General features: G+C 42.4%; 99 protein-coding genes and 1 pseudogene (2 of these 100 only partly in view). 60 read left to right on the forward strand and 40 right to left on the reverse strand.

Features of this window, described 5'->3' with window-relative positions; genetic code table 11:
* From BLS28_RS07555 to BLS28_RS07580, 6 genes are all read left to right on the forward strand, one after another.
* On the forward strand, positions 1–81 hold the end of the coding sequence (locus BLS28_RS07555; RefSeq protein WP_091164119.1) for a bile acid:sodium symporter family protein. The gene continues 1,041 nt to the left of window position 1, outside the view; 81 of the gene's 1,122 nt are visible here — the last part of the coding sequence; its start codon lies off the left edge, out of view; its stop codon occupies positions 79–81.
* Positions 82–247: 166 nt separating this feature from the next.
* On the forward strand, positions 248–1,084 hold the full coding sequence (locus BLS28_RS07560) for a fumarylacetoacetate hydrolase family protein (protein WP_091164121.1): 837 nt from the start codon (positions 248–250) through the stop codon (positions 1,082–1,084).
* 43 nt (positions 1,085–1,127) lie between these two features.
* Positions 1,128–2,843: an IlvD/Edd family dehydratase gene (locus tag BLS28_RS07565; protein WP_091164123.1), complete on the forward strand. Its 1,716-nt coding sequence runs from the start codon at positions 1,128–1,130 to the stop codon at positions 2,841–2,843.
* Between the two features lie 15 nt (positions 2,844–2,858).
* Positions 2,859–4,175 (forward strand): gluconate:H+ symporter, encoded by a 1,317-nt coding sequence (locus BLS28_RS07570; RefSeq protein WP_091164125.1) that lies wholly within the window; start codon positions 2,859–2,861, stop codon positions 4,173–4,175.
* Positions 4,176–4,364: 189 nt separating this feature from the next.
* Complete coding sequence (locus tag BLS28_RS07575; RefSeq protein ID WP_091164127.1) at positions 4,365–7,523, forward strand: SusC/RagA family TonB-linked outer membrane protein; 3,159 nt, start codon at positions 4,365–4,367, stop codon at positions 7,521–7,523.
* Between the two features lie 12 nt (positions 7,524–7,535).
* Complete coding sequence (locus BLS28_RS07580; protein ID WP_091164129.1) at positions 7,536–9,047, forward strand: SusD/RagB family nutrient-binding outer membrane lipoprotein; 1,512 nt, start codon at positions 7,536–7,538, stop codon at positions 9,045–9,047.
* A 344-nt stretch (positions 9,048–9,391) separates the two neighbouring features.
* On the opposite strand, the gene BLS28_RS07585 is transcribed toward BLS28_RS07580, so the two are convergent.
* Complete coding sequence (locus BLS28_RS07585) at positions 9,392–10,249, reverse strand: Crp/Fnr family transcriptional regulator (protein WP_256337370.1); 858 nt, start codon at positions 10,247–10,249, stop codon at positions 9,392–9,394.
* A gap of 40 nt (positions 10,250–10,289) precedes the next feature.
* Here BLS28_RS07585 and BLS28_RS07590 point away from each other — a divergent pair, with 40 nt between their 5' ends.
* Together BLS28_RS07590 and BLS28_RS07595 are read left to right on the forward strand one after the other, a co-directional pair.
* A complete protein-coding gene (locus BLS28_RS07590) occupies positions 10,290–10,715 on the forward strand; it encodes a DUF983 domain-containing protein (RefSeq protein ID WP_091164131.1) in 426 nt (141 codons plus the stop codon).
* Positions 10,715–12,406 carry a SulP family inorganic anion transporter gene (locus tag BLS28_RS07595; protein ID WP_256337371.1) on the forward strand — a complete coding sequence of 564 codons (1,692 nt, stop codon included), beginning with the start codon at positions 10,715–10,717 and terminating at the stop codon, positions 12,404–12,406. The genes BLS28_RS07590 and BLS28_RS07595 overlap by 1 nt, the downstream gene beginning before the upstream one ends.
* 30 nt (positions 12,407–12,436) lie before the next feature.
* Here the strand turns inward: BLS28_RS07595 and BLS28_RS07600 are convergent, their stop codons facing one another.
* The 7 genes from BLS28_RS07600 to BLS28_RS07625 all read right to left on the reverse strand — a co-directional run bounded on the left by BLS28_RS07600 (position 12,437) and on the right by BLS28_RS07625 (position 16,211).
* Positions 12,437–12,673 carry a hypothetical protein gene (locus BLS28_RS07600; RefSeq protein ID WP_091164133.1) on the reverse strand — a complete coding sequence of 79 codons (237 nt, stop codon included), beginning with the start codon at positions 12,671–12,673 and terminating at the stop codon, positions 12,437–12,439.
* Positions 12,674–12,766: 93 nt separating this feature from the next.
* Positions 12,767–12,943, reverse strand: a complete 177-nt coding sequence (locus tag BLS28_RS07605; protein ID WP_091164135.1) for a BF3379 family histone-like protein — start codon at positions 12,941–12,943, stop codon at positions 12,767–12,769.
* 141 nt (positions 12,944–13,084) lie between these two features.
* Positions 13,085–13,465 carry a glycine cleavage system protein GcvH gene (gene gcvH / locus BLS28_RS07610; protein WP_091164137.1) on the reverse strand — a complete coding sequence of 127 codons (381 nt, stop codon included), beginning with the start codon at positions 13,463–13,465 and terminating at the stop codon, positions 13,085–13,087.
* Between the two features lie 98 nt (positions 13,466–13,563).
* A complete protein-coding gene (locus tag BLS28_RS07615) occupies positions 13,564–14,157 on the reverse strand; it encodes a class I SAM-dependent methyltransferase (RefSeq protein WP_091164138.1) in 594 nt (197 codons plus the stop codon).
* A 45-nt stretch (positions 14,158–14,202) separates the two neighbouring features.
* Positions 14,203–14,724 (reverse strand): class I SAM-dependent methyltransferase, encoded by a 522-nt coding sequence (locus tag BLS28_RS07620; protein WP_176844399.1) that lies wholly within the window; start codon positions 14,722–14,724, stop codon positions 14,203–14,205.
* 67 nt (positions 14,725–14,791) lie between these two features.
* Entirely contained in the window at positions 14,792–15,172 is a 381-nt protein-coding gene (locus BLS28_RS30495) for a hypothetical protein (protein WP_129570022.1), read from the reverse strand.
* A gap of 16 nt (positions 15,173–15,188) precedes the next feature.
* Positions 15,189–16,211, reverse strand: a complete 1,023-nt coding sequence (locus BLS28_RS07625) for an LLM class flavin-dependent oxidoreductase (RefSeq protein WP_091164142.1) — start codon at positions 16,209–16,211, stop codon at positions 15,189–15,191.
* Between the two features lie 139 nt (positions 16,212–16,350).
* Between BLS28_RS07625 and BLS28_RS07630 the strand changes: the two genes are divergently transcribed.
* The 4 genes from BLS28_RS07630 to BLS28_RS07645 all read left to right on the forward strand — a co-directional run bounded on the left by BLS28_RS07630 (position 16,351) and on the right by BLS28_RS07645 (position 20,942).
* Complete coding sequence (locus BLS28_RS07630; protein ID WP_091164144.1) at positions 16,351–17,187, forward strand: helix-turn-helix domain-containing protein; 837 nt, start codon at positions 16,351–16,353, stop codon at positions 17,185–17,187.
* A 73-nt stretch (positions 17,188–17,260) separates the two neighbouring features.
* Positions 17,261–17,803 (forward strand): YbhB/YbcL family Raf kinase inhibitor-like protein, encoded by a 543-nt coding sequence (locus tag BLS28_RS07635; RefSeq protein ID WP_091164145.1) that lies wholly within the window; start codon positions 17,261–17,263, stop codon positions 17,801–17,803.
* Between the two features lie 18 nt (positions 17,804–17,821).
* A complete protein-coding gene (locus BLS28_RS07640; RefSeq protein ID WP_091164147.1) occupies positions 17,822–18,745 on the forward strand; it encodes a ketopantoate reductase family protein in 924 nt (307 codons plus the stop codon).
* A 550-nt stretch (positions 18,746–19,295) separates the two neighbouring features.
* Positions 19,296–20,942, forward strand: a complete 1,647-nt coding sequence (locus BLS28_RS07645) for a hypothetical protein (protein WP_143020712.1) — start codon at positions 19,296–19,298, stop codon at positions 20,940–20,942.
* 279 nt (positions 20,943–21,221) lie between these two features.
* Here BLS28_RS07645 and BLS28_RS07650 read toward each other — a convergent pair whose 3' ends face one another.
* Genes BLS28_RS07650 through BLS28_RS07660 form a run of 3 tightly spaced genes read right to left on the reverse strand, consistent with a single transcriptional unit; the run spans position 21,222 to position 24,296 of the window.
* Positions 21,222–21,899 carry an ABC transporter ATP-binding protein gene (locus BLS28_RS07650; protein WP_091164152.1) on the reverse strand — a complete coding sequence of 226 codons (678 nt, stop codon included), beginning with the start codon at positions 21,897–21,899 and terminating at the stop codon, positions 21,222–21,224.
* A gap of 1 nt (position 21,900) precedes the next feature.
* Positions 21,901–23,160 carry an ABC transporter permease gene (locus BLS28_RS07655; protein WP_091164154.1) on the reverse strand — a complete coding sequence of 420 codons (1,260 nt, stop codon included), beginning with the start codon at positions 23,158–23,160 and terminating at the stop codon, positions 21,901–21,903.
* On the reverse strand, positions 23,157–24,296 hold the full coding sequence (locus BLS28_RS07660) for an efflux RND transporter periplasmic adaptor subunit (protein WP_091164158.1): 1,140 nt from the start codon (positions 24,294–24,296) through the stop codon (positions 23,157–23,159). The genes BLS28_RS07655 and BLS28_RS07660 overlap by 4 nt, the downstream gene beginning before the upstream one ends.
* A 224-nt stretch (positions 24,297–24,520) precedes the next feature.
* Here BLS28_RS07660 and BLS28_RS07665 point away from each other — a divergent pair, with 224 nt between their 5' ends.
* From BLS28_RS07665 to BLS28_RS07680, 4 genes are all read left to right on the forward strand, one after another.
* A complete protein-coding gene (locus BLS28_RS07665; protein WP_091164161.1) occupies positions 24,521–25,933 on the forward strand; it encodes a L,D-transpeptidase scaffold domain-containing protein in 1,413 nt (470 codons plus the stop codon).
* Between the two features lie 147 nt (positions 25,934–26,080).
* Positions 26,081–27,379, forward strand: a complete 1,299-nt coding sequence (locus BLS28_RS07670; RefSeq protein WP_091164163.1) for an NRAMP family divalent metal transporter — start codon at positions 26,081–26,083, stop codon at positions 27,377–27,379.
* 59 nt (positions 27,380–27,438) lie between these two features.
* On the forward strand, positions 27,439–28,491 hold the full coding sequence (locus BLS28_RS07675) for a response regulator (RefSeq protein WP_091164165.1): 1,053 nt from the start codon (positions 27,439–27,441) through the stop codon (positions 28,489–28,491).
* A 575-nt stretch (positions 28,492–29,066) separates the two neighbouring features.
* On the forward strand, positions 29,067–29,579 hold the full coding sequence (locus BLS28_RS07680) for a flavodoxin domain-containing protein (protein WP_091164168.1): 513 nt from the start codon (positions 29,067–29,069) through the stop codon (positions 29,577–29,579).
* Between the two features lie 110 nt (positions 29,580–29,689).
* Here the strand turns inward: BLS28_RS07680 and BLS28_RS07685 are convergent, their stop codons facing one another.
* A complete protein-coding gene (locus BLS28_RS07685; protein WP_208102480.1) occupies positions 29,690–30,703 on the reverse strand; it encodes a zinc-dependent alcohol dehydrogenase family protein in 1,014 nt (337 codons plus the stop codon).
* 458 nt (positions 30,704–31,161) lie between these two features.
* Between BLS28_RS07685 and BLS28_RS07690 the strand changes: the two genes are divergently transcribed.
* Positions 31,162–31,443: a hypothetical protein gene (locus tag BLS28_RS07690; RefSeq protein WP_091164169.1), complete on the forward strand. Its 282-nt coding sequence runs from the start codon at positions 31,162–31,164 to the stop codon at positions 31,441–31,443.
* 112 nt (positions 31,444–31,555) lie between these two features.
* Here the strand turns inward: BLS28_RS07690 and BLS28_RS07695 are convergent, their stop codons facing one another.
* The 6 genes from BLS28_RS07695 to BLS28_RS07720 all read right to left on the reverse strand — a co-directional run bounded on the left by BLS28_RS07695 (position 31,556) and on the right by BLS28_RS07720 (position 38,160).
* Positions 31,556–32,314 (reverse strand): SDR family oxidoreductase, encoded by a 759-nt coding sequence (locus tag BLS28_RS07695; protein ID WP_091164171.1) that lies wholly within the window; start codon positions 32,312–32,314, stop codon positions 31,556–31,558.
* A gap of 172 nt (positions 32,315–32,486) precedes the next feature.
* Positions 32,487–33,482, reverse strand: a complete 996-nt coding sequence (locus BLS28_RS07700) for an MlaD family protein (RefSeq protein ID WP_091164172.1) — start codon at positions 33,480–33,482, stop codon at positions 32,487–32,489.
* A gap of 3 nt (positions 33,483–33,485) precedes the next feature.
* Positions 33,486–34,235 carry an ABC transporter ATP-binding protein gene (locus tag BLS28_RS07705; RefSeq protein ID WP_091164175.1) on the reverse strand — a complete coding sequence of 250 codons (750 nt, stop codon included), beginning with the start codon at positions 34,233–34,235 and terminating at the stop codon, positions 33,486–33,488.
* A gap of 3 nt (positions 34,236–34,238) precedes the next feature.
* Complete coding sequence (locus BLS28_RS07710; protein WP_091164177.1) at positions 34,239–35,009, reverse strand: MlaE family ABC transporter permease; 771 nt, start codon at positions 35,007–35,009, stop codon at positions 34,239–34,241.
* A gap of 244 nt (positions 35,010–35,253) precedes the next feature.
* Entirely contained in the window at positions 35,254–37,659 is a 2,406-nt protein-coding gene (gene ppsA / locus BLS28_RS07715; RefSeq protein ID WP_091164179.1) for a phosphoenolpyruvate synthase, read from the reverse strand.
* Between the two features lie 69 nt (positions 37,660–37,728).
* Complete coding sequence (locus BLS28_RS07720; protein WP_091164181.1) at positions 37,729–38,160, reverse strand: Hsp20/alpha crystallin family protein; 432 nt, start codon at positions 38,158–38,160, stop codon at positions 37,729–37,731.
* 143 nt (positions 38,161–38,303) lie between these two features.
* Here BLS28_RS07720 and BLS28_RS07725 point away from each other — a divergent pair, with 143 nt between their 5' ends.
* Together BLS28_RS07725 and BLS28_RS07730 are read left to right on the forward strand one after the other, a co-directional pair.
* The gene (locus BLS28_RS07725) at positions 38,304–39,743 is read left to right on the forward strand and encodes an MBL fold metallo-hydrolase RNA specificity domain-containing protein (protein WP_218134377.1); all 1,440 of its coding nucleotides are present in this window, start codon (positions 38,304–38,306) and stop codon (positions 39,741–39,743) included.
* 216 nt (positions 39,744–39,959) lie between these two features.
* Positions 39,960–40,193, forward strand: coding sequence for a hypothetical protein (locus tag BLS28_RS07730; RefSeq protein ID WP_091164184.1), 234 nt, complete (start codon positions 39,960–39,962; stop codon positions 40,191–40,193).
* A gap of 86 nt (positions 40,194–40,279) precedes the next feature.
* Here the strand turns inward: BLS28_RS07730 and ftsH are convergent, their stop codons facing one another.
* Positions 40,280–42,223 (reverse strand): ATP-dependent zinc metalloprotease FtsH, encoded by a 1,944-nt coding sequence (gene ftsH, locus BLS28_RS07735; RefSeq protein ID WP_218134378.1) that lies wholly within the window; start codon positions 42,221–42,223, stop codon positions 40,280–40,282.
* A gap of 685 nt (positions 42,224–42,908) precedes the next feature.
* Between ftsH and BLS28_RS07740 the strand changes: the two genes are divergently transcribed.
* The 5 genes from BLS28_RS07740 to BLS28_RS07760 all read left to right on the forward strand — a co-directional run bounded on the left by BLS28_RS07740 (position 42,909) and on the right by BLS28_RS07760 (position 47,642).
* Entirely contained in the window at positions 42,909–43,577 is a 669-nt protein-coding gene (locus BLS28_RS07740) for a BON domain-containing protein (protein ID WP_091164186.1), read from the forward strand.
* Positions 43,578–43,597: 20 nt separating this feature from the next.
* Positions 43,598–44,107 carry a nicotinate-nucleotide adenylyltransferase gene (locus BLS28_RS07745; RefSeq protein ID WP_091164189.1) on the forward strand — a complete coding sequence of 170 codons (510 nt, stop codon included), beginning with the start codon at positions 43,598–43,600 and terminating at the stop codon, positions 44,105–44,107.
* Between the two features lie 87 nt (positions 44,108–44,194).
* A complete protein-coding gene (locus BLS28_RS07750) occupies positions 44,195–45,031 on the forward strand; it encodes a universal stress protein (protein WP_091164192.1) in 837 nt (278 codons plus the stop codon).
* 766 nt (positions 45,032–45,797) lie between these two features.
* Positions 45,798–46,169: a response regulator gene (locus tag BLS28_RS07755; protein WP_091164195.1), complete on the forward strand. Its 372-nt coding sequence runs from the start codon at positions 45,798–45,800 to the stop codon at positions 46,167–46,169.
* A 105-nt stretch (positions 46,170–46,274) separates the two neighbouring features.
* Positions 46,275–47,642, forward strand: coding sequence for a sensor histidine kinase (locus BLS28_RS07760; protein ID WP_091164199.1), 1,368 nt, complete (start codon positions 46,275–46,277; stop codon positions 47,640–47,642).
* A gap of 192 nt (positions 47,643–47,834) precedes the next feature.
* Here the strand turns inward: BLS28_RS07760 and BLS28_RS07765 are convergent, their stop codons facing one another.
* From BLS28_RS07765 to BLS28_RS07780, 4 genes are all read right to left on the reverse strand, one after another.
* Positions 47,835–48,671 carry a phytoene/squalene synthase family protein gene (locus tag BLS28_RS07765; RefSeq protein ID WP_091164202.1) on the reverse strand — a complete coding sequence of 279 codons (837 nt, stop codon included), beginning with the start codon at positions 48,669–48,671 and terminating at the stop codon, positions 47,835–47,837.
* Positions 48,672–48,846: 175 nt separating this feature from the next.
* Positions 48,847–49,740, reverse strand: coding sequence for a MerR family transcriptional regulator (locus BLS28_RS07770; RefSeq protein ID WP_091164204.1), 894 nt, complete (start codon positions 49,738–49,740; stop codon positions 48,847–48,849).
* A gap of 320 nt (positions 49,741–50,060) precedes the next feature.
* Positions 50,061–52,577, reverse strand: a complete 2,517-nt coding sequence (locus BLS28_RS07775) for a cation-translocating P-type ATPase (protein ID WP_091164206.1) — start codon at positions 52,575–52,577, stop codon at positions 50,061–50,063.
* 34 nt (positions 52,578–52,611) lie between these two features.
* Positions 52,612–53,469 (reverse strand): universal stress protein, encoded by an 858-nt coding sequence (locus BLS28_RS07780; RefSeq protein ID WP_091164208.1) that lies wholly within the window; start codon positions 53,467–53,469, stop codon positions 52,612–52,614.
* 126 nt (positions 53,470–53,595) lie between these two features.
* Here BLS28_RS07780 and BLS28_RS07785 point away from each other — a divergent pair, with 126 nt between their 5' ends.
* The 3 genes from BLS28_RS07785 to BLS28_RS07795 are packed head-to-tail and all read left to right on the forward strand — an operon-like array spanning position 53,596 to position 55,771.
* Entirely contained in the window at positions 53,596–54,081 is a 486-nt protein-coding gene (locus BLS28_RS07785) for a DUF2231 domain-containing protein (RefSeq protein ID WP_091164210.1), read from the forward strand.
* Between the two features lie 8 nt (positions 54,082–54,089).
* Positions 54,090–54,689 carry a CDP-alcohol phosphatidyltransferase family protein gene (locus BLS28_RS07790; RefSeq protein ID WP_091164212.1) on the forward strand — a complete coding sequence of 200 codons (600 nt, stop codon included), beginning with the start codon at positions 54,090–54,092 and terminating at the stop codon, positions 54,687–54,689.
* An 11-nt stretch (positions 54,690–54,700) separates the two neighbouring features.
* Complete coding sequence (locus BLS28_RS07795) at positions 54,701–55,771, forward strand: AI-2E family transporter (RefSeq protein WP_091164965.1); 1,071 nt, start codon at positions 54,701–54,703, stop codon at positions 55,769–55,771.
* Here BLS28_RS07795 and BLS28_RS07800 read toward each other — a convergent pair.
* From BLS28_RS07800 to BLS28_RS07810, 3 genes are read right to left on the reverse strand one after another with little or no spacing between them, the layout of a single operon-like run.
* Positions 55,768–58,452, reverse strand: a complete 2,685-nt coding sequence (locus BLS28_RS07800) for a cation-translocating P-type ATPase (protein WP_256337372.1) — start codon at positions 58,450–58,452, stop codon at positions 55,768–55,770. The genes BLS28_RS07795 and BLS28_RS07800 overlap by 4 nt on opposite strands.
* Positions 58,453–58,508: 56 nt before the next feature.
* Complete coding sequence (locus BLS28_RS07805; RefSeq protein WP_091164216.1) at positions 58,509–59,351, reverse strand: universal stress protein; 843 nt, start codon at positions 59,349–59,351, stop codon at positions 58,509–58,511.
* A gap of 60 nt (positions 59,352–59,411) precedes the next feature.
* On the reverse strand, positions 59,412–60,449 hold the full coding sequence (locus tag BLS28_RS07810) for a zinc-dependent alcohol dehydrogenase family protein (RefSeq protein WP_091164219.1): 1,038 nt from the start codon (positions 60,447–60,449) through the stop codon (positions 59,412–59,414).
* Positions 60,450–61,357: 908 nt separating this feature from the next.
* On the opposite strand from BLS28_RS07810, the gene BLS28_RS07815 reads away from it, so the two are divergent.
* The 6 genes from BLS28_RS07815 to BLS28_RS07840 are packed head-to-tail and all read left to right on the forward strand — an operon-like array spanning position 61,358 to position 65,333.
* Entirely contained in the window at positions 61,358–61,783 is a 426-nt protein-coding gene (locus BLS28_RS07815) for a QcrA and Rieske domain-containing protein (protein WP_091164221.1), read from the forward strand.
* Between the two features lie 12 nt (positions 61,784–61,795).
* The gene (locus tag BLS28_RS07820) at positions 61,796–62,224 is read left to right on the forward strand and encodes a thioredoxin family protein (RefSeq protein WP_091164223.1); all 429 of its coding nucleotides are present in this window, start codon (positions 61,796–61,798) and stop codon (positions 62,222–62,224) included.
* Positions 62,221–63,168 carry an FAD:protein FMN transferase gene (locus BLS28_RS07825; RefSeq protein ID WP_243770778.1) on the forward strand — a complete coding sequence of 316 codons (948 nt, stop codon included), beginning with the start codon at positions 62,221–62,223 and terminating at the stop codon, positions 63,166–63,168. Before BLS28_RS07820 ends, BLS28_RS07825 begins: the two co-directional genes overlap by 4 nt.
* A 3-nt stretch (positions 63,169–63,171) precedes the next feature.
* Positions 63,172–63,399 carry a DUF4266 domain-containing protein gene (locus tag BLS28_RS07830; RefSeq protein ID WP_090526062.1) on the forward strand — a complete coding sequence of 76 codons (228 nt, stop codon included), beginning with the start codon at positions 63,172–63,174 and terminating at the stop codon, positions 63,397–63,399.
* A 14-nt stretch (positions 63,400–63,413) separates the two neighbouring features.
* On the forward strand, positions 63,414–64,637 hold the full coding sequence (locus tag BLS28_RS07835) for a DUF3570 domain-containing protein (RefSeq protein WP_091164228.1): 1,224 nt from the start codon (positions 63,414–63,416) through the stop codon (positions 64,635–64,637).
* A 6-nt stretch (positions 64,638–64,643) separates the two neighbouring features.
* The gene (locus tag BLS28_RS07840; RefSeq protein ID WP_091164231.1) at positions 64,644–65,333 is read left to right on the forward strand and encodes a VIT1/CCC1 transporter family protein; all 690 of its coding nucleotides are present in this window, start codon (positions 64,644–64,646) and stop codon (positions 65,331–65,333) included.
* A gap of 3 nt (positions 65,334–65,336) precedes the next feature.
* Here BLS28_RS07840 and BLS28_RS07845 read toward each other — a convergent pair whose 3' ends face one another.
* Complete coding sequence (locus tag BLS28_RS07845; protein ID WP_091164233.1) at positions 65,337–65,999, reverse strand: cytochrome b/b6 domain-containing protein; 663 nt, start codon at positions 65,997–65,999, stop codon at positions 65,337–65,339.
* Between the two features lie 141 nt (positions 66,000–66,140).
* Between BLS28_RS07845 and BLS28_RS07850 the strand changes: the two genes are divergently transcribed.
* The 4 genes from BLS28_RS07850 (at position 66,141) to mgtA (ending at position 71,607) form a co-directional block, all read left to right on the forward strand.
* Positions 66,141–66,815 (forward strand): response regulator transcription factor, encoded by a 675-nt coding sequence (locus BLS28_RS07850; RefSeq protein WP_091164237.1) that lies wholly within the window; start codon positions 66,141–66,143, stop codon positions 66,813–66,815.
* Positions 66,815–68,065, forward strand: coding sequence for a sensor histidine kinase (locus BLS28_RS07855; RefSeq protein ID WP_129570051.1), 1,251 nt, complete (start codon positions 66,815–66,817; stop codon positions 68,063–68,065). Before BLS28_RS07850 ends, BLS28_RS07855 begins: the two co-directional genes overlap by 1 nt.
* Before the next feature lie 116 nt (positions 68,066–68,181).
* Entirely contained in the window at positions 68,182–68,940 is a 759-nt protein-coding gene (locus tag BLS28_RS07860; RefSeq protein ID WP_091164241.1) for a hypothetical protein, read from the forward strand.
* Between the two features lie 129 nt (positions 68,941–69,069).
* Entirely contained in the window at positions 69,070–71,607 is a 2,538-nt protein-coding gene (gene mgtA / locus BLS28_RS07865) for a magnesium-translocating P-type ATPase (RefSeq protein ID WP_091164243.1), read from the forward strand.
* 97 nt (positions 71,608–71,704) lie between these two features.
* On the opposite strand, the gene BLS28_RS07870 is transcribed toward mgtA, so the two are convergent.
* The gene (locus tag BLS28_RS07870; RefSeq protein WP_176844400.1) at positions 71,705–72,574 is read right to left on the reverse strand and encodes a universal stress protein; all 870 of its coding nucleotides are present in this window, start codon (positions 72,572–72,574) and stop codon (positions 71,705–71,707) included.
* A gap of 147 nt (positions 72,575–72,721) precedes the next feature.
* Here BLS28_RS07870 and BLS28_RS07875 point away from each other — a divergent pair, with 147 nt between their 5' ends.
* From BLS28_RS07875 to BLS28_RS07900, 5 genes are all read left to right on the forward strand, one after another.
* The gene (locus tag BLS28_RS07875) at positions 72,722–73,540 is read left to right on the forward strand and encodes a universal stress protein (RefSeq protein WP_091164247.1); all 819 of its coding nucleotides are present in this window, start codon (positions 72,722–72,724) and stop codon (positions 73,538–73,540) included.
* 108 nt (positions 73,541–73,648) lie between these two features.
* Complete coding sequence (locus BLS28_RS07880) at positions 73,649–75,013, forward strand: L,D-transpeptidase scaffold domain-containing protein (protein ID WP_091164249.1); 1,365 nt, start codon at positions 73,649–73,651, stop codon at positions 75,011–75,013.
* Positions 75,014–75,041: 28 nt separating this feature from the next.
* Entirely contained in the window at positions 75,042–75,920 is an 879-nt protein-coding gene (locus BLS28_RS07885) for a universal stress protein (protein ID WP_091164251.1), read from the forward strand.
* A 444-nt stretch (positions 75,921–76,364) separates the two neighbouring features.
* A complete protein-coding gene (locus tag BLS28_RS07895; protein WP_243771464.1) occupies positions 76,365–77,009 on the forward strand; it encodes an LOG family protein in 645 nt (214 codons plus the stop codon).
* A gap of 28 nt (positions 77,010–77,037) precedes the next feature.
* Positions 77,038–78,225, forward strand: a complete 1,188-nt coding sequence (locus BLS28_RS07900; protein ID WP_091164258.1) for a PAS domain-containing sensor histidine kinase — start codon at positions 77,038–77,040, stop codon at positions 78,223–78,225.
* A gap of 90 nt (positions 78,226–78,315) precedes the next feature.
* On the opposite strand, the gene BLS28_RS07905 is transcribed toward BLS28_RS07900, so the two are convergent.
* Positions 78,316–79,176 (reverse strand): universal stress protein, encoded by an 861-nt coding sequence (locus tag BLS28_RS07905; RefSeq protein ID WP_091164263.1) that lies wholly within the window; start codon positions 79,174–79,176, stop codon positions 78,316–78,318.
* A 223-nt stretch (positions 79,177–79,399) separates the two neighbouring features.
* Between BLS28_RS07905 and BLS28_RS07910 the strand changes: the two genes are divergently transcribed.
* The 4 genes from BLS28_RS07910 to BLS28_RS07925 all read left to right on the forward strand — a co-directional run bounded on the left by BLS28_RS07910 (position 79,400) and on the right by BLS28_RS07925 (position 84,184).
* Complete coding sequence (locus BLS28_RS07910; protein WP_091164265.1) at positions 79,400–79,831, forward strand: Hsp20/alpha crystallin family protein; 432 nt, start codon at positions 79,400–79,402, stop codon at positions 79,829–79,831.
* A gap of 78 nt (positions 79,832–79,909) precedes the next feature.
* Positions 79,910–80,494, forward strand: coding sequence for an HdeD family acid-resistance protein (locus tag BLS28_RS07915; RefSeq protein WP_143020713.1), 585 nt, complete (start codon positions 79,910–79,912; stop codon positions 80,492–80,494).
* 94 nt (positions 80,495–80,588) lie between these two features.
* The gene (locus BLS28_RS07920) at positions 80,589–81,776 is read left to right on the forward strand and encodes an acetate/propionate family kinase (RefSeq protein WP_091164270.1); all 1,188 of its coding nucleotides are present in this window, start codon (positions 80,589–80,591) and stop codon (positions 81,774–81,776) included.
* A gap of 20 nt (positions 81,777–81,796) precedes the next feature.
* Positions 81,797–84,184: a phosphoketolase family protein gene (locus BLS28_RS07925; RefSeq protein ID WP_256337373.1), complete on the forward strand. Its 2,388-nt coding sequence runs from the start codon at positions 81,797–81,799 to the stop codon at positions 84,182–84,184.
* Between the two features lie 307 nt (positions 84,185–84,491).
* Here the strand turns inward: BLS28_RS07925 and BLS28_RS07930 are convergent, their stop codons facing one another.
* From BLS28_RS07930 to BLS28_RS07940, 3 genes are all read right to left on the reverse strand, one after another.
* Positions 84,492–84,983, reverse strand: a complete 492-nt coding sequence (locus BLS28_RS07930; RefSeq protein ID WP_143020714.1) for a hypothetical protein — start codon at positions 84,981–84,983, stop codon at positions 84,492–84,494.
* Between the two features lie 56 nt (positions 84,984–85,039).
* A complete protein-coding gene (locus tag BLS28_RS07935; protein ID WP_091164276.1) occupies positions 85,040–85,708 on the reverse strand; it encodes a BON domain-containing protein in 669 nt (222 codons plus the stop codon).
* Between the two features lie 480 nt (positions 85,709–86,188).
* Positions 86,189–87,721, reverse strand: a complete 1,533-nt coding sequence (locus BLS28_RS07940; protein WP_091164278.1) for a sensor histidine kinase — start codon at positions 87,719–87,721, stop codon at positions 86,189–86,191.
* A 344-nt stretch (positions 87,722–88,065) separates the two neighbouring features.
* Here BLS28_RS07940 and BLS28_RS07945 point away from each other — a divergent pair, with 344 nt between their 5' ends.
* Positions 88,066–88,512, forward strand: coding sequence for a pyridoxamine 5'-phosphate oxidase family protein (locus BLS28_RS07945; protein WP_091164280.1), 447 nt, complete (start codon positions 88,066–88,068; stop codon positions 88,510–88,512).
* 108 nt (positions 88,513–88,620) lie between these two features.
* On the opposite strand, the gene BLS28_RS07950 is transcribed toward BLS28_RS07945, so the two are convergent.
* The gene (locus BLS28_RS07950) at positions 88,621–89,631 is read right to left on the reverse strand and encodes a metal-dependent hydrolase (protein ID WP_091164283.1); all 1,011 of its coding nucleotides are present in this window, start codon (positions 89,629–89,631) and stop codon (positions 88,621–88,623) included.
* Between the two features lie 279 nt (positions 89,632–89,910).
* Positions 89,911–90,765, reverse strand: a complete 855-nt coding sequence (locus tag BLS28_RS07955; protein ID WP_091164286.1) for a universal stress protein — start codon at positions 90,763–90,765, stop codon at positions 89,911–89,913.
* Positions 90,766–91,240: 475 nt separating this feature from the next.
* Between BLS28_RS07955 and BLS28_RS07965 the strand changes: the two genes are divergently transcribed.
* The 8 genes from BLS28_RS07965 to BLS28_RS08000 all read left to right on the forward strand — a co-directional run bounded on the left by BLS28_RS07965 (position 91,241) and on the right by BLS28_RS08000 (position 98,236).
* A complete protein-coding gene (locus BLS28_RS07965; RefSeq protein ID WP_176844401.1) occupies positions 91,241–92,344 on the forward strand; it encodes a S1C family serine protease in 1,104 nt (367 codons plus the stop codon).
* 232 nt (positions 92,345–92,576) lie between these two features.
* The gene (locus BLS28_RS07970) at positions 92,577–92,996 is read left to right on the forward strand and encodes a helix-turn-helix domain-containing protein (RefSeq protein ID WP_091164351.1); all 420 of its coding nucleotides are present in this window, start codon (positions 92,577–92,579) and stop codon (positions 92,994–92,996) included.
* A 234-nt stretch (positions 92,997–93,230) separates the two neighbouring features.
* The gene (locus tag BLS28_RS07975) at positions 93,231–93,911 is read left to right on the forward strand and encodes a BON domain-containing protein (protein WP_091164354.1); all 681 of its coding nucleotides are present in this window, start codon (positions 93,231–93,233) and stop codon (positions 93,909–93,911) included.
* A 253-nt stretch (positions 93,912–94,164) separates the two neighbouring features.
* Positions 94,165–94,512, forward strand: coding sequence for a DUF3943 domain-containing protein (locus tag BLS28_RS07980; RefSeq protein ID WP_176844402.1), 348 nt, complete (start codon positions 94,165–94,167; stop codon positions 94,510–94,512).
* A gap of 120 nt (positions 94,513–94,632) precedes the next feature.
* Positions 94,633–94,998 (forward strand): hypothetical protein, encoded by a 366-nt coding sequence (locus BLS28_RS07985; protein ID WP_176844403.1) that lies wholly within the window; start codon positions 94,633–94,635, stop codon positions 94,996–94,998.
* Positions 94,999–95,102: 104 nt separating this feature from the next.
* Positions 95,103–95,939, forward strand: a complete 837-nt coding sequence (locus BLS28_RS07990) for a universal stress protein (RefSeq protein ID WP_091164364.1) — start codon at positions 95,103–95,105, stop codon at positions 95,937–95,939.
* 34 nt (positions 95,940–95,973) lie between these two features.
* Complete coding sequence (locus BLS28_RS07995; protein ID WP_091164367.1) at positions 95,974–96,822, forward strand: universal stress protein; 849 nt, start codon at positions 95,974–95,976, stop codon at positions 96,820–96,822.
* 367 nt (positions 96,823–97,189) lie between these two features.
* Positions 97,190–98,236 carry a response regulator gene (locus BLS28_RS08000; RefSeq protein WP_091164371.1) on the forward strand — a complete coding sequence of 349 codons (1,047 nt, stop codon included), beginning with the start codon at positions 97,190–97,192 and terminating at the stop codon, positions 98,234–98,236.
* Positions 98,237–98,547: 311 nt separating this feature from the next.
* Here the strand turns inward: BLS28_RS08000 and BLS28_RS08005 are convergent, their stop codons facing one another.
* From BLS28_RS08005 to BLS28_RS08025, 5 genes and pseudogenes are all read right to left on the reverse strand, one after another.
* Complete coding sequence (locus BLS28_RS08005) at positions 98,548–98,931, reverse strand: hypothetical protein (protein WP_091164374.1); 384 nt, start codon at positions 98,929–98,931, stop codon at positions 98,548–98,550.
* A 34-nt stretch (positions 98,932–98,965) separates the two neighbouring features.
* Positions 98,966–100,099 (reverse strand): efflux RND transporter periplasmic adaptor subunit, encoded by a 1,134-nt coding sequence (locus tag BLS28_RS08010; protein WP_091164971.1) that lies wholly within the window; start codon positions 100,097–100,099, stop codon positions 98,966–98,968.
* A 10-nt stretch (positions 100,100–100,109) separates the two neighbouring features.
* A complete protein-coding gene (locus BLS28_RS08015) occupies positions 100,110–104,462 on the reverse strand; it encodes a CusA/CzcA family heavy metal efflux RND transporter (protein ID WP_091164376.1) in 4,353 nt (1,450 codons plus the stop codon).
* A gap of 93 nt (positions 104,463–104,555) precedes the next feature.
* On the reverse strand, positions 104,556–104,939 hold the full coding sequence (locus tag BLS28_RS08020) for a hypothetical protein (protein ID WP_091164379.1): 384 nt from the start codon (positions 104,937–104,939) through the stop codon (positions 104,556–104,558).
* A 344-nt stretch (positions 104,940–105,283) separates the two neighbouring features.
* Positions 105,284–105,668 (reverse strand): annotated as a pseudogene (locus BLS28_RS08025) (DUF302 domain-containing protein).
* Positions 105,669–106,252: 584 nt separating this feature from the next.
* Here BLS28_RS08025 and glgP point away from each other — a divergent pair.
* On the forward strand, positions 106,253–107,917 hold the full coding sequence (gene glgP / locus BLS28_RS08030) for an alpha-glucan family phosphorylase (RefSeq protein WP_091164382.1): 1,665 nt from the start codon (positions 106,253–106,255) through the stop codon (positions 107,915–107,917).
* Positions 107,918–108,141: 224 nt separating this feature from the next.
* On the opposite strand, the gene BLS28_RS08035 is transcribed toward glgP, so the two are convergent.
* Positions 108,142–108,501, reverse strand: a complete 360-nt coding sequence (locus BLS28_RS08035; protein ID WP_091164385.1) for a DUF1304 domain-containing protein — start codon at positions 108,499–108,501, stop codon at positions 108,142–108,144.
* Between the two features lie 353 nt (positions 108,502–108,854).
* On the opposite strand from BLS28_RS08035, the gene BLS28_RS08040 reads away from it, so the two are divergent.
* The 4 genes from BLS28_RS08040 to BLS28_RS08055 form a co-directional block, all read left to right on the forward strand.
* A complete protein-coding gene (locus tag BLS28_RS08040; protein ID WP_091164387.1) occupies positions 108,855–109,433 on the forward strand; it encodes an RNA polymerase sigma factor in 579 nt (192 codons plus the stop codon).
* 177 nt (positions 109,434–109,610) lie between these two features.
* Positions 109,611–110,777, forward strand: a complete 1,167-nt coding sequence (locus BLS28_RS08045; protein ID WP_091164390.1) for a FecR family protein — start codon at positions 109,611–109,613, stop codon at positions 110,775–110,777.
* Between the two features lie 222 nt (positions 110,778–110,999).
* Entirely contained in the window at positions 111,000–114,431 is a 3,432-nt protein-coding gene (locus BLS28_RS08050) for a SusC/RagA family TonB-linked outer membrane protein (protein WP_091164394.1), read from the forward strand.
* Between the two features lie 9 nt (positions 114,432–114,440).
* On the forward strand, positions 114,441–115,343 hold the 5' portion of the coding sequence (locus BLS28_RS08055; protein ID WP_091164398.1) for a RagB/SusD family nutrient uptake outer membrane protein. 591 nt of this gene lie beyond the right edge of the window; 903 of the gene's 1,494 nt are visible here — the first part of the coding sequence; it begins with the start codon at positions 114,441–114,443; its stop codon lies off the right edge, out of view.

Below are 115,343 nucleotides of genomic sequence, written 5' to 3' on the forward strand. Positions count from 1 at the left end.
TCTTTGCTGGCGTCTTACTGGCATAAAAGAAAGCCCGGTCCCGCACATAAGGCTACTTCGCAAAATCCTGCTGAAGCCTGAGGTGGAGGGGGCGTTAAGTTTTTTGTGCAAAAATCAACGCTGTGTTTTTTTGGAAGCTTAAGCGATTTGCTTTAGCATTCTTTGTACATAACCAAGTAACCGATTTGTTACATTTTTTTGATAACGAAATAACTGCCGCATAAACGCCGGGCAGCAATAAATAGCTATGCATATATTTAAAACCAACGATAAAGTTATTGTAAAATACGCCGGCCTGTTATACAATTCGCCGGATTGGAACTGGGACAGTTTTATAAACCGTGAAACGCTGCACAGCGAAGTTTTAAAAGATCTCCAAAACATTTCAGCCAACCCGTTGCTGGCCCATAATCTGGAACAACTATGTACTCCCATTGCCGGTCAGGAGATCTGGGCGTCGGGTGTCACTTATCTGCGCAGCATGGATGCCCGGATGGAAGAATCTAAAGATGCCGGTGGAGGTGATTTCTATGCAAGGGTTTACAGCGCCGAACGCCCGGAAATCTTTTTTAAATCGTCGGCGTCCCGTGCGGTTGGCCCAGGGGGGAGCGTTCGTATCCGGAAAGATTCGAAATGGAACGTTCCTGAGCCCGAGTTGGTGTTGTTTATTTGCAGCGCGGGTACTATTGAGGGCTATCTGATAGGTAATGATATGTCATCAAGAGATATCGAAGGAGAAAATCCCTTATATCTTCCTCAGGCTAAATCGTATGACGGCGCAGCGGCGATTGGCCCGTGTCTTTACGTGCCAGGCACATCTATTTCGCCGGATACCGAAATTCAAATCGAAATAAGTAGGGGTGACGACCAGGTGTTTACTGACGCTATATTGATCAGCAGAATGAAGCGTACACACCAGGAACTTGCCAATTACCTTTTTATGGAGATGTCATTCCCTGCGGGTGCATACCTCATGACCGGTACCGGTATAGTACCGTCAGATTCTTTCACACTTAACTATGGCGACGTAATAGCTATCACAATAAGTAACATAGGTACGCTTACAAACCAGGTTGGCAAGTAATTGTACCAAGGCAACAATAAATTAAAATATAAAAGAACATAAAATGTCACAGTTCAGAAGTGCTGATTGGTTTGGAAAAACAGGTAAAATGGGGTTTTTATACAGGAGCTGGATGAAAAACCAGGGTATGCCAACCGACCTTTTCGACGGCCGACCTGTTATTGGTATCTGCAATACATGGTCGGAGCTAACTCCTTGCAATGCACATTTGCGAGACCTGGCCGAAGCGGTTAAACGCGGGGTGTATGAAGCCGGCGGTTTCCCTGTGGAATTTCCTATCATGAGTTTGGGCGAAACTTTGCTTAAACCTACAGCTATGCTTTTCCGCAACCTGGCCAGTATGGATGCCGAAGAATCAATACGCGGCAACCCGATAGACGGAGTGGTGCTGTTGACAGGCTGCGACAAAACTACACCATCTACCATGATGGGAGCGGCCAGCGTAGGTCTGCCTACTATCGTAGTTCCGGGCGGACCGATGTTGAACGGTAAATATCGTGGCACTGATATTGGGTCGGGCACAGCAGTATGGAAGCTGACTGATGACCTCAAAACCGGTAAAATAACCAATGACGAATACCTTGCTGCCGAAAGCTGCATGTCGAGAAGTGCAGGCCATTGTATGACAATGGGTACCGCCTCAACAATGGCTTGTATGGTCGAGTCGCTGGGCATGTGCCTTTCACAGGCCGCGGCCACCCCGGCGGTTGATTCAAGGAAAAAAGTGCTGGCGCAGTTATCAGGCAGGCGTATTGTTGAAATGGTAAAAGAAGGTTTGACGATATCCAAAATACTTACCCGTGCCGCTTTCGAAAACGCTATTAAAGTAAATGCGGCAATAGGCGGCTCTACCAATTTCATTATCCATCTTACTGCAATTGCCGGACGTATTGGCGTAGACTTATGCCTCGACGATTTTGACAGGCTGGGCAGCAGAATACCTTTGTTACTCAACCTCATGCCTTCCGGAAAATACCTGATGGAAGATTTCTACTATGCAGGCGGGTTACCGGTGATCTTGAAAGAACTGAGCAATGAGCTGGATATGGGTGCAATAACCGTAACGGGTAAATCGCACGCGGAAAACATCAAAGGCGAGGGTATCTGCTATAATAATGAGGTTATTGCAGCATATAATACCCCAATTATCCCTGAGGCCGGTATAGCCGTTTTAAAAGGGAACCTCGCCGTAAATGGTGCTGTCATCAAGCCTTCGGCAGCAACGCCAGCACTGATGCAGCATACTGGTCGGGCAGTGGTTTTCGAAACTATTGAAGACTATCACGCAAGGGTTGACGACCCGCAACTTGATATTGACGAAACCTGTGTGATGGTGCTTAAAAATGTCGGGCCGGTAGGTTATCCCGGCATGCCCGAGGTTGGCAATATGGTGCTGCCAAAAAAACTGCTGGATAAAGGTATTACAGATATGGTAAGGATCTCTGACGGAAGGATGAGCGGCACCGCATACGGCACAGTTGTACTTCATGTTTCACCGGAGTCTGCCATCGGCGGCAACCTGGCACTTGTTGAAAACGGGGACCTGATATGCCTTGACGTACCGGCCAAAAAAATAGAGCTGCTTGTAGATGAAGTTGAACTGCAAAGACGGCGATTGTTATGGCAAAAACCTGCTTATCATACCGATAGGGGGTACGTGTCTATGTACCAGCGCCATGTGCAGCAAGCGGATAAAGGAGCCGATCTGGATTTCCTGGTTGGAAATTCAGGATCTGTTGTAACCCGTGATTCGCATTAAAAAAAGCTGATTGGAATGACAATACTTGTACTGGTCCTTTGCATTTTACTGCTTGTAGCGCTGATAACATGGGCAAAGGTGAATGCCTTTCTTGCCTTTATTATTGTAGCACTGTTGGCGGGATGCTTTTTCGGCATGCCATTTACAGCGGTTATCGTATCCATAAATAAAGGACTGGGCGATACCTTAGGTTCGGTAGCGATCATTATTGTATTAGGTGCTATGCTGGGTAAATTGGTTGCCGAAAGCGGTGCCGCACAGCGGATAGCCCATTTCATGCATGATTTGTTTGGTGCCAGATATGTAAGCTATGCTATGGCCCTTACAGGCTTTATTGTGGGCATCCCTTTGTATTATAATGTCGGGTTTATACTCTTGGTGCCTATCATTTTTTCGGTTGCTTCCAGTTATCGTTTGCCGCTGTTGTATGTAGGTATGCCTATGCTCACGGCGTTATCAGTAATGCACGGCTTTTTACCACCGCATCCTTCGCCAATGACACTCATTAGCGTTTTTCGTGCCGATGTTGTAAAAACATTTGGCTATGGGCTGATCATTGCTATTCCTGCGATAATAATTGCGGGACCGATGTTCTCGGCTACCCTCAAAAAGATAGGACCTAATGGCTTGCAATTTACCCATAGTTCGGCCGCCTTGCCTGTTCATGAACTACCGGGTATTGTTAACAGCATACTGTCATCTCTTTTACCTGTAGTATTGATTTGCCGGGCCCATTTGCTGCCTGTGCTTTTTAGGGATAATCCTTTGATAAAGAGTTTATCTGAATGGCTCGCCGAACCAATTATTGCGATGCTGGTCACCGTAACTGTAAGTACGTATACGCTTGGTTTGCGTAGAGGCAGGTCATTAGCAAAAATAATGGATAGTTATATGGGTGCAGTAAAAGATATAGCCATGGTATTACTCATTATTGGCAGTGCGGGTGCACTGAAGCAGGTCTTTACAGATAGCCACTTAAGTAATACCCTTGCCGGTATGCTGGTCAGCAGCACCATGCATCCCTTGTTGTTGGCGTGGCTGGCAACGGCTTGTTTACGAATTTGCCTCGGCTCGGCCACTGTGGCTGGTGTAACTGCCGCAGGCGTGTTGTTCCCTATAGCTCATCATGCGGGCGTAAATACCAATTTATTGGTGCTGGCTATTGGAGCGGGTAGCCTGTTTGGATCGCATGTAAACGATACCGCTTTTTGGCTATGTAAAGAATATTTCGGGTTATCAGTAAAAGAAACGCTCCGCTCATGGACGGTAATGGAAAGCCTGGTAGCGGTAATAGGGCTTGCCGGCGTCTTGTCGTTAGACTGTTTACTATAAATAGATTATACCAGTACATGTACTATAAACCAATTTTAAACCAAAACCCCGCATAACATGAAGAAAAAATGATACTAAAATGAAAAGCGGCTTTTAAAGTACCGCCCGGAGAAGCACGCTCTTTCGCAATTACCAATTTTGAGAAAGAAGTTAAAGTAAGATTTGCCAATTTGAATTAACCCTAAAATTATGGAAAAAGAAATCAAAGTATCAGGAATGATGCTGTCCATTGCAATAAGTGTTCTTTTTACACTTATGATTGCAGGAAATGTGCAGGCGGAAAGCGCCGTCGCAGCCCGAACCAGCCCCGAAGTGGGGGTACAAATAGTTACCGGTAAAGTGACCGACGAAAAAGGCGGCCCGCTTATCGGCGTTAGCGTAAGCGAAAAAGGAACAAAAAACGGCGTTTTGACCGACGCAAACGGAAATTACAAACTCCAGGTATCTGCCGATAACGCGGTATTGTTATTCAGCTACGTAGGCTACAATCCAAAAAACGAGCCCCTCAACGGGCGCACTACGCTGAACGTTACGCTTGAACCAAAATCAACTGCTATCAGCGAGATTGTAGTAACAGCGCTAGGTATAAAGCGCGAGTCTAAAAAATTGGGATATGCGGCAGAAAACGTACGCGTTGGCGAAATAACAACTAACCGTTCAACAAACTTTGTTAACTCCCTTGAGGGAAAAGTTGCCGGTTTAGACATATCTCCACCGGCAAGCGGTCCCGGCGGCAGCACCAAGATCAGGCTGCGGGGGCAATCCGCGTTTCAGGGTGATAATGCGCCGCTGATCGTATTAAACGGCCTTCCGTTGTCGCAAAGCCCCTCAAGCACCAACGGTTACACCCAATCGGTGGATTTGGGCGATAATATGCAGCAGATAAACCCGGATGATATTGAGTCGATGACTGTATTAAAAGGAGCTACAGCCGCGGCGCTTTACGGATCAAGGGCAAGTAACGGCGCGTTGATCATCACTACCAAAAGCGGTAATAAAAATGGTGGGATCGGTATTGAGTTTACCTCCAATTTTACCCAAAACAAGGCACTGGATTTTACCGATTTTCAGTATGAGTACGGACAGGGCGAAAACAATGTACGCCCTAAAACACAGGGCCAGGCCCAAAGTTCCGGTGCGTGGAGTTTCGGTGAAAAATTTGATAATGCACCTACCTACCAGTTTGATGGAGTACAACGCCCTTATGCACCAGAAAGAAATCGTATAAGCAAATTTTTCAGACTTGCCAACGCATGGACCAATACTATCGCGTTTTCGGGCGGTAACGATAAAGGGAGCTTCAGGTTTTCTTATTCAAATCAGGACGCACAAGGCATAATACCGAATAATGATTATCACAAAAAGATATTCAATCTTGGGTTAAACTACAATTTTACCCCCAAGTTGTCTGCCCAAATTTATGTGAATTACGACCACGAGAATAATAATAACCCTCCGGTAATTGGTATTCAGGGCTCATCGGTTACTAATTACATGTACCGTTATAGTAACTCGGTTAGTTTGGATGTATTAAAAGCCGCCGCCATTGATGCCAACGGCAACGAAACGCCTACATCTCGTTTCACCACGCTTACCAATCCGTATTGGATTATGCAAAAGCAATTTACAAAGCAAACTAAAGATCATCTTTTAGGTACTGCGACCCTGCGATACCAATTTTTTGACTGGCTTTATTTGCAGGGCCGTGTAAATATGGAATATAGTCCATCTTACTACGAACAAAATTCGCCAACAGGTACTTTAGCAAACGCGGCTGCACCCGTTGGCCTTTATAATGGTAGTTATAACTCAAATGATAATACCTACCGTGCGCTTAACGCCGACTTCTTATTAGGCGGTGGCCATAAATGGGGCCCTTTTTCTTTTGATGCCACGGTAGGAGGAAATACATTCCCATCCTCATCACAAGGATATACTGTTACCGCTACAAATTTCTACGTCAGGGATTTTTATACCCTTGGCAACGGCGTAACCAATACCTCGGCCTTTGCGGTTTCCAAATCAACAGTAAACTCGCTTTATGGCACCGCGGAGTTTGGCTATAAATCCTATTTGTTTTTAAATGTAACCGGCCGTAACGACTGGTTCTCGGTGCTAAGCCCCGAACATAACCATTATTTTTATCCATCAGTAAGCGGCAGTTTTGTTTTTTCGGAGTTTTTAAAGAACCCGCCCTCATGGCTAACTTTCGGAAAAATCAGGGCGACCTACGCTAACGTGGGCAGTGCCAACGGTATCAACCCTTACAGCAATTCACTTACCTTTACGCTTTCACAAAATGCGTTCAACGGTGTCCCGCTTGGGAGTATCAGCAATGTTACTACGCCAAACCAGGCAATTAAGCCATACAGCGTAAAAGAAAAAGAAATTGGGCTTGAGCTGCGTATGTTCAGCAGTCGTGTAAACCTGGATATTGCCGCATACGATAAGCATACCACTAACCAAATCTTAAGCGTTGCCATCTCCAACGCGTCGGGCTATACTGGCACCATTGTAAACCTTGGCGAGCTGCAAAACCGTGGTATGGAGTTTTTGCTGGAGTTAGTGCCCGTCAGAAAACCAAACTTTAGCTGGCGTTCGGCATTTAATACGGCCATAAATACCTCTAAAGTTTTGGCGCTGGCAAATGGTCAAAAACAACTGACATTAGGCGCGGGCGAATTTTTCGGCTCTATTGTTGACCAGGTTGGTCTTCCGTTAAACCAGATCCAGGGTTCAACCTATCGCAGAGATTCTAATGGCAAGATCATCGTATCAGGCGGTAAACCAGTGGCAAGTACATCTCCTGCACTTTTTGGCAGCGCATTGCCTAAAGCTACAGGTGGTTGGGTAAATACATTTACTTACAAAAGGTTTACCCTGATTGCGCATATCGATTATAAAAAAGGTGGTAAAATATTGTCAAGTTCTAACCTGAATTTCCTGAGAGAAGGTTTGTCAAAAGAGTCGCTGGTAGGTAGGGAAGGAGGCGTAAAGTTTGACGCGGTGAATGCTGATGGTACACCTAACACAACAGCAGTAAATGCCGAGGACTTTTATGCCAACTATCGCTCGCAGGGTATCCTGGACCCTTTTGTTTATAAATCAGACTTTATCAAGTTGAGAAACCTTTCAGTTAGCTATGATTTTTCGAAAATGATGAAAACCAAATTTATTAAAGGGCTTGTGCTTTCAGCGGTATGCCACAACGTGCTTATCATTAAAAAATACACACCTAATATCGATCCGGAGGCTATCTCATCAAGCGGTGATATTTTAACCGGTTATGAGCAAAGTTCGCTGCCTACAACGCGGACTTATGGTTTTAACCTAAACGTCAAATTTTAAAAGAGTACGATCATGAAAAAATATATAAAGATCATATTGTCGGCCGCCTGCCTGTTTGCTGCAACAGGTTGCGATAAAGGATTTAGAGAGTTAAATGTCAATCCAAATAACACTACCAGTCTCGACCCGGTGTTTTTGTTTTCCAACGCCGAAGTTTTAACATATGCAGCATTAATGGAAACTGAACCAACGGTTGTTCAGCAGTTTATTGATCCTTTTGGTGGGGTTACCTCAGCGTTTAACTTCAACGTATTAAATCAAACCTATACAGTGATGCGGTGGAATAACGCTTATCCAAACACCATAAAATTGCTTGAGCACATTTTGCCGGATTTAAAAGGCAACGCTTCCCGGTCTAACTTGTACAACGAAACCAGGATATGGCGGGCTTATAATTACATGATGCTGGTTGACACTTACGGCGATGTGCCATATAGCCAGGCCGGCCAGGCTTACCTCAATTCTGCTTTTTTGCCTAAATACGATAAACAACAGGATATTTATGCCGACTTGGTAAACGAACTGACAGCAGCCACCGCGGCGTTAGACCCTGCGAAGGATCTTGTTAAGGGAGATGTGTTTTTTGGCGGAGATATTCCTCAATGGAAGCGGCTTGGCTATTCATTGTTGCTTCGGATAGGGATGCGCTATTCTAAGTTAGACCCGGGCAAGGCAAAAACTATTGTTCAGGCAGCTGTGACCGGAGGGGTAATGCAATCTAACGCCGATAACTGTTACCTGAAATATAACAATACGTACCCCAACCTGGTTACCCAGCAAATTCAACAGCTAACCAATACTTATTATTTGGCCGAGCCTTTTATAACGCAATTAAAATCCACGGGTGATCCAAGGCTGAAGTACATCTCGGCTATGTACGCCGACCCCGGAAAAGCATTGTCCCTCGCACCTGATACTGCATCAGCCAACCAGTTTGGTTTGCCGATAGGCTATGATAGCGGTACATTGCCAACAGCACCGGGCTTTCGCGGCGTGAGCGGATCCGGGTTTAAATATTCGCAGGTTAATTACAGCGTATTTGGTAAAATAACCGCGCCGCAATTCTTTGTAACATATGCTCAAACGCAGCTGTTACTGGCTGAGGCTGCTTTCAGGGGATATATAGCAGGAACCGCAAGCACCTATTATAATAACGGTGTAAAGGCGGCCATGGATCAATTTACCAGCTACGACGCTACTGCTGTAATCAGCAGCGATGCACAAAACGCCTATTTAAATAACCCGGCAATTGCATATTCTGATGCCAATGCCCTGAAACTGATCAATACACAATACTGGATAACTTCGTTTGGAAACGGCGCGGAAACATGGGCTAATTTCAGGAGGAGTGGGTACCCTGTGTTAGCGCCAAATACCTATCCCGGCAGGCAAATCAAAGGCAACTTTGTACGCAGGTACACCTACCCGCAAACAGAAGCTGCCATTAATGCTGATAACTACAGGGCGGCGGTGGCCAGCATGGGTGCGGATGACCTGGATACCCCTGTGTTTTGGGATAAATAAATTATCCCTGATTAATTACACTTCACTACCCCGGTGGCATTTGGCGCCGGGGTATCATTAAGGGGGCTACAAAAACTTGTGGGTTGCTGAAGTAACTGTTTACTTACGAGTGTTCAACTTTTAAAAGTGTGAACAGTTGATATTTTTTCAAAATAAATCACCATTGATAATCAATGATTTAAGATTTAATTAAAATCTAACAAATCGCAATCTGAACAGATTGTTATTGATAGTCAATTAGTTGTGAAATTGCATTTTAATTGATTGAACACCCGTTTTTTAAAAATTGAACACTGACAAAATATTGTCATTAATTCCCCGCTGATGCAATTGCGCCTGCGTAACTACGGGTTCCCAAATCCGTAGTTCGATTTTTTAACTAAGCGTTTAATGTCTTTGATCCATATCTTCCGGCCGTCGGTTTCCAGTACGCCTTCCTCTTTAAATTCTTTTAACAAGCGGATCACATTTTCCTGCGCGATCCCTGCCATGCCGGCCAGGTCCATTCTTGAGATATTGAGAATAACATCTTTTTCACCTGAACCGTCCCCTTTAAACTTTTCTCTCAAAATGATCAGCGAAATAGCGAGGCGTTCAGATGCTGTTCTCTGAGAGATCACGGAAATACTATTGGCCAATACACTAAATTCATGGCTCAATGATTTTAATAAGCGCCGCATGAAAAGCGGCGATCTGTCCAGAATGGTTAAAAAGTCCTCTTTAGGGATAAAACTGATCAGGCAGTCTTCCAATGCAGCGGCAGAATCAGGGCAACGCTCTTCCGCCAAAATCGCGTGATACCCTATTAATTCGCCTTTATTAGCTACATATATGATCTGCTCCCGGCCATTCCGGTCAACCTTATATTTTTTTATTTTTCCCTGGTGAATAAAATAGATACCTGAAGGTACAATGCCTTCCTTGAAGATGATTTCTCCTTTTTGATATTTCTGCGCGCCTTGCCGGGAGATTAAAAAGTTATAATCTTCTTCGGAAAGTGTATTAAGAACAGATTGTGTTGTGAATTCCCACTTATCAATTGGAAAAATTCCGGATAAACTCATATTACAAATATATGAATTTAATGCAGCCGATGTTATTGGCTGGTATGCCCGGTATGACGGGTAAAGCCCGTACAGCATGTACAGGCGCGTGCTTGCAAGTCTAAAACTGATAAATATCAGTTTGTTTGCTGATGTCATACCATATCAAGCCTGTATTAGTAATTATAGCTTTGTATTAATGGTAAGAACATCAAAATCATGGGCAATGCTCCATGCAAAATGCCCGCGCTGCCGCAGGGGTAATATGTTCGAAGGAGCAACATACCGTTTTGGTTCCAACAAGATCAACCTGAATTGCCCGCATTGTCAGATGATCTTCGAGATCGAGCCCGGCTATTTTTATGCGGCGATGTATATCAGCTACGCTATGAATGTAGCAGAGGGAGGCATCTTGTGGGCCGCCACTTTCCTGATAACCCAAAATAACGATTCGCCATGGTTATATCTCAGTACCATTCTCGGTGGTTTGTTCTTGCTTGCACCTTTGAATTTCAGGTATTCCCGTGTAATATTGCTTTACTGGTTATCTCCCAAGGTACATTATCACCCCGAACTTGATATTGAAATGCCGGTGGACGGGAATAAATTTAAATGGTTTCAATAATGAACAAGATGATGAATTTGTTCAGGCCCAAGCTGATTGACACCCTTAAAGGTTACACCCCTGCACAATTTTATAAGGATGTTGTTGCCGGAATAATTGTAGGTGTTGTTGCTTTGCCCCTGGCGATAGCTTTTGCAATTGCTTCGGGCGTGTCCCCCGAAAAAGGAATTTTTACGGCTATCATTGCGGGGGTAATTATATCCGCTTTGGGAGGCAGCAAGGTACAGATAGGAGGACCCACAGGCGCATTTATCGTTGTGGTTTATGGGATCGTTCAGCAGTTCGGTGTTAGCGGGTTGGTTATTGCCACATTTATTGCCGGAATCATTTTGATCATTATGGGGGTAGCTAAATTAGGTAATACTATTAAATACATTCCCTATCCGCTGGTCATTGGTTTTACTACCGGCATCGCCGTCATCATTTTTTCTTCAGAAGTTAAAGACTTTTTAGGGTTGAAAATGGGAAATGTCCCTGCTGATTTTATCAGTAAATGGATCGACTATAGCCGGCACCTGTCTTCGTTGAACCTTTATGCCTTGTTTATCGGGGTTTTTACCTTACTGGTTGTTTTGCTGTGGCCCAGGGTAACCCGGAAAGTTCCTGGTTCGCTGATCGCAATTGTTATAAGTACACTGGTTGCCAGGTACTTCCATCTTTCGGTAGAGACTATTGGCAGCCGTTTCGGAGTGATCACTGCTACTTTACCGCACCCGGTCATGCCAGATGTAAGCCTGGAAACCATCCGGCAGCTGATCAGGCCCGCTTTTACCATCGCTTTGCTGTGCAGTATTGAGTCTCTATTATCAGCTGTTGTGGCAGATGGCATGACCGGCGGAAATCACCGGTCTAATACGGAGCTCATTGCACAGGGAGTGGCCAATATCTGTTCATCTGTTTTAGGGGGAATTCCGGCCACCGGCGCAATAGCAAGAACGGCTACCAATATTAAAAATGGCGGAAGTACACCCGTAGCTGGGATCATACATGCCATTACCTTACTTCTTATTATGCTTTTTATAGGCCAATGGGCAGCGTTGATCCCCATGGCAACACTTGCAGGTATATTGGTGGTAGTAGCCTGGAATATGAGCGAACTTGGGAATTTTATAGACGTATTTAAAGGCTCAAAAAGTGATGCTTCCGTTTTGTTGATCACCTTCGGCCTCACCATCTTAGTAGACCTGACCGTAGCTATTGAAATTGGGATAATTGTCGCCGCTTTCCTTTTTATGCGCAAAATGATGCAGTCCAGTTCCGTACAGCATACTATTTTGGCTCCGGATCAATTATCTGATGATGAATTTAACCAATCAGTTATCCCAAAAGGGGTCGACGTTTTTGAGATCAATGGCCCTTTGTTCTTTGGTGCGGCCTATAAATTTAAAGACACGATGAAAGTGCTGGAAAAACCCGCCCGGGTATTGATTATCCGGATGAGGAATGTACCCGTCATTGATGCAACCGGTATTAGGGTATTAAGGGACGTTCATCAGGAAATAAAAAAGAAAGGAACTAAGCTTATCCTGTCGGAGGCAAACAGCGAACAGGTAACTGGAGCACTAAAAAAGACGCGTTTATTATTTCAAATCGGGAAAGGTAATGTCCGGGACACATTTGAAAAAGCATTAAAACGAGCAGATGAAGTTTTATCGGACACTGATCCCTCAAAAAAATCCTATGCAGGTTAATAAAGGCTTTGATCTGTTATAATCCTGTTATTAAATAGGGTAACGCAAGGTCACCGCTCTGCTTATGGCCAGCACCAACCCCTGATCAAGAGGACGATCTTTATCCGGGTCTTTTTCGATCCATAGTTTATTTAAACTCAGAATAAAGGTGTAACTTTTAGCATCTAAAAGAATTTCAAGGGTATGGTTCTTTTTACTCGGGGCAGCGATGATATAATAAATAAAATCTTGCTGCTGATAAGTAACACGTAGCGGAAATCCGATCATATATTGAAAAGAATGATTTATCTGGCTGTTCCTGATAAAATAACCAGGTCAGCTTTGACCTGGTTATTTTCCCAAAACAGTTCTTAAACTAATTTATTTATTGTTTTTCTTTTCTGTTATTTCTTTACGGATATCTGTTGCCATAACTTTTAATTGCTGCATAGCATTTCTAACCCTGGTTCCTGCAGCTTTGTTGCCTTTTTCGTAAAAGCTGAACATGTCTTTCTCTATGGCATCTATCAAATCTTTTGCCGCTCTAAATTTTTCCATTGTGTTTTGTGTTAAATAAATGATGTGTTTGATTCTATTTTTTTTAACCGGAAAGGTTAAATATTCGGCTTAATGTCCTCAAATCGCAACCCGGGGGGATAGGCTCCATTCTTGTTGATAAAAAGGTATTTCCGCGGAGGGTTAGTTGCTTCCGATCTGTGCCAGGTATTGCTCTGCTGTCAACAGCGATTCGCGGTCGTCTGATAAGCTTACCAGCACTTTTATCATCCAGCATCCATAAGGGTCCTGGTTCACCAGCTCGGGGTTGGTTTCAAGCAAAGGATTTACAGCTATTACTTTGCCATTTACCGGCATGAAAAGGTCTGATACTGTTTTTACCGCCTCAACTGTGCCAAATATGGCCTCTTTAGCAATGATCTTATTCAGGCATGGGATATCAACGTAAACGATATCACCCAATTCCTTTTGTGCAAAATCGGTAATACCGATCAATGCATGGTCTTGCTCGAAGCTGATCCATTCATGGTCTTTGGTGTAAAATAAATTTTCGGGGTAATTCATGATTTTATTTTTTATCGTTCAATTATTATTTAATAAATATTGCCGCGTTCATCAGGCCTGATCTGAATGTTTTATATAGCAGGGCTGAACCAGCTCTTTTACTTCTTGATCCACATTTTCAGCACCGGGCTATAGGAATTGTTCATTAATTGATAACTAATCGGAATCTGTTTTTCCGGTGCATGGAAGGTAACCAACCGGGTACCGGCCGGTCTTTTGTTCAGCATTTCGTAAATGAACAAAGTATAGTAATTGTACAGATCAAACGAGGTATTGACGTTATAATCGATCCTGATGCTTGGTTCTATGTTTTCATAAAAAGGATTGAAAAAGTAAAAATGATCAAACAGGTCGTAGTCCAGGTTAGTAAGGTTACCATGCATAAACTGCACATTGGGTACACCTATCTGCGCTTTGGCTGATTCTGCATAATTGAACAACGCTTCCCGTTGCTCTATGCCATAAAAGGTAGCTTCCGGATGATAAACGCCAGACGCGATACAAAATTTACCGACACCGCTGCCAATATCCAGGATTCTGGCCCCCGGGGTTGCAAGGAAATTGCTGGCTTCGAGCGAAATGTCCAGGCCTGTCCAGTGCATTTGTGATAGTTCCCGGATATGTATCGGATACAAAGTATCGAAAGCCGCGTCTTTGCGGAAATAAGAAATGCTTATTGTATCGCTATACATAAAAAGGGAACTGTATGTTATTTATGTGTTTAAGTTAAATCCTAATTAATCTTTGACCCATAACTGAAGTAAGGAATCATAAGCGAGATCTTTCATGCTGTAATCTATCGGAATAATTTCTCCGAAACTCTGATAGGTTACTACTCTGGTACCCGAAGGTTTATCATTCAGCATCGATTTTAAATACCGTGAATAATAAGCGTAGAGGCCGTAAGAAGTCTCTATATGATCATCAATAGCATTCTCCTGGTCTAAATTTTCAAAGAAAGAATTATAGAAATAGAAATGGTCAAATTGATGAAAGTTAACCTGAGTGATATTGGCATGTATGAAACTGACATTGTTAATATCCAGGTATCTTTGTGTGGTTTGGGCGTAATGCACCAGTTCATGCCGCTGTTCAACCCCGAAATAAAAAGAATCAGGATAAAAATGCGCCGCGGTTAAGCAGAATTTTCCTATGCCGCTACCAACATCCAGTACTTTGGCGCCTTTTACTGCTAAATATTCGGCGGCCTTTTTGGCGATGGCAATAGGCGTCCATTGTTTTTGTGATAACGACTGCAAATGCTCCGGGTAGAGCCAGTCAAATTCCGCATCATTGCGGAAAAAACAATCATTGGGATTTTTTTTCTTAAAAAGTGTCGTCGCGCGCTGCTGCTGTTCTTCGGAACGGGCGGGAAATGCTGAAAATGGATATTGTGTGGGCACATGCAAATATATCCGCCATTACAGGCCGCTTTACCTGCAAGAAATCAATGATAAAGATGATATTTATCAGTTTTAGGTAGCAGGGTTTGGATAATTGAGGCAGGAATGATCCGACCGTAAACAAGTGCCTTCGCGACATTGTTGGCGAAGGCACTTGTTCAGTTAAACCATATGGCCCGCCACCGGCAGCGGGGAGAGCTATCACATCTGCAGGTGTGCCGAAAGCCGCCGCCATGATTTCATGGGCATACAATTCGAAGCGCGAATCATAGGCGCCTGCCATCAGGATGGCTGCATTCTGCAAGCGCTTATCAAGTGTTTTAACGCCAACCCAGCCCGGGAGCTACATGCTCCAGGATCGAAGACAGCACATGCACATTGTAGTCAACACCTAAGGTGTTAGGTATTGTCAAAAGCACCGTATCTGCTTCCTGGATGGCTTCATCTTTAGATAATTCGGCGATCAGCCGGTCCGGTTCGGCGGCGTAACTTCTGCCGAAGACCGCCCGCTTGTCTGCCTCGATATAACCGAAGCTGTCTGCTCCTTTCCCTTGCTGGCCAAAATAAAGCCTGTCCTGGTCGTTTACCAATGCAAAAACAGAACGGCTTACTGACACCCTTGGCTCGCGATCATGACCGGCCTTCTTCCACGCCTCTTTATACGCTCTGATTTGCTCGGCCTGCTGTACATGGAAAGGCTTGCCGCTTTCATCGAACTTTAATGTAGAACTTTGCAGATGCATTCCCTGTTCGGCTGCCCAAACGGCCGTGGCGTTCGAAGCGGCGCCCCACCAAATGCGTTCCCGCAGTCCTTTTGAGTAGGGCTCCAAACGTAACAAGCCCGGTGGATTTGGAAACATAGGGTAGGGGTTTGGCTCGGCGAAACCAACACCTTTTAATTTATCCAAAAAAGCCATCGCTTTTTTACGCCCCATATCCGCATCATTTTCGTCCTCAGCAGGCTCATATCCAAAATAACGCCAGCCCTCGATCACCTGTTCCGGAGAACCGCGGCTGATGCCCAGCTGTAACCGTCCGCCCGAGATCAGATCGGCCGCACCTGCGTCTTCAACCATATAAAGCGGGTTCTCATACCGCATATCTATCACGCCTGTGCCGATCTCAATCCGGCTTGTTTTTGCACCGATAGCCGATAGCAAAGGAAAGGGAGATGCCAGTTGAGATGCGAAATGATGGACACGGAAATAAGCGCCGTCAAGGCCGATTTCTTCGGCAGCAACCGCCAGGTCAATAGATTGCAGCAAGGTATCGGCCGCGGTACGCGTCTTATATGCAGGGTGGTCGGACCAGTGTCCGAATGATAAAAAGCCAATTTTCTTCATACTAACAACAAATCTAAGGAATGAATCGCTGGTTCGGTATCAGCGAAAAGTCAAGGTTTTAGTTCATGAACCGCGGGTTTTTATCCGCACTCATTTTGGATTGAGCGTATTTTGCGGTTTATTTGTTCCAAAAAACAGCATGGAAATCATACAGGTACCGGAAGTTACACGTCACCATTCCCACATTTCGGCTGGTGAGATCACTTTCGTGGATTATCATGATAGGGGCAGCGCTTTCCGTACGCGCGTTTTTTTTAGCCGGTGCGCAGTCAGCTTTGTACAAAACGGTCAAAAACAGATCTATCGCGCTGCCGAAAACACTATTCTTACTCCGGGTTACGGCATGTTGATACCTGAGGGCAATTCAATTATTGCAGAGCACAGCAATAATGCCGAGCCCTATGGTAGTGTAATTGTCTTTTTTCCGCGCAGCATCGGGCAGGAATTCACGGTAAGCCGCCCCGGCAAGGGGGGAGCCAGCGCCAGCGATATGCCGTATATTTATTTCAAGACCAATGCTTATATCAATGAGTATGTGCGCAACATCAAATCCCTGATCGCCGGCAGGCAAAGCCTTTCTTATGAAATGGCCTTACTCAAACTTACTGAATTGCTCACCGCGTTGCACGAGTTGGCGCCAGAACTTTTGAGCGGCATGTTCGGTACCCCTGCAGATATATCCCTTAAAACTGTTGTTGAAAATAACCTGTTGGGCAGTCTTACACTCGATGAACTTGCCTTTCTGAGTAACCGGAGTGTCTCGTCATTTAAGCGTGACTTCGAAAGAGATTACGGGGTAGCTCCTCAAAAATACATCCGGGAGCGGAAACTGGAAATGGCATGTACCGAACTGCTAAAAGGCAAGTCGGCCAGCGAGCTCTACCTGGACTACGGTTATCAGCACGTGTCCAATTTCAACACGGCTTTCAAAAGGAAATATGGCGTAACTCCGGCGAATTACCGCAAAACGCCATAATTTGAGCTTATCTCAATATATTCTGAACTTTCCGCAACAATTACCTTATGCAATGCGCAGGCATATTTGAGGCATGAAAAAGTTTATCCTCTTTTGCGTCTTTGCAATCAGTTATTACTGCTCTTCAGCACAGACATTCACCCTTAAAAGTGCAGACCTTGGCGGTCAGTTTACCAATGAATTTGTGGCCGGCAATTTTGGCTGCAACGGACAGAACCATTCGCCGCAGCTCGGGTGGTCAAACGCACCTGCAGGTACAAAAAGCTTCGCGGTTACCATGTATGACGCTGATGCACCCACCGGGAGCGGGTTCTGGCATTGGGTGATTGTCAATATCCCCCCGATTGTTACAGAACTGAAACGTGGAGCAGGTGACCCCGAAGCCGGCGCGGTGCCGGCCGGTAGTTTGCAAAGCATTAATGACACGGGCGCCGCCGGCTACCAGGGTCCCTGCCCTGGTGAAGGAGAAGCACTGCATCGCTACATCATCACGGTTTACGCGTTGAATACAGATAAACTTGGTATTGTAACTGGCACGCCGGCTGCGTTATCAGGATACCTGCTTAACAAAGCGGCCCTGGCTAAAGCTTCCCTCGTGGTTTATTGCAAACGATAACCTGGAAACACAACAGATATGAAAACGATATATATTGCCGGAGCGGGCGTCATTGGCCGCACACTCGCGGTTATATTAAAGCATGCCGGTAAGAATGTGCTGTTGATCCGTGGAACTGTTGATGGCTTGCCGGGCACATCTGAAAGGATCAGGATTAACTTGCCCGACGGATCAGAAGTAAGTGAAAACATTGATGTAAAAACTTTCAGTCAAATAAAAACGATTGATGGTATTGTTGTCATCACCGCCAAATCATTTGCTAATAGCTCGTTAGCGGCGAAGTTAGCTTTGAAGGGAGTCCGTTATCCTGTCGTCCTTTTGCAGAATGGTTTGAATGTGGAAAAGCCATTCATCATGCTTGTTTTTACGCAGTTATATCGTTGCGTGTTGTTTGTGACGGGCCAGTTTACCGCCGATAACGTGGTACGGTTCAAGCCGGTAGCAACCTGCCCGGTAGGGGTGATCAATGGCAATGAGGAAAGTCTGGCAGCAGTCGTGTCAGAAATAAACAGCCCTGCATTTTCCTTTAAACCAGAATCAGACATCCAGGCAGTGATCTGGAAAAAAGTGATCGTCAACTGCGTGTTCAACTCTGTGAGCCCTTTGCTGAACATTGATAACGGTATTTTTCACCGTAATAATGAAGCACTGGCAATCGGAAAACGAATAATTAAAGAGTGTATCCAGGTGGCTAACGCTTGTGGAGTATCCCTTCCGGAGGAAGAGGTAACCGAGACCTTACTTGCCATCAGCCGTTCATCCGATGGACAATTGATATCTACCCTTCAGGACATCAATGAACATCGTCCTACGGAAATCGCCACCCTCAACCTGGAGATCGCAAGGATAGCCAAAGAGCTGGGTATGGAAGATATGGTAAAAGAAACGCGCCTTTTAGGAGAACTGACAGCAATCAAGTCAAGCTTAAGCCTGATTCAATAATTAGCCGGCCTTATATCTATCTATACTACAAACCGAAAGCAACTGACCCGGACAGTGTATTATTTTGCGCGGTTCAAGTGAGGGGCAAAATCTGTGGAGTTTTTGATAGTTGTCGTTTTATTTCGTGAGATACGCAAGGCAAGACAGCGGTTGATCGACCGGGTTTGCTCTAAAAGTGTTCGGAAGAAATAAAAAAAAGCGAGGATTGTGCGATTCCCTCCCCTGGGAGGGTGTAGGGAAGGGTTTCATTCACAGACTTATCCGCCCGAAATGACGTATAAACCGCCCCCTGCCACCACGAAATCCAGCCGCACCCCTCCCAGTGGAGGGAATTAAAAATCTTCCGAACACTTCTGGGGTTTGCTCCGACAGACAGTTGGGGACGGTTACGGATACGCATTATATATCTTAGCAGGCTGTTTGAAAAAATCGAATTATTATAACTTAGCGGTTGCAATCGCTATAAACCAGCCAAACGGAATACTTGATCATCCGCGCGCAAAGCTACCGATACCTGTGCCCGGAAAATAAAATAAAAGCACTATCGTTTATGAGATTTAAAACTCTTTTGATCTTCACTTTAGCGGTAATGGCAGCGGTCGTTACCACGCCTTTATTCGCTCAAAAAACAAAGCCAGGCAATGCGCCTAAAATCGTTAATATTGTCAATTTTATCCGTGATATCGAACCACGTGATGCGAACATCACCAAAGATGTCCTGTACCAAACCGTGGTGAACCAGATTGCGCTGATGAAGCAATATCACCTGGGCGGAACTTTTTTGTTACAGTACGATGCCCTGATCGATAAACGTTACCAGGAATTGCTGAAAACACTTCCGAAAGGCGAGTTTGAGATTGGAGGATGGTGGGAACTGCCGCAACCGCTGATTGAAAAAGCCGGGATCAAATGGCGGGGAAAATATGCCTGGGACTGGCATTCAGACATCGGTTTTTCTGTGGGTTACACGCCTGCCGAACGCGAAAAGATCATCGACGTTTATTTTGCTGATTTTAAAAGCATATTCGGGTATTATCCCAAATCCATCGCTTCATGGGTCATCGATGCGCATTCGCTGAATTACATGTATGATAAATATAAGATTGTTGCCTCCGCCAACTGTAAAGACCAGGTAGGTACCGATGGTTTCACCCTTTGGGGCGGTTACTGGAACCAGGCATATTACCCCAGCCGTTTGAATGCTTATATGCCTGCTCAGCATGCAGATAAGCAGTTGCCCGTGCCCGTATTCAGGATGCTGGGCAGCGACCCTATACGGCAATATGCCGATGGCAGCTCGGTAACCACGCTTGAGCCCGTTTACCCCTATGCGGGCGGAAATGAGCAGTGGATCAACTGGTTTTTGCAAACTTTTGCCGATGATTCCTCGCTCGGCTACAATTATACGCAGGCTGGGCAGGAAAATTCATTCACCTGGGATGCCATGAAAAAAGGGCTGGAATGGCAGATGCCGGTTATTGCCCGTCTCCGCAAACAGGGTAAGGTTCGCGTAGAAACCATGGCACAGTCGGGCGAATGGTTTAAACGTACCTACAAGGTAACCCCGGCTACTACTTTTACGGTAAGCAGGGACCTGGCAAACAGCGATAAAAAAACCGTTTGGTATAACAGCAGGTTTTACAGGACTAACCTGCTTTGGGAAAATGGAACGTTGCGGATAACCGATATCCACCTGTTTAACGAAACAGTGCCGGATAAATACCTGAATAACGTTACTACCGTTAATCAAAGTTTCTTTTACACGCTTCCGCTGGCAGATGGTTTTCAATGGGGAAAGCGCGGCAAACCCGAGGGCTTTCGCCTGATGATGAACGACGGGGGCGGGGAGGTGCCGGTTCAGGGAGGAGATCCTGTGTTCACAAATCTGAATACGACGACGGCCCATGCTTCATGGCCTGTTGGTAAAGGTTCTTTCGAAATCAATATGAGCGAGAAATCCCTGACCATCACGGCTGAGAACCACCCGGCCGGCGACTGGTTCCTTGACTTGTGCATCGCGGAAGGCGCTAAAACCCCGTTTAAACAATTGACAGGCAATAGCGCCCTGTATGAATTTGATGGGCATACCTACCGGCTTGCTATGCAGCAGGGCACTCTGGAAAAAAGCGCCAATGGCAGTTTATACCGCATCCGGCCACAACACCAGCGAGTTGTATTATTACTGGCAGATCAATAAAAGATCTGCCGGTAGCAGCTGCCGCCTGGTTGTGAGGCCGTGTCAAAATAAATTGATCCAGCCTCTTAATTTAAACCCGTTTTTGCCAATAGATCACTATAATTATAATAGCTGTAACTGTGAAATAATTTCAGGATGGCCCAATTCGTTGATTGGGAAAATGACTTGGCAGATCGTTCGACAAGACCAGGAAAGCCCGGATAAAAGCAAGAAAACCTTGGATGATGAGACTCGGCTGAGAAGCATTCTTACATGCCGATGCGGTTGCTGTTTTTTCAATTAGTTTATGATGGTTCCGTCTTCCATTTCAATAATTCTTTGGGTCTTACGCGCAAATTCACTGTCATGTGTAACTACAAGTATCGTCTGTTGATAATTGGTAATCAATTCGTTAAAAATATTAAAAACGATTTCAGTGTTTTTTTTATCCAAATTACCGGTTGGCTCATCAGCCATGATGATTAGCGGATCATTGATCAATGCCCGTGCAATGGCTACCCTTTGCTTTTGCCCGCCGGATAATTGATTCGGCTTTTTTTTTGCTTCCGTTTCAATGCCTAATACTTTCAATTTTTCAAAAGCCCGGTGTTCAGTTTCTTCTGCGCTGTATTTCCCAAGTCTCAGGCCTGGGAGCATCACATTTTGGAGTACAGAGAATTCATTTAACAGGTAATGGAACTGAAATACGAAGCCTATTTTTTCGTTTCTTACGTAAGCCAGCTCCGGTTCGTTCTTTTGTTTCATACTGATATGATCAATCCTTAGGTCTCCTTCATAATCAGTGTCCATGGTTGAAAGGATATATAATAGTGTTGATTTGCCGCAGCCTGATTTTCCCATAATTGAGGCGAATTCGCCTTTATTAAGCGAAAAATTAACATCCCTCAATACTTTTACCGCTTTGGGTTCATAAAAGGTTTTTGAGATGTTTAAAGCTTCTAATATTATTGAGTCCATGTTATTTCCCTCTTATAATGATTACAGGATCAACTTTACTTGCTTTTTTAGAGGGAAAATATCCCGCAAAATAGGTGGTTAGAAAAGAGAACAGACCAGCGATAAAATAAAAACCTATGTTGAAATCAATGGGATAGGTTTTAATTGTGGGAAGCGCGGTTGTATTAAATGGGATGTGGTTTATGATAACAGATAAGATGAAACCCAGTATCAGCCCTGCCAGGCCGCCAAAAATACCTATGCCTAATGCAATTGTACTAAATATGCGACTTACATCTTTGCCTGAAAATCCTGTGGCTTTTAATATTGCGATTGAATCGAGCTTTTCATAAATCATCATATTTAGAATGTTATATATCCCAAAACCTGCTACAATCAGTAAAGTTACCCCAACTGTGTAAGATATCAGCGAGCGGATAAAGCTACCGGTATCAAATTGTGAATTGGCCGTTTGGATATCCATCGCATCTATATTAAATACCTGCCTGTAATAAGCTGCAATTTTCGGTGCTTCGGTGATGTTTTTTAATTTGACCTGGATGTCTGTGATATAATTGTTTGATTCGTCAAGTAATTTTTGAGTTGTTGCGATAGAGGTATAACTTTGCTTGTTGTCAATCTCTTCAAGACCGGATTGATAAATTCCTACTACTTTTAAAGGCACCTGGTTGCCATTAGCCGGGGTTACGTGAATGATGTCCCCCAGATGGACTATCATTTTTTTTGCAATGCCTTTTCCTAAAATAATACTGTTGGGAGTGTTTTTCAGGTCAATGAATTTGCCCGCTATAATATAATCCCCAAATAAAAAAAGTTCATTTTCCATATTCGGATCAATCCCGTTAATAAGCCCGGTGATATTAACCTGTCCGGTATTGTAGAATATTTGCGCGGTAATTAGCGGTGAAAGTCCCTGCACGCGTGGATCGAGTGCGATAGCCTCCATTATAGCCTTGCTATTGTAAATGCCCAGGCGCTTGTTCTGCGGCTTGACGGAGCTTACAAAGTTGTAACTGTGACGATATGCGTTGGTAAGGTCCACTGGTTGATGCCGTGCAGCTGCAATTTCATTATACAATCTGATATGGGGAGTGCGGTTTATTACCAGCCCATCTAAAAGCTTGTTTAAGCCACCCATAAAACTCAATAGGGCAATAAACATTGTTATGCTAAAAGTTACACCGGTTGCGGCAACAATCGTCTGTCTTAAGTGAGCTAATAATAAAGCTACCGCGATGTTCCAGGTCAGCTTAAAATTCATGGTATCGGTTTTATTAGTTCATCATTTAACTGGAGACCAGAAATTACTTCTACTTGCAGGTAATCACTAAGACCTGTTTTTATTTTAAGTTTTTCACCGTCGCTTCTTATCACAACGGAATCATTGAGCAAGTAGCTTCTGGGGATAAGCAAAGCCTTTTTTCGGGTTTGGATAATTATATTTGCTTCCAAGGTAGTGTTAGGATATAATTTTAGCGGCGGGGTAGTAAAAATAGCTTCAACTCGAAATGTTTTGGTGTGTTCGTTCATTTCCGGATATATTTTGGTCACTCTGGCTTCAAATACCTTGCCTCTGTAACTGTCCATCGTGACAAAAACGGTAAGCCCCGGATTTACCTTAACGATATCATATTCGTCCACTTGTAATTCAAGCAAGAAACTGTCGGCTTTGCCAATGAGGGCCAGCGGCGTTTGCGGGCCAACAGTTTCGCCCGGATTTTTGTAAAGGTTATATACTATTCCGGCTATATTGCTTTTAACAGTAAAGTCGCTTTCCTGTTGTTTGTTAATGCTGAGATTGTTTATGCTTTGCGCGGCGTTATAACGCAATTGCCTTTTCAATTCTGTGAAATTAATTATCGCTGTTTGTAAGGCTGTTTTTGAATTGACTACAGCTAATTCCCTTTCCTCAAGCTGTACTTTAGTACCGATCTGCTGCCCCCACAGTTCTTTTTGCCTGACCAACATTACCGAGTCGTTAAGCATCCTGTACCGGGCCTGATCAACCACGATTGCCGCTGCGGCCAGTTTATCTTTATTTAGCTTAAAGTCGGCAAATGAAGCCGATATCATCGCGTTTTCAACATTTAGCTTTTGATTTTCTTTTTTAATAGATATTAAGGGGGTGCCAGCAGTAACATATTGGCCTTCAGTTACAAATTGCTCCTGAATGATACCGCTAACTGAGGCAAAAGCTTGATATTGATCCTCGCTTTTAATTATGCCGGACGCATATACAGACTCTGATATGGAAGCAACTACCGGCCTTATTTTATCGCCTTTTAATTGACAGGAAACGCTGAACAGAAACGTGGATGCAGTAATTATCGCTTTTACAATATTTATTTGATGGTTTGTTATATTATCAGTAATACTAAAGCTCCTAACAATTTTCATATTGCTAATGTCATCACTCTTAAGTGTTTTAAGTTTGATAAATATCAGGATGAATAGTGACGGTGATCACACCAATTTAGTGGCAGTCATGATTTTATGATCTGCATCAACAAGCTATTTGATGTGTGTCATTCTTTTTGCTGAGTGTTATTCAAAACTTTACACAATATCAAGGTAGCCTTGGGCTGCACTGAAGAAGATTTGGATACTCACAAAATATTGCAATGAAAAAGTCGGTTCTTTTGTTATTCACTTTCAGTTCGTTTTTTCTGGTTAATGTATTTGCCCAGGAAAAGAAGGGGATTACCAATTACGCAATTAACGAACAGCTCAAAAGCGCTGCTACGTCGCAACAATTACATTACCCACAAAGCGTTACACGGTTTTATCGCCAAAACAATTACCTTCCGGTATGGACTAATCCGGAATCACGTCAAAACACCGGGAATGCAATGGTGCTTTTAGATTGTGTGTTACAATACGGATTATCGCATGATGATTTTCATCCTAAAGAGCTTCAGTTTGATATGCTCCGCGATATTTTGGAAAATCCAGGTTCGGTTAGTGACTCCTTAAAGGCACAGTTTGATGTTTTGCTTACAGATGCTGTCATTACCATGCTAAACTATTTGCATTATGGAAAGCTCAATCCTGACTACGGATCCGACAGGGTAGATCATGGAATGGATGTACCATTTCATGCAGAAGCTAAACTGCAGGACATTATACATTCGCCGGAGTTTGCGAAAGATGTTTTGGAAGTACAACCTAATGCAAAACTCTATACTGCTTTTCAGGAAATGCTGCACATAATCAGAGGACAAGCTCCGGATGATTGCTATGGAACCCCAGGAAATGATGTAATGAAAATCGCCGTCAACATGGAAAGAATCAGGTGGGCAAACGTTGATGACGGGGAAAAATATATACAAATCAATATCCCTACCTACGAGCTGACATTTCATTTGCCGGATACATTGGTGGTATTTAAAGCTATTGTCGGGACGCCACAAACTCCCAGCCCGACTTTGCAGAGCCAAATCACCTATTTTACTTCTTTTCCAGACTGGCTTGTTCCTGACCGGATATTTATCCGCGACATCCTCCCGAAAGCAATAGCTGATAGTTTGTTCCTTGATCGGCTTCAGATCAGCATTTATAATAAGGCTGGTCAATTAACAGATATCACTAACGCCCAACTTAAGAGCATATTGGCTTCACCCCAGGGCTATTACGCTAAACAGGCTCCCGGCTGTGATAACACCTTGGGATCGCTGGTTTTTCATTTTCAAAATGTGTACAACATATACTTAAACCAAATTGCTGATCAAAAGCTGTTTGAAAAAGATAAACGTGATTTAAGTAATGGTTGTATCTGGTTAGATAATGCTGCCGGGCTCGCCGCGTTATTGCTCAAACATGACGCTTCAGACCAAGGCGACAAATTGTTTAAAATTCTTAAAAAATCAAAGACACATAATTTCGTGCTTAATAAACCTGTTCCTATAAAAATCACTTACCTGACATGTGACATAAAAAAAGGTGAATTAATCAGGTTTGAGGATATCTATAATATGGACACAAGCCTTGAATTGGCTATTTACGGCAAGCTTCAACGCAATACGAGCATAAGATAAGCTTCGTTTTGCGCAAAAAATGTTAAATCAAATTTTGAACCTTTAACTTATAAGCGGCCACTACTACCAGCGTCAAAACATAGTAGGTGATCAGAAAATTCATCATTTAGTGTATGGGAATAATATAATTTTCTGATATTCAAAACCATGAAAGGTAATCAACAGGTTAAGAAAAAAAAGAACCGCTTTTTGAGATTTTTTTCAATTTTAGGCCCGGGCCTTACTACTGGTGCTGCTGATGATGACCCCTCTGGCATTGCTACTTATTCGCAAACCGGCGCACAGTTTGGCTACAATCAGCTGTGGACAGCGCTATATATGTTACCTTTTATGATTGCCGTTCAGGAAGCTTGCGCACGTATTGGCATGGTAGCAGGTAAAGGCCTATCAGCTGTAATTAAGGAACATTACAGCAAAACTGTTTTATATGCAGTTGTCGGCCTGGTATTAGTGGCCAATACAATCAATATCGGGGCCGATATAGGAGCTATGGCAGCTGCGGCCCAATTACTTATCCCAGCCTCATTTGTTGCATTAACATTGTTTTTTACACTGTTAACCCTTCTTCTGGAGATTTTTACTTCTTATCATTCTTACGCCAGGATACTAAAATGGCTTGCAGTAACTTTGTTGGCGTATCCCATAACTTTGTTTATTGTACATCAGCCATGGCTTACCGTCCTGAAAGCAACTGTTATCCCTCATTTTGAGTTAAATTTTAATTTTCTATTTATCATAACCGGGGTATTGGGAACCACAATTTCTCCATATATGTTTTTTTGGGAAGCCTCACAGGAAGTGGAAGAACAGAAAGAAAAAGAAAGGCTTTCGCGGCATAAACCCAGGCCCGGTTGGATGCAAATTAAAAAAATGCGTATTGATAACACTATCGGCATGATATTTTCAGAATTCACAACCTGGAGTATTATAGTGGTTGCTGCAACCGTTTTGCACAATAGCGGTGTAACTGACATAAAAAGTGCGTCTGATGCGGCAAGGGCAATAGAGCCGTTGGTGCATACCTTTCCTAACGCCGGATTTTTAGCCAAATTAATTTTTTCGATCGGTATTATAGGCCTTGGTTTATTGGCTATTCCGGTACTTTCAGGCTCGGTAGGATATGCCGCTTGTGAGGCTTTTAACTGGAAGGCCGGGCTTAATTTAAAATTGAAAAAGGCGCGCTCTTTTTATGCCGTCATATGCATTGCCACTTTAATTGGATTACTAATCAATTATATTGGCATCGATCCTGTTAAGGCATTAGTTTATGCGGCTGTATTAAATGGGATAGCAGCGGTACCACTATTGTTCCTGATTGCCAGGATCTCCTCTAACCCCAAAATCATGGGAGAGTACAATAGCAAGTTTATTTCCAAATTGCTGCTTTGGAGCAGTTTTGCTGCCATGGGGGCAGCTGCAATAGCTTTGTGTTATACATTGTATTAGCACGGGATTTGGACACTTCAATTTAATGATTTAAATTACACAATATACTGCTCACCGATATGAGTTTTAAAATCTTGATCATTGAAGATTCCGCGGATATTCGCGAGGGTGTAGTTGAAATACTGGGGCTGGCCGGCTACACCGTATTTTCAGCAAGTAATGGTAAAATGGGATTGGAATTGGCTAAAGTCCAGTTACCTGATTTAATACTTTGCGATGTCATGATGCCGGAAATGGATGGGTATGGTGTGCTGTTTATGCTCGGAAAATCGGCCGACACGGCTAATATCCCTTTCATTTTTCTTACAGCCAAAGCCGAACGGATCGATTTACGTAAAGCCATGGAAATGGGTGCTGACGATTACCTGACCAAACCTTTTGATGACGTCGAATTACTTAATGCAATTGAAAGCAGGTTGAAAAAGAAAAAGCAACAAAAGGAATTTTACAGTAAGGGGTTGGACGAACTCAGCAATATAGTTGCCAGGACTGATGGGTTGAACGAACTAAAGCGTGTTATCCGGGAACGCAAGATCCGTTTTTTTAAAAAGAACCAGGTGATTTATTATGAAGGCGACAGAGGAAATGGACTATACGTTGTTCTTAGTGGAAAGATAAAGACCAGTAAACTGGCAGACGATGGGCGCGAATTGATTACTGGTTTACATATAGCGGATCAGTACCTTGGTATTCAGGCATTGCTTGCCGGCGAGGCATATTCAGAAACCGCAAGTGCCCTTGAGGATAGCCAATTGTGCCTCATACCAAAAGAGCAGTTACAGGAAATGTTGAACCTATACCCTGAAGTAACGGATAGTTTTATCAAATTGATGGCAGGCCAGATAAGGGAAAGCGAAGAGCGGTTACTACAACTTGCGTATTACTCTGTCAGAAAAAAGATGGCGGACGCGATTCTAAGGCTTTATCGCCAAAGCGATTCCCCAAATGAAGGCGTCCGGATCTCGCGTGAAGACCTGGCTGCACTTGCAGGTATGGCTACTGAAACAGTGAGCCGTACCCTGTCGGATTTTCGTAACGAGGGCCTGATTGAAAAGAATGGAAGTGTGATAACAGTGCTTGATCTGCAGCGATTGGTTAAAATGAAAAACTGAATTTGTCGAAAAAGACAGGCGTGCAATAGGGACGCTATTCGCAGAATTTCTGCGCTGAATTTATCTGTTTTTACCAATTAAAAATTACCACGGATAACCATACACTTTAATACCAGACAAAATCATCATCAGTACTATTATTGCTATCAAACTGATAGCAATCCAAAAGGTTATTGCAGTGTTTTTGTGATTCGTAACCATAGCTAATGAGTTAGTGTATGTAATTGATAAGATGGAACCTGCACCAGACCTTGCACAGGTAGCTTCAAATAATTGAATGCTTTTTCTAAGTGACTTTCTTGATCTGTTCTCATGCTCCCTGTTAATGAGTAATTAATATGTAAATAAACTATATATCAGCGATGTATGCTGTGATTTCTGTCAGCAAGATCATTGATTCTCGTCATGAATAACAGGGGAGTGGTACTCATAAAAGCTTTATGTATCTCGTTTCGGGTTAAGAATCGACCGACGCTATAGTCGGCTTTGGTGTAATTGATGGTTTAGGGATGACCATTGTCATTTTTGCATAAGCTCCGGTTCAGTAACTTGTATAACCAAATCAAATTACCGGTATGAATGGAATTATTATTTATCAGGGCAAATATGGTGCAACCAGGCAGTATGCGCATTGGCTTGGAGAAACATTGCAGATGCCGGTATCAAAAGTGGAGAATGTAACACCTGCAGTTTTAGCCCTTTATGATACCATTGTTATAGGCAGTTCAGTTTATATCGGCCGGCTGGTACTACGCGATTGGTTAAAGGAAAATGACATCAGGCTAAAGGACAAAAAGCTTTTCATTTTCATTGTTTGCAGCTTCGCAGTTAATGACATAACGCAACAACTGGAGATAATAAAAAATAATCTTGGTACCAAGATCAAAGATGTTGCCGAAATATTTTTCCTGCCCGGCAGGTGTGTCGTTTCCGGACTATCGTGGAAAGACCGGCTTATGCTAAAATTGGGCGCCTGGATTGAAAAAGATCCTGAAAAGAAATCAGTGATGCGTAATGGGTTTGATCATCTTGAGCGGAGCAACCTCAAACCGCTCATCGAAAATATTCACCGTATGGCTGATGACTGACTTTTATAGGTTTGTATGCATAAAGCAAGGTTTGTAAAAGGAGGTATTTATCGATAAAAGTAGCTGCTTATCCCAATATGTACACGTATGCCCAGTTAGCGAAATGTTAATTACATATCGTTCATAACCAATACAGCAGCTCCGCTAATTTGGCCTGATCTGAATTGATTTATCGCCTCATTGGCTTCAAACAAGCGGAATACCTTCGTTTGTGTTAATACTTCGATGTTTTTTAAAATAGAAAAGAAATTCAAACCATCCTGACGGGTTAAATTAGCTACCGACTTAACAGACCGTTCGCCCCAGAGCAAGCTATATGAAAATTCGGGTACATTGCTCATATGGATACCACCACAGATTACCTGGCCTCCTTTGTCTACATCTTTTAAAGCTTTGGGAATAAGTTCCCCTGCGGCAGCGAAAATTATGGCCGCATCCAACACTTCGGGTGGTACGTCGGAACTTCCGCCAACCCAGTGTGCACCCATGGTCTTTGCAAATCGTTGCGCACGCTCGTCCCCATCTCTGGTGAACGCGAATACTTGTTTACCCTGCGCTATAGCTACCTGGATCAAGATATGAGCAGCAGCACCAAATCCATAGAAACCAACATTTTTGGCCGATGGTGCGATCATGCTATAGGAACGAAACCCGATCAAACCTGCACAGAGCAGGGGCGCTGAAGCCGGCTGATTATATCGTTTGTCTAATATAAAACAAAAACGTGCGTCGGCAACCGTATATTCGGAATAACCGCCATCAATAGTGTATCCCGTAAATAAGGGGGCATCACAAAGGTTCTCCATGCCCAACAGGCAAAATTTACAACGCCCACAGGTATGACCGAGCCAGGGAACACCCACTAACTGACCGGAAGAAAGTTCAGTTACTGTACTGCCTGTTTTGACGATGGTTCCGATAATTTCGTGGCCGGGTATCAGCGGAAGCTTTGGTTTATCCAGTTCGCCATCTAATATATGGAGGTCGGTACGACAGATACCACATGCAATTATTTTGATCAGTACCTGATAGTCAGAAGGCTGAGGAATGGGAACCTGGCGATATACCAGTGGCCCGCCGGCTTTTTCAAGCACCATTGCCTGCATGTTACCAGTGTGTTTCATATTAATCTTTTATTACTTTACAATAATCTTAATATCCTGTTTCAGAAAGTTACCTGTTCATTAATATACCATTTGAGAGTAACCGATATATCGCAGATCTCCGGCTCTGTTGCCAGTAGATGGTTAGAGAAAAACATTTCCTCCGGCGAGGCATACCTATGCGTTACATTGCCGGCGCGCCAACAACCATAAAAATAGATTTTCGGCAAGTAAAAAAAGATGATATTATCGGCCTTTGAAAATGATAGTGGTCACTTGTCTTAAAATCAGCAACAATCAGTAATAACATGACCAATATCATTATCCTGGTTGCCGGATGTCATTCATCCGGAATAACGCGCGTTGTAACCTTGTGTTATGAAAAATCAAATCAACATTAAGCACATTAAGAACCTTAACAACGATGTGTTAAGGGGCATCGCGTTCTACACACAGGAGTTGGCATTTTACAGGAAAGGTTGCAGGAGATTGCCGGCGACAATACGGCCCGCGAAGTACAGGAACAAGTGGAACATTTTCAGAATCAGTTCATCATCCATGAAAAATGCCTTACGGAGCTAAAACAAGACATTCACCGTAATGACCTTGACATAAAAGCAGATCTTTTGCTTTCCGGTACTATGGTTTCTGAAAGTATAGCTGCCGAACATTCCAGAGTTCATGAGCGCTATCTTAACGAAGAAAAAATATTCAACGATTTGCGCCACGAGTTTAACCGGTTTTCTGCGGAGTGGTTGTAATTGATTTAAGGAATAGTGACTACCGGGGTATGTTTCCTGTTGCTGCCACTGTAAAAACCGGTGGCAGCAATTAAACCAGAAAAACAAGCCAGAATTGTTTCTTGAACAAAGCTTAATATGCTGTCCAGCCTCCATCCGCTGTTAGCACGGAGCCATTAATAAAGCTTGATTTTACCGAAGCAAGGAAAAGGGCAACTTCAGCAATTGCTTCGGGAGCCGCAGCACCTGGTGCATTGCCTGTTCCGGCGTTCATCCTTTCAAAGCCAAACGGATTGGGTTCCATGCCAAAAACGATATTGGTATTTACTCCCCCCGGTGCTATAGCGTTGCAGCGGATATTTTTATCCGCATATTGATATCCTATGTTTTTAGTTAAACCGATTATTGCATGCTTAGATGCTGTATAAGCGGCACCGGCCCGGCCTCCCTGGAAGCCGCTGATGGATGCAATATTAATAACTGTACCGGAGCCGCTTTCCAGGAAAAGAGGTATAGCTTCACGGCAGGCAAAAAAACAACCGTTCAGGTTTGTTCCTATTACTTTCTCCCATAATTCGTCTGTTACATCGGTCACCGGAGTAAAATTGTCCATAACGCCGGCATTATTTACCAAAATATCAAGTGTGCCGAAAGTGTTGTGAACATGCTTCATCACCAATTGCACATCGCCCTTTACGGAGATATCTGCAGCGATACATGCTACCATACCGCCATTTGCGCGAATTTCAGCCGCGACGGCTTCAATATTTGATTGATGGATATCGGTAAGCATAACTTTTGCGCCCTGTTCGGCGAAAAGCTTTGCAATGGCTTTTCCAATCCCTGATCCGGCCCCGGTTACAAGGGCCACTTTTTGTGATAGTTGTTTCATAATTGGTTTAACTTACATATACAAAAATCACTTGTAAACAACATGTAGAGAATGATTCCGGTCATTAAAAAATGTGATTAGAGGCGAATTACAAAATTTTAAACATGTTAATAGTCATTTGCCACTATATGCTATTTATGAATTTGCATATTAAAATATATTGCCCAAATGCTTATTGAGATTGCACAGCCTGTTGTTTTCTTTGCGCTTTTTCCTGGCTTTTGAAATAGCCCCTAAAAAGGAAATTGTGCTTGAGCGCTTCCATGTTTTTATTGAATCCATCTGTGCCCTGGCGCAGGTTATACATAGTTGCCCTTAAGTCTTTGGCAAATGCTGAATCTTTTAAAATCATTGGCAGCGAGCCATTCCCGCTGTTTAAATGGCCGTTTACGGTACGCGCCAGGTTATTTAGCTGCCAGGTTAACGAATCGGCGTTATCGCTTGCTTTCCTGATACTCGAAATAGCCGCCTGTAGGTTGCCGGCAGCTATGGTGTCCCTGAGCAAGACCCCCGCCGCTCCTTTTCCATTTTTTATCCCGACAATCAGATCATCTATGCCATTGGTAATTTTGATAGCATTTGCGCTCGCTTTGTTTAAATTTTGCAAAGAGGCAAGTAAGTTGCCGGAGACATTTTTATCGTTCAGCAGGGCCATGAATGTGCTGCCGTTAACCTTCAGGACAGTACCCTTTAACGCTTCTGAGATAACTGCAACGTTATTATTGGTTTTGGACAAGGTCTGCAACATTTCATCGGTACTGATTTTTTTTTGCGCTATAAGAAGATCATCTTCAGTAACTTGTGCGCTTGGTAAGTTTGAAGGAACTATGTTTACTATTTTATTGCCCATCAGCCCTTCTGTGCCAATTGAGGCGACCGCATTTTTATGAATATAGGATGTGAACTTGTTGTCGATTGATAATGTTACCTCAATTGTAGTATCATTGATCATGTTGATCTTTTTTACCGTACCAGATTGAATTCCGGAGAACTGTACGTTATTGCCAACGGTGAGGCCATTGAGGTTAGAAAACCTCACCCGTATGTTGAAATCGCTACCAAACAGGTTATGATTTTTGCCGATAAGATAGAAGGCAAGTATTAACACAAATAGGCCTGATAGTACGAATGCGCCAAGTTTTATATTGCCTGCTGTTTGGTTTGCCATAATTTATTCGAAAAATTGATGAATATTTGGATCTGTCGAATGTTCGAAATCAGTGTATGTACCTTGTGCATAACAACGACCGTCCAGCAGCAGAGCCACCCGGTCGGCGGTGTTTTTTACACAGTTCATGTCGTGTGTGATGATAATGGATGATGTATGGTATTTATCCTGCAGTTTCAAAATTAATTTATCGATTTCCCGGGCTGTAACCGGATCGAGCCCTGTTGTTGGTTCATCATATAATATCACTTCCGGTTTAAGGATCATGGTCCTGGCAAGAGCGACACGTTTTAGCATGCCGCCGGATAATTCTTCCGGCATCAGATCAACAGTATGCGCCAGCCCTACGTTTTCCAAAGCCTCCATAACCAGGGCTTCCACCTCGTTCTGCGAAGCAGCAATCCAGTGACGGCGTAAAGGAAATTCCAGGTTCTCACGAACGGTCATGGAATCGTACAGTGCGTTGCCCTGGAAAAGAAAGCCAATGCGGGCGCGGACCTGATCGAGTACTTCATGAGACATATCAGGGACATTTTGACCAAAAACTTTGATGTTTCCGCTATCAGGTTTCAATAAACCGATAATGCATTTGATCAGTACTGACTTGCCGGATCCGGATTTGCCAAGCACTACCACATTCTCTTCTTTTTTGACTGATAATGCAAAGTCTTGCAGCACGGTATGATCGCCGAAATGCTTACAAAGTTTCTCTATCACAATCACGTTGTTTTCGGTGGCTGTTTGTGTTTTCATGCTTTAATTTAAACCAAGCAGATCCGTGAGTTGCACAGCCAGCAAGTCGATGAAAAAGATTACTACAGATGATAATACAACAGCTGAGTTTGCCGAACTTCCAACACCTCTGGTACCTTTGCTTGATGTGTAACCTTTATAACAACCAACGATTCCAACAGCAAAACCAAAGAAAAATGTTTTAAAAAATGCAGGAAGTACGTCGCCGAAACTGAGACTTCTAAACACCTGAATAAAAAAAAGATAAAAGCTGGTGGCCGACCTGATATTAACGCCTATGTATGCTCCGAACAAGGCGATAGCGTCGCCCAGGACAGTGAGCACGGGTAGCATTAATGTAGTTGCCACGGTACGCGTAGCGACAAGGTACTTGAATGGATTGGTTCCGCTTACCTCCATTGCGTCAATTTGCTCTGTGACTTTCATGGATCCAAGTTCGGCTCCTATACTGCTGGCTATTTTACCTGCAAATATCAGCGCTGTTATAACCGGACCTATCTCCCTAACTATGGCAATGCCTACCATCACCGGAAGTTGAGATTCAACACCATAGGCAACCAGGGATGGCCGCAGCTGCATTGTAAGAACAAGGCCCATAATAAAACCTGTGAGGCCGATAAGCGGCAACGATTTATATCCAATTATATAGCATTGGTTTAATAATTCGAGGACCTCAAAGCGCGGTTTAATTCCGGTAGAGAAAAACTGGCCGGCAAATCCTGCGATATCCCCGGTGTCATTCAAAAAGGCTTTGATATTTTTAGTGAAAGCCATCGTTATATCTGTTTAACTTGATTTGAAAAAATGATCTACGGTAAAATTAATATGGGCCCGAAGAAAAATTTGTGATATCGGACAGCATTTTTTTTGATATCTATACCACTGATAAGTGACGCAAATCATTTTTAAGCCCGACGGAACAACTGTTTAACCAGGATATAAAAGATGGTTTTAACAGGTGTGTCATAGGCAAAAACCGGTTTGTGTTTATCCAAGAGATAGCTCATGGTTCCCTTTCTTATACCGCACTTGGTTGAGACTTGTTCTTGCAGGATTTCAAGGCATCATTAATATTTTCAATACCTTTAATCAATGCGTCCGCGTTAAAAGCGATGCTGTCGATGCCGGTTTCAACCAGTAGCCTGGTGAACGTTTCTGAATCGCTTGCCGCCTGGCCGCACAGGCCTACTTTTTTTTTCAGTTTATTTGCCTTTTGTATCATCATGACGATCAGTTGTTTGCTCGCGGCGTCCTGTTCGTCAAATAAGCCTGCTATGAGTGCTGAATCCCGATCAATGCCTAATGTTAATTGTGTAAGGTCATTTGAACCAATTGAGAAACCGTCAAATACTTCCGCGAATTCCTCGGCAAGTAATACATTGCTGGGAATTTCTGCCATAACGAAGATCTCAAGGTCATTCAGGCCCCGTTTAAGCCCGCAGGACGACATCAGATCGATGACTTTTTGCCCCTCCTTAACTGTCCGGCAAAAAGGGATCATCAATTTAATATTATTGAAGCCCATTTCATCACGAACCACTTTCATGGCCTCGCATTCAAGCAGGAAGCCGTCGCGGTAATGATCATCATAATACCTGGAGGCCCCCCTGAAGCCAATCATCGGGTTCTCTTCCTTTGGCTCAAAGTACCTTCCGCCAATGAGGCCGGCATATTCATTGGTTTTAAAATCGCTCATCCTCACGATCACATCTTTCGGGTAAAATGCCGCTGCTATCGTGGCAACACCCTGTACAAGTTTATCTACAAAATAAGCTTTTTTATCGGCATAGCCAGCTGTTAGGTGAGCGATTTTTACCCGTTCCTGCTCGTCCAACACCCGGTTAAAGTGTACGAGCGCCATTGGATGTATCCCAATTTGGTTCGCGATAATAAATTCAATTCGCATCAATCCAACACCGTGGTTGGGAAACATCGATAATTTAAAGGCCTGTCCGGGATCGGCTATGATTAGTTGGGCTTTCGGGTGTACCGGCAGGTGGGTTTTGCTTACATCACTGACCGTTTCAGTCCACTCCAGTTTGCCCCTGTAAACCATCCCCGTCTTTCCTTCGGCGCAGCAAATGGTTATCATCTCACCATCTTCAATGTTATAGGTTCCGTTTGTTGTTCCAACTACAGCCACCGCGCCGAGTTCCCGGGCTATAATAGCGGCATGGCTAGTGCGGCCGCCATTATTAGTAACAATTCCCGCTACCTTTTTCAATACGGGGTCCCAATCCGGGCTGGTTGTTTCGGTAACCAGAATTTCGCCTTCTTTAAGCAGGTTAGCCTGGTCAGGAGTTTTGAGCACGCGTGCCCTGCCGGCTGTAATGCCATTGCCTATGGCAGCCCCCATGGTTATAACTTCTCCTTTTTCGGCAATTTTGAAACTTTTTACCTGTATCTTTTTTTCTTGATTATGTACAGTTTCGGGACGAGCCTGGATAATATGGAGTTGGTGATCGAACCCGTCCTTAGCCCATTCAAAATCCATAGGCTGACGGTAATGGTCTTCGATGATCAACGCCCAGTTGGCAAGCTTTTCAACTTCCTGATCGCTGAGTACAAATTTTTGCCGGAGTTCCCAGGGCGTATCCTGATTTATTGTTGGATTGGTTGCATCGTCGGTAGTTGCGCAAACCATGGTTTTGTTTTTGCTGCCAAGGTTTTTTTGGATAATGCACCTTAAATTTTTTTTAAGAGTTGGTTTAAACACCAGGAATTCATCAGGCGTAACAGTACCTTGTACGATATTTTCCCCTAATCCCCACACACCCGAAATATGTATAATATCCTTGAACCCACTTTCTGGTTCCAAAGTAAACCCGATACCGGAACACCCCATATCAGATCGCACCATTTTCTGGACTGCAACTGAAAGATAAACTTTCTCATGATCAAAATTTTTATCTTCCCGATATTTAATAGCCCGATCTGTATAAAGTGATGCAAAGCATTGCTTTACGGCAGTTAATAAAGCACTATGGCCTTTAATATTCAGGAAGGATTCGTGCTGTCCTGCAAAACTTGCCCCTGGCAAATCTTCTGCTGTGGCACTGCTTCGCACCGCCACAGTCGGTTCTGCATTTTCAAAAATATAATCGTAGGCGTCTATGATTGCCATTTGCAGGTCATTCGGCATAACGGCGTCCATGATCAGTTTTCGGGCTCTGGCGCCGCTTATCGTTAAGTTAGAGAAGTTCTGCCGGTCTAAACCGGTCATCAAATCAATAAGCTTTTTTTCGAGCCGGTTGAACCCGATGAAATAACGAAAAGCTGCTACAGTTACAGCGAAGCCGTTTGGCGTATTTATTCCATTGTTGGTTAGTTGATTGTAAATTTCCCCCAATGAAGCTGTTTTTCCACCAACATCACCAATATCACCTATGGTGATTTCACTAAACTTTCTGATAAAATGTTCCATGTTACTGTTATTAAGCCGGCCGAAGAGCGTCCGGTTGTCAAAATCGCCGGTGTTGCCGACAGAAAATTTTTAGTCTACTTTAATTTCTTTCTTTGCCGCCTGGTTTCTGCCGCTTTTTTTAAGTTCGATTTCCAAAAGGCCATTGTGATAATTGGCATTCACCCCGTCTTCCTCAACATTGTCTGGCAGCTTAAATGTGCGACGGAAGGAAGCAAATGAAAATTCTTTACGTGTATAACTATCAATCTCTTCCTTTTCTTCTTTATTGGTTTCCGCACTGATGGTCAGTAAGCCGTCTTCGGTAATGATTTTGAAATCATTTTTTTTAAAGCCCGGAACAGCGACGTCAAGCTTATAATGATTTTTGGTTTCACGGATATTTACAGCCGGGAGAAATTCTCCGCCGCTGGAAGTTTTATCAAAAAAACGGTCTGGACTCCAAAAATTCTCCATCATTGATTTCCATGATGGAACGCGATGTGATTTTATTAAGGCTGTCATAAATTTGTTTGTTGAATGATTGGTTATCCAAATTTCGCCATGGGAGACATTAAGTATAATGACCACTGTCACGCTTTGGTGTGATTCATGTCAGTTTGGCGGTTTCTTTATCGCAATACCTTTATGGTAACAAGTAATAAGCTATGAATGAATCTTTTAATGGCATGGAATCGGCAATAGAAACCGGGCCTGCAATACAAAATGTTTACCTGCAATCATTAGGTGCAGCAGGTACTGTAACCGGATCCAAGCATCTGCTGCTTACCCCCGGGGGGAACGTTATGATCGATTGCGGCCTGTTTCAAGGGATAAAGGCTTTGCGGGAAAAAAACTGGGAAAGCCTGCCTGTTAACCTGGCTGATATTAGTGCACTGATACTGACCCACGCACACCTCGATCACTGTGGCTATATCCCTTTACTGGTACGGAACGGGTATCGTAACAAGATTTACATGAGCCAGCCGACCAGGGACCTTGTAGAGCTTATTTTGCGCGACTGCGCCAAACTACAGGAAGAAGATGCCCAAAAGGCTAATAAATACGGTTACTCCAGGCATCATCCGGCAAAGGCCCTGTACACTGTGAAAGATGTTGAGGCTGCGTTGCCCTATTTTGAAGTTTGTGAAATACACAAAACAATCAGCCTGGCTAAACAACTAAGTTTTAGTTTGTACCCATGTGGGCACATCGCGGGTGCTTGTTCGGTCAAAATAAGTTGCTTTGAGAAGACAATTGTATTTTCCGGGGATATCGGGCGTGACCAGTCAGAGCTATTACCTGGCCCCGAGCTATTAGGGCAAGCCGATTTTGTAGTCATGGAGTCTACTTACGGCGATCGCCTACACTCTAAAAATGATACTTCACAGGATTTAGCGGGTGCTATTAATGATACTGTTTTTAATAAGGGGAATGTACTGATCCCATGTTTTGCAGTTGGCCGGGCCCTGGAAGTGATGCACCTGATTTATCGCTTAAAACAACATAATCTGATTCCGTCATCCATTCCGGTATACCTTGATAGCCCGATGGCCGCAGTTGCCGGAAAGACCCTGGTACACTTTCCCGAATGGTTTACTATTGATGAAAAAGAATGTGCCGACATGTTTAACAGTGTAACTATCAACAAGGATTATAAGGATACCGAAAAGATCATTAAAAGGGCAGGGCCTAAGATCGTTCTTGCGGCAAGTGGAATGCTAACCGGAGGCCGTGTGCTGGAATATTTGAAGCGTTATCTGGGCGATGAGCGTAACACTATACTCCTGATTGGTTTCCAGGCCGAGGGCACACGGGGAAGGGCGTTGCTTAACCATATCCACGAATTGAAAATTCATGGTCAATATTACCCGGTGGTGGCGAAGGTACAGGAGATAGAAGGTTTGTCCGCTCACGCCGATCAGTCCGAATTGATTACCTGGTTAAAGCAGTTTCACAATTCGGTATCCGAGGTTTACCTGGTACACGGCGAACCATGCGCACAAGACACTCTTCGGGTTAAGATCCAGGATGAGTTGAAACTAACAGTAAAGATTATGAAGCCTTACCATAAGGAACTTTTATTCACTTTAAATCAACAGTTGTAATGTGATCCGTGGTACTGTGTAATATCCTGGTTTTGAATGCAACAATACTGTTAATCGGTGCCTGGTGCTGTAAATTGACTGTATTGGTTAATTTAATGATAAGCGTCATTTTTCTTTAGCCGGTATTTATCAATATTTGGATACTGGTTACTTTCTAAGCCATTTAAAGCAGGGTTGTTAAATTGCAATGTTACGCGAACTTATTAAGTGCGGATCATGGAAAAGCTCACATTTAATTTTTGTCATCCCGTAAAAGGTCTCCTCAGGCTTTTGAATAAACTTTATCCGGCAGAAATACGCGTAGTACCAATTGATGACCAGCACGGGGGCTTAATTGAAATTTCGGTAACAGGTCTCTGCAGCGGTAAATGGAAGGCAATGCTTGAGTGGGAACATGATGGCATGAATTATTATTATGAACAAGAATTTGAGATACCCGAAGTAAATTGAGTTTTAAATACCTATAATCCCCATTATAATTCTGGTGAAAATAATTGATTACCGACAATCAATCCCAAGCTCCTTATAATCACTTATTAAAGTATGGGTAAATGAAAAAAATCGGACCGTGTGCCTAAAATCTTTTCGAGGTCACCTTTATCTATTTCTTCCTTAGTTAACAATAGGGTTGCTAACTGGTCCAATAAAGGCTTCTTTTTGGCAAGAATTCCTTTCGCGTTCTGATAGGCCTGTGCCAGCAATCCTATTATTTCATCGTCAATAATTTTGCTGGTAGATTCGCTGAAGGGTTTTTGTATTGCCAGATCGGTTTGACCGGTTGAATCGTAATAACTGACGTTTCCAAGCTTTTCGGCAAAACCATAATACATGACCATTGATCTTGCTTCTTTGGTCGCTTTTTCCAAATCATCCAACGCCCCGGACGATATTTCGCCAAAAGTAAGTTCTTCTGCCGCCCTGCCTGCCAGGGTAGCACATAGATGTTCCACGAAAGCAGTTTTGTTACGCAGTTGCCTCTCTTCTGGCAAGTATAATGCCGCGCCTAAAGATTTCCCGCGGGGAATGATCGATACCTTAACCAATGGTTCCACATTTTCCAACAACCAACTCGCAACTGCATGGCCGGCCTCATGATAAGCGATTACTTTCTTTTCGGCCGGCGTAATGATTTTGCTTTTCTTTTCAAGCCCTGCAATTATACGGTAAATGGCTTCTGAAAAATCGGCATTTTGTATACTGTCGGCTTTTCTCCGAGCAGCAATTAATGCTGCCTCATTACAGATATTTGCAATATCTGCGCCTGAAAAGCCCGGCGTTTGGGCCGCGAGCATAGGGATGTCAATGGTATCGGCCATGGTTAACCGCTTGGTGTGCACTTTGAAGATAGCTACTCGTTCCGTTAAATTGGGTAACTCAAGGTAAATATGACGATCAAATCTTCCTGCCCTAATTAAGGCTGGGTCCAGCATATCAGCCCGGTTGGTTGCCGCCAACACAATAACCCCAGCATTGGTAGCAAAACCATCCATCTCGGTCAATAGCTGGTTTAATGTGCTTTCACGTTCGTCATTGACACCGCCTAAATAAGCACCTTTGCCTCTTGAACGCCCGATTGCGTCAATTTCATCAATAAAAATGATACAGGGTGCCTTTTCTTTGGCTTGTTGAAACATATCGCGCACCCGGGAAGCACCAACACCAACAAACATTTCAACAAAGGCAGCTCCGGAGATTGAAAAGAACGGCACCTGCGCTTCGCCGGCCACTGCTTTTGCAAGCATTGTTTTACCTGTTCCTGGTGGGCCTACTAAAATTACACCTTTAGGTATCTTTGCCCCGAGTTTGGTGAATACGTCAGGCGTCTTTAGAAAGTCGACAATTTCACTTACTTCTACCTTGGCTTCTTCCAGCCCGGCAACGTCGGCGAAGGTGACAGTGCTGTTTTGTTTTTCAATCAATGTAGCCCTTGATTTTCCGAAGCTAAAAATCGAAGATCCCCCGGGCGCTCCGGTACCCGCCATACGCCTCATGATGAAATTCCAAATAAGAAACATCAGAATGAAAGGTACAGTCCAACCGAGGATATTAACGAACCAGTTGCTTTTGTTAATGTACCTTACCGAAACCCTTTCACTTAAGGGAAAACCTTGCTCCGCTTTATCGAGATTAAGTTCAAAAGATTCAACTGATCCTATTGTAAAAGTGTAATGTGGCCCGTAGTTCAGGCCCTTGCCAACAACTGGTTTAAATGCGGCTTTGAAAGCGGTATCGCCTGCAAATGAACTTTTGATGTATACGTTAACATGCTCTTTATTGATCACCTCTAACTTTTCAACAGCTTTTCGGCTTAGCATATCTTTTGAAAATTGCTGCCACGTGATCTCTTTGACATTATCTCCAGACAAGAATGGGGAAAGAATCAAATACAGCAAAATGATCACATATACCCAAGCCCAACTGAATGTTGGTTTATATTTTTTTTTAGTGTTTTTATTTGCTGGAGGCATCGCTTTTTTCATAAAATAAAGATGGGTTGAAGCGTACAAACCTGAAATGACGGTTGTTTGCCGAAAATGTGACTTGTGTCGTGATGAAGTGTGACAAAACTCCAATAGTTTGGAGCAAAAGAAAATTAAAGAAACCAGTATTGCTCCCCGAGTTTATTCATGGGTAGGGCCACTTGAACAGGTTGCATATAACGCAGGTGGCGTCATGCTCCGCTTGGCCTGGGATGGATAGCTGAACTATCCTTTTAGCTAAGTTCAGATAACCATCTTTTTTTCAGAAGTATATTATAATATAAACGGGGGAGATCTGACACAGTAACCCGGCTTCGTGGCTTGTTATTTTTTCAATAGCTCAATCGCCCGGGCCTGCTCGTCTTTTTCGCACATGGGATATTCTTTTTTAACTGATGTTGATAGTTACTAAATGTCTCCGGCTTTTTCAGGTCGCACTTTTCTTGATTTTTCATACGATAAATTTTGGCAGCACTCTTTGGTCAATAAATGACCAGAGGCATGGTAGCAGCTAATAGATGGTACTTCGGCGGCCTGATAGTAGCCAGGTTAAGGAAACTCAGAAAGATAATGTTTAGGGGGCTTATCTCATTGATGATGAACATCATATCAGTTCATGATCGCCATCATGGTGATAGCTGCCGGCTATTCGGTTCTTTGTTGTAGTTAATTACATTCAAAAATCATGAGAACAGACAATCAAATCCAAAAAGATGTAATGGATGAATTGAAATGGCAGCCATTTCTAAATTCATCTGAAATTGGCGTTGCTGTAAAGAATGGCATTGTGACATTATCAGGCAATGTAGATTCCTTTTCCAAAAAGCTAACTGCCGAGCGGGCGGCCAAAAAAGTTGCCGGTGTCAAGGCTATCGCTGAAGATATTCATATTGGTGTGTCGCCAGCCTACTGGAGAACAGACGCGGAAATTGCTGAGGCAGTACTAAATGCACTTAAATGGCACTCGGTAGTACCTGACGATAAGATAAAAATTAAGGTAGAAGATGGTGACGTTACCCTGGAAGGTGAACTTGAGTGGGAATACCAGCGTGTTAATGCCCAGACGGCGATTCAATACCTTTCAGGAGTACGTTCGGTGTTCAACCGGATCACCATTAAACCGAAATTAACCCCATTGGAGTTGGAAAAAAAGATTGCAGATGCTTTCCGCAGGAATGCAACTGTCGACGCCAGCAAAGTAACTGTGGATACAATCGGAAACAAAGTTGTCCTGACCGGGAAGGTACGTTCCCTTACCGAAAGTGAAGATGCCGAAGATGTTGCGTGGGAAGCTCCCGGTGTACGCCATGTAGAAAATAAGCTGACTATTGAAGAACCGGAATTTGTCTATTAATTCATTAAAAACAAAACAACATGAAAACGTTCAAATCCATGCTTATGCTAACCGCGCTGATAGTCGGTTTTGCTCTATGCTCATCGGCTCAGGTAATTTTACCTGAAGTGCGGATCGTTGCTTCAACTTACAAATATTTAAATGCTACGGATAACCGTGAAATGTCGCAACCAGTTAGGATGCTCGAATTTAAAGCTGCCAGTTACGATGTGAAAAAATCAGAATTTTATGATGATGACTATGATGGGTATTATATCTCATTTTATATACCTGACGGGAAAATACTCGCGGCTTATGATAAAGATGGCAAACTCCTTAGAACAGCCGAAAAGTTTAAAAATACAAAATTGCCCGAGGCAATCAGGACTGCTGTTTCGCAACGCTTTCCAAACTGGCGTATTTCGCAGGATGTTTACCAGGTTAATTATTTTGATCATAAGGATAAGGCTGATAAAACCTTCAAGCTCCTGCTGGAAAACGGCGATAAACGCATGAAAGTAAAACTCAACGAAAAGGGAGAATTTCGCTAAGTAACTTACCTCAATACCTTGCATCCCTGTCACAATAAGGGAAGCTCTGGCAGTCAAAGACGGAAGCTTCCCTTTAAACAAACGGTTATGAAAAAGATTATGCTCGCGTTAAACGCAGAAAAGCCGGACCCACAATCTGTGGCATTCGGTGTTTATTTGGCCCGGTTAACAGGATCTCAGCTTTGCGGAATATTCTTGGAAGATCAGACCCCTACGCACGAGGCTGGTGTTAAATTCGCCTACGGCAGTGTTTATGTAGAAACCATAGATGCAGATGAAGAACCAATAAAGGCTTTTAAGGAGAAAGCTGCTCAATTGAACATACGCGTGTTCAAAGAAGCCTGCGAAGCCCAGGGTATCAATTGCAGGGTCCATCGTGATCAGGGTGTCCCGCAAACAGAATTGATCAATGAAAGCCGATATGCGGATGTCCTGGTTTCAGGGCCTGTATTGTTCGCTTCGTCCGCTCTCGAAATGCCGGCTGGCTTTGTAAAAACATTGCTGGCCAAGTCAGAATGCCCGGTAATTATAGCACCACACCATACCCATCCAATCAATAAGATCCTTTTTGCTTTTAACGGCAGCGCTTCGGCTTTATTCGCAATCAAGCAGTTCACCTATCTGTTTCCGGAGTTGAAGGACACGGAGCTGGTGGTAATGCAGGTTGACGAAGATGCTGTATTCAATGAAGAGCAAAAAGAAAAACTTTATGAATACCTACGCGTACATTATAGGCTGATCAACTTTAAAGATTTACGGGGAAAACCAAAGGATGAGTTATTTGATTATTCCCTTAGAGAGAACAATGCATGCCTGGTTATGGGAGCGTATGGGCGTAACTGGCTGTCTAAATTTTTTAAAGATAGTACAGCAGAGTTGATTATTAAATTGAATAATCTTCCTGTATTTATTACCCATTGGTAACGCCGAAACAAGTTGATTGGTTTGAAAAAGTTTAAGTGAGCTGTTGAGTAAATTATCTTTACGCAATTGAAGCTGCTACACAAGCTATACACCCAAAGTGTGGAAAAGCTATCCGGATAAAACCTCAACTAAATAACAGCCATGACCATGAAAACAAAATATTTAACTCAAATTGCCCAAAAGTCGCCCAACTGGTTGCGCGGCAATTGGCCGCTTATTCTTTTGCTCTCATTTGTATTACTTATCATTATAGGAATGGCTGTGTTTCTCTTTTTTTTCCTGACAAATTGATAAAACGATCGGCGAATGCCGATCGGCCATGAGAAGCACACATTCAATTAACGGCACCTTTTGTTAATTTGTAAGTTCGTAATTTTTTAATGCTTATTTACTATTAGTTTTTGTTTAAAACTTTTGGGAATTTTTTTTAACTTTATTAAACAATCGCAAAATATCTTATACCCAAATCTCTCGTATTATGAACGAGTTAAATACTTTATCTCTTGAAAATGAAGCGGGGTTTAAAGCTTTATTTCAGTACACTACAGTTGGGGTTTTGGTGATAAGTGAAGGGGGGGGAGGATCGAGTTATCTAACCCATGTGCATAAAAATTGTTCGGCTATGATAAATCCGAGCTTGAAGGGCAATTGGTAGAATTATTTTTGTAAAACAATACGTAGAGTTATTGAACGGTCACATCAGTTTTATCAGCAACGCTAACCTCGGAATAACTTTCATTATTGAATTTCCAATGAATCTAAGGCTATGAAAACGATCTTACTGGTAGAAGACAATAACGACATTCGCGAAAATACCTGCGAATTGTTGGAATTGGAAGGCTATAACGTCATCCCCGCATTGAATGGAAAAACAGGATTAATATTAGCTATTGAACACCTGCCTGATTTAATACTTTGCGATATTATGATGCCTGAGGCTAATGGTTATGAGGTTCTTAAATATTTGCAAGACAATGCCGCGACCAGGGCTATTCCATTTATATTTTTAACGGCCAGTGCTGAAAAAAAGGATGTAGCGATCGGCCTGGAGATGGGGGCGAGCGGCTACATCCGCAAGCCATTTGACCCTGAAGAACTTTTTCAAGCCATCAGGCATTCGCTGCAGGAGTCGGTTTAACTAAATATTTGTTATCAATATGTGATAAACTATTTAAAATAGCGTGCCCAAGGTCATTTGTTCTAATATTCTGAGGAGCGATTTTTGTTGATAAATAAATAATCAATGAAAATCCCTGAAGGAAGCGAAAGCAGGAATATTTTAATCAGGGGAGGATTACGTATAACCAGACAATTGGCCCCAACCGCGCTCAAAAGCTTTCGGTTCGATTTTTACATCGGTTGTGCTGCTTCAATTATACTTGTTATATTAACAGGGGCAGTTTCTTATAATACGTTAATCCAACAAGAAAGAAATGAAAAACGGATAGAACGTACCTACCAGGTGCTCAGAAAAACTGACTCGCTGAACATGCTGTTTAATCAGGCTATGGTGTACCAAACGTATTCAAAGCCGTTAGCGCCTAAAGATAGTTTCGGCTTAAATGCGCAGCAGTATGACGGGCTTAATACAAAAGTTAATTCCTTAAAAGCTTTGGTAATTGATGATAATCAATTAACGCAGGTTATTAACTTGAAACATCAAATAGACACGCTGCGGAGAACGACCTTTTCAGAAAGCGGTAGCATCAGGTTACAAATTGAAAAAATTAACGAAACCATCCGCCGCTTTAAGCACCTGGAAGAAATGTTCCTGTCTTCGCAAGAGGCCGGTTATAAACTATCCTCTAAACAAACCAGGGTTGTTATAGTTGCCGGTTCTGTTTTGATAATGGTTATTGTATCTTTTTTAGTTTATCTAATTCTGAAGGAATTAAACGCCCGTATCAGGGCATATAGGGAAGAGTTTGAATTAAACCAATTAAAAAGCACGTTTGTGACTTTGGCATCACATGAATTTCGTACACCGTTAAGCTCTATTTTACTGTCAGCTACCCTAATCGCTAAATACCTGGAAAAAGATGAAAAAACATCAATTGTCAAACATGTTGCCAAGATCAAACAGGTAGTTCACAATCTTGAAGATATCCTTGAAGATTTTTTATCTGTTGAAAGGCTGGAAGAAGGTTTGACTGAAGCCGAATTTTCATCTTTCGATTTGGTACCGCTTTGTGAAGAGATTATGGCTGCTATGAAACAAATGGCCCGGCCCGGCCAGGAATTAACTTACAAACCGGTTCAGGAAAATGCCGTTGTTTGCCTGGACCGGATGCTGATCTCAAAATCAATCAATAGTCTTTTATCCAATGCCATTAAGTATGCGGGTGATGAAACAAATATCGAACTGGTTACCAATTTGACCGCCGAAAATTTGTTAATCAGTGTGAGAGATAATGGTATAGGGATTGCAAAACAGGATCAAATGCAACTGTTTTCAAAATTTTACCGAATCAATAATACCGGGCATATTTCCGGAACGGGATTAGGGCTTAATATTGTGAAGCGGTATGTTCAGTTAATGAACGGTACACTCCAATTTTGGAGCACCCCCTATAAAGAAACCTGTTTTACGATGATCTTTCCTGTTAAATAAATAGGATAGTTCGGGACAATTTATTTATACTTTAGAAAGGCAGGCACTCCAGATTATTTTCCGGTTTTGAAACGTAGTTTTATAAAAAACAAACCTATGATCAAATATGGGTTTCACTTTTCATTTGCTGCGACAATATTGATAACGTTATAAGGCACATCTCTGAGAAATTGGATATCTGAAAAACGGTTTTTAAAGGTAATTGAGTTGGTGTTTAAGCAAAGTATCAAATATCAATATAAGTTTGCTGCGATTAGAAATTCTGAACCTTTTCGAAAAAACCACGCAGGCGCTCGCAAGCTTAATCTTTTTAAACAACTCGCGATAATACTGGTAAGCCAGATAAACGCCCCGGCGGGAAGATTTTGGTAGCTTTCGGATGTCCTTCAACGCTTCATTGAAGTCTTGTTCAATCTCTTGTTCTATATTTCTTTTATCTGTTTCGGAAAAATGCTTAAGGTCAATCCCCGGAAAGTAGCTTCTGTTGAGCTGAAGATAGTCCGCGCCGATATCCCTCAGGAAATTAATCTTTTGAAAGGCCGCGCCTAAGCGCATGGCTCCCGGCTTAAGAGTTTCGTAACTGTCCTTATCGCCGTTTGTGAACACGTATAAGCACATCAGGCCAACCACTTCAGCAGATCCAAGGATATATTCCTCAAATTTTTGTTGATCATAAAGCTGGTCGTCCAGGTCCATTTCCATGCTATGCAGAAATTGGTTAATCAATTGATGATCTATACGGTATTTATTGACTGTTTCCTGGAAAGCGTTAAGAATGGGATTTAGGCTGATACCCAGTTCTATCGCTTCAAAGCAATCCTTTCTAAATTTATTTAGTAATTCACGCTTGTCATAATTATGAAAGCTGTCCACGATTTCGTCAGTAAGCCTTACAAAGCCATAGATGGCATAAATAGGCTTATGCAATTCTTTATCAAGAAAATTGATGCCCAGAAAAAAGCTGGTACTGTACCTGCGTGTTGCCAGTTTACTACATTCCGCAGAAAGGCGGTCAAATTTTTCTTTCATCGATTAGATTTTCAGATAGTTTAATAATTGATGTATTGAAACATTGCCATAAAAGCCGGCAGGCGGAACACCTTGTTCTGGTACGCTCGGGTGTCCTGCAAAAATAAGTACGCCGCGGCGCTTAATCCGGCAATGTCAGTGCCTGTTATCGCGTACCCTTTTCGTTCCTTTTTGCTCATATAACCGGCGCGATTATTTGTTCAAAATCCGGAAGCGTTTCCAACCAATACACGTTTTTGGGAAAGTGAACGCTATTTATAACTTGCTTGTTGCCAGATAAGTATATTTTAACAGATTTGAAAGTAGACGCGAGCTGGTCAATATATGCCTGTGCATTAGCAATTGGCCTTACACGCGTCATAAAAAAAAGGAGGTTGTGAGGTTGCGTGCTTTCAACCGTATGGTTTAAAGCCAATATGGGCACCTGCGCACCTAAATAAATCACCCGATGGCCGGCAGTCCGCAACATATAGCTTGAAAGGAGCAGGCCAATATCATGATCTTCGTCTTCCGGTAAAAATAGCAGCCATAACGGTTTGCTATTTTGCTGTTGCTCCAAACAATCATTGATTGCTGAAAATAGCTTTTGCCTGATGATGGACGAAAGAAAATGCTCCTGTGATGGACAAAGCGAATTGTTTAGCCACATTAAACCGGCACGGACTAACATGGGGTATATCACGAATTTATATGTTCCTAAAACTCCATTCTGCTCGAACGATTTGGTTATAAGTTCATTTACCGCATACTCATGAAAAATTAATGCATTGCTGATGATCTGAGAAATGAAATACTCATGCTGATGTTGCGCGGGCCGCGTTTTATCTATTTCATTCTTGAGTAGTTTGTTCATTTCCTCCCGGCTTAATGCGCAGGCTTTAGAAATTTTGTAGCCAGCGTGGTAAAGTCCGGCTATGCTCAATAATTTCTTTAGTTGGTCATCATCATAAAAGCGCGTATTCCCAGCTGTTCTTGAAGGGGTAAATGCCCGGTACCTCCTTTCCCAAATACGGATATTATGGGCCGAAACACCTGACAATTGCTCAAGATCAGAAATGGAATAATTCATTTTGTCTAAGTTTTATTAATTCAAATTTAGACAAAAAAATGAATTAACAAATGTTTCTTTATGAAGTATGCCAAATTTCTTAAGCGTAAGTATTGTAGGGAATATACAGGTTGCTAAGCACGGAAAAACCCGAGGTGGTGACAAGAGGCACAATGAAGCTGTAGAACCTCTGAAAAATATTAACCGATACTAACTAAAACCGGTAATATGAAACCGAAGAAGATCATGTCTTAATCAATTGATAAGGGGCGTCATCAGGATTAATTATGCATCTAAAATGCTTGTTTCAAAATCTTAATGTACTATCAACGTACTTTCTATCACGAGGTTTTTACTTCTGAGTCCTTACGTAACCATGCTTTATAAAGCTCGAACCAAATAACGGAGGTAAACCCTATAATTATACTCATCACCAGGTCACTCATATTTAGCGAGTTGAAACCGAAGAAAACTGCCAAAGGGCGGATGTATATCAGGGAACATGATATAAAGATTGTAAGCCCGATAACCAGCAGCACAAGGTTATTTTTATATTTGATAGTTGTAAACAGCGAGTAGTAAAACGAACGATTGACTAAAGTGAGCAAAATATTAGCCGATATCAGAGTGGTAAATACCATGGTACGGGTTACTTGTTCATCTGCTGCTTTGCTTATGGCATATTGGTAGACCGTTAGTGTTCCGATTGTGATGGCTGCCCCTTGTACTATGCTGGTCGCCAACTCTTTCCAATTAAAGAACGTGGTGCTGAACGGACGTGGCTTTTGCAACATTGCATTCTTTTCTATGGGCTCGTTTTCATAAATGATCGAACAAGTCGGCCCCATAATCAGTTCCAGGAAAATAATATGCACCGGTGAAAAAATATTCGGATAAATCCAACCTAAAGCCAGTGGTATAAATACCGTTAATACGATGGGAATGTGGATAGAAATAATATACTGTATGGCCTTTTTTAGGTTAGTGTAGATACGCCGGCCCATGGCTACAGCATCAACCATTTTCGAAAGGTCATCCTCCAATAAAATTAATGAAGCAGCCTGCTTCGCTATCTCTGTGCCCTTTTTTCCCATCGCAATGCCAATATGCGCCGCCTTCAGTGCGGGGCCGTCGTTAACTCCGTCTCCGGTCATAGCTACTATCTCATTTTGGGCTTTTAAAGCATTGATGATCTTTAGCTTGGCATCCGGGAACATACGTGTAAAAATGTTCGCTTTCTTCACTTTCTCCCTAAGTTCCTGTTCTGACAATTGCATCAGCATGTCTCCGCTGATGCATTGGTCTGCTCCATGGAAGTCAATTTGCTTCGCGATAGCGCCGGTGGTTTCTGCATTATCGCCCGTGATGATTTTAACCTTAATGCCAGCTTTGTAAAAGCCCTGTAATACAGCAGTGATGTTTTTCTTGGGCGGATCATAAAATGCAACCAGCCCTTTGAATACAAAATGAAACTCCTGCTGTGTAGCAGGAAAATCACTTCCCACAAAATTTGCTTCGCCTACGGCCAATACCCGGTAACCTTCGATAGCCAAAGCCGCTATTGCAGCAGTCACGTGTTCTTTCTCGATTTGATTTAGGTTGCTGACGCCGATCAATGCTTCAGGTGCACCTTTGGCTGCGATAATGCGATTCCCTTTTCCATTTTCAAAAAGGTGGGTCATCATAGGCGGCTTGCCGCCCAGCGGATATTCGTGGATCATTTTATAATCCGAACGCTCATCTGCCCGATTTGTGTGGGTGTAGGCATTGTGCAGGGCAACTTCCATCGGATCAAAAGGGATCGGTTCGCTGGCCCACATGGCAAGCGCGATTAGCTCTGTTGCTGCGCCGGTCGATAGCTTTTCATTAAGATTGTAAATGCAATCCTCCTTCAGGACATACGCTTTCGCCAGGCTCATCTTATTCTCGGTTAGTGTGCCGGTTTTATCAGTGCATATTACCGATGCGCTGCCCAAAGTCTCCACCGTTTTCATTTGCTTGACAACGACCCCAATTTTCATAAGCCGCCAGGCCCCCAGCGCCATAAAAGTGGTAAATGCAACAGGGATTTCCTCGGGCAGGATACTCATGGCCAGCGTAAGCGCTTTAAGGAGACTGTCTAAGATATTTGCCGAATGAAAATAGTTTATCCCCCACACCGTCAGAAACACAATTACCCCCACGATCACCATTTTCTTTACGAAATTGCTGATCTGTATTTCCAGGGGTGTTTTTTCTTCCGCTATAGATTCGAGGCTCCTGCCAATTTTACCTAATCGTGTTTGGTTACCTATTGCCGTTACGGTTGCAATGGCCAGTCCGCTTGCTACTGTTGTGCCACTGAAAATCAGATTGTCTGCTGAGGAGCTGTCTTTAAAAACAGCCAGGGATTCGCCTGTGAGAATGCTTTCGTTGATTGAAAAATCATTGGAATGTTCAATAACACCATCAGCAGTAATAAAAGTGCCTTCCTCTACTATCAGGCTGTCGCCAATAACAAGTTCTTCTTTTTTTACTTCTAAAACTTCTCCGTGCCTGATCACTTTGCATTTAGGTTGCGAAAAGTCCTTCAATTTTTCGAGCGCGTTCCGGCTTCTGGAGTCCTGATACAAAGATATGCCCGACACGAGTACAATTGCTGAAGCCAAAAAAATACCGTCGCCCGCCTTTCCGCTAATAAAATAAATACATGAGGTAACTAACAATAAGATTACCATCGGTTCTTTTGTCAATCCTATCAACGCATTAACAAATCCGTTTTCTTTCTTAAACGAAAGGCTGTTCGCTCCGTATTTAGATCTCGCCGCAAGTACTTCCTGTTCGCTCAGGCCATGTATATTGAAATTATTTATTGCCATTTATCTAATCAGCTAATAGTTAGTTACGAACTGATCAGATCATTTCAGACGGAATGACCATCAGAGGTAAATGCTGGTTGTCTAAAGCGGCCACCGTTGTAGACTTGTCAAACAGCCCCGACAAAAAAAAGTTTTGATGATGAACAAGTGTAAGTATATCCGATCCGTTATCTTTGCATAGCCTATTTAATCGTTTAATCACGTCTTTTCCCCTTATTTCCTGAAAGGTTATATTATCCTGTTTGATTGCATCAATATGGTTAAGTAAAGCCTTTTCTTTTACAGTATCGCCTTCCTCTTCTATGGCGGATACGTGGACAATTTCCAGGTGAAAGTGTAACTGTTTTTGTAAGCCGGTTAAGTAATTGATTGCATTGATATCGGCCAGTTCGAAAGCCGTGGCTAATGTTACTCTTTTAAGCTGGGCTAAATCCGCTTTTGGCGGGATGATCAATACGGGGCGGGACGAATGATCTATCACCTGCATCGTATCTCTGCCGAAGATTAAGTGGTCTAAAGAGCTATCTGTACTACTGCCGATTACAACAAGATCAATGTTATTATCCTGAATAACCGCCGCTGTATTTCGACCAAGTGAACCTTCACCAATTTGATAATCAATTTTAGGTTCAACGCCTTCTATAGTTAGATCTGCAATAATATGCCTTAGTTGACTAGCCAATTGGCCCAGCCTTACCTCGCTTTCGTCTTTACGAAAAACGAATTCTTCTACCACCCAGGGGCCACCAGCATATGTAGGAAGTATAGGGTGGTCATAATAAGTGTTGTAAAGCAATATATCTGCATTTAAATTCCTCAGAGCTTTTGCGGCGGTTTTTGCGGCGTGGTTTGCATTTTCCGAAAAGTCAGTGAGCATTAGAATTATGTTCATGGTGTAATTCTTTAGATTGTAAAGCTATCCGTTCATTATTCGCCAATAAATGATTAAGATCATTTATTGGCTTGATTACTATTATTTAAACAGTGCTATTAGTTGATCACCTTTGATAAAAAAGTCATGAACCAAACACACATCCACCTGCTGATCACGCACCTGCCTATCGTTGGTACGGCTTTGGGTGCATTTGTCCTGATCCATGGAATATGGAAAAGAAACAAAGGTACACTAATCGCTGCTTATAATGTTTTGATTGTCTCAGCAATTGGGGCCGGTATAGCCTATGCAACCGGCGAGGGTGCTGAAGAAACCATTGAACATTTAAAAGGGATATCTAAATATCTCATTGAAGATCATGAGGAGTCTGCCCTGGTATCTTTGATCGCTTTAATACTTACAGGTGGGGTTTCTCTGATTGGGCTCTTTGCAACATTGAAAAATACATCACAGGTTAGGCGTGTAGCCTTAATAGCGCTCACTGTATCCTTGATAAGCTTTGGACTGATTGCAAGGACGGGCTATTTAGGTGGGCAAATCAGGCATTCGGAAATCAGAACTGATACGATGTCTACATCAAAAGAGAAAAATGATAAGGATAATGATTGAATAGAATTATGTTTGTCAACCTTGCGCATAAACGGAGTTATTATATAGTAAATGCCATTACCTTTTATAGGTTATTGACGGCTCCGTTACTTTTGACATTATTATTTTATGAACGGCTTTCAATTTTTAAATGGTTGCTTATTGTAAGTTTTCTTACAGATGCGGTGGATGGCCATCTGGCGCGCAAATTCAAGGTGACCAGTGCGTTTGGTTCAATTCTGGATTCTGTCTCTGACGACCTTACCATCGCGGTAGCGATTATCGGTATTGTTTTGGTGAACCCTGCGTTTCTTAGACAGGAACTTGTATTAGTTGTAATTCAAGTGTTTCTCTTTTTCGCGCAGATCGCGGCAGCATTATTTCGCTACCGTAAGATTAGTAGCTTCCATACCTACCTGGCCAAATTTGTTGCGGTTTTTCAGGCTGTATTCCTTATGCTCTTCTATTGGTTACCCCAACCGGTTTACATATTGTTTTACTTTGTGTCAGCTTTAACCATTCTTGATTTGTTAGAGGAGATAATACTCGTACTTATTATTCCGAAATGGGAAACTGATATAAAAGGCTTATATTGGGTAATCAAAAAAAGCGCACTTCCAAAAGTGTAAAACTGCACCCCATGGTAAAAGAAATGCCGGTGACCGTGAAGCGGGCCATAGAACTAATTGGCCTGTTTGTTTTAGGAACTATTATCATAGCTGGTAATACGATCATTATGCCTTTGTTAATGGCGTTCTTCTTCAGCCTGGTACTTTTACCCGTCTTTCGTTTTTTCAGGAAGCTCAAAGTACCGGAGGTTATTGCGGTTTTTTTGCCAATATTGTTATTGACGATTGTCGTAGCGCTGATCATCTGGCTGTTTTCCAGTCAGATAGGTGCTTTGTTGGATGATTTTCCGCAGATTCAACGTACCGTGGCCAAACACCTGGATGACCTAAGTATCTGGATCAGCAAGTCATTTGGATATTCCCCGGCAGAACAAGTGAAATTCATTAATGTGCAAAGCAAAAAGTTATTCAGTTCCTTAGGCGGAGTTTTAAGCGGCGCGGCTGGATCTTTGTCTGGCATGGTTATATTTATTGGGTTATTGCCGATCTATATCTACCTGATCATTCTATATAGAAACCTTTTTTTAAGATTTCTGCTGATGTGGTTTAAAAAAGAGCAGTATCTAAATGTAGAAGAAGCAGTAAGGCAAACTGAAAAAATGGTTAAAAGTTATCTTGTGGGCCTGCTGATACAGATTACCTATATCATTATTCTTTTAGGTGGCCTATTATGGTTTTTCGATATTCAGAATGCACTGCTCATTGGTATTATCTTCGCTTTTCTGAACCTGATCCCGTACCTGGGCGCCCTGATCGGCAATATTCTGGGTGTGCTGTTAACGCTCGCTTCGTCAGATAGTATTGCAGATGTGCTGATTGTATTGGGAGCTATTACAGTAGTACAATTTCTGGATAACAATATTTTAATGCCGCGTATCGTAGGGTCGCAGGTAAAAATTAATCCGCTTGTTTCCATCGTTGGTATTATTATTGGCGGAAGCATGGCGGGGCTTTCGGGCATGTTCCTGGCGATGCCGGTACTATCCATTTTAAAGATCGTGTTTGACCGTAGCGAAAATTATAGGCAATGGGGTGTATTATTGGGCGATGAGCGGCCTGTAAAGAGCCAGATGCACGTTTAACTCTCTCGGCTATATATTTTCTGGAAAGCCTTGTAGCCCTGAAAAATAACTAATGGTAACAGGCTGGCTGTTGTAGCGGACAGCCACAACTTAAATGAGAGCTGCGATAACCCTAATACTAAACGCAGGCCGGGCAGTGCAAAAACCAGTAAAAGAAGACCGCTGCAAATCAAAATGGCAATCCATATCCATTTGTTCCGGGTAATTTCATTATTTATAAATCCGGAGCCTTCCGAAGACATGTTGAATACGTGAAATAGTTGAGCAAGGGTAAGAGTGATAAACGCGATATTATTGCAGGTTTGATCATCACTATGCAGCGCTACTTTGCAATAAACAACCGCAATGACCACAGTTGAGGTGATTGAAGCCGAATGTAGTGCTATTGCCAGCCACTTTTTGTTGGTGATGATATTCTTTCCTGGTGCTCTTGGCGGTCTGGACATCACAGTCTTATCCCCTGTGCCCAAGCCCAGCGCCAATGCAGGAAATATGTCTGTCACCATATTCAGGAACAGAATTTGTAATGGCAATAACGTGGCACCAGGTATAATTATACCTAAAACGGTAACAATGAATATCTCGCTTAAGTTGCAAGATACCAGGTAGACCACAAACTTTTGAATATTTTGAAAAATCTCCCTCCCGTGCGCCACTGCCTGAACGATTGATGTAAAAGAGTCATCTTTCAAAACAATACTCGCCGTCTCTTTCGCTACCTGGGTGCCTCTGATACCCATTGCAATACCCACATCTGCATTCTTTAATGCCGGGGCATCGTTTACACCATCTCCTGTCATTGCAACTATTGATCCGGCTTGTTGAAATACATGAGCGATTTCCAGTTTCTGTTTGGGTGAAACCCTTGCAAAAACAGCAGCAGCCAAAATACGCTGCCGCCAATCATTTGTCAATAGCTCGGCCCGTGGTAACTCAGTGCCGGTAATTACCTCTTTGTCGTCCTCATCAATTAAGCTTACCTTCCGGGCAATGTTTAAAGCAGTTTTCGGGTGGTCGCCAGTGATCATCACTACCCTGATGCCTGCTTTTCTGCAACTAAGCATAGCACCTTTAATATCTACCCTGGGTGGGTCAAGAAAGCCGGTCATTCCAATGTAAATAAGGTCATTTAAATAATTGTGCGTATCAAGGTTGTTACCCGACCGGTAGGCAAATGCAAGCACCCGCAACCCTTCAGCCGCCATCTTCTCCGATTGTAGCAGGATGGATTTACGGGATGCGCTATCAAGTATTTTGATGTGTGCACCCGACTGTAAATAGTTGCATTTATCCAGCAATCTTTCAACCGAGCCTTTGGCAGCAGTGAAGTATCCTGACGATGTTTTATGTAAAGTTGCCATCATCATGATCTCCGAACTAAAGGGTACTTCTGCAATACGTACAAATTGTTTGCTTAACAAATGGTTGTCTAAACCCGCTGCAATGGCCGTTTTTATTAAGGCAACTTCTACAGGGTCACCGGAAAGTTGATCCGGCTCAGGATATTTTTCTTCAATAGTAGCATTATTGCATAAAATACCGGTTAAAAGTAGTTTGTCCAGATTTTCGGCGCTTTTAACTGCTCCGTTAGGAAATTTCAGCAGGTTGTTTTCTACTTGTGCTTTTACGGTTTCTTCCGGAAACGCCAAAGTATCGGTAAATATCTTGTTTTCGGTTAGGGTCCCGGTTTTATCAGTCAGGATAACCCCGGTGCTTCCCAACGTCTCTACGGCAGATAGTTTCTTGACAATTGCATTACGCCTGGCCATCAATAGCATACCATAGGATAACGCGACGGTAGCAACGATAGGTAAGCCTTCCGGTATAGCTGCCACTGCCAGCGCAATTGATGTTTCTATAATGGTTAATATGGCTTTGCGTTGGATAAATCCGGTTATTGAAAATATTGCGGTCATGACCAGTGTAACCCAAATCAATTTCCTACTTAACCTGTTCAGCTTTTTATCCAGCGGGGTGATTGTATCCACCGAAGTTTCTACAAGCGAAGTTATTGTGCCCAACTGTGTATTTGCCGCTATACCGGTTACTACCATTTTACCGTTACCATTAATAACTGAGGTACCCTTAAAAACCATGTTATGCTGGTCGCCAACAACGGTGTCTTTTTTTAATGTTTCAACAGTTTTATCAGTAGGAAGGGACTCGCCGGTGAGCGATGATTCGTCGCATTGTAAACGGTTTACAGCAACTAAACGACCGTCTGCAGGTATAATATCTCCAGCTTCGAGTGGAATCAGGTCGCCTGGTACTAATTGTTCGGAGGGGATCGATCTGGATTTACCACCACGAATAACCTTTGCCGTTACTATATCCATTTTTTTTAGCGCATTCATAGAGTTGCGTGCCTGAAACTCCATAAAAAAGCCGATCAGCGCATTAATTAAGATAACGGCCAGGATGGCTGTGGTTTCCAAAATATCTTTAAAGTAAAGTGAAGCGAGTGATCCGGCTATAAGGAGATAAACGATGGGGTTTTTGAATTGATATAGCAGAATTAACCAGAGACTTTTTTGTTTTTGAGTTTTATAGCTATTTAAGCCATAAACACGGCTGCGTTTTTTTGCTTCATAATAAGTAATCCCCTCAGCAGTATCGGCTTGAACCAATTTAGCAACTTCTTCAACTGTTAACGAAAACGGCTGATCTATCGGGTATTTCATGGTCATGCTGAAAATGGTTTTATTTACCGCTACTCAGGGACGGGACCTTGGCAAAATTATTTGCCATCCTTTTTTTTAAAGGTTAGTAAAGGAACCTTTCCATAAAAGGAATATTCTGTGGCATTAGAAGGGAAAAATAGCTTTTCGAGCATAGGCCTGGACTGATGGGTGAATAAGACCAAAAGGGACGGTTTGCTGATCTTAACAGCGTGATCTATATCTTCCAGTAAATTATTGTTGACATCTCTTTGCAGGTTTAAAAGGCTAATTTTATAACTATTTTTTTTCTGTAAGGTGGCTTCAGCCAACTCTTTGTCAAAAGCAAATTCATTAGGATAGGCGATATGTACCATCTCGACACTGGCACCAATTGGCCTGGCAAAATCGACAACCTCTTTTAATTCGTTTTCATAATCAGTCATATCCGAAGCATACAGGATGTGTTTCAGTTCTTTTAAATGGTATGCGCTTGGTATGCATATAACAGGGACAGTTGAACAGCTGATCAATTTTGCGGTATGCGTGCCGAATATTTTTGCAATAGTTCCCGCTCCACGAGTACTGATGCAGATATAAGAACAACTGTTCCTGCTGGCATAATCTGTGATGCCATCAACTACATCGATATTGGATACTAAAACTAATTCGTAGTTAATTTCGCGTTCATCGATATCATGATAAATGCCTGCAATAAATGATGACAATTCGTCTGTCGTTTTTTTTCTGAATTCAGTTGTATACGCCGCAAAAGCGTGGTCTGTCCATTTGAAGGGTTTTAAAAGATGGTATACGTGAAGGATGGTTAATTGCGCTTTACGCTGACTGGCCAGTTTAATCGCAAAACGGATAGCCGCTTTGGAATTAACGGATTGATCTGTTGTAACTAATATCTTTTCCATGATTTATTCGAGGTTTAACCGTTGTGATGTTGTTTTATTCGGCATGTATATGCGTGTTGTTTAAGAACTTAAAATAACTTTCAGCGCTTTCTCTTCGGCTGCATTGCCAAATGTATCGTATGCTTCTGCCACCTGATCTAATCTGAAACGATGTGTGATTAGTTTGGCGGGCGCTATTTTCTTTGATTGTATCGTTTTTAACAACATTGGTGAAGTCACTGTGTCCACGAGCCTGGTCGTGATAGTAATGTTTTTCGACCACAGGTCTTCCAGGTGTAAACGGACACTTTTTCCATGAACGCCAATGTTGGCGATACGGCCGCCAGGGGCAATAATCGCCTCACATAGCTCGAATGTCTCGGGAATGCCGACAGCTTCTATCGCCACATCAACGCCGGTTTGGTTGGTGAGTTTCATTACCGCTTCAATTGTATTTTCATTGCGGCTATTAATAATCTGTGTTGCACCGAATTTTCTGGCCACATTGAGCCGGTTATCATCCTGATCGATCATGATAATTTCCGCAGGTGTATAAAATTGAGCGGTAAGTAAAGTGGCAATCCCGATAGGGCCGGCACCTATTATGGCTATTGTATCTCCAGGTTGTACCTTTCCGTTCAACACGCCGCATTCAAAGCCTGTAGGTAATATATCGCTTAACATCACCAATGCTTCTTCGTCAGAACCGCTGGGTACCAGAAAAAGGCTGTTGTCTGCATGGGGGATACGAACATATTCTGCCTGCGTGCCATCAATCAGGTGTCCTAATAACCAACCGCCATCTGTACAGTGAGAATACATGCCCTTTTTACAGTAGTTACATTTACCGCAAGATGTGATACAGGATATAATCACGTGGTCGCCCGGCTTAAAATTACTAACAGTGGTCCCCACTTCTTCGATCACGCCCACGCCTTCGTGCCCTATGATCCTGCCATCGGCAACTTCAGGAACATCACCTTTCATAATGTGCAGATCTGTACCGCAAATCGTTGTTTTCAGGATTTTTACAATGGCATCGCTTGTTGATAGCAGTACCGGTTTGGGCTTTTCTTCCCAGGCTTTCTGACCTGGGCCGTGATAAACTAATGCTTTCATATTTTCTGCTTTAACTGCTTATGTTAAGCACAAAATTGCTGTTGTTTTATTTTTTTATGATGCTGGTCGTCAGGTAAATAAATGATATATATCACTATTTAAAAATGAGAGGTAATTGACTCGTTATTTGTATATTAAACATGTGGGCGGTTTATCTGCAATGGTATTGCACTTGAAGGCCTTTAGACATGTCTGCAAAGGGCAAATCATTTTGAATGATGAGGTCACCATTATAGTTGATCTTTATCCTGGCCAGGCTTAGGGCGTCGGATTAACTTTGTATCAACCGATGGATGGAATTTATTCCTGTTTCGGTAAATGATCGCGGGCAGGGATTGAACCATTGTCCGACGTCGTTGCGGAACCGGAAAAACCGGTTCCGCTTTTTTTAAATATTGCAACAGGCTTCATTATCAACCAAAGGGATTCTCTATCTTTCTCCCCCCGCAGTATTATTATACCATCTGTAAGTTGTTGGCTTATAGTTTATTATTTGCTCTGTTTTTTCGTGAAATGTGATTCCGACAATCTGAATGGATATTGAATGGTGATCGTTTTATGTACATTAAATGGCAATAATTGTGTTTACAATAAGCCAACATAGTTTTGAAATATAGTTGACTTTAATTAACTCCAGTAGCAAATTTGATTTTTACCGTGATCTTCTGCGTACCTTTTTTAGCGCCAGGTCTTTTTCTTTTTCTCGCCCCTTTTTTAATATTTTAAAATTCGCGATCTGTTAAAATCTGTTAAATACCCGAGATTTCATCTAAACTACAGAATGTAAAGATACTATTGCAATAATTAAATAAACGCACCTGAAGCTGAATTGCTTTACGCAGAGATTTACCTTCAGGAGGCTTGTTTAAGTTAGTTGAGATTTATTGATATACCCCGATCTTAAATTTATGGACAGAAAAGAATTTCTATCAATTGCCGGAATTACGGCAGCGTCATTCGCACTGATTAACTGTATGGGCTGCAGTAAACAATCCGACAATGCGTCGGCAGGTATCACCGGGCCAACCGGCGTGGATTTTACACTTGACCTCAGCCTTTCGGCAAACTCGGCTTTACTCGTGAACGGCGGCTATCTTGCCTCAAAAGGTGTAATAGTGGCTAAAACAACAACCGGCAGCTATATTGCTGTTCAGCAATCTTGCACCCATGAAAGCTATCCTCTTATTTATCAGAGCAGCGGACAGCAGTTTTTTTGCAATAATCATGGTTCCGCTTTCACGGAAGCCGGAGTTGTTAAAAATTCGCCTGCAAACCGCAACCTTACCGTATATCAAACAACTTTAACCGGCACCTCGTTGCGGATATTCTCTTAACCAGTTAATAAAATGAAATTACTGATCATCTCATTATTGTTGTTTACAGGCAAGCCGGTTACATGGCTTGGTGATTTTAAGAAAGCGCAGACGGAAGCGGCAACGTCGCATAAGCTCATAGTAATAAATTTTTCCGGCTCTGATTGGTGTGGCCCTTGCATCCGGCTGCGGAAAGAGATTTTGGAATCCGAAAAATTTAATGATTTCGCTGCAGATAAACTTGTTTTGGTAAGGGCTGATTTTCCCCGCCAAAAGAAAAATCAACTAAGCAAGGAGCAGGTACAATTAAATGAAGCGCTTGCAGATAAATACAATCCTGACGGTAAGTTCCCATTTACGCTGCTTGTTGACGAACATGGTAAGGTACTAAAAGAGTGGGACGGCTATCCAAATGAGTCCACTGAACAGTTTATTGACCAGATCAAGGCGTTTGTCCAATGACAGCCATTGGCAGCGGGGCAACCGTACATCAACGTGTGCTGAAACTGATGGGTAACCGTTTTGAGATAAGCGTTGTAGGAGATGACGGGCAATGGGCCGCAAAATGTATTGATCAGGCTGTAGCGGAGATAAGCCGCATAGAAAAATTACTAACTACGTTCAGTGACGATAGCCAAACCAACCAGATCAATGCCGCCGCCGGAATAAAGCCGGTAAAAATAGATCATGAGGTTTTTCAACTTATTCAGCGTTCGCTAAGGATATCAGAGCTTACGCAGGGAGCATTTGATATTACTTACGGATCAATTGATAAAAGCCTATGGAATTTTGATGTAAATATGAAAAGTCTGCCTAATGCCGAAACCGCGCGAAATGCTGTACGACTGATCAATTATAAAAATGTGATCATGGATTCTGATCACATGACTGTGATGCTTAAAGAAAAAGGTATGCGTATAGGTTTTGGAGGAATAGGAAAGGGGTATGCAGCTGATAGGGCGAAAGCCATTTTACAGCAAAATGGAGTAAACAGCGGGATAGTAAATGCAGCCGGCGACCTGATTACCTGGGGAACACAACCTAATGGTAAGCCATGGACTATAGCAATAGCAGATCCGAATAAGCAGATGACGCCGTTTTCAACGCTCAATATCAGTGATATGGCTATTGCCACATCCGGTAACTATGAAAAGTATGCTGTGATAAATGGAAAAAAATATTCCCATACCATCGATCCTAAAACAGGTTTGCCGGTAACCGGAATTAAAAGCGTAAGCATTATTTGTCCGAGCGCGGAGTTTGCCGACGCTATGGCCACACCCGTAACAGTAATGGGGATCAGCGTTGGATTGGACCTGGTAAATCAACTACAGCAACTTGCCTGTGTGATCATCGACGACAATAACCGCCTTTACACCTCCAGTAATATTAATATTAAAAATTAGTACATGAAAAAAATACCCCTGATTAAATTAATGCTGGTAAGTAGCTTACCGGCGCTCGGCCTTACATCTTGCATGTCGGTAAAAGCATATCAGAAAAATCGCCTTAATGATGCAGAGATGGAGCTATCAGCCCGTAAATCGCAAAAGTTTGAGCAAAGTTTCCAATTGTACCGTGAAGGTGGTTCAGGAGCAAATGGCGGAAAGAGCGGCGGTGGCTGCGGATGTAATTAAAACGGCGACCGGAAATGAGGAAAATATATTTATGCGTTGCCGCTCTGTATTTAGGAATAGTTGCTTCGCATGCGCAAACTAAAGCCTTGCCCGTTAAAGATAGCAGCAATTACCAGGCACGTAAGCTTAAAATTGATGAAATTAACATCATATCTGCCTATTACCACCAGGATGGTAACAACTCGGCAGTTACGGGTGGTATCGGCACAGAAAAACTAACTGATTTTGCTAATACCTTCGATCTGCAATTATCCAAATATGGAATAGGAGGAAATAAACACACTTTTACTTTTGAATTGGGTGTTGACCATTATACGTCCGCTTCTTCAGATAAGATCGATCCCTATAGTATTTCTTCCGCATCAAGACAGGACACCCGTGTATACCCCTCGCTAAATTGGACAGTATCTAATGATAAAACGGGAAATGCATTTGGCTTAACCGGGTCTTATTCACATGAGTTTGATTACCAGTCTTTCGGTGGGGGTATCAACCTAACCAGGGTATCAAAAGATAAAAACACGCAGTTTGATTTTAAGGGACAGGTGTTTCTTGATACGTGGAAGGTTATATTGCCGGTTGAATTAAGGCCCCCTGGATATGGGTCAGGGTCAGAGAGGGACGGGCGGGGTAACGTAGACCATAGCCCCCGCAATTCATTTAGTACATCGTTTTCAATTTCGCAGGTGCTTACCACACGTTTACAGGCTTTGTTCATTATCGAACCGTCCTATCAGCATGGGTTACTGGCAACAAAATATCAACGTGATTATTTTACCGATGGATCCGAAAGGGTTGAAAACCTGCCGGGTAGCCGTTATAAATTGCCAATTGCAGTAAGGTTCAATTATTTTCTGGATGATCATTTTGTGATTAGAACGTTTTACAGGTACTACATGGACAATTGGGGGATCCGGGCGCACACAGCCGAATTGGAGATACCCATAAAGCTTACCTCTTTTGTATCGGTAAGTCCATATTATCGGTATAATAATCAGAAGGGTACAAGGTACTTTGCACCTTATGGGCAACATGATCCAACCGCTGTGTACTATACCAGCGATTACGATTTGTCAACACTCCATAGTAACTTTGTTGGTGCCAATATCAGGTTATCACCGCCAACCGGCGTATTTGGATGGCAGCATTTCAATTCGCTGGAGATCAGGGCGGGGCATTACATGCGCTCGACGGGCTTAAATTCAAATATTGTAACTTTAGCAATGAAGTTTAAATAAAGCCTTATGCATCGGGAACATCATGTAACAAGTTCAGAAACCATCAGGGATATCGTTATCGGTATGTCTGATGGTTTAACCGTGCCTTTTGCACTTGCAGCCGGGCTAAGCGGAGCAGTAAGTTCGTCGACCCTGGTGGTTACCGCGGGTATCGCCGAAATAGTAGCCGGATCTATTGCCATGGGGTTGGGCGGATATCTTGCCGGTCGAACAGAAGCTGACCACTATCAATCCGAGTTGAAGCGGGAATATGATGAGGTTGAACGTGTACCTGAGCAGGAAAAGGCAGAAGTAAAGAAGGTATTTGCAGATTTCGGACTTTCAAATCATCTACAGGACGAGATTGCAGATGAGATGGCAAAAGACAAGAAACAATGGGTTGAATTTATGATGCGTTATGAATTGGGCCTGGAGGAACCTAATGCAAACCGCGCTACCCAAAGTGCCATCACTATTGGCATTTCCTATATTGTGGGTGGTATCATCCCGCTTTCACCCTATATCATTATTCATGAGGCGCAAGAGGCACTTTATTACTCATGCGGGGTAACAATAATTTGCTTGTTCATTTTTGGCTATTTCAAAAGTAAAATGACCGGCCAGCCTGCGTTAAGTGGCGCGTTAAAAGTGGTATTTATTGGAGCTCTTGCCGCAGGGGCCGCGTTTATTATGGCAAAGCTGATTACCGGTAAATAATGGTTATTTATCATTACCGCCGTTGATCATGTCTGAAACTATACCCTTGTCATCTTTCCGCTCAGCCAAAAATACGCCGGTCAAATGAACGAGTATAAACGCGATAATCAGGTACATACAAAAGCCGTGAACTTCTTTAACACTATGCCTGATAGCCTTAAATGGCGCTAACAGATCTTCAAATGCCAGAAATAAACCCGTTAATGCCATTATAATAAGTAAGATATAGAATGCTGCATAAACGGCTTTCACAATGAGCTCATGTTTGGCAAGTTCACGCTCTTTTCTTGTGGAATGAAACTGACGATAAAGGTCCTTTATCCGGCGGATGAATTTTTGATCGGTTACTTGAAAAAGTTCAAGGATGAGCCTGAACAGTAATAATCCCGCTAATACATAACCAAACCAGGTATGTATGCTCCAAACACTATCGCCAAGCGCATGAGCAACCGAGCCAGATTGATCGTCGGTTATTGTGGCGCCCTGGGTTTTCAGTTGCGTTTTAATTATTTTTGTTAAAGTTCTTCTGTCAGTAATAGTGGAATTGATCAAAACAGTAATTAATGAACCACTAATAACTATTGTGTTTGCCCAATGCCAAAAACGCAAGGGAGCTGAGTATACCCGGCGAGTGAGAGGCCGACTATCAGGTTGGATTATTGCCATAGTTGTTTTAACTGGAATCGGGTTATTTGTATCCTCATTTAAAATGTTTGTAAATTACCTGATAATTTTGAAGTAAGTCTGTAGTGTTGGTAATACTTCAGGTTCTCTTCAGTTTCAATTTTTAAATTTGATTAAAAAGCTTTGAAAATACTGGTAATAGAAGACGAGCAAGGTTTACGCGAAAACATCACGAGTTATTTGAATGTAGATGGTAACATTTGTGAAAGTTGTAATGCATTGACCCCCGCACTGCAAAAACTATCTGATTATGATTATGACTGTGTTTTGCTTGACATTGGCTTACCCGATGGCGAAGGGTTTGGTGTACTTGAATACTTAAGCACACAACAAAAAAGCGAAGCTGTTCTGATTATTTCTGCCCGCAACTCGCTCGATGATAAATTGAAGGGGCTCAACATAGGCGCAGACGATTACTTGACCAAGCCTTTCCATTTGGCCGAACTTAAAGCCAGGCTGATGGCTGTTTATCGCAGGAAAGCGCTAAATACCAGCAGCAAGCTGGTTTTTAATGAAATTTCAATTGATATACAGGGGCGCACTGTCGAGGTTAATAAAAATACGATAATATTAACCAGAAAAGAATATGAAATGTTACTGTACTTTATTGCCAATAAAGGTAAAGTAATTTCAAAAAATGCAATTGCGGAACATCTTTGGGGTGACGAGATGGACATGTATGATAGTTTCGATTTTATTTATACCCATATTAAAAACCTCCGGCGGAAAATTCTGGATGCGGGAGGAAGAGATTATTTAACATCTATATACGGACTTGGCTATAAATTCACTGATTGATGAGGCTGTCAGAGCATTATACCAGGACGAGTTTCTATATCACCCTGGCTGTGTTAGTGATAGGAGCAGTGATTTACTACTTCGCTATAAGTTACATTGGCACACAGCAACTTGATCGGGCGCTTCAACAACAATTAACAGAGGCTGAAGAGTATATCAGGAGCAACAATGGCAATCCGCAGCAATATGACCTTGACCGCGATCACGCTGTATTTGTTAAAACTTACAAGCAACTGTTACAGAAGCGTTTTTTTGACACTATTTATTTAAAACCGAAAGAGCAGCGATGGGAAGCGGGTAGGGCCGTAGAAGACCTCGTAAAATTAAAAAACAGCAACTACAAGGTTACAATTACTATTTCGAGGGTTGGGCAAAAAAATCTGATCGAACTCATTTCTATTATCACGCTTGCATTACTTGCCGGTTTATTGACGGTACTCTTTATAACCAATAAATATCTGCTAAATGGCCTTTGGAAGCCTTTTCAACTCACCCTAAAAGAGATCAAACAGTTCAATATCGCCGACGTTGATCAGTTTAAAGGTAAACCAAGTAAGGTGGACGAGTTTACAGAACTTAATGAAGCCATACGGGAAATGTCTTTAAGGGTAACTCAGGATTATCTTAGCCTGAAACAATTTACAGAGAATGCATCACATGAAATGATGACACCACTGGCTGTTGTAACCACCAAATTGGATACGCTAATACAGGACGAAACATTGAATGCAGCGCAATTGGCACAAATCGCAGATATTTACAGCTCAGTAAACAAGTCCAGTCGGCTTAATCACTCATTATTACTGCTGGCTAAACTGGAAAATAAGCTGATCGTTGAAGAGGAATCGATTGAACTCGATGTAATACTTGAAAGGAAAATGCTCCAATTTCAGGAACTTATGCAAAATAAGAACCTTACTGTCCGTTATAAGCTGCACCCGAAGCAGATATCGGCCAGTAAATACCTGATAGATATTTTACTAAATAATTTGTTTGGTAATGCAATCCGCCATAATGTGCCGGGTGGTGAAATTTTTATTGGTCTTGACCCATACCAACTTTCGATAAAAAATACCGGTATTGCAAATGCGCTGAACGGGCAACAAATTTTTGAACGTTTTCACAAAAGCAAAGATTCACAAGGTGCCGGACTGGGATTAACACTGGTTAAAAATATTTGCCAGCACTACGGGTATGGCATCCAATACCAATATGACGAGGGAAAGCATGCGTTTGTCATAACCTTTTAATTTCATAGCCTGTTTGTCACGTTTCTTATACATAAGCTTTAACTCCAATTTTACTTCAGATTGTCCCGATAGTTTTAACGCTATACTATTTGTATACAAGTTAAAACCGACTATTGATGAAATATTTATGTTTACTGATCTTAGTGTTTTACGCTCTGGAACTTAAAGCGCAAGATAATTATGAGATTCAGGTTTACGGTTCTGAAACCGTTGAAAAGGGTAAAACAATGTTTGAATTGCATAGCAATTATACGTTAAACGGTAGTAAAACTGTAACAACCTGGGAACTTCCTACCAATCATGTTGTACACGAAACGGTAGAGATCACCCATGGTTGGACAACCTGGTTTGAAACAGGTTTTTATATCTTTAACTCTATTGGAGATGCGGGCAGGACGGCTTACGTCGGCTCTCACATCAGGCCCAGGGTTGCCGCTCCTTCAAGCTGGAACTGGCCCGTGGGGGTAAGTATATCTACAGAATTTGGCTTTCAGAAAGCTGCGTTCTCGGCAAATACCTCCACGCTGGAAATCAGGCCAATCGTAGATAAAAAATGGAATAAGTTATATGTTTCCTTAAATCCTACCCTCGAGAAGAGTTTCAAGGGGCCCGATCAAAACCGTGGATTTACCTTTTCACCAAATGTTAAAGGGAGTTACGATGTAACAAAAGTGGTTGCCCTTGGCCTCGAGTATTATGGTAGTACCGGGCCATTTTTTCACTACGACCCAATTAAACAACAAGATCATCAGTTGTTTGTAGCCACGGACCTCAATGCAGACCCTAAATGGGAGTTTAACGGAGGAATTGGCTATGGATTTACATCGAATTCGGACCGTGCCATTGTCAAAATAATTATTGGCAGAAGATTTTAGGTGTATTAAAATGTTCTGATAACAAATAGTGACCTGAATCATTTTTCGGACTGATCAGAAGCATTCGGTTTTTAATTTGCAATGGCTCAATTTGTTTAGAATTTTCTAAACCTCTTTTAGCCCAAACTGATGGAAAGCAAAACTAACGATCAACTGAGTAATTTTTGGCAACTTTCTATTAATGATGCATTTAAACTCCTTGAAACTCAGGCAACAGGTATTGGCACTGCCGAAGCTATTAAAAGGCTTAAGCAATATGGCGCCAATACGTTAAAAAAAGCTAATAAATTTAATAACCTGATCATATTATTTTCTCAGTTTAAAAGCCCGGTAACATTGTTGCTTATAGCTGCTGCTTTACTTTCCGCAGCCCTGGGAGATACCGCCGACACATTAATCATTATGATCATCGTCCTGATCAGCAGCCTTCTTGGTTTCTGGCAGGAAAAAGGTGCTGCAAGTGCGGTAAGTGAACTGTTGAAGATGGTTCAGCTACACTGCACCGTGCTACGGGATAACAGGAAGACAGAGCTTGAGGTAACTGCCGTTGTACCTGGAGATGTGATTTGCCTTTCTGCGGGAGATATTATCCCTGCCGATGGCCTTGTTTTAGAATCTGAGGCCTTGTTTGTTGATGAAGCGGCATTTACCGGCGAATCTTACCCGGTAGAAAAAAATCCAGGAGTTGAAAGTGTTGACGCCCCCTTAGCCAGGCGCAACAATTGCCTGTTTATGGGTTCGAGCGTGGTAAGCGGTATTGGAAAGGCACTCATCGTGACAACGGGCCAGCAAACCGAATTTGGGAAAATATCAGATAAGCTGTCATTAAGAATTCCTGAAACTGATTTCGAAAAAGGGATAAGAAAATTTGGATATATGTTAATGGAGATCACGCTTTTGTTAGTGTTGGTGATCTTTGCCGTTAATGTGTTGCTGCATAAGCCGGCGCTTGATTCGTTTTTGTTTTCACTCGCGTTGGCGGTCGGGCTTACACCTCAATTGTTGCCTGCCATCATTAGCGTTAATCTTTCAGTTGGTGCCCGCAGCATGGCCAGCCAAAAGGTGATTGTAAAAAGGCTGAGCGCCATTGAAAACTTTGGGAGTATGAATATCTTGTGTTCTGATAAGACAGGGACAATTACAGAAGGTAAAGTTACTTTAAAAGAAACACTTGATTTTGAAGGTGTACATAGTGATAAAGTTTTTAAATATGCCTGGCTTAATGCCAGCTGCCAGCAAGGGTTTGTCAACCCGATCGATAAAGCCATCTGTTCTGTTCATTATGAGGGAAATGAAGCGAAGGATTTTTCGGCGATTACAGAAGTGCCATATGATTTTGTACGTAAACGGCTTACAGTACAAGTGAAAATCCCGGCAGCTAATATAGCCATCACGAAAGGTGCTGTGCGTCAGGTTCTTGATATTTGCAATCGGATTGAAACATCGGCAGGTATTCTTGCGGATATAGGCGACCATAAAGAAGCGATTTTAGCTCAATATCAGCTTTTAAGTGATTCGGGATTGCGCACGCTTGGAGTGTCATATAAGGAAGTGGGTCCTGATCAAATTTTCACCAGGGAAAATGAGCATGATATGGTTTTCCTTGGGTTTATAACATTGTTTGACCCGCCGCGTGCCGGTATGTCTGAAACTATTCAAAAGCTGCAACATCTCGGTGTCAGACTTAAGATTATTACAGGGGATAACGCACCGGTAGCAAGAAACCTGGCTAAACAGCTTGGGCTTTCATCCGCACAGGTCCTTACCGGTCAGGAAATACGTAATATGAGTAGTGCAGCATTGCGTCATAAGGCGCCCCTGACCCATATTTTTGCGGAGGTTGAGCCCAGCCAGAAAGAACGTATCATAAGTGTTTTAAAAAAAGCAGGGAACGTGGTTGGTTTTATGGGAGACGGTATTAACGATGCGCCAGCGCTGCACACAGCCGATGTGGGTATATCAGTAAATTCGGCGGTTGACGTTGCAAAAGAGGCAGCTGATATCGTTTTATTGGATCAGGACCTAAATGTGTTATGTGACGGGATTATAGAAGGCCGTAAAACATTTACAAATACCATGAAGTATATTTTTATGGCCACCAGTGCAAATTTTGGTAATATGTTTAGTATGGCCGGTGCATCGTTATTTTTGCCCTTTTTGCCTTTGTTGCCAAAGCAGATATTGCTTACCAACCTGTTGACCGATTTTCCTGAAATGACCATATCTTCAGACAAGGTTGATGATATCAATCTTAAAACGCCGCAACGGTGGAACCTCGGTTTTATTAAACGATTTATGATCGTTTTCGGTTTATTGAGTTCCGTTTTTGATTATTTGACATTTGCCGTGCTAATTTTTATTTTGCATGCTAATCAAAGAGTTTTTCAAACAGGGTGGTTCACCGAATCGGTGGTTTCTGCAGTTTTAATTGTTTTGGTAGTACGTACCCGACTGTCATTTTTTAAAAGCCTTCCTGGCAAATATTTATCGATAACTACCATCGCAATATTGCTATTGGTGTTAATGATTCCATATTCGCCATTGGCGTCAATATTTGGTTTCGTAACACTGTCCTGGAAATACTATATGTTGATGCTTGCAACCGTTACTGCATATATTCTATCGGCTGAACTTGCCAAGAGATGGTTTTATAAAAAAATTAAGTAACCTCTTTGTCCGACGTATATAGTAATAGCTGTCTGCAAATCGCTATCATATCTTAAGATGATATTGTACCCGTGTATGGTAATGCGCATGTTAAATTCTATTTCGCGTTTAATATCAGCAACGGAATATTAATGTTTTTAGCCATTTCAAGGGTATGGCTGCCATGAAAAAGTCTTTTTATAAAGTTAAAATGGTGATGTACCATTGCCAGTATATCTATACGTTCGTTTGCGCAAAGCATTGAAAGCCCAGTCTCGATTTTGTCGGCTCTTATAATTCTTTTACTCAAGAAAGAGCATTTTTCCTGATTGGCAATAGCATTAAGTATTTGCTCTATAAATTGTTCGTTTAAGCCAGTACGGTCCGGGTGGTTGTTTACTGATGTTAAAATTAGTTCCGCAGTGAGTGGTTCTATCAATTTGTTTAAAGATTCAAGAGCAATTATATCATCCTTGGTACAAGTTAAATCGGTGGCAAACGCGATCCGTTTTATGTCATTAAACCCTGCAGTTGGTGGAACAAGTAATAACGGGAAATCAAAGCTGTTCATCATGTTTTTTACCGTGTTCCCTTGTAAAAGCGTATTTAAGCCGTCTTTGTCATGAGTGCCGGCAACCACCATGACAATATCATTTGTGGAGGATAGGGCCTCTATCATGTTATTCAAGTCTCCAAAAGAACTCTTAATGGATATGCGTGGATTGAATCTATTATCGACGTTCAAAGTTTCTGACCAGGTTGCAAGCTGGCTTTTTAGCAATTCCAGCATATCGGTACTTTCCTTGCTTAACATGTCGTATTCTTCAATCGGCCATGTGATGGTATAAGGGCTCGGTATATCAATTGGCAACAGGCAAGCATTACATAATACCAAATCAGCTTTTAAACCAAGTGACAGTTTTAAAGCATAATGCGCTGCATGCGTTGCGTAGGGAGAAAAATCAGTGAGGGAAATTATTGTTTTCATTGCCATTTTTGATATAAATGTGGAGGATAAGGCCTGCAAAATGTATGAGGAAAATCATGTAAATCGTTGATTTACATCAAGTGGATAAAATGTGCCTATGCCTAATTTTGCTATTGTACTTCAATTATTAACCTGAAAACACAGCCTATGAAAACGATCCTGGTAATTGACGATGGTTCTGCGTCTGCTACAAATGCCACGCATCTTGCCTTCAACATAGCAAAGCACATTGGAGCTAATTTAGTTTTGGCCCGGATATATCCGGTAAAACAACCATCGTTTTCTAAAGCATTGCAATTGGCGGGGCACGTTGCCGCAGATGGTTACATACCCGGTCCGTTACGGGGCCAACCGGCCAATTTTTCCGTAAAAGAAGGTGAACATATGCCGCTAATTGAAGAACTTGAAGTATCAAGCGATACGGAAGCGCAATTGATTGCTTACATCAATAAAAATTGCGTTTGGATGGTTATAAAAGGGTTACCGGAATCGGCACCATTTAATCGGGACGTTAAGGTGCAGGCGGTTTTAAACCGGATATCTTGCCCGGTGATGCTTGTTCCCCTGAAGTTTGATGGTGGTTTTGAGCGCTTGGTTTACACCGCTGATTTACGATATTGCCGGTTAAATGTTTTGAAACATCTTGCTTCTTTGGCCCAGGCCTTTCAGGCAGATCTGTTACTTGCTCATATTTCGGCAAAGGGTTTGCCCCATATAGAACAAAATTATGCGCTAACACTCTTTAGCGACGAGATAAGTAAAAAAATAGGCTATGAGAGGCTGTTTTTTAGTAATACAAAAGAACGTGATATGTCACGGGCTGTTGATGTTATGATACATAATATGCATGCCGATCTGCTGGCGGTTGTACATCACCGATTTCATTGTGAGCAGTTGAGAACCGAGGGGAGCGATACTTCTGTTCCTGTACAAGTAGGCATCCCGGTGCTTGTCTTTCCATATTGATTTACAAAGTTGAAACTGTTTTGAGTGTTCAGGATCAATTGGATAAATGACCGTCGTCACTAATTTAACCTACCAGGCATTGCATTTTTACATCATAAAAAAGATATTATGAAAATAGTTGAAATAAGCTTTGCCGCCAGTAAACAAACCCTTATTTGGCTGTTTGTTTTGTGTGTTTTTTTTATGCCGGTAGGAGCCATGTCAAAAAGCTATGCACCAGGAAAAACCATTATTTGCAATACAAGTGATACTTCGATCACAGCGCAGATCGCCGGGCAACTGAATGATAAGGCATTGAATAATGGCTTGTATTTTCCTGTTTCAGCTAAGCGGTTTTACGAAAAACGGGCTTTTGCTCCGGTATGGACAGTTGAACAAAAAGATCAAAATAAAACATGGGCTGCCATGCTCCTGATTGATTGTGTGTTGCAATTTGGTTTAAGGCACGAAGATTATCATCCTAAAGAGCTGCAGTATACCACCTTGCACACTATACTCGAACAACCCGGTAAAGTAAGCAACAAGCAAAAGGCCCGGTTTGAGATATTCCTCACCGACGCTATGCTCGCTTTTATGAATAACCTGCATTTCGGCAAACTGAACCCGTATTATCCGCCAGCAAAAATTGATAGGGCAACCATTAACGGCTTTAACAGCGAAGAAATATTAACTAATGCGCTCAAATTACCTGCCTTTATGGATGCAGTAGTAAAAGTGCAACCTTTAAACAAAGAGTATGCAATATTTCAACATCAGTTGCATTTGATTAAAGGGCTTTATGAAGGAGACTGCTATGAAACGCCTGAAGCCGATGTGAGAAAAATTGCTGTGAATATGGAGCGGCTACGGTGGGCCGAAATAAACGATAGTACTTATATCCAGATTAATATTCCAACTTATACATTAAAATTAGTCCTGCCGGATACAACGTTTAATTTCAAAATAGTTGTAGGGGCTCCTGCTACACCAACACCCTTAATGGTAAGTACGCTTACAGATTTTGCTACCGGAACAGGCGCTGTAAATCCCAAAACTAATCAGAGAGACAAAATGATTCCGTATAATCTGTTTTTTAAACAAAAAACAGGCAATCAAAAAAATGGTACTTATATCTATTTCATGCCCGGCAATAAGGCCGGTATAGAGTTGTTGGGTTTATCTGACAAGAATTTATTCAAGAAGCAAAAAAGAGCGACGAGTAACGGGGCGATAAGAATTGAGCGGGGAGAAGAACTTGCCAAATTGTTATTAACTACAGCTGGAAATAAAACTGACATAAAATCCATGCACCGAGCCCTGATGGATCGGGAAATTAAAGTTTTTCAACTTAAAAAGCCTGTCCCAATCAGGATCACTTATATCACTACTGCTATCGTGGATGGCCAGATTGTGAAATATGAAGATATATATAACCTTGACAGTAAGGTCGAAAATCAGCTTTATGGCCTTAAACCCGTCAATAAAACAAAGTGAGCGGTTTTAATTATGATTTTGAAAAATTATGAAAACGATTTTAGTTCCAACAGATTTTTCGGCGCAGGCAAAAAATGCGGCAAGTTATGCTGTAAATATTGCGCAAATTATCAGAGCAGGCGTAATATTATGCCATGCTATAAAAGTACCTGACGAATCACCGATGGCAAATCAGGTGGCCTGGCCGCTCGAAGATTATAATTCCCTCAAAGAAGAGACAACGCAGGAACTGCAAAGCTTGTCGGCTGCATTATTGCATGACATCCACTCAGATGAAGCGGTCGGCGATCGCGAGTTTATAAACACGCGTAGTGCTACAGGTGATGTGGTGGATGTAATCAGAAACGTGGTAGAAGAGCAAAAATGCGTTATGGTGGTTATGGGCATGTCGGGAGCCGGGGCCATAAGCAGGTTTTTCTTGGGTAGCAATACACAGGACGTGATCAATAAAGCTTCCTTCCCGGTTTTGCTGATCCCGGCAAATGCTCATTTTCATCCCATATTTAAAATCGCTTTCGCTACAGATCTGAACGATAACGACATTGAACTAATTCATTCGGTAGCAAGCCTTGCCTATTATTTTAATGCCGAATTATTAATAGCACATATTACCGATGATAAAATTGAAGAGGGAGATGATAAGCGTAAAGTAGATGATTTTTTGAAGGAGGTGACCTGCAAAGCCAATTACGCTAAAGTTTATTACAGACATATAAAAAGTGTAGATGTAATGCATGGCCTCGACTGGCTAAGCGAACATGGCACAGTTGATATGCTTGTTACGGTGCACCGTAAAGTAAATTCGCTTGAAAAGCTTTTTGGCATCAGTTATACCCAAAAACTTTCACATCATATAGAGATTCCGTTGCTGGTGCTGCCTGAGGGATTATCTGCCGTACATTTTTAGTGTTTTTAGGCCGTGAATTAGGATCGAAAACTTTTACGCAGCAGGGATATATTATAAAATCTCACGCCCATCTTAACAGGCGTTTGCAGCCTTAAAAAAGCAATATGAAGTCATATTAATAATGGCCGGTAATATATGGTAAGCCTATTGTTTGTTCTGTCAATTTGTAAGCCTACCGAAACATATGGAATCGTTAATAAACCTGATGACCTGATTAATTTAACATGTAACGTCACTAATGGTCAAATTGAAGAGTTTAAGGCCAATTGCTATCAGAGAGAGGGCGTTGGCATATATTCAATGTTGCGGCAGGTTAAATGGAATAAAGATAAAGCTTTGTTTTAATTATAATTAGTGATGTCTAAAGAGAGCAATAAATCTGAGATCGCATTCCTGGAGGGACCCCATTCGCGATTTAAAGAGCTACGTTTTACGGTCGAAACAATGTGGGAATTTATAAAAGGATTCCGTGCATTACATTTTATTGGCCCCTGCATTACGGTATTTGGTTCGGCCAGATTTAAGGAAGACCATCCTTATTATGAACTGACCCGGAAAGCTGCTGCCGAATTTGCGAAACTCGGTTTTACAATTATGACAGGGGGAGGGCCCGGACTTATGGAAGCGGCTAATAGGGGAGCTAAGGATGTTGGTGGCCGGTCTGTTGCCTGTAATATCCAGCTTCCTGTAGAGCAGAAGCCTAACCAATACCTCGATAAATGGGTTTACATGAAACATTTTTTTGTAAGGAAGGTGTTATTGGTCAAATACTCTTTTGCCTTTGTTGTTATGCCTGGGGGATACGGTACTATGGACGAATATTTTGAAGCGCTTACCCTGATCCAAACACACAAGATAAAAGACTTCCCGGTGATTATTTTCGGTAAAGAATACTATTGCAAACTTGTTGAACATATCGATCTCATGAAGGCTAATGGAACAATAGGGCCTGGTGATATGAAGTTGTATCTGATAACTGATGACATAGCAGAAGCCGTTAGTTTAATTTCCGAAAAGTGCATCAAAACGTTTGGGCTAAAGCCGGCAAAGCCAATCACTCCTATAAAGTGGCTTTTGGAACACATTTAATAGTTTTATTATCAATATCGCTATCAATATGAATGATCTGAATTTCTTAAAAGCCGTTATACAGCATGTGATAGATGGTATTATTATAATTGATAAAACCGGACAGATCATTTATGCAAATCCAGCTGCTGACGAATTGTTTGGATATCAGTCGGGTGAACTGTGCAGTTTGAATGTTGACTATTTAATGCCCGTACAGGCACGCATATCACACAACCGCAGTATAGATGTTTATAAAGAAACAGGTTATGCGAAGATAATTAACAAAGGCCGGGAGATTGTAGCATTACGAAAAGACGGAAGTTCCTTCCCTGCAAGACTTTCAGTAAGTGAGGTTTTATTTAAGCAGCAAGCGGTGTACGCCGGTGTAATTCATGACCTTAGCCTCGAAAAAGAAATTGAAGAACAGCAAAGGCAATATACTTCAGAGCTCGAGACAATTGTCGAAAAGCGTACAACCTTCCTGAAGAATATCGTCCAGACGCTTGAACAGGCAAAAGAAGAAGTAAACGCCTCTTTGAATAAAGAGAAAGAGGTTAATAAAATGAAAACCCGTTTTGTATCGATAGCTTCACATGAATTCAGGACCCCTCTTAGCCGCATTCAGTTATCTGCATCGCTGATAGAAAGGTATTTTGAAAGGCTGGACAAGGGCAAAATATTCGAGCATCTTGCTAAAATTAAAGGAGCTGTGACAGATCTTACCGGTATCCTGAATGATTTTTTGTCAATCGAACGCATCGAATCCGGAAGTGTAAATATTCATCGTGTAATCTTTAACCTGGGAGCTCTGATAAAAGAAATAGCTGCGGAGATGTCATTGCTGAAAAAGGCCAATCAGCAAATTATTGTTAATGACGATATCGACACTATCGATGTATTGCTTGACAATCAATTGATCAGGCATTGTCTTATTAATCTCATTTCTAATGCTATTAAATATTCCGGGGAGGACGGTATAATCCATATAAATGCCCAGCTTGTAAAAGGTGCCTGCACCATTAGTATACAGGATAATGGTATGGGAATTCCAACCGAAGATTGTGATAGTATATTTCAGCCATTTTTCAGGGCCGGTAATACAACTGACATAGATGGGACCGGCCTGGGGCTTAACATTGTGAAGCGATATGTTGAGCTGATGAACGGAAGAATAAGCTTTAATACGAGTCTGAGAAATGGCACCGTGTTCGAAATGAAATTTCCGGCTCAATAAGCCGCTTCATGTAATTGATACCAATGGTCCATTCAAAGTATGGATTGTACCCATTTTTGAATGGACCGCTTTTAATAAACTGAACCGGGTTTAAATAATAGTAGGGAAAATGAACAGCGGCAATTTTAGGTCGCTAAGAGCTTCTTTGGTAGTGCTATGTTCAAAATAGCGCCTGAAAAAAGAATGTTGGTGATGAACTACCGCGAGGAGATCAGGTTTTTCTTCAGCGCAATGACGGTGTAGCCGGTCCGCAACTTCGCGGCCTCCGAGGTTCTTGAACGAAATATGGTCATACCCGAATTTGGCAATATGTTTTTGGAAAGCTTCTTCCTTTTCAATTTGCTGTTTCTTATCTTTTACCGGCTGATTTACATGTACTACTTCAATACTGAACTTGAAGATTTTTCCCAGGCCAATTAAGAAATGTAGTGGCGTGATATCCGCTTCATCGAAGGTAGTAGCGAATATTGTCTTTTTAATATTGTTAACACTGGTATTGGCTGGTACAACCAATACCGGGCGTTGTGTATGTTGAATTATTTTATTTGTTTCGCTGCCGAAAAACAAGTGTTCGATAGAGGTACCTGACGGAGCCCCCATCGTTATAAACATAATTTGGTTTTCATCAATTATTTGTTTGAGATTATCTTTCAGGTTACCGTCACCGCTTAAGCCTTTGAGCGTTGGCTTTCGTTCGGTTTTATCAATCCCATCTGCAATGTATTGTAGTGTATTTAATTGATGATCAAGTTTTTTCTTTGTTTCGGTAGTGGCTAAAAAAAACTCTTCTTCTACGTAGGGTCCTCCTGAAAAAGTAGACGCTACCGCTATGGTTTCATAGTTATGATACAAAAGTACGTTGGCATGCAGTTTACCTGCCAGTAGTACAGCCGAATTTACAGCGTTTGATGAATTATCGGAAAAATCGGTGAGTGCGAGGATAGTTTTCATGATAATGAATTGAGTTTTTAAGTAACTGATTTGATTACACAAATATTCACATCTCGCTCCTCATTATAAATGACCATGATCATGACTGAGCTTGACTTTAAACATGAATGGTTAAATGCAGCTTGCATTTAATGCTCAAAATCATAGCTCTTTGTGAGCAAGGTCATGTGAGGTTGAATAATCCATTCCGAATTTTGATCCATAAACTTAAATATACAACGCTATGTCAACATTAGTAAAATCAAACAACATTCCCTCATTGCGTTCAATGATGGAGGATTTCTGGAACAACGACAATTTCTTTAATCATCCTTTCTTCAATCGGGAGCTATTACCGGCGGTAAACATCCGTGATAAGAAAGAGAACTATGAACTTGAAGTTGCCGCCCCGGGTTTTAAGAAAGATGATTTCAATATTGGTATTGAAAATGGTTTGCTGACTATCAGCGCCGAAACCAGGGAGGAACATAATGAGGAAAAAGAGAATTACACCCGCAAAGAATTTTCAAGCAGTTCCTTTACCCGAAGCTTCAACTTACCGGAAGATGTGGACGATGAACACATTAAAGCAAATTACAAGAACGGGTTGCTGACTATTGATATCCGTAAAACAACCCCTGCTGTTGCAGAGAAAAAGAAAATTAACATTGACTGATCAACCGCGTTGCGCCTGTACTTTGATTGTACAGGTGCAACTTCTTCTTTGATCAAACGCCGCAAAAAATATCAAACTATGGAAGCTGTAGTTTATAACAGGGTAATTGTCCCGTCCAGATATTGGATATTGATGCTGTTATCTGGTATCCTGCTTTGTGTTCTTGGTTTTTGGGTGATTTTATCGCCGCTGCAGTCGTATCTTTCACTTAGTATTACGTTTGCCGCAGGAATGATGATGACCGGCCTTTTTGAAACTGTTTTTGCAATGATAAGTATCCGGCATATTGAACGCTGGGGATGGCTGCTGGCAAGTGGACTGATTGATTTAGCTATAGGTAGTTATTTGTTTACCTACCCAACAATAACTATGATGTTGCTTCCGATTATTGTTGGATTTTGGTTGCTTGTAAGAGGCATAATGGGTATAGGAAGCGCGCTTGATATGCGTGCTTACGGTATCGAGAGTTGGGGCTGGATCATGTTTAATAGCTTGGTTATCATTTTCTTTTCAGTTGGCATTCTTGCTTATCCTGCTTTTGGTATCGCGAACCTGATCGTATGGACAGGAATGGCGTTCTTGGGAGCAGGTATTTTCAGAGTGGTTATTTCTTTTAAGGTTAGGCATATCATCAGTCTTTCTTCGGGTAAATCCAAAAGTTAACTAAATGCTGTTACTCATCGGAATTAGTGATGGCGGTCATGTTTTGAGGATCCCAGCCATTCGATATTTGTTGATAATGTTAAATCCCTGAATAATGAATCCTGACAATTCAAAATCAGCTGCCTTACTTGTCTTCAACGCCGGCTCTTCAAGCATCAAGTTCTCTTTCTTTCGACTGTCAACCGGCATTCAGAAAGTTGGGGAAGGGCGAATAACACGTATTGGTTTGCCAGGAACATCATTTATATTGACAAGACAGCAATTTACCGAGATCGAAACAATACCTGGCGATGTAACTGACTTTATATCAGTCATAAAATTTCTCGCCAACTGGATCGAATGCCAGCCCATGTTTTCGCAGGTGAAAATAATCGCACATCGGGTTGTACACGGAATAGAAGATAGTTCCCCCGCGCCGGTTACAGAAAACTTACTAAATGAACTGAAACAGGCTGCCGGTGACAATCCCGAACATTTGCCAAATGAAATTAAACTGATTGAAATATTCCGTCATCGTCATCCGCAGTTACAGCAATACGTTTGTTTCGACTCTTACTTTCACCAGAATATGGCACCCGTAGCGAAACTACTTCCGTTGCCGGATCGGTTTAGGGCTACAGGATTAAGACGTTTTGGTTTTCATGGCCTTTCTTATCAATATATTATGCAAAAGTTAAACTCGGAGGGTAAGGGTTACGGTAAGACTATCATAGCGCATTTAGGTAACGGTGCAAGTTTAGCCGCTGTAAACGGCGGGAATTGCATAGATACCACCATGGGGTTTACACCGGGCTCCGGTTTGCCGATGAGCACACGGTACGGAGATATAGATCCTGGTGTAGCATGGTATTTGATGAAAAAAGAAGGGCTCTCGGCCGACCAGTTTATTCAAATAATGAATCATGAATCGGGCCTTTTAGGTGTTTCAGGCTCCAGCGGCGATATGCAGGATCTTCTTTTGCGGGATGCAACCGATTTTAAAGCTGTGGAAGCAATAAACCTTTTCTGCTATTATATAAAAAAGGCCATTGGCGCATTTACGGCAGCCTTGGGTGGAGTTGACACCCTGGTTTTTACAGGTGGCATAGGTGAAAACGCGCCTGTGATAAGGGAGCGGATATGCACTGGCCTTGATTTCTTGGGACTTAAACTTAACGCTGAAGCAAACACTAACCAAAATAAAAATATATCTGCAAATGATTCAAGGGTAAATGTCTATATTATACCAACTGATGAGGAACTGATGATGGCGCAGATTGTGAATGAAATAATCCACATTTAAAATTATTTAAAGCAATTAAAATGACAATGATAACTGATATCACATCAATCGATAACGCGCCGTTAACCGGTGAATGTTTGGAAAAATTAGATGCTTATTGGCGCGCAGCTAATTATTTGTCTGTCGGCCAGCTTTATCTTTGCGATAATCCGCTTTTGGAAGAGCCCTTAAAAATAGAACATCTCAAGAAAATGCAGTTAGGCCACTGGGGTACCACCCCCGGGCAGAATTTTATTTATACTCACCTTAACCGGATCATTAACAGATATGATTTAAATATGCTTTATATTTCAGGACCCGGGCACGGCGGACCTGCAGTAGCAGCAGGTACATACCTGGAAGGGACCTACAGTGAAGTTTATCCGGAAGTTAGCCAGGACCGCGCGGGGATGAAAAATTTATTTAAACGGTTTTCATTTCCAGGTGGTGTATCCAGTCATGCCTCACCCCAAACACCAGGATCAATGCATGAAGGAGGCGAACTTGGATACTCGTTAAGCCATGCATTTGGCGCTGTGCTGGATAATCCGGACCTCATTGCCGCTTGTGTTGTAGGCGATGGAGAAGCCGAAACAGGTCCGCTGGCAACTGCCTGGCATTCTAATAAGTTCTTGAACCCGCTTACCGATGGCGCTGTATTACCAATTTTGCATTTGAACGGCTATAAGATTTCAAATCCTACGGTTTTGGCCCGTATTCCTCACATCGAGCTCGAACAATTATTTCATGGTTATGGATACTTTCCTTTATTTGTCGAAGGTTCGGACCCCGCAATTATGCACCAGGCCATGGCTGCGGCCTTAGAACAAGCGGTACACTTTCTAAAGCAAATAAAATATAATGCCATAGAGCATCCAGGGCAGGAGCGACCAAAATGGCCAATGATCATATTAAATTCACCAAAAGGATGGACCGGGCCAAAGGTTGTTGATGGAAAGCAGATAGAGGGCACATTTCGCTCTCATCAAATACCGCTTACTGTTTCTGAGTCAAGCCCGGAGAGTCATTTGCAAATGCTCGAAAGCTGGATGAAGAGTTACCGGCCCGGAGAGTTATTCGATACTAATGGTTGCTTAAAGAAAGAAATTGCGGAAATAGCACCAAAAGGCAATCGAAGGATGGGAGCAAATGCTCACACAAATGGGGGGCTTTTGCTCAGAGAATTAATTCTTCCAGATTTTCAGCGCTACGCATTTAACGTGAATTGCCCCGGTATTATGGGTGAAGGAGATGTGCATGTAACCGGCCGCTTTTTGCGCGACGTAACATTACTTAATCCTCAAAATTTCAGGGTTTTCGGCCCCGACGAGACTGTCTCAAACAAGTTAGAGGCAATTTTTGAAACTACCAGCCGCCAGTGGAACGCTGATATTAATATAAACGATGAATATCTTGCTCCGAAGGGGAGGGTAATGGAGATGCTTAGCGAACATCAGTGCGAAGGTTGGCTCGAAGGGTATTTGCTAACCGGCAGGCACGGGCTATTCAATTGTTACGAGGCGTTTATACATATCGTTGATTCGATGTTTAACCAACACGCCAAGTGGTTGAAAATGACGCGGGAGATACCATGGCGGAGAAAGATAGCATCCCTGAATATCCTGCTTACTTCAACTGTTTGGCGCCAGGACCATAACGGTTTTACCCATCAGGACCCGGGATTCATTGATCACGTCATCAATAAAAAATCAGAAATTGTGAGGGTTTACTTGCCGCCGGATTCTAACAGCCTTTTGTCGGTTATGGCTCATTGCCTGGGCAGCAAACATTATGTAAATGTTATGGTAGCAGGGAAGCACCCTTCTCCTCAATGGTTAAGTATGGATGAGGCTGTGGTTCATTGTTCAAGAGGCATTGGGGTATGGGATTGGGCAAGTAATGATCAGGACTGCGATCCGGATATTGTCATGGCTTGCTGCGGTGATGTGCCTACATTAGAAACATTGGCAGCTGTATCTATATTACGTGAACATTTTCCGGATTTAAAGATAAGGGTTGTAAACGTTGTGGACCTGTTAAAGCTGGAAAGGCAATCCAGCCACCCGCATGGTTTGAACGACCATGATTTTGATGCACTTTTTACTGTCGATAAACCCGTTATCTTCGCTTTTCATGGCTATCCATGGCTTATTCACAGGCTTACCTACAACCGGACCAATAATAACAACATTCATGTAAGAGGTTACAAAGAAGAAGGCACAATAACGACATCTTTTGACATGACCGTACTTAACGAAATGGATAGGTTTCATCTCGTAATGGACGTAATCGATCGATTGCCGCATTTGGGTAGTAAAGGCTTATATCTCAAACAAAACCTAATGGACAAATTGGTTGAGCACAAACAATACATCAATATGAATGGTGAGGATATGCCTGAAATTAAAAATTGGCGGTGGAAAGCTTGAAAGGTGGTTACTTCCGAAAAAATAGTTTGGGCTTCTGATAGTTCTTTGGTTTTTTGTACGCCTTTGCTCACCGGCAAGCAACAACTTTTATTGATAAACAGCAATGAAGTTTTCCAAAAGCCGGCTCCGTTAAGCATGCGGATTGCATGTAAAGTATAATGCTTGTTGTGTTTTAAGGCCTGTTTTGTTAAAATATTTCAGTATAAAAATAAGGCAGGCTATGGTCAAAGCAAAAGGCATTATTTAAGTTACATTAGTGGCCGGCGCCAGGGCGCTTTGATCACAGGAGCTGAACCTTTATATCCGGTTAAAACTCTTTTTTGGGTGACTCACCTTTAAGTTGTGTCCATAAAAGTTTGCCCTTGTCTGTGCCAATTACTTTCCACGTGGCAAAGGCTACTAAAAGTGGAAAAGGAAATGCCGAACCAAATCCTAAAGGCGTAATTGCCAGCAAAAAAATAATAGCTCCGGCGCAGGCGAGCGTTACCCAAATTCCTTTATATGCCAAACCAATGGCAATCAAGGCCTGGCCAATGGCAATTGCCGTAACCATTTGAATAATATGTAAGCTGAACCAACCATTTATGAAACCGAGATAACTAAATGCATACCTGCTAAAACCAAGGTACGTATTTGGATGTGCCCTGCAAACCGTATAATTTGTCCAGGCGGCCCAGGCAAAAAGTAATGCAAGGGCCAGCCGCGTTATCCAGGGTTTTCGGAAAGATGACCAAAGAATCAGCAGTCCGATTATGTTTGAAAAGCCATACGCTACCAGGAGCATCGGAGATTGTTCCATATCTATGAGATTATGGGTAGTAAAGCGCCGCTCTTAACAGGCGGCGCTTTCTGGGATTAAAAGGCAAGCTCTGGTTCTTCAATGTCAAGATTATTGACCACATGAAATACGCCTGGAGCAGCCCAGGCCACGTCTGCCGCATCTTCACTTTCGGCAAATGAACGTACCCTACCGGTTAGAGTAACAGTGTTGCCGCTGATGCCGGCATGTACCTTAGTTGCATCAATGTTTGCGCTGCGCTGAAAAGCAGCACTGATCTTTTGTTCCAGTTCGGCAGGAGATATCCTGGGCCTTAGGGTTATAAGATTGATGACCGAACGCACGCCGGTGAGATCTTGAATCGCGGTCTTCGCGCTAACCCTCTGATATTCCCATTCCAGTTCGCCCTCCATAGTTACGGTGCCATCTTCTACTTTGATTTTGATTTTGTCATCAGGCACAGCTGAATGCCATTTAAGCGCATTTAGCACTGCTTCAGCTATCTCTGTGTCGGTTTTACGGTATACCGGCGAAACGCCGATCTGGATGTCTTCTGCTATAGCTTTAACTCCGATAACTTTTTTAGCCGCCCTTTCAGCAGTTATTTTTTTTGAAAATGTATCCACTGTACCCGAAAGGGTTACAATGCCATTTTTAACGGCCACACCAATTGCAGATGAGTTTAGAAATGGCTGCCATTTCAATTCATCCATTACATCTTTTTGAATTTGACTGTCTGTTTTCATGACTTGATGATTAAGTTAAGAAATTGTTTATTGTCCCTCAAAGTACTTGTAAAACAGTGTGATATGCCATGATTCAAATCAGTGATTTCGATGATGTTCATCAACTTTGCGGGTGCTGCAGATAAGCCATTAAGCACCCCGCTAACAGTGGTAAAGATTACTGGTTATTGCTTACAAGCTAGGCTGCAATTAGCGCAAACAAGTAAGTGCAACACCTGTCCAATCATCTGAAAGTATATAGGATCCAGTTTTAAAAACAGTTGGTTATGCCAGTAAGTGGATCCGCCTGAAAGCTGTTGACATAGCCGTTTTGTTCAGATAGCCTAAAAACTGCAATGCGATGGTGCATAGGAAAAGTTTCAAAAGCACCATATCATAATCAATGATCCAATTTTTGACAACGACATGTATTGATTGGGTGAATGCGCTAACCTATATCATTCATCTGTGTGGTACCTTCATTTATACATAATCCCCGCTTTAGCTAACGCTTAGCCGGGGAAAACGAAGTGTGAAAATGGTTCCTAATCCGGGTTGGCTTTCAAATTTGATGGCTCCATTCATCAGGCCTACATACCGCGCTACGATATTCAGGCCAAGGCCCGTTCCCTGGGTTGTACCGGTGTTACTTGCTCGAAAGAAAGCACTGAATAAATGTGCCTTATCCGCTTCCGGAATTCCGATGCCCTGATCTGTAACTGATAAACTGCATTCTTTTGAGTTAAGTTCTGTGTCAAGGCGGATCAGCGTGTCTTCACCGGAATATTTGATTGCATTTGACAAAAGGTTATTGAGGCAGTTTTTTAACAATTGCTGGTCGAGCGTTACCATTTCAAATCTTCCGGAATGCGTATAAATAAGTTTTTGACCAGGTTTGGCCAACATCTGCATTTCTAAAATGATTTCCCGGCAAAATTCTGCGAGATTAAATTCAGATGCCGAAATGCTGATTTTTCCTGATTCCAGTTTTTCCAGAGAAAGGAAATCGCCGAGGATGGCGGAAAGGTCGTTAACAGCATTCTTGATCTTGTCGGTATGTTTAATAATATTCAGGTCGTGATAGGTTTCAGCATATTTGCCGATGAGGGAAGCCGAAAGTTTTACGGCGCTTAAGGGGGTGCGGAATTCGTGGGATGCCATTGACACAAAACGACTTTTCAACAGCCCCAACTCCTTTTCTTTTTGCAGGGAAAGGTTAAGCTCTGCGGTACGCCGGGCAACCATATCTTCGAGGTGTAAAGTGTAATTTTTTATCTGTTCTTCCGCTTTTTTTTGCCTGCTGATGTCACGGGCTATCGTTGATGCGCCTATTATTCGGTCCCGGGCGTCACGGATTGGAGAAATAGTCAGTGAAGTTGGAATAATGACACCGGCATTTGTTTTACGCAAGGTCTCAAAATGTTCTACCGTCTTACCGCTTCTTATCGCCCTGATGATTCTCTTTTCCTCAGTCAGCTTGTCGTTTGGAATGATAAGTCCGACATGTTTTCCGATTACTTCATGAGGTTTGTAGCCAAAAATCCGTTCAGCGCCACGGTTCCAACTGGTGATTTGCCCGTACAGGTCCTTGGCGATGATAGCATCTTCGGATGAACCTACTATTGCGGCAAGCAGGGCCTGTTGTTTTTCATACCTGCGCTGGGTAGTAATGTCACTGAGGGTATGGATGGAGCCATCATAATTGCCATCTTTATCGCGTACAGCTATAGATGATACAAGGATGTAGCAGTCGGCGCCGCTTGATAACTGAAACCGGATCTCTTGCCGGACGCTATCCTTTCGGGCTCTAAGTCCCGTAGTCAATGGTTTATAATTTGTATTAATAAGATGCCCTTCCTGGTCGTATTTGGTTAAAGTCGGATACCAGTCATCGTTACCTTTAAGCGGTTCTATTTCAAAGAGGGTCGCAGCAGCTTTATTATATGCTATGAGCAAATCGTTTCGATCGCATAAATAAACCGCTACCGGTAATTGCTCATAATATTGAATGAAGGTGGCTTGTTCATCATTCATTGTAAATAATATTTAACAGAGGTCAGATTTATTTATAAAAATAGTTATATATATATGGAGTTGTTAGGATTTCTCACTTTATGTAAACTTATGAAATCGGGCCTTATTGTGTTTAAAGGGCTTTAAGGTATGATCTAAGGTCGTTTACTAATGTAAATATTAAGTTGGTTTTTTCCAAAAAAAATTAATGAGGTATTAAACGTAAAATATCAAACGTGACAGAAATCATTGAATGGATGTTTGGTTTAAATTAAATTTGCAAGTATGGTTAACCATTATTTTGTCTTTATCCATAAGTCACGTAACGGGTTTTGTACCATAACCTTAACGCAAAAATAAATGATATGGCAAAAGAACTAAACGAAGAGAGAATAACACAATTGTTAAGCGAACAAATCGTTGGAAGGATCGGTTGTCATGCTGATGGCGTCACCTATATTGTACCCGTCACCTATGTTTATGATGGCGAATTTATCTATGCGCATTCAAAGGAAGGTATGAAGACGACGATCATGAATAAAAATCCAGATGTTTGCTTTCAGGTTGATGAGATACTAAACCTTGCAACTTGGTGGAGTGTGGTTATTTGGGGGCGTTTTGAGGAGATTCACGGAGACGAAAGAGAAAAAGCTATAAAATTGCTAATAGAAAAAATAATGACACTCCTCGAAGAACGTCGTAGTTTGCCTGCTCATGGAGCAATTGAGCATGCACAGGCTGCTGCTGTACGTGAAGCTATATGGTATAGAATTAGAATTATCAACAAGACCGGTCGTTATGAAATAAATTAACAGGTATCCCACAATAAATTTAAACATTCAGTTGACAAATAATTTTTGTTTTCCCGACAAAACACTACGCAGGTCTCCTAACAATAATGGTTATAGATTTTACATGATTTAGTCTCCCTTAATGCGCCTGTATAGTGATTTGGCAGCCTGCCAGTTCCAGCCGGCAAATCTGCCGCGCTGTACAACGAGTTTGTTCTGCTCAGGGTATTGGATAAAATAATGAAATGCAAAACCGGCATTAGGGTTCTGCCAGCCTGTAATTTGACCAAAACGTAAATCATTGAACACAGTTGTGTCCTTCCGTAATTCCACAGTATAAAATTGTTGTGAAAACTGCACGAGCCTGCCTATATCTTTTTGATATTTAGTGCTATTAAGTAAATGCGTATTACGTGGGAAATAAGTTAACGCTAAATGTTGTTTTCGATCAAATACAGATCGGTATCCGGTATAATAACCGCTATCTGTCCCCGCGGTAATGTACCATAGCCAATTTTGAAGGGGGGCCGGAGTGGTAAAATACCTTGTGTACCGGATGTTTTGCTCTTTTAGCAGCGCCTTAACCGAGAGGTCCATCACCAATTTGTGTTTGTAACAGTATAACAAGTAAAAGCAACTTATACCCAAGCCTGCCGTATACCATATTTTTCTTCTCTTATAATCCTGTTTTAAATAAAGCAATGCGAGGCATGCAACGAGTGGCCAAATAGTAAAAAAGGGATCAGCGACGTAAATTAGATTGAACGCTATACGGGCTTCGTTAAACGGTTCGAACCAGCCAACTCCGTAATTATTGAGTGCATCCAACCCATCGTGCAATAATAAAAGCGACACGAAGAAGACACACCATTGCCGCCGGGATATATTTGAGCTCGGTGTCAGACGGTTGGCGGCAATCGTCAGCAAGGGACAGATCATCGCACAAAACAAAAAAGAATGGGTGAAGCCGCGATGCGCCAACAGAGCTCTTGGGGTGGAGAACCAGAACGTGGTCAGGAAATCAATGTCTGGCAAGCTATGGATTGTTGCTCCCCATAACATTGCACGTTTACCCAGCCGGCGGCCGGCAAACGCTTCGCCTACGCAGGCGCCGATCGTAAGATGTGTTAGTGTATCCATAGCAGGGTTAAAATAATAAAAAGTAATGCGTGATATGCTGCTTTAGAACATCAAATCGGGTGAGCATAATCATTTTAAAAAACATTTTAATAAAACGATGAACTTGAATGTACTTTGAATGGACCGCTGAACCATCTTACAGATATCGAGATAGATGTGGATTAAGATGCTTTATCGGTGGCTTTATCGTTTGGATTTGCGGGCATGCAATGGGCTGACAAATAATGTTAGTAAAGTTAATCATCAATTAACACCTAATGATGCCAGAAGCAACAGCTTTCAGACAGACTTGTTAAAAGCAGGCGGAAAAACCAGAACCGCCGATTGTTTGTCGGTGATTGCGGTTAAGGATTCACTCTGGCTAAAAAGTCTCGAAATTAAAGAATGGTGACCATGAGTCATTGCTAATACATTAGCGTGATGTGCCCGGCAATATTCATGCAAGCCCTTATGTACGTTTTTGCCAGGTATTTGGGTACAACTGAGTCCGCGTTGGGCAAGAAACTTACTGAAGGTAACTTCCGGGACAATATCGGCAGCCACTTCATTGGACTGTACAACATGCACAACATCGAGATGAAAACCGAGCGTTTCAGATAAATCAATTAAAAAATCTATCGCCGGCAAATCAGCGGTATTAAAATCGGTTGCAAAAACGACGTATTGAGGTATATACTGTTCAGCGCCTGTCGGTAAAATCAGCACAGGTTTGACAGCCTTGCGAATAACCGCTGCTGTATCGCTGCCCGTCAATAAGTGCTCCAGGGCGCTGTCGGACCTTCCGCCCATAATTACCATTTCAATTTCACGTTGGCCGGAAATTTCTTCTATTACATCGCTCAGGGTACCTTCGCCGTTTTTTAACTCAATATCCGGGTGGTAGTGCGGTACACTACCGGCAAGTTTTTTCAGATGATCGGCTTCGCGACTTAATCTCTCCCTGGCATCGGCAAACAGCATGCTCGTGGTTTCTGTTACATAAGGACCCGCAGTGTCACTGGGAATCAACGGAATGAACGGCAGGGTATGATACAAAACAATGCCCCAGCCAAGCTTGGCCGAATACCTTAATGCTGCAGCCTCCGCATGTGCAGCGTTCGGTGAAAAATCCGTGAGAACCAGTAGCTTTTTCATTTGAATCTTAATTTAAGTGCTGTGATTGTACATGTGTTTTCGCATTTTTTATGCTTCGTCTGCAGTTTACCGCAGGCGGTTATTATTAAAGGTAACCTGCGCGGTCGCTCCTGGTTGACAGGTTTTTTAAGTCAATCAAATGTATTTACGCGCAGTTTGATTATAAATGATGATCAGCATTAAAAAAAATGATATTCAGCGTAACACAATGATGATGTGAGCAAAGTTATCTATTTGGATGATGGGGGTCATTGTTACCGGTTTGTAACTATGTTTAATTTGGGCTTGAAAGAGACAAATATGGCTACAACGCCCAACCCGGAAATTCGTGAGATAATCAATACAGTGCATTACCGCGCTTGGCTATCCATGAAAACCCGTATCAATTCAAAGAATGAATTCGCCAATACAGTCAGAGTTGCTGCCGATAAAGCAAAAGCGGAATTGTGCAGCTGTTAATTTTATTAACTATAAAATGAAGAGGCTTATTATCTACTTGTTAGTGATGTTACCTGCAAGGGGAAGCGCCCAGGCTACAGTGACCGACTTAAGCCTGGCAGCCGCAAGAGCGTTGCCCGCGGTGGTAAGGGTTACCTCTTACCTTTCAGACAGCTTATTATCCAGGCGCCCGCAATTGCCCGCGCAGATTGGTCAAAGATTCGACAGATCTGCTTATGATACACCTGTTAGTGATGCTTCAGGCGTACTTTTAAGTACTAACGGCTACATTATAACAAACGCCCATGTAATAGCGGCAGGAGATAGCGTGGTTGTTATATTACAAGATCGCAGGGCTTTCCACGTAACAGTGCTCGGGATAGATGCTGCGGCGGATTTGGCATTACTAAAAATACAGGCTGATGGCTTACCATTTTTGGAAATAGGAAATTCCAACTTGGTTCGCATCGGAGACCCTGTACTCGCTGTTGGAAATCCGCTGGAATTAAACTCAACGGTTACAGCCGGCATTTTGAGTGCCCGTTTCCGCGGAATTGACGATCTGGGCGCTGCGTCGGGTGTTAATTCATACCTGCAAACAGACGCTGCCAGTAATGAAGGCATGAGTGGTAGCGCACTTGTAGATGTGTCTGGGAAATTAATTGGTATAAATGCTGCAATACTTTCTCCTACGGGTTCATTCTCTGGCTATTCATTTGCCATTCCCTCGGGGATTGTAAAAAAGGCATGGCTGGATTTGGTTGCCTTTGGCGAGGTTCACCATGCATCACTTGATATTGTTCTCCGCGATATGGATGCCAGACAGGCGGGCCGGTTAAAGACGAAGAATGTAAACGGCGTGCTGGTAAAAGGCGTGATAAAGGGAGGAGCGGGGGATCTGGCAGGTGTTCGGAAAGACGATATTCTGCTGATGCTCGATAAAATTACGCTTGAAAATACCGCCCAATGCAGAGAAATGCTGGCGGAACGAACTCCGGGAGATCGCATTACCCTGGTTATTTGGCGAGATAACGGGCAAATATCGCTGCCTGTTAAGCTTTCGGCGGATAATAACAGCCGGAATGTCGCAGGCAGCAAAGGCGATGCATGGCCTTTACTGCGCACTGTTCATAGAAAATAAATCAAGCTTGAGTATGACTTGTTTGGAAAAAGCGGCCGAACTAATTTATGGAAGTGCGGTGTGTATGAGAGACGTTAAATTGACGAAGGTTATTTGCTTGATCTTTTGGTCCGAACAAATATGGTGATACAACTTGCCCAATATTCTGAAGCAATCTTTAGTTGGCATAAGTATATTTTATTAAATATTAATTTTTGATTTGGAAGCCTGGCGGGGCGATAATTTATTCTTTATGAACAGTGAAAAAAAATCAATGTCTGGCGAATTTGGGAACAACAGCCCTGGCAACAATAGGGGGTGCCTGCATCGTGGTCGTGTTGTTGAACTCGTCATACGCCGGAATTCCGCGAGCATCAGCGATATTGCCAGGGCGCTGCAGGTAAGTCGCCGGACGCTTTACAATTGGTTTGAAGCAGAGGATCTGGATTTTGAAATTGTTTGCAAAATAGGATACGTCTTAAATTATGATTTTACAAAAGAGTTTCCTCAAGAACTGCCTGAAAGGTTAGGGGCCGTCAACATACAAACATTGGGCGGTTTAGATGAAGGTAGCGAAAAGCCGGATGATCCGATCTATTATTGGATGAGAAGATACATTAAGTTATTAGAGGCATTTAATGAAAAACTTATGTCAGGAAAAAAACTGATCTAATAGTTTAATAATAAATTTTGATTTGCCATGTATTTACAGGACAGATTGGCTATTCATTGTTTTTTAACCGGGGAAGGCTTTTAATTTCGCTACCTGAGGGGCATCAAATATTACGCCGCGGACACTTTGCAAAGCTGATCAAGGTCAGGTCGCCAGGTGATTCCGGTCATGTCAACTCTCGTTACTTTACGGTTTATTTACTTCAGCAATTACAAGTTATTTATTCAAAAAAACATGAAAACAGATCTTGAAATTCAGAAAGATGTGATGGACGAGCTTAAATGGCATCCTATCCTTCATGATGCAGAAATCAAAGTAAGCGTAAAAAAAGGTGTAGTAACACTTTGCGGGCAAGTGGATACATATGGCAGGAAATTAGCTGCTGAAAACGCTGCCAGAAAGGTAGCCGGCGTGAAAGCGCTGGCTGAGAATATCCAGATTGGAGTATCTCCTGCGTACAACACAAACGATGGGGTAATAGCCGAGGCCGTGCTGCATGCCCTTAAATGGCATACAGGGATTCCTGAAGATAGTATTAAAGTAAAAGTGGAAAATGGTATTGTGATGTTAGAAGGAGAGGTGGAATGGGACGTTCAGCGTAACAGTGCCAGCACCGCTATACAGCACCTCCACGGTGTAAAGGCCGTAAATAATTCTATTACCATACGCCCAAAGGTAAGCGCTGATGATTTGGCAAAGAAAATAAGTGAAGCTTTTCTTCGCAGGGCCGCAATAGATGCCGCCAGGATTACAGTTTCTGTAAGCGGGAACAAAGCGACACTTACCGGCAAAGTGCGCTCTTTTGCCGAAAAGGAAGAGGCGGAAGATATCGTGTGGGCTGCGCCCGGAGTTACCAGCCTGGACAGTAAGTTGATTGTTGAAGAGCCTGAATTAATGTTGCAGTCACACATCTGAGAGGATATGCAAGTAATCATGTAGCCGCAACTTGTTGTTTAAACTATGTGCCGCCCGGTTTGTTTACTGTTATGCCTGATGATTGTCAGTACGGTTGCTTCCGGCCAACGGAAACGGAACTACTGTAGCAGATACGGCCACGCAAACCCATTTTAAGCGCGCTGCGTTTCAATTGGCGCTGGGTTAGCTCATTCCCTGGTCTGTTGACCGGTATGTGCGAAATGTTGATTTCGCCTATATATCTTTCAGCACTGTGACTCATAATCTGCAACCGTCGAGCTGGACCTGGGATAACGGCGCTTTCGGCACAAATCAGTTCGCGCATCCTTACCATGGCAGTCTTTATTTTAGTGCGTTCCGTGCAAATGGTTATACATTCTGGCAGTCGGTACCGCCAACGCTAATCGGCAGTTATATTTGGGAGGCCGCTGCCGAAAAACAATACCCTTCACCGAACGATTTTATCAATACCTGTTTCGGCGGTATCGCCCTCGGTGAAATGACCTACCGTTTATCTAACCAGATTGTTAATAATCATACGCGCGGTTTTAAGCGGCAGTTTAGCGAAATATTAGCACTGATGGTGGCTAAACAAAGTTGAGCATAATCCTCAACTTCTTACCTTATCCGCAAATTATGACTATATTCAAAATGGGGCTGTTTTAATAGCGCGCAAAGTGTCAAATTGAATTGGATTTCAGCTTTTACACTTAATAAGCAGTTGCAAGTCACAGCGAGCGCAGGCGGCTGGTCGGTGATACTGGCCGCCGTGCCCGATCCTTACCATTTTAAGGGCCGTAACTATGATTATGGGACCGGAGTAGGCTTTTACGGGCAATTTGGGGCTACCATGTTTAATCGTCTATTTTTTCGCTTCAATTACCGGGGCGGACTAATCGGTACCGTCAATGGCAATGCCTCGCATTACGTATTGCGAGCTGTAACGGGCGAAGTTGGTCTTCGCTTGTGTAATGGTGTATCGGCCTGTTTGGAACTGGCTAGTTTTATTTGCTTGGGTATTATCAAAAACACCCAAAGATCACCGCCCGCTATCCCTATCTCCGGTTTTCTTGCCGGTACAGCTTGAATTTTAACTAAAACGGATATGACGCAGATCACTGTGACTGCTGACTGTCATCATATTGCACTGCTCTTCAATAAATTACATTTGACATATCATATAGAAATAATATGAAAAAGATCAGTGCAGCATTTGACGGCCTGAAATTCTCGCAGGCAACCCTTGACTACGCTATTGAACTGGCAAGCCGCGACCATATGGTAATTAACGGGGTTTTTTTAGAGGACTTTCTCTATCATAGCTTCGATATTTTTGACATGGTGGGAAGTCAGGGTGTTTCAGGAGATAAGCTGAACCGGTTGCTTAGAAAAGACCGGACAACCTGTGATAGGACTATCGCCCTATTTGAAAAGATATGCGCTGAAAAGCAGGTTAGTTATGTAGTGCATAAAGACAAAAGTTTTGCGATCAACGAGCTGATCAAAGAAAGTATTTACAGCGACCTTACAGTTATCAACGTTGTCGAAACTTTAAATCACTATCATCAGGAAAGGCCTGCACCCTTTATTAAAGAGTTCCTGGCCAGTGCTCAGAGCCCGGTATTGGTTGTTCCGCCGGTTTACCATTCAGTCAAACGGATAATTATTTTGTACGACGGTCATCCGTCCTCTGTATTTGCGCTAAAAACATTCAATTCTTTATTTCCATGGGCAAAAAAATACCCCGCCGAGGTTGTTTGCGTAAGCCAACGCCCCTTGGCTTTACTACCCGATGGAAACCTGATTGGTGAATATGTACGATGTCATTACGATGACCTAGTAACAACGCAGTTGACAGGTGATCCGGAAGATGTATTGCTTGACTGGTTGAAAAAAGCCGATCCGGGAGCTGTTGTGGTTATGGGGGCTTACAGCCGGGGAGCTGTTTCTCGAATGTTCAACAATAGTATGGCTAATAAACTAATGGAAGTTTTGGACCTGCCGTTATTTATAGCACATAGCAAATAAAAACGGAGCTATTTACCTTATTAAATTGACAATTATGAAGACATTGATGATCGCGACTGATTTTTCAGCTAATTCCAGTCATGTTGCAAATTACGCTTACCGGCTTGCACAAGCCCTGGAGGCTAAGTTATTACTTTGCCATACCTTAAATGTACCTGCAGAAGTACCACAAAGCGGAACTGTTGCCTGGCCGGAGGCAGTTTATGACGATATAGACCGCGATAGCAAGCTGCAACTTTCCAAAATGAAAGAGGATATGATTGTAACAGGAAACATTGACAGCTATAAACCAGAGATATTGTGTATTCAGGGCCCTGGTTTCGTTACTGATGTTGTAAATACGGAAGCTGATCGGTATAAGGCAGACCTGATTATCGTTGGTGCCCACAGTAACGACCATTTAGGGACCTGGATGGTTGGTAACCATAGCCGCAAAATGATAGAGTCGGCTGTACGCCCCTTATTACTGGTTCCGATAGGTGCGAAGTTTCAGCCAATCATGAGGATAGGGTTTGCCACCGACCTCAAACATATCAACAACGATTTGGACGCGTTGAAGAATGTGGTGTTGCTGGCAAGATCCTTAAGCGCAGAATTAATATTAGCGCATATCCATTGGGATGTTGATGATCAGGATTACAGATTGGTGATTGATGCTTTAAAAGACGGAATCATGACCAAATACGGTTATGAAAAAGTCAGTGTCAGAACAGTCAACAGTAAGCATGTCGCCAATGGTTTAAATTGGCTCATAGCTCACGCCCACATAAACCTGCTCGCAATGGCTCATCATCAACATGGTTTTTTTGACCAACTTTTCCATGGAAGTCGGACCCAACAATCTGCAGGCCACATGCCAGTGCCTTTATTGGTGGTAAAGTAGGCAGATAATTTGAAATTAAACTGAGAGGAAAAAAAGATTAATCAAGTATAGAATAAGCGGGCAGCCTCCGCACCGATCAGGGACGAAATGGAATAGTGGTGCCTGGGCTGGCCGGCAGCGGCAGCATAATGCAACTATAGACGGTACCGCGCTAAAAATGGTAAATCGACACAGTTAAAAAACAGGTGCAGATTACGTTGCCACAACGAATTTTCTTTTTTCCTGCTTTGCATGTTCTCTGTTTATTGGAAATAGTTTATTGTTTAAATAAGTTGAAGATCACATAATATCATCACGGCGTCTTTACTTATCCAGGAAAAAGCATTAGAATATTTAATAAATCATTTGTTCAATTGATTATAATATTATGAAGACAATCCTTGTCATTGAAGATAATAGCGATATTCGGGAGAGTACTGCTGAAATTCTCGCGATGAGCGGTTACAAAGTAATCACGGCCGAAAATGGAAAAAGCGGCGTTAAGACAGCCATCAGGCAGCGACCGGATCTGATACTCTGCGATATCATGATGCCTGAACTTGACGGATATGGTGTACTGAACATTCTGAATAAAAGCCCTTACACGGCAACTATTCCTTTTATATTTTTAACAGCTAAAACCGGAAAGCCAGATCTGCGAAAAGGGATGGCTATGGGGGCTGACGATTATTTGACCAAACCGTTTGACGATAAAGAACTACTGCACGCAATCAACTGCCGTCTTCAGAAGCAGGAAAACCTCAAGACATTTTATAGTCGCTCTCTGACAAGTTTACAACGCCTGGCTTCCGAACATGTTCTTGGTAGCGATGAGTTAAAAAGATTGATTGCCGAACGAAAAGTGAGGCAGCTTAAAAAGAAACATATTTTGTACTATGAAGGCGATAATCCAGAAGGCATTTATTTGGTATTGGAGGGTTTTGTCAAGACGTTTAAGCTTGTTGAAGATGGTCGCGAATTAGTGACCGGGCTTTACAAAGCGGAAGAATATGTGGGGATTAACGAGCTATTCACAGACAAACATGTCGACACCGCTGAGGCGATAGATGATTCGGTGGTGTGCCTCCTGCCCAAGGATATGATCATGGATCTGATTTCACAATATCCGGATATTAGTCAGCAATTTATGAGAATTTTATGTAATAATATTCGTGAAAAAGAAGAGCAATTGCTGCAATTTGCATACTCTTCTGTGCGAAACCGAATGTTACAAGTGTTATTGCGCCTCCAGTCGCAATTTCCGGATCATAATGATTTTAAAATATCGCGTGATGAATTAGCAGCTATGGCTGGTATGGCCACAGAAACCGTTAGCCGTACACTTAGCGATTTTAAAGAAGAAGGCTTAATTGAAAGAAAGGGCAGCCATATACGGATATTGGATGCCATAAATTTTGCAAAAGCCAGACACTAAGCTACTTTCGGATGTTTTTCTCACTCAGATAACGCAACATGCCGATGTCCCTTGTATCGCTGGTCCGGTACACCGAAGCAGTTGAAGGTGCACGTGCGCTCAATCTAATCACTATAATAACCAGTTAATGGCTGCGGTCCTTGAATCAAATAAATAAGCAGATCAGGATATAATGTAATTCTTTACACCAGAAAAGCCAAACTGCAAAAATCGATCTGCAATCTGCAGTGCTTAGCAATTTATCCCATTACGACAACGTGCCTGAGTGAAACAGAAAATGCCAAGAGGCATTTTCTGTTTCCGGACTTAATTTAACGAAGGGGGAGTAGTATTTGATAGTTACTTTCGTCCCGGTATCGCTTTCTTACAGTAATATCAGTGTCCGCTCCCACTGCTTTATGGGCAGGATTCAAAAAACCAGATGCTGTAAAGTGATATTGCCCGGGGGGTAATTGCCTAAAAGTTACACTTCCATCAATAGCGGAAAGCTGCATTCCTTGATATGTAATGTTGCCTGAGTTGTCTTTTTCAGGCATCCCGGCATAGTAATAAACAGGAATATCTGGCACAGGTTGTTGGTTGTATTGTACCATAACATTAACATTCCCATTATATACAATAGCTTTTTCGCATGATGATAATATAGTGATGGTGACTACTGAGATGACTAATTTCATCGTGATATTAGTTTTCATATTTGACAGGCCTTAGTTTAAACTTTATTTAATTTTATTCCGCCTTATTCTTCATCATCATTAATAATGAATACGCGCCTTTGGTTACAAAAACAGCGTTCGCGGTCATATCCTTTGTTGGCAACAGTATTTCGGTAAAGCCGTTTTCACTTTCGCCTATGTTAACCTCGGCCATCTCAAACTGTCGGTTCCCGATAACTTTATAGATATACTGTTTACCTTCAAACTGAACAATGGCTTCGTTAGCTATGGCATATGCCTTAGTATTTTTTACTTGTACTTCTGCATTCATATAAGTACCCGGAACCAGTGTTTTATCGTAGGTTTCAAAATGGCAATGCACATCTGCGTTCCTGTCGGCAGAAAGATCCCGGCCAATCAGTAATATCTCGGCTTCGTGTTTTTTTGCGGGTTGGTTGTTGGTATAGGCCACCAGTTTTTGACCGATATATAATTTATCCAGATCCTTCTCATATACTTTCAGCGCCAGGTGTATATCTGTTGGGTTGACCAACTCGAACAGCACCTCCGTCGGGGACACATATTTGCCGATATTGACATTTACTTTAGATACAAAGCCGGTTATAGGAGAGTATATATTGACGCTCCTGGATATTTTTGAGGCGCTGATAGTTCGTACGTTGATACCAATGAGTTGTAATTTCTCAGCTAATGAACTAATTAACACTTGCTGGCTGCGGTATTCGGCCTCGGCCTGCTGAAAAACCTTGTCACTGCTCGCTTTGCTTTGGTTAAGGTCTTTTTGGCGGTTATATTCATTTTCCAGGTATCCTATCCGGGCCTTTGCTGTAAGATAATCCTGTTGTAACTGGATATATTGCTGGTCCTCTATCATCGCTATGGCTTCACCTTTATTCACATGCATGCCCGGCAACAACTTGGTTGATTTTAAATACCCACCAAGGGGGACACTAATGGAAACCATATTTTGCGGCGGAACATCGATTTTTCCATTGAGTTTTAACACAGATGATATTTCCCTTTGCTCAAGCTTGCCTGTAAGTATCGATGCATTTTTTAGCTGCGCATCCGTCAGGGTTACAATGTTAGTATTCTCTGCTTTACCTGTATTATCTGTTGCCGGTTTTTTTTCGCCGCAGGCAGATAGCAGAATAATGATGACTGATAAATATATAATGGGTTTCATGATCATATTTTTAGTTGTTTGAAAAATAGTTGAGTTGAATGATGGCCTCGTTAAGGTTGCGAACAGCATCCAGGTAATCATTTTTAATAGTAGTGGCCTGGTTAATCAGTTGTGTCCATTCCAGGTAGTTGATGTTTCCGGCGGCAATTTGCTGGTTGGCGGTAACGGTTATTAAAGCGGCATTTTTTAACGGCTTGCTTTCAAAATACTGAACCGTTTGCAGGTATTTGTGGTATTGAAAAACGGCAGATTGGTAAGCTGTTGTCATGCTTTGAAGTTCCATAGCATAACTACTTTCGGCTATCTGTTTGTTTACTCTCGCGCTGTTGATCCGCGCCTTTTGCGCCCCGGCAAAAATAGGTATGCCGATACCCAATTGCACTGAATTAAACCGGTTTGAGCCATTATAAAGCTTATTATCGGCACCAATACCCTTGATGCTGGTATTGTTATATCCTATGGCCAGATCAGGCAAAAGCTTGCTCTTTTCCATGCGGATAGCAGCGTCTGCAATTTGCTGCTGCTGAGCTATTAGTTTTATTACCGGGTGGTTTTTCAAGGTCAAGGTGTCTGAGGCCAATGTAACGGCTAATTTATAGTCGGATTTATCTGGTGTTAAGGGCTCTGTAGAATTAAGCAACAACTGGAATTGCAGTTGTATGATGGCCACATCTTCCTTTAACTGGTTTAGCTGCATCTGCACTTGTCCCAATAATGTTTCAGCACTTGTTTTCTCCAGTATATTGGCTTCGCCTTTGGCCAGCCGCAACTCGGCTTTTTTATAAAAGCTCAAATACAGGCTATCGGCATGCTGTAGTAACATCCGCTTGTTTTCCAGATATACCAGGGTGTTAAAAACCTGGCTAACCTGCTTTTTTAACAGCACCTCATTTACCGCGATATTCAGTATGCTGTTTTTCCAGTCTTCTTGCAAAAGTTCTTTCTGCCTGCTATAGACAGTCGGAAAGTTGAAAGACTGGGAAATACCGAATTTGGTATCGTTGTAGCTGCTGTTGATTTGTCCAACCTCCCCAAACAGCGTAGCCTGCGAAATATTGGCTGATGTGCCGATCAGTACCTGCTGATACTTCGACTTTAACTGTTCATGTTTAACTTGTAAGTTGTTTTTTAAAGCAGTATCTATAGCGGCTTTAAGGGTAATGGGTGTTTGCGCCGCCGAGGTTTGGCTTATTACAGTCAGCAAAGTGATGGAAAGTACAGTGCCCGTTTTCTTCGATAGCACTGTTTTAAAGCCTTTTTCAAACATGATATATAAAACGGGCAATACAAACAAGGTGAGGAAAGTGGCGATCAGCAAGCCACCTATTACTACCGTAGCTAACGGCCTTTGTACTTCGGCACCGGCACCGTTACTGATAGCCATGGGAAAGAAACCCAGGGAAGCCACAAATGCTGTCATCAGTACCGGCCTTAGCCTTACCTTGGTGCCTGATAACACAATACGTTTCAAATTGGTCATACCTTCTTTTTTTAACCGGTTAAATTCCGATATCAATACAATACCGTTGAGCACGGCCACGCCAAACAGAGCGATAAAGCCAACACCTGCGCTGATGCTGAAAGGCATACCGCGCAAAGCAAGGAACAGGATGCCCCCGATAGCTGACAATGGAATTGCGGAGTAAATCAATAATCCGTGCTTAATGGAGTTGAAAGCAAAATAGAGTAGTAAGAAAATAAGCAGTAACGAAACCGGCACGGCTATCATCAGGCGCTGTTTGGCAGCATTCAGGTTTTCAAAGGCACCACCATAGGTTACATAATACCCCGCCGGGAATTTAAGTTGTTTATCTACCTTGGCCTGCAGCTCGTTTACGATTGTTTGTACGTCCCGGCCGCGCACATTAAAGCCAACTACGATACGGCGTTTGGCATCCTCGCGCTGTATTTGGTTGGGGCCGTCCTTGATTTGTACATCGGCCAGCTGATATAAAGGGATCTGTGTACCCCGCGGTGTCGGGATGAGTAAATTTTGAATATCCTTCAAGTCTTTTTTTTGCTCGCTGCTTATTCTGACCACTACTTCAAAGCGCTTTTCACCTTCAAACAGGGTTCCGGTGCTTTGTCCGGCGAGTGCGGTGTTAACCACCTTGTTAATATCGGCGATATTGAGGTTGTATTGTGCTATGGCATTGCGGTTATAATTAATGATAATCTGCGGCATGCCGGCAACTGCTTCCACAAACAGGTTTTTAGCGCCGTCAACGGTATTGATTATTTTACCCAGCTTATTCGCATAAGCAGCGAGGGTATCCAGGTCTTCGCCGAATATTTTACAAACCACGTCCTGACGTGCACCGGTCATCAGTTCGTTAAAACGCATCTGAACCGGGTACTGAAAGCCTGCGGTAACACCCGGAACCGCTTGTAAGGCCTTACCCATTTTTTCAGACAATTCATTAAAGGTTTTAGCCGATGTCCACTCGTTCTTGGGTTTTAGTATCACCATCATATCGCTTGCATCCATGGGCATAGGATCGGTCGGCACTTCGCCGCTGCCTATTTTGGTCACCACCTTTTCAACTTCGGGGAATTGGCTTTTTAAGATGTGGGCGGCCTTTTGGGTATTGGTAATAGTAGTATTCAGGCTACTGCCGGTTAGCACCCGCGTATCAACCGCAAAATCACCTTCTTCCAGTGCAGGTATAAACTCACCGCCCAGTGTGGTTAAAATATAGGCTGAAAATATAAACAGACCGATAATAGTTAATAATGCAGCTTTGGGAAATGCAATTACCCCGCTTAATGTTTTTTGATATATTCTTTCAACCTTCGCCATTAACCTATCCGAAAAATTGGGCTTGTGCTTGATCTTCTTACTCAGGAAGACGGCGCTCATCATAGGGATGTAAGTGAGTGATAAAATAAAAGCGCCCAACAGCGCAAACGCTACGGTTTGCGCCATAGGTTTAAACATTTTACCCTCGATTCCCTGCAAGGTGAAGATCGGAAGATATACTACCAATATAATTATCTGGCCAAAAACAGCGCTATTCATCATTTTGCTGGCAGAACTGTTCACCTCCTGATCCATTTCTTTCTGCCCAATCTTGTCAGTTAATGTAAAATGTTTGCTATGGCTAAGGGTATGCATTACGGCTTCTACAATAATTACGGCCCCATCTACGATCAAACCGAAATCAAGCGCACCAAGGCTCATTAGGTTACCGCTTACACCAAAAAGGTTCATCATAATAATGGCAAACAGCATCGACAACGGGATCACAGAGGCAACGAGTAAACCTGCCCTGAAATTGCCAAGGAATAATACCAGTACAAATACCACAATGAGTGCCCCCTCAAGCAGGTTGCGCTCCACAGTACCGATGGCGTTGTTCACCATTTTGGTACGGTCCAGGAAAGGTTCAATCTCAACGCCTTCTGGCATAGTTTTCTGGATTTGTGCTATACGTTCCTTTACGTTTTTAATCACCTCGCTGCTGTTGGCTCCTTTCAGCATCATGACAACCGCTCCCGCAACTTCGCCTTCGTCGTTATAGCACATCGCACCATAACGGGTAGCATAGCCTATTTTAACATCGGCCACGTCTTTAATAAAAAGCGGCGAGCCATCGGCAGTATTTTTAATTACCGTATTATTGATATCTTCCATATTGCCAATCAGTCCCTGGCTACGGATATACACCACCGTTGGGCCTTTTTCAATATAGGCGCCGCCGGTATTCTGGTTGTTACTTTCCAGGGCCTTAAAAACATCGGTTATGGTAATATTATGGGAAAGTAGTTTATTAGGATCAACTTCAATAGAATACTGTTTAAGCTTCCCGCCAAAACTGCTCACTTCGGCTACGCCTTTGACACCGAGTAACTGGCGGCGAACTATCCAGTCCTGTATAGTACGGAGTTCGGTTTCGTTATACCTATCGGCATAGCCCTTTTTAGGGCGCACTACGTATTGGTAAATTTCGCCCAGCCCGGTGCTTACCGGGCCAAGCTCGGGTGTGCCAATACCGGCAGGTATCTGGCTTTGCACTTTTTGCAAACGTTCGGCAACCTGCTGCCTCGCCCAGTAAACATCTGTAGCGTCGTCAAAAACAATGGTAACCAGCGACAGGCCAAACCTGGAAAAGCTTCGGATCTCTTTTAAGCCCGAAATATTGCTGTTCGCCTGCTCTATTGGATAGGTAACCAAACGTTCGATATCTGTAGCTCCGAATGATGGGGCGATGGTGATAACCTGTACCTGGTTGTTGGTAATATCGGGTACGGCGTCAATAGGCAGCCTTGTAAACTGGTAGCTGCCATAACTAATAAGAGCGATAATAAAAAGCCCTATGATCAGCTTATTCCTTACGGAAAAAGCGATAATATGATTTAACATAAAATAAGATCTTGAAAATTAGTAATTCAAAAAGCAGCGCATAGCAGGAATAGCCAGGCTAAGCGCTGCAAACAACATAAAAACGACCGCTAATTAGGATTTTGGCGGCTGCCAGATGCTGGATAAATAAGTTGAGTGGTTAAACCACTGATCGAAGGCATGTAATTTCGTTTTCGTTGAGAATGCCAGGGGAGGGACGAGTGGCTGGAATAATTGAGGAACCAGCACCGGTGATATCGTCGCTGTGCAATTATCTGCTGTTTTGAAAGGCAGCTTCATGTCTTCCCTATAGTCTTTATCCTTCGGGTTGCCATGCATGTAATGCATGTCCAGAAATTGCAGGAATGAAATGCTCTTGTTTTCCTTCCGGTGTTCGGCAAAGTGTTCAAAAACCACAGGCAATTTCAGCAACTGGTGGAGTTCAGTTGTTGAGAACAGGAAGGTTGTTAAAAGCAATATGGCCGTGAACTTTTTCAAAACTATACAAAAGTAACAATTAATAAACAATCGTTTTTGACGCAGATCATATGATTATTAAGTTTTATTCATTTATTAATATGCGCGATCGGCTCAAAATGAGGTCCGGAGGTCATCGCAGCCGCATTTGGTCCTTTTTTCATATTCAGCCTTCGGTTCCAATACGATACCAGGCTGTATTTCTTCATATACTGAAGCCCGCTAAAAAAATAACTGTCATACCGGGCGATTTCTTTGTCACTCGTGGGAATTATATCTCATTTAGCGGTCATTGGGATTGCCTGCGAAGCATGCCTAATGATGACGTGTATTAATGATATATCCCTGTGTTGAAGGTGCATAATTCATAGTTCCTTGATAACCTTTTTTAGTTTGTCTTTTACTTCAGTTGCGATCCTATGTAAATCTTTGTTTAGTATGAGCTTCATGGATGCTGCCGGGTTTATGGCGGATACTTCCACTTTGCCAGGTTTTTTTTCCTGTACAATTATTACAGGGCAGCATGGTACCGATCTTATCTTCGGCTAATAAGGCATTGTAAGCAAATGACGGGTTACATGCACCCAATATTTTATAGTTGTAAAAACCTACACCCAGCTTTTTCTTTAATGTCGCCGTTATGTCAATCTCCGTTAATAGGCCAAACCCTTCTTTGTTTAAGGCGCTCGTAACCCGTTGAATTGCTTCTTCGAAACTTCCGGTTATTTTTTTGTTGAAATAGTATTTCATTTTTTGTGGATTTATTACTACACTTTTTACGCTTTTAAATTTCCTGGTTTAATGACTCAAAATAAATGACTTAGCTCATTTATGAGATTGATGTAAATCATCGGTGGCAAATCATTGGCTGCGGAGGTGAATCGAGTTTGAATAAAGCTGATTTCATTTTTTTTTATGCCTGATGTTCCTGCCTTTGCTGACGAATTTTAAACCCTAAAGAAACCAAAACCCAAGACTGGGAAATGGGGGAATGACGAAAAGTGCTGACATGGAAGGGTATCATTGTGAAAGAATTGTTGTAAACGGAAATATTAACAGCGGCTGTATGTTTTAAAGGATGTAGGAGTGAGGTCAGTTATTAAAGTCAATTGCGGGCAGGTTTCAAATTTGGCTGTTAATCCATCGTTTGAATTTGAGTATTTTGTGCGTACTGTCATATAATACCCTGATCCGTGTCATTCCCGGTTAGCAGAGAAACACCAACATTTGAAAAACATTCATCAGAACTTGTGAAAAACAGAAATTAAAATAGTCTACAATACTAATATACTCGTCAGTTTTAAAATAGCTACGGATCTTTTTTTTTAAATCATATGAACTTCTCCTTTCAGCATCCTTACCCAATAAACCCGGAATACAAAACGCCGGTCGCTTATCTTTGCATGGAATATGCCGTCCATCAGCCCCTTAAAACCTACTCAGGTGGTCTCGGCTATCTTGCAGGCTCTTTAATGAGGAGCGCCTATGAACTCAGGCAGAACGTTATAGGTATCGGAATCTTGTGGAAATATGGGTATTATAACCAGGGAAGAAAGGGCGATGAAACCATGGAGGTACTCTTCCAGGAAAAAATATATCACTTCCTCATTGATACCGGCATTAAATTTACTATCAAGGTATCCGGCCATGATGTTTGGGTTACAGCATTTTACCTGAAGCCTGAAATTTTTAAAACGGCTCCTATGTTTTTCCTGACAACAGATCTGCCGGAGAATGACTATCTGGCTAAAACCATTTCACATAAGCTTTATGACAGTAATCCTGAAACGGGGACTGCTGCTGCGATATTGCTGGGCGAAGGTGGGGCACGCTTATTAGAAGCAATCAATTTCCAACCGGATATTTATCACCTGAACGAATCACATGCCTTACCCATCGCATTTTATTTATATAAAAAATATCAATCCGTTGAGGAAGTAAAAAGAAGACTGGTTTTCACTAACCATACACCCGAACCTGGCGGCAACCAACGGTCTGATTTGTTTCTGCTTAATAAAATGGGTTTTTGGGGGGATATTCCAATAGATGAGGTAAAGGAAATAGCGGGTTGTCAGGGCGACGTTATGGATCATACCTTAACTGCGTTTAGGTTCTCCGGCAAAGCCAATGCTGTGTCAAAAATGCATTTAAACACACTACAGGGAATATGGAATGGAAATAACGGCATTTGTGAACTTACTTCTATAACCAATGCCCAGAGCTATTCTTATTGGGCAGACAAGGAAATGTATGCGGCATTGGAAACTAATCAGATTCAAAAGCTGGTGGAAAAGAAAAAGGCAGGTAAGCGTGCACTTTTTGACGAGGTAGCGGACCAATGCGGCGTTCTACTCGATCCTGAAGTGCTCACCATTGTTTTTGCGAAGAGGTTTGCCGGGTACAAAAGGCCGGAATTGCTATTGCATGATATGGACTTTTTTCACCAACTGCTAACTAACAATAAAATGCCGATCCAAATGATATGGGCAGGAAAGCCTTATCCAATGGATTATGATGCGATAGCCAGTTTTGATAAGATCGTAAACTTATGTAAGTATTACCCTAACTGCGCGATTTTAGTAGGGTATGAATTGCGTTTATCACGACTGCTTAAACAAGGGGCAGATGTCTGGCTCAACACGCCGCGGCTGACCCACGAAGCTTCAGGTACGAGCGGGATGTCGGCTGCAATGAACGGATGTATTAATGTTTCGATTCCTGATGGCTGGTTTCCGGAATTTGTTGTGGATGGCGTGAACGGTTTTGTTATACCCAATACTGAAATTAGTGAACATAAATTTCAACAGGATGAAACCGATGCGCATAACTTGTACAATTTGCTGCAAAGAACAGTCATTCCCCTGTATTACGATCATCCGGATAAATGGATTGAAATAATTAGGCACAGCATGCAGGATATATTCCCTCACTTTGACAGTAACCGGATGGCAAAAGAGTATTATAAACAGCTTTATACTAACGGTACTAATATTTGTTAATGTGGGCCCATTCGCTGCTTCCCACAACCTTTTGAGCAATAGGATCACAAGCCCTGGGGGTTGATGCCACGTTTGGTCGTAAGGTCGACACGTTGTTGGTATTTATCCAGGCAGTAATCGAAACCGTGAATTGTTTGTTGTAACCGGCTATAGCGAGACCAATCCCTTCATAGTTTTTTCCATTGCGACCCGGATAAAAGATTGCGTAAGGTTGATAAATGCGCTCACCTCATCATGATTAATACAATGACCAGTATTGCAGGTACGGCCTGTATATAGAAGATCTTTTTGGTTACTGTAAGTGCCCCGTAAATACCAGCTACGGCAACACAACTCAGGAAAAACAGGGCCACATAGTTATGCCATTGTGCGTCGCTGATAAAGAATGTCCAGATCAGACCCGCTGCTAAAAATCCGTTGTATAAACCTTGGTTAGCCGCTAAAACTTTGCTGTTTTCCAGTTCCTGCAATGATTTGTTGAATGCCTTGGGGCCGCGGGTTGTCCAGGCAAACATTTCCAACCATAATATATAACAATGGATAAAGGCTACCAGGCCGATGAGTACTTTGATAATAAGATCCATAGATTTTGATGTCTTAAGTATAAATGTAGTAAATGTTATAGGATATATTGTACCGGGATTCTGTTACGCCATTAAGCCTTAAACCTTACACTTATTCTGTAGGGGGCATTCAAGTACAAATGAATAACCGTGCAAATTACAATAATTAAGAAAGCGGCCATCAGATAAAGGTTAATCGGAGCATTCTTGCCATGCTAAGCTGATAATTCTCTGCCATCGGGGTTAAACCCGTTTATAAGATTTTATTTTGCCAGATAATTTCTATATTTGGATTTGACACATATACAATGAGCATTAAAACACCATGATGTTTGTGTAATTAACCTGATCAATATAGGAAATTAAAATAACGCATGGCCCCTCTTGACTTGTCAGACGACGATGCCAAACTTCTGAAACTTATTAGCGAAGGCAGCAAACCTGCCTTTGATGTATTATATACCAAATATTGGAAGCAGGTTTATAATGCAGCATACAAACGGGTTAACGATATAGAACGCGCTCAGGATATTGCTCAAGACGTATTTGTGCAGTTATGGGTGCGCACGTCAACGTCGCCGATTGAGAACCTTCCGGCTTATTTATTGGTTGCCGCTCGCAACGGCGTTTTTAAATATATGGAAAAGGAATCGCGCTATGCAGCCTTGCCTGATACAGTCCATGAAATTGAAAGCCATCTTGGTCGCGCCGATGCTAATGTGCTTCATGACGAATTTTTGAAAGCTTTTAATGAGCTTATAGATACTTTACCGCCCCAGCAGCGTATTATATTCAACTTGCGCTTTAATGAAGGCCTCTCAAGCCAGCAAATCGCCGATCAACTGGAAATATCCCCCAAAACCGTTCGTAATCAAATGGGGAAGGCCCTTGCAACACTTCGTAAATCACTTTTCTTACTCCATGTATTGCTTTATTTTTATCAACAAGGTTGATAAAACGTTTTTTCTTTAATGAAGATGCGCTATTTTTATCAATTATGATGATTGGTTGATGATATTTTATCATTTTGATTTTAAATGCGCATTATTTTTAAATAAAACATTAAAAATATTTTCAATTAACATGGGCTATTTTCATTTTGCCGACTCATGTATATATAAAGGATGTAAATGGACGAGGCGAACAAGCAATATTTTATACAAATACTAGCAAAATACAAACGTGGCGAGGCTACCCAAGAAGAAATTAAATTCCTGGAATCGTACTATAACCTGTTTGATTTGAACGATGACCTCATTACTGATGAAAATGAGGCCGACTACCTGTATCTTAAAGATGCTATTAAAGCAAAGGTTGATGAGAGGATAGCGCAATACGAAAAAAAGCCGGTTACCATGCCTTTAAGATCGGGTTGGACCAGATATGCCGTGGCCGCCTCAATTCTGTTGTTTATTTCGGTTGGTGCTTACTTTTTTATTCGTAACCGGTATAAGGCCGATAATTTGGCCGCAAACTCATACAAAGGCATAGTACCTGGTACCAACAAGGCTACGCTTACTTTGGCCAACGGCACAACCATATCGCTTGATGATGCTGCCAACGGACAAATAGCTAAACAAGCCGGGGTTAAAATCACCAAAACGGCCGATGGGCAGATCGTTTACCAGGCCGAAGCGACCGGACAGAATCAAGCCGTTCAAAATATGGTTACCACCCCTAACGGCGGGCAGTACAAGGTCATCCTGCCCGACGGCACTAACGTGTGGCTTAACGCGGCATCGTCAATAACTTATCCAACCGTGTTTAAGGGAGCGGAACGTGAGGTAACGCTCAATGGCGAAGGCTACTTTGAAGTAACAAAAAATAAAGCAATGCCATTCAGGGTAAAATCGGCATTGCAAACTATTGAGGTGCTCGGCACGCATTTTAATATCAATGCTTACGGCGATGAAGCTTTGGTTAAAACCACCCTGTTGGAGGGTTCGGTAAAGGTAACATCGGCAACAAACTCAATACTTATTGTTCCCGGTGAGCAGGCTGTAATAAGCCGTACTGGTAACGGTACGATAAGTAAACAACAAGTGAACCTTGACAAAGAAGTAGCCTGGAAAAACGGCATATTCTCATTTGCAGATGAGGATATCCGCGAGGTTATGCGCCAGGTAAGCCGCTGGTATGATATTGATGTGGTTTATGATGGCGATATGCCAACAGAGAAATTTTTCGGTGAAATTTCAAGGAGCAGCAACCTCGCCGATGTTTTCAGGATACTGGAGCTTAATAACATGAAATTTGCGGTTGAGGGCAAAACAGTGAAGGTATCCTACAGTAAATGATATTTAACTTAAACTTTATACTTACAACTAAACAAACTAAATGCTAATCACTAAAACAAAACTTAATGGATAAACAACTACGATAAATCTCAGATCAATCTCATATCAACAGACCAAAAATTAACCGGAAGCCTCTCACCGCTTCCGGTTTAAAATAGGTCAGGCAGCACAAGATGTCGAAGCCCTGGGCTGCATTTTATTAACCCAATCTTATTCAAAAATATGAAATTAACTTTTCTTTACAACGCCGTATGCGCAATACGGGGGGTAAAGTGCAAATTCTTATTAGTATTGAAACTCACCACTATACTGTTGCTTGTTGGCGTGTTGCACTTATCCGCAGCAAGTTATTCTCAAACGGTAACCATATCCGGTAAAAATAAGAGCCTTGAATCGGTTTTTAAGGATATAAAACAACAAACAGGTTATTTGTTTTTTTACAGCGAAAAAGTGAATATAAAAGGCAAAACAGTGGATGCCGATTTTCATGACACGCAGCTTGTTGACGTGCTCAGCGCCTGTCTTAAAAACTTCGATCTGAGTTTTACTATTGTATCTAAAACCATCGTAATCCAAAATAAAATACCTGAACCGAGGACGGAACCGGTTACTATCAACAAGGTTTCGGTGAGTGGCCGTGTGTTGGATTCGGTAAGTAAAACCACCTTACCGGGCGTAAATATTGCCGTTAAGGGGGGTAGGGGAGTAATAGGCCAAACCAATGATAAGGGGGAGTTTAATGTACAGGCAGATGCAGGGCAAACATTAATATTCTCATTTATGGGCTACAAATCGGCGGAAGTTAAGGTGGTAGCAGGCCAATCGATTGTAGTGAGGCTTTTGCCTGATATTAATAACATTAAAGACATTGTGGTAACCGGTTACCAGGTTATCAAAAAAGATAATTATACCGGTAATGCTATCACAGTAAGTGGTGCCGATCTGAAGCGTAATAATCCGCAAAACGTGATCAAAAGCATAGCCTCGTTTGATCCGTCGTTTAAAGTACTTGATAATAACTTTATCGGTTCGGATCCAAACAAGCTGCCAAAGATCAACGTAAGGGGCGCCACAGCTATCCCTTCCATCAATGATAAAATACTTGACCGTAACAATCTTTCAAGCAATTATAACCTGCCGGCCTTTATCCTTGATGGCTTTGAAGTATCGCTTCAAAAAGTAGTTGACCTGGATATTAACCGGATCGAATCGGTTACCTTATTGAAAGATGGTGCAGCTACCGCGGTTTATGGTTCAAGGGCAGCCAACGGTGTAATGGTGATCACTACCAAAGCGCCTGTTGCAGGAAAGCTGCAGTTATCATACAATTATGAGCTTACTTTCAATGGCCCCGATCTGTCCGACTATCACGTGCTTAACGCAAAACAAAAGGTAGCTTACGAGCAGCTTGTTGGTTTATATGATACAAAGACATCTACCAGTGGTGATACCAAACAGGACGAGCTTGATGCCCAGTTGTTCACGCGGCTAAAAAATGTAGCTAGCGGTGTTAATACTTATTGGTTGTCGCAGCCTTTACGAAATGCCTATCAGCAAAAACATTCGGTATACGCGCAGGGCGGCGATCAGTCATTCAGGTATGGTATCGATTTGCGTTACCAGACACAGCCTGGGGTTATGAAAGGCTCGGATAATACCCGGTACAGCGGCGGTGTAAATTTTACCTATAATCCAAGCTCAAAACTTATCATCAGGAATGATTTGACCATTACGCAGGTTAATCAGGCCAATTCTCCATATGGTGATTTTTCGACATATGTAAACGCCAACCCATATTTCCCGATAAGGGACAGCACAGGCAGATTGGTGCAGGAGCTTGCCAACTGGCGTGTAAATACTTTTCGCGAGGGAAAAGATCAATACATTACCGAAAATGTATTTAATCCCTTGTATGAAGCCAGCCTGAGCAGCTTTGATAAATTGGCATATACGGAGATCCTGGAGTCGTTTTCAGTCGATTATAAATTATCAAAAAGTTTGCGTTTGAGGGCATTAATGAGCGTAAATAAAACCGGCACAACATCTGATAAATACGTGTCACCGTTAAGCAGTGTTTTTTACAATTTTGCCGCCGATCAGGCGAATAACAAAGGAACCTACGATTATGGTACCAATGCCAGCCTTAACCTCGACGGTAACGTAACCATCGGCTATAACAAGCAACTGGGCGATCATTATTTCAACCTTGTGTTAGGTGCCAATATTTTAGCGTCAAAGGCTGATGTTAAAACATTTTCGGCCCAGGGTTTTTCAAACGACAGGTTCACCAATATAGGTTTTGCCCGCATTTATAAAGAAAACTCAGGCCCTTATGGCGATGTAACCAGGTCAAGAACGGCCGGCGCTTTCTTTTCGGGTAACTACGCGTTTCAAAACAAATATCTCTTAGATGCATCCGTAAGGGTTGATGGTTCATCGACTTTTGGCGCCGACAGGCGTTATGCTCCTTTCGGCTCGTTAGGTATCGGCTGGAACATTCATAAGGAAAGCTTCTTTCGGGGTTCAAATGTAATAAGCCAGTTGCGCCTTAAAGGAAGTATTGCTACCCTTGGTTCTATCAGCTTCCCGGCATACCAATCGCGTTCAATCTACCTGTATGATACACAACACTGGTATTCAACAGGTATTGGCGCTACTATATTAGGCTATGGTAACAGCAACCTGGAGTGGCAAAAAACCCGCACAACCGATGTAGGTATGGACATCGGTTTGTTTAAAGACAGGATCGTTATCTCGCCAAGATACTACTACAAACTTACCAAAGGGTTGATCACCGATATCAACCTTGCGCCATCAACGGGCTTCAGCACTTATAAAGATAACCTTGGCGATATGTCAAACAAAGGTTATGAGCTTTACCTTGTAGCACAGGTTTTTCACGCATCGGACTGGAATATAAACCTGACGGGTAACCTTGCTCACAACGTTAACAAAATAGTAAGGATATCTGATGCCTTGAAGGCATTTAACAGCAATATAGATAACTTCCAAACCAACAAGGACAACAACGCTTTTTCAACGCCGCTAACCCGGTATGTTGAAGGCAAATCATTGAATACCATTTATGCAGTTAAGTCATTGGGTATTGATCCTGAAAACGGCAAAGAGATCCTGGTGAAAAAAGATGGAACCCTAACTTATATATGGGATGTTAAGGATGTGCAGGATGTAGGTAATACTACGCCAAAAGCCGAAGGATTTTTTGGCAGCACGGTATCATACAAAAGGTTTATGCTAAGCTTTAGCTTCCATTACCGTTTTGGCGGGCAGGCCTTTAACCAAACCCTTATTGACAGGGTTGAAAATGCCGACCCTCGCTTTAACGTAGATAGCCGCGTACTGGAGCAAAGGTGGAAACAACCTGGCGACCACACGTTTTTCAAAAACATTACCGACCTCACCGATACCTATGTATCATCACGGTTTATACAAAAAGATAACCTGATCGAACTGCAGTCGCTTTACCTGTCATATGATTTTAAGCCAAATGCCATTCGCCGTTTAGGACTTCAAAATCTGAGGCTGGCAGCCACAGCGAACGATATTTTCAGGGCTTCAACTATTCAGGCAGAACGGGGTATCTATTATCCCTTCGCCCGCAGCTTAACATTTTCATTATTGGGTTCATTTTAACACATAACCATGAAAAGATATTTAATTTTTATAATCCCCTTGCTGATGTTTACATCATGTAAAAAGTTTTTGGATGTACAGCCGGAATCTGATGTAGATAAAGAGCAGTTGTTTAATACCGAAGATGGTTTTGAAGAGACTTTAAATGGTGTTTATTCCAGGTGCACAAAGGCAGACCTGTATGCAGGAAACCTTACGTTCAGCAACCTGGATATCATGGCGCAGAACTATACGTTCTCCAATACCGATTTTCAGAAGATCGCTTCTTTTCAGTATAGCCAAAACATTTTAAAGGATAAAAATAGCCAGATCTGGTCGTCGGTATACAATGCCATTGGCAACTGCAATGAGATACTGCAGGTAATAGATAAGCAAAAGGCTGTATTTTCGGGTAACAACTATGCCATCATTAAAGGCGAGGCACTTGCCCTGCGCGCGTACCTGCATTTTGATCTTTTACGCATGTTTGGGGCTTCGTATAAATCTAACCCAAATGCTAAAGGGATACCTTATGTAACCACAGTAAGCATTAAAAGTACACCGTTTTCATCAGTAGGTGAGGTAATTAACAACGCCATAGTTGATCTGCGTAATGCACGTGCACTTCTGAGTAGTACAGATCCAATTCTTTCACCCGCTTACATTGTCGGATATCCTAATAAAACCTATCCCGACGGCTATGTTGGCCCTAAGCAAACGGAAACAATGGTTAGCAGCTTGTTTTTGCAAAACCGTAGGCACAGGCTTAATTATTATGCAGTGTGCGGTGAACTTGCAAGGGTTTACCTGTATAAAAATGATTATCAAAATGCCCTCTCTAACGCTACCGACGTAATAAATGCCAACAAATTTCCCTGGACACAAAAGGACGATGCCTTTAACAACAATGTTGAGCAAAAAGACAGGGTGTTT

It is taken from the genome of Mucilaginibacter gossypii (assembly GCF_900100945.1).
In the GTDB taxonomy this organism is placed as follows: domain Bacteria; phylum Bacteroidota; class Bacteroidia; order Sphingobacteriales; family Sphingobacteriaceae; genus Mucilaginibacter; species Mucilaginibacter gossypii.

Excerpts from the sequence above, each read along its gene's own strand:
- BLS28_RS07905 (WP_091164263.1), bottom strand. The coding sequence starts at position 79,176 with ATGAAAACTATCCTCGCACTCACCGATTTTTCCGATAATTCATCAAAC.
- BLS28_RS07695 (WP_091164171.1), bottom strand. The coding sequence starts at position 32,314 with ATGAAACAACTATCACAAAAAGTGGCCCTTGTAACCGGGGCCGGATCA.
- BLS28_RS07675 (WP_091164165.1), top strand. The coding sequence starts at position 27,439 with ATGAGTTTTAAAATCTTGATCATTGAAGATTCCGCGGATATTCGCGAG.
- BLS28_RS07645 (WP_143020712.1), top strand. The coding sequence starts at position 19,296 with ATGAGATTTAAAACTCTTTTGATCTTCACTTTAGCGGTAATGGCAGCG.
- BLS28_RS07795 (WP_091164965.1), top strand. The coding sequence starts at position 54,701 with ATGGTAAAAGAAATGCCGGTGACCGTGAAGCGGGCCATAGAACTAATT.
- BLS28_RS07705 (WP_091164175.1), bottom strand. The coding sequence starts at position 34,235 with ATGAAAACACAAACAGCCACCGAAAACAACGTGATTGTGATAGAGAAA.
- BLS28_RS07790 (WP_091164212.1), top strand. The coding sequence starts at position 54,090 with ATGTTTGTCAACCTTGCGCATAAACGGAGTTATTATATAGTAAATGCC.
- BLS28_RS07710 (WP_091164177.1), bottom strand. The coding sequence starts at position 35,009 with ATGGCTTTCACTAAAAATATCAAAGCCTTTTTGAATGACACCGGGGAT.
- BLS28_RS07895 (WP_243771464.1), top strand. The coding sequence starts at position 76,365 with ATGTGGGAATTTATAAAAGGATTCCGTGCATTACATTTTATTGGCCCC.
- BLS28_RS07630 (WP_091164144.1), top strand. The coding sequence starts at position 16,351 with ATGGAAATCATACAGGTACCGGAAGTTACACGTCACCATTCCCACATT.
- BLS28_RS08045 (WP_091164390.1), top strand. The coding sequence starts at position 109,611 with ATGGACGAGGCGAACAAGCAATATTTTATACAAATACTAGCAAAATAC.
- BLS28_RS07740 (WP_091164186.1), top strand. The coding sequence starts at position 42,909 with ATGAGAACAGACAATCAAATCCAAAAAGATGTAATGGATGAATTGAAA.
- BLS28_RS07875 (WP_091164247.1), top strand. The coding sequence starts at position 72,722 with ATGAAAACGATCCTGGTAATTGACGATGGTTCTGCGTCTGCTACAAAT.
- BLS28_RS07930 (WP_143020714.1), bottom strand. The coding sequence starts at position 84,983 with ATGGAACAATCTCCGATGCTCCTGGTAGCGTATGGCTTTTCAAACATA.
- BLS28_RS08015 (WP_091164376.1), bottom strand. The coding sequence starts at position 104,462 with ATGTTAAATCATATTATCGCTTTTTCCGTAAGGAATAAGCTGATCATA.
- BLS28_RS07580 (WP_091164129.1), top strand. The coding sequence starts at position 7,536 with ATGAAAAAATATATAAAGATCATATTGTCGGCCGCCTGCCTGTTTGCT.
- BLS28_RS07680 (WP_091164168.1), top strand. The coding sequence starts at position 29,067 with ATGAATGGAATTATTATTTATCAGGGCAAATATGGTGCAACCAGGCAG.
- BLS28_RS07650 (WP_091164152.1), bottom strand. The coding sequence starts at position 21,899 with ATGGACTCAATAATATTAGAAGCTTTAAACATCTCAAAAACCTTTTAT.
- BLS28_RS07730 (WP_091164184.1), top strand. The coding sequence starts at position 39,960 with ATGGAAAAGCTCACATTTAATTTTTGTCATCCCGTAAAAGGTCTCCTC.
- BLS28_RS07745 (WP_091164189.1), top strand. The coding sequence starts at position 43,598 with ATGAAAACGTTCAAATCCATGCTTATGCTAACCGCGCTGATAGTCGGT.
- BLS28_RS07660 (WP_091164158.1), bottom strand. The coding sequence starts at position 24,296 with ATGAAAATTGTTAGGAGCTTTAGTATTACTGATAATATAACAAACCAT.
- BLS28_RS07600 (WP_091164133.1), bottom strand. The coding sequence starts at position 12,673 with ATGATCGGATTTCCGCTACGTGTTACTTATCAGCAGCAAGATTTTATT.
- ftsH (WP_218134378.1), bottom strand. The coding sequence starts at position 42,223 with ATGAAAAAAGCGATGCCTCCAGCAAATAAAAACACTAAAAAAAAATAT.
- BLS28_RS07570 (WP_091164125.1), top strand. The coding sequence starts at position 2,859 with ATGACAATACTTGTACTGGTCCTTTGCATTTTACTGCTTGTAGCGCTG.
- BLS28_RS07870 (WP_176844400.1), bottom strand. The coding sequence starts at position 72,574 with ATGAAAACAATAATTTCCCTCACTGATTTTTCTCCCTACGCAACGCAT.
- BLS28_RS07950 (WP_091164283.1), bottom strand. The coding sequence starts at position 89,631 with ATGGATACACTAACACATCTTACGATCGGCGCCTGCGTAGGCGAAGCG.
- BLS28_RS08050 (WP_091164394.1), top strand. The coding sequence starts at position 111,000 with ATGAAATTAACTTTTCTTTACAACGCCGTATGCGCAATACGGGGGGTA.
- BLS28_RS08005 (WP_091164374.1), bottom strand. The coding sequence starts at position 98,931 with ATGAAAACTAATATCACGATGAAATTAGTCATCTCAGTAGTCACCATC.
- BLS28_RS07635 (WP_091164145.1), top strand. The coding sequence starts at position 17,261 with ATGAAAAAGTTTATCCTCTTTTGCGTCTTTGCAATCAGTTATTACTGC.
- gcvH (WP_091164137.1), bottom strand. The coding sequence starts at position 13,465 with ATGAATTACCCCGAAAATTTATTTTACACCAAAGACCATGAATGGATC.
- BLS28_RS07760 (WP_091164199.1), top strand. The coding sequence starts at position 46,275 with ATGAAAATCCCTGAAGGAAGCGAAAGCAGGAATATTTTAATCAGGGGA.
- mgtA (WP_091164243.1), top strand. The coding sequence starts at position 69,070 with ATGGAAAGCAAAACTAACGATCAACTGAGTAATTTTTGGCAACTTTCT.
- BLS28_RS07685 (WP_208102480.1), bottom strand. The coding sequence starts at position 30,703 with ATGAAACACACTGGTAACATGCAGGCAATGGTGCTTGAAAAAGCCGGC.
- BLS28_RS07935 (WP_091164276.1), bottom strand. The coding sequence starts at position 85,708 with ATGAAAACAGACAGTCAAATTCAAAAAGATGTAATGGATGAATTGAAA.
- BLS28_RS08000 (WP_091164371.1), top strand. The coding sequence starts at position 97,190 with ATGAAGACAATCCTTGTCATTGAAGATAATAGCGATATTCGGGAGAGT.
- BLS28_RS07975 (WP_091164354.1), top strand. The coding sequence starts at position 93,231 with ATGAAAACAGATCTTGAAATTCAGAAAGATGTGATGGACGAGCTTAAA.
- BLS28_RS07775 (WP_091164206.1), bottom strand. The coding sequence starts at position 52,577 with ATGGCAATAAATAATTTCAATATACATGGCCTGAGCGAACAGGAAGTA.
- BLS28_RS07900 (WP_091164258.1), top strand. The coding sequence starts at position 77,038 with ATGAATGATCTGAATTTCTTAAAAGCCGTTATACAGCATGTGATAGAT.
- BLS28_RS07725 (WP_218134377.1), top strand. The coding sequence starts at position 38,304 with ATGAATGAATCTTTTAATGGCATGGAATCGGCAATAGAAACCGGGCCT.
- BLS28_RS07955 (WP_091164286.1), bottom strand. The coding sequence starts at position 90,765 with ATGAAAAAGCTACTGGTTCTCACGGATTTTTCACCGAACGCTGCACAT.
- ppsA (WP_091164179.1), bottom strand. The coding sequence starts at position 37,659 with ATGGAACATTTTATCAGAAAGTTTAGTGAAATCACCATAGGTGATATT.
- BLS28_RS07990 (WP_091164364.1), top strand. The coding sequence starts at position 95,103 with ATGAAAAAGATCAGTGCAGCATTTGACGGCCTGAAATTCTCGCAGGCA.
- BLS28_RS07915 (WP_143020713.1), top strand. The coding sequence starts at position 79,910 with ATGGAAGCTGTAGTTTATAACAGGGTAATTGTCCCGTCCAGATATTGG.
- BLS28_RS07590 (WP_091164131.1), top strand. The coding sequence starts at position 10,290 with ATGGTAAGAACATCAAAATCATGGGCAATGCTCCATGCAAAATGCCCG.
- BLS28_RS07560 (WP_091164121.1), top strand. The coding sequence starts at position 248 with ATGCATATATTTAAAACCAACGATAAAGTTATTGTAAAATACGCCGGC.
- BLS28_RS07640 (WP_091164147.1), top strand. The coding sequence starts at position 17,822 with ATGAAAACGATATATATTGCCGGAGCGGGCGTCATTGGCCGCACACTC.
- BLS28_RS07615 (WP_091164138.1), bottom strand. The coding sequence starts at position 14,157 with ATGTATAGCGATACAATAAGCATTTCTTATTTCCGCAAAGACGCGGCT.
- BLS28_RS07655 (WP_091164154.1), bottom strand. The coding sequence starts at position 23,160 with ATGAATTTTAAGCTGACCTGGAACATCGCGGTAGCTTTATTATTAGCT.
- BLS28_RS07755 (WP_091164195.1), top strand. The coding sequence starts at position 45,798 with ATGAAAACGATCTTACTGGTAGAAGACAATAACGACATTCGCGAAAAT.
- BLS28_RS07780 (WP_091164208.1), bottom strand. The coding sequence starts at position 53,469 with ATGAACATAATTCTAATGCTCACTGACTTTTCGGAAAATGCAAACCAC.
- BLS28_RS08035 (WP_091164385.1), bottom strand. The coding sequence starts at position 108,501 with ATGGATCTTATTATCAAAGTACTCATCGGCCTGGTAGCCTTTATCCAT.
- BLS28_RS07885 (WP_091164251.1), top strand. The coding sequence starts at position 75,042 with ATGAAAACGATTTTAGTTCCAACAGATTTTTCGGCGCAGGCAAAAAAT.
- BLS28_RS07765 (WP_091164202.1), bottom strand. The coding sequence starts at position 48,671 with ATGAAAGAAAAATTTGACCGCCTTTCTGCGGAATGTAGTAAACTGGCA.
- BLS28_RS07970 (WP_091164351.1), top strand. The coding sequence starts at position 92,577 with ATGAACAGTGAAAAAAAATCAATGTCTGGCGAATTTGGGAACAACAGC.
- BLS28_RS07880 (WP_091164249.1), top strand. The coding sequence starts at position 73,649 with ATGAAAATAGTTGAAATAAGCTTTGCCGCCAGTAAACAAACCCTTATT.
- BLS28_RS07810 (WP_091164219.1), bottom strand. The coding sequence starts at position 60,449 with ATGAAAGCATTAGTTTATCACGGCCCAGGTCAGAAAGCCTGGGAAGAA.
- BLS28_RS07855 (WP_129570051.1), top strand. The coding sequence starts at position 66,815 with ATGAGGCTGTCAGAGCATTATACCAGGACGAGTTTCTATATCACCCTG.
- BLS28_RS07750 (WP_091164192.1), top strand. The coding sequence starts at position 44,195 with ATGAAAAAGATTATGCTCGCGTTAAACGCAGAAAAGCCGGACCCACAA.
- BLS28_RS07700 (WP_091164172.1), bottom strand. The coding sequence starts at position 33,482 with ATGGCAAACCAAACAGCAGGCAATATAAAACTTGGCGCATTCGTACTA.
- BLS28_RS07945 (WP_091164280.1), top strand. The coding sequence starts at position 88,066 with ATGGCAAAAGAACTAAACGAAGAGAGAATAACACAATTGTTAAGCGAA.
- BLS28_RS07770 (WP_091164204.1), bottom strand. The coding sequence starts at position 49,740 with ATGAATTATTCCATTTCTGATCTTGAGCAATTGTCAGGTGTTTCGGCC.
- BLS28_RS07625 (WP_091164142.1), bottom strand. The coding sequence starts at position 16,211 with ATGAAGAAAATTGGCTTTTTATCATTCGGACACTGGTCCGACCACCCT.
- BLS28_RS07925 (WP_256337373.1), top strand. The coding sequence starts at position 81,797 with ATGACAATGATAACTGATATCACATCAATCGATAACGCGCCGTTAACC.
- BLS28_RS07940 (WP_091164278.1), bottom strand. The coding sequence starts at position 87,721 with ATGAATGATGAACAAGCCACCTTCATTCAATATTATGAGCAATTACCG.
- BLS28_RS07565 (WP_091164123.1), top strand. The coding sequence starts at position 1,128 with ATGTCACAGTTCAGAAGTGCTGATTGGTTTGGAAAAACAGGTAAAATG.
- BLS28_RS07805 (WP_091164216.1), bottom strand. The coding sequence starts at position 59,351 with ATGGAAAAGATATTAGTTACAACAGATCAATCCGTTAATTCCAAAGCG.
- BLS28_RS07825 (WP_243770778.1), top strand. The coding sequence starts at position 62,221 with ATGACAGCCATTGGCAGCGGGGCAACCGTACATCAACGTGTGCTGAAA.
- BLS28_RS07860 (WP_091164241.1), top strand. The coding sequence starts at position 68,182 with ATGAAATATTTATGTTTACTGATCTTAGTGTTTTACGCTCTGGAACTT.
- BLS28_RS07595 (WP_256337371.1), top strand. The coding sequence starts at position 10,715 with ATGAACAAGATGATGAATTTGTTCAGGCCCAAGCTGATTGACACCCTT.
- BLS28_RS07840 (WP_091164231.1), top strand. The coding sequence starts at position 64,644 with ATGCATCGGGAACATCATGTAACAAGTTCAGAAACCATCAGGGATATC.
- BLS28_RS07785 (WP_091164210.1), top strand. The coding sequence starts at position 53,596 with ATGAACCAAACACACATCCACCTGCTGATCACGCACCTGCCTATCGTT.
- BLS28_RS07835 (WP_091164228.1), top strand. The coding sequence starts at position 63,414 with ATGAGGAAAATATATTTATGCGTTGCCGCTCTGTATTTAGGAATAGTT.
- BLS28_RS07605 (WP_091164135.1), bottom strand. The coding sequence starts at position 12,943 with ATGGAAAAATTTAGAGCGGCAAAAGATTTGATAGATGCCATAGAGAAA.
- BLS28_RS07920 (WP_091164270.1), top strand. The coding sequence starts at position 80,589 with ATGAATCCTGACAATTCAAAATCAGCTGCCTTACTTGTCTTCAACGCC.
- BLS28_RS07815 (WP_091164221.1), top strand. The coding sequence starts at position 61,358 with ATGGACAGAAAAGAATTTCTATCAATTGCCGGAATTACGGCAGCGTCA.
- BLS28_RS07665 (WP_091164161.1), top strand. The coding sequence starts at position 24,521 with ATGAAAAAGTCGGTTCTTTTGTTATTCACTTTCAGTTCGTTTTTTCTG.
- BLS28_RS07910 (WP_091164265.1), top strand. The coding sequence starts at position 79,400 with ATGTCAACATTAGTAAAATCAAACAACATTCCCTCATTGCGTTCAATG.
- BLS28_RS07670 (WP_091164163.1), top strand. The coding sequence starts at position 26,081 with ATGAAAGGTAATCAACAGGTTAAGAAAAAAAAGAACCGCTTTTTGAGA.
- BLS28_RS07575 (WP_091164127.1), top strand. The coding sequence starts at position 4,365 with ATGGAAAAAGAAATCAAAGTATCAGGAATGATGCTGTCCATTGCAATA.
- BLS28_RS07995 (WP_091164367.1), top strand. The coding sequence starts at position 95,974 with ATGAAGACATTGATGATCGCGACTGATTTTTCAGCTAATTCCAGTCAT.
- BLS28_RS07845 (WP_091164233.1), bottom strand. The coding sequence starts at position 65,999 with ATGGCAATAATCCAACCTGATAGTCGGCCTCTCACTCGCCGGGTATAC.
- BLS28_RS08040 (WP_091164387.1), top strand. The coding sequence starts at position 108,855 with ATGGCCCCTCTTGACTTGTCAGACGACGATGCCAAACTTCTGAAACTT.
- BLS28_RS07830 (WP_090526062.1), top strand. The coding sequence starts at position 63,172 with ATGAAAAAAATACCCCTGATTAAATTAATGCTGGTAAGTAGCTTACCG.
- BLS28_RS07965 (WP_176844401.1), top strand. The coding sequence starts at position 91,241 with ATGAAGAGGCTTATTATCTACTTGTTAGTGATGTTACCTGCAAGGGGA.
- BLS28_RS08010 (WP_091164971.1), bottom strand. The coding sequence starts at position 100,099 with ATGAAACCCATTATATATTTATCAGTCATCATTATTCTGCTATCTGCC.
- BLS28_RS07585 (WP_256337370.1), bottom strand. The coding sequence starts at position 10,249 with ATGACATCAGCAAACAAACTGATATTTATCAGTTTTAGACTTGCAAGC.
- BLS28_RS07820 (WP_091164223.1), top strand. The coding sequence starts at position 61,796 with ATGAAATTACTGATCATCTCATTATTGTTGTTTACAGGCAAGCCGGTT.
- glgP (WP_091164382.1), top strand. The coding sequence starts at position 106,253 with ATGAACTTCTCCTTTCAGCATCCTTACCCAATAAACCCGGAATACAAA.
- BLS28_RS07720 (WP_091164181.1), bottom strand. The coding sequence starts at position 38,160 with ATGACAGCCTTAATAAAATCACATCGCGTTCCATCATGGAAATCAATG.
- BLS28_RS07800 (WP_256337372.1), bottom strand. The coding sequence starts at position 58,452 with ATGAAATACCCGATAGATCAGCCGTTTTCGTTAACAGTTGAAGAAGTT.